This window comes from Pelagovum sp. HNIBRBA483 (assembly GCF_040931995.1).
GTDB lineage: Bacteria > Pseudomonadota > Alphaproteobacteria > Rhodobacterales > Rhodobacteraceae > JAEPMR01.
The window spans coordinates 2,795,244-2,907,188 of record NZ_CP162412.1; the positions used below are offsets into that span (position 1 = coordinate 2,795,244).

116 protein-coding genes, 3 tRNA genes, 1 other RNA gene and 1 pseudogene (2 of these 121 running past the window's edge) are annotated in these 111,945 nt (G+C 59.0%); 58 read left to right on the forward strand and 63 right to left on the reverse strand.

The window, feature by feature from the left end; all coding sequences use genetic code 11:
- Positions 1-235, reverse strand: the start of a protein-coding gene (locus AB1E42_RS13685) for a LacI family DNA-binding transcriptional regulator (protein ID WP_368344793.1). 815 nt of this gene lie to the left of the window's left edge; the window shows 235 of its 1,050 coding nt (coding positions 1-235); the start codon lies at positions 233-235; the stop codon falls past the left edge of the window.
- A 165-nt stretch (positions 236-400) separates the two neighbouring features.
- Here AB1E42_RS13685 and AB1E42_RS13690 point away from each other — a divergent pair, with 165 nt between their 5' ends.
- Together AB1E42_RS13690 and AB1E42_RS13695 are read left to right on the forward strand one after the other, a co-directional pair.
- Complete coding sequence (locus AB1E42_RS13690; protein ID WP_368344794.1) at positions 401-1,321, forward strand: carbohydrate kinase family protein; 921 nt, start codon at positions 401-403, stop codon at positions 1,319-1,321.
- Positions 1,318-2,577 carry a class II D-tagatose-bisphosphate aldolase, non-catalytic subunit gene (locus AB1E42_RS13695; protein ID WP_368344795.1) on the forward strand — a complete coding sequence of 420 codons (1,260 nt, stop codon included), beginning with the start codon at positions 1,318-1,320 and terminating at the stop codon, positions 2,575-2,577. Before AB1E42_RS13690 ends, AB1E42_RS13695 begins: the two co-directional genes overlap by 4 nt.
- A gap of 17 nt (positions 2,578-2,594) precedes the next feature.
- Here AB1E42_RS13695 and AB1E42_RS13700 read toward each other — a convergent pair.
- The 4 genes and pseudogenes from AB1E42_RS13700 to ectA all read right to left on the reverse strand — a co-directional run bounded on the left by AB1E42_RS13700 (position 2,595) and on the right by ectA (position 6,352).
- A pseudogene (locus AB1E42_RS13700) lies at positions 2,595-3,985 on the reverse strand (aspartate kinase).
- A 75-nt stretch (positions 3,986-4,060) separates the two neighbouring features.
- A complete protein-coding gene (locus AB1E42_RS13705; protein WP_368344796.1) occupies positions 4,061-4,465 on the reverse strand; it encodes an ectoine synthase in 405 nt (134 codons plus the stop codon).
- A gap of 4 nt (positions 4,466-4,469) precedes the next feature.
- The gene (ectB, locus tag AB1E42_RS13710; RefSeq protein ID WP_368344797.1) at positions 4,470-5,756 is read right to left on the reverse strand and encodes a diaminobutyrate--2-oxoglutarate transaminase; all 1,287 of its coding nucleotides are present in this window, start codon (positions 5,754-5,756) and stop codon (positions 4,470-4,472) included.
- Positions 5,757-5,821: 65 nt separating this feature from the next.
- Complete coding sequence (gene ectA, locus AB1E42_RS13715; RefSeq protein ID WP_368344798.1) at positions 5,822-6,352, reverse strand: diaminobutyrate acetyltransferase; 531 nt, start codon at positions 6,350-6,352, stop codon at positions 5,822-5,824.
- 217 nt (positions 6,353-6,569) lie between these two features.
- Here ectA and AB1E42_RS13720 point away from each other — a divergent pair, with 217 nt between their 5' ends.
- On the forward strand, positions 6,570-7,046 hold the full coding sequence (locus AB1E42_RS13720) for a MarR family winged helix-turn-helix transcriptional regulator (protein WP_368344799.1): 477 nt from the start codon (positions 6,570-6,572) through the stop codon (positions 7,044-7,046).
- Between the two features lie 73 nt (positions 7,047-7,119).
- Here the strand turns inward: AB1E42_RS13720 and AB1E42_RS13725 are convergent, their stop codons facing one another.
- On the reverse strand, positions 7,120-7,992 hold the full coding sequence (locus AB1E42_RS13725; RefSeq protein ID WP_368344800.1) for a LysR family transcriptional regulator: 873 nt from the start codon (positions 7,990-7,992) through the stop codon (positions 7,120-7,122).
- Positions 7,993-8,103: 111 nt separating this feature from the next.
- On the opposite strand from AB1E42_RS13725, the gene AB1E42_RS13730 reads away from it, so the two are divergent.
- The 11 genes from AB1E42_RS13730 (at position 8,104) to AB1E42_RS13780 (ending at position 18,507) form a co-directional block, all read left to right on the forward strand.
- Positions 8,104-8,475 (forward strand): DoxX family protein, encoded by a 372-nt coding sequence (locus AB1E42_RS13730; RefSeq protein ID WP_368344801.1) that lies wholly within the window; start codon positions 8,104-8,106, stop codon positions 8,473-8,475.
- A gap of 49 nt (positions 8,476-8,524) precedes the next feature.
- Positions 8,525-10,063, forward strand: a complete 1,539-nt coding sequence (locus AB1E42_RS13735; RefSeq protein WP_368344802.1) for a glutamate synthase-related protein — start codon at positions 8,525-8,527, stop codon at positions 10,061-10,063.
- Between the two features lie 71 nt (positions 10,064-10,134).
- Positions 10,135-10,701, forward strand: a complete 567-nt coding sequence (locus AB1E42_RS13740; RefSeq protein ID WP_368344803.1) for a hemerythrin domain-containing protein — start codon at positions 10,135-10,137, stop codon at positions 10,699-10,701.
- A 2-nt stretch (positions 10,702-10,703) separates the two neighbouring features.
- Entirely contained in the window at positions 10,704-11,732 is a 1,029-nt protein-coding gene (locus tag AB1E42_RS13745) for a glutathione S-transferase C-terminal domain-containing protein (RefSeq protein ID WP_368344804.1), read from the forward strand.
- Positions 11,733-12,037: 305 nt separating this feature from the next.
- Entirely contained in the window at positions 12,038-13,234 is a 1,197-nt protein-coding gene (locus AB1E42_RS13750; RefSeq protein WP_368344805.1) for a tyrosine-type recombinase/integrase, read from the forward strand.
- Positions 13,235-13,310: 76 nt separating this feature from the next.
- Entirely contained in the window at positions 13,311-14,117 is an 807-nt protein-coding gene (locus AB1E42_RS13755; RefSeq protein WP_368344806.1) for a hypothetical protein, read from the forward strand.
- Positions 14,118-14,307: 190 nt separating this feature from the next.
- Complete coding sequence (locus AB1E42_RS13760; RefSeq protein WP_368344807.1) at positions 14,308-14,541, forward strand: helix-turn-helix transcriptional regulator; 234 nt, start codon at positions 14,308-14,310, stop codon at positions 14,539-14,541.
- 138 nt (positions 14,542-14,679) lie between these two features.
- Positions 14,680-14,895, forward strand: coding sequence for a hypothetical protein (locus tag AB1E42_RS13765; protein ID WP_368344808.1), 216 nt, complete (start codon positions 14,680-14,682; stop codon positions 14,893-14,895).
- Positions 14,896-15,086: 191 nt separating this feature from the next.
- Positions 15,087-16,238, forward strand: a complete 1,152-nt coding sequence (locus AB1E42_RS13770) for a hypothetical protein (RefSeq protein ID WP_368344809.1) — start codon at positions 15,087-15,089, stop codon at positions 16,236-16,238.
- Positions 16,239-16,506: 268 nt separating this feature from the next.
- Positions 16,507-17,586 (forward strand): hypothetical protein, encoded by a 1,080-nt coding sequence (locus AB1E42_RS13775; protein WP_368344810.1) that lies wholly within the window; start codon positions 16,507-16,509, stop codon positions 17,584-17,586.
- Between the two features lie 9 nt (positions 17,587-17,595).
- Positions 17,596-18,507, forward strand: coding sequence for a hypothetical protein (locus AB1E42_RS13780; protein ID WP_368344811.1), 912 nt, complete (start codon positions 17,596-17,598; stop codon positions 18,505-18,507).
- Positions 18,508-18,513: 6 nt separating this feature from the next.
- On the opposite strand, the gene AB1E42_RS13785 is transcribed toward AB1E42_RS13780, so the two are convergent.
- The 5 genes from AB1E42_RS13785 to AB1E42_RS13805 form a co-directional block, all read right to left on the reverse strand.
- Entirely contained in the window at positions 18,514-19,461 is a 948-nt protein-coding gene (locus AB1E42_RS13785; RefSeq protein ID WP_368344812.1) for a NotI family restriction endonuclease, read from the reverse strand.
- Complete coding sequence (locus AB1E42_RS13790; protein ID WP_368344813.1) at positions 19,436-20,647, reverse strand: DNA cytosine methyltransferase; 1,212 nt, start codon at positions 20,645-20,647, stop codon at positions 19,436-19,438. Before AB1E42_RS13790 ends, AB1E42_RS13785 begins: the two co-directional genes overlap by 26 nt.
- 253 nt (positions 20,648-20,900) lie before the next feature.
- Positions 20,901-21,299 (reverse strand): hypothetical protein, encoded by a 399-nt coding sequence (locus AB1E42_RS13795; RefSeq protein WP_368344814.1) that lies wholly within the window; start codon positions 21,297-21,299, stop codon positions 20,901-20,903.
- Positions 21,300-21,588: 289 nt separating this feature from the next.
- A tRNA-Arg gene (locus AB1E42_RS13800) sits at positions 21,589-21,665 on the reverse strand.
- Positions 21,666-21,708: 43 nt separating this feature from the next.
- The gene (locus AB1E42_RS13805; protein ID WP_368344815.1) at positions 21,709-22,020 is read right to left on the reverse strand and encodes an ETC complex I subunit; all 312 of its coding nucleotides are present in this window, start codon (positions 22,018-22,020) and stop codon (positions 21,709-21,711) included.
- A 227-nt stretch (positions 22,021-22,247) separates the two neighbouring features.
- Between AB1E42_RS13805 and AB1E42_RS13810 the strand changes: the two genes are divergently transcribed.
- The 3 genes from AB1E42_RS13810 to AB1E42_RS13820 all read left to right on the forward strand — a co-directional run bounded on the left by AB1E42_RS13810 (position 22,248) and on the right by AB1E42_RS13820 (position 26,091).
- Positions 22,248-23,165, forward strand: coding sequence for a hypothetical protein (locus AB1E42_RS13810; protein WP_368344816.1), 918 nt, complete (start codon positions 22,248-22,250; stop codon positions 23,163-23,165).
- A gap of 118 nt (positions 23,166-23,283) precedes the next feature.
- Positions 23,284-25,470, forward strand: a complete 2,187-nt coding sequence (gene uvrB / locus AB1E42_RS13815; protein WP_368344817.1) for an excinuclease ABC subunit UvrB — start codon at positions 23,284-23,286, stop codon at positions 25,468-25,470.
- Positions 25,471-25,698: 228 nt separating this feature from the next.
- A complete protein-coding gene (locus AB1E42_RS13820; RefSeq protein WP_368344818.1) occupies positions 25,699-26,091 on the forward strand; it encodes a hypothetical protein in 393 nt (130 codons plus the stop codon).
- 12 nt (positions 26,092-26,103) lie between these two features.
- Here AB1E42_RS13820 and AB1E42_RS13825 read toward each other — a convergent pair whose 3' ends face one another.
- The 3 genes from AB1E42_RS13825 to AB1E42_RS13835 form a co-directional block, all read right to left on the reverse strand.
- The gene (locus AB1E42_RS13825; RefSeq protein ID WP_368344819.1) at positions 26,104-26,352 is read right to left on the reverse strand and encodes a zf-TFIIB domain-containing protein; all 249 of its coding nucleotides are present in this window, start codon (positions 26,350-26,352) and stop codon (positions 26,104-26,106) included.
- 184 nt (positions 26,353-26,536) lie between these two features.
- Positions 26,537-27,244: a nitroreductase family protein gene (locus tag AB1E42_RS13830; RefSeq protein WP_368344820.1), complete on the reverse strand. Its 708-nt coding sequence runs from the start codon at positions 27,242-27,244 to the stop codon at positions 26,537-26,539.
- Between the two features lie 55 nt (positions 27,245-27,299).
- Positions 27,300-27,707 carry a universal stress protein gene (locus tag AB1E42_RS13835; protein WP_368344821.1) on the reverse strand — a complete coding sequence of 136 codons (408 nt, stop codon included), beginning with the start codon at positions 27,705-27,707 and terminating at the stop codon, positions 27,300-27,302.
- Positions 27,708-27,827: 120 nt separating this feature from the next.
- On the opposite strand from AB1E42_RS13835, the gene AB1E42_RS13840 reads away from it, so the two are divergent.
- Positions 27,828-27,903: transfer RNA gene (locus AB1E42_RS13840), tRNA-Ala, on the forward strand.
- A gap of 12 nt (positions 27,904-27,915) precedes the next feature.
- Here the strand turns inward: AB1E42_RS13840 and AB1E42_RS13845 are convergent.
- A complete protein-coding gene (locus tag AB1E42_RS13845; RefSeq protein ID WP_368344822.1) occupies positions 27,916-29,085 on the reverse strand; it encodes an ATP-binding protein in 1,170 nt (389 codons plus the stop codon).
- Between the two features lie 172 nt (positions 29,086-29,257).
- Between AB1E42_RS13845 and AB1E42_RS13850 the strand changes: the two genes are divergently transcribed.
- The gene (locus AB1E42_RS13850) at positions 29,258-29,656 is read left to right on the forward strand and encodes a carboxymuconolactone decarboxylase family protein (protein ID WP_368344823.1); all 399 of its coding nucleotides are present in this window, start codon (positions 29,258-29,260) and stop codon (positions 29,654-29,656) included.
- Here AB1E42_RS13850 and AB1E42_RS13855 read toward each other — a convergent pair.
- Entirely contained in the window at positions 29,651-29,986 is a 336-nt protein-coding gene (locus AB1E42_RS13855; protein ID WP_368344824.1) for a hypothetical protein, read from the reverse strand. The genes AB1E42_RS13850 and AB1E42_RS13855 overlap by 6 nt on opposite strands.
- A gap of 207 nt (positions 29,987-30,193) precedes the next feature.
- Here AB1E42_RS13855 and AB1E42_RS13860 point away from each other — a divergent pair, with 207 nt between their 5' ends.
- Positions 30,194-31,567: a hypothetical protein gene (locus AB1E42_RS13860; protein ID WP_368344825.1), complete on the forward strand. Its 1,374-nt coding sequence runs from the start codon at positions 30,194-30,196 to the stop codon at positions 31,565-31,567.
- On the opposite strand, the gene AB1E42_RS13865 is transcribed toward AB1E42_RS13860, so the two are convergent.
- The 3 genes from AB1E42_RS13865 to AB1E42_RS13875 all read right to left on the reverse strand — a co-directional run bounded on the left by AB1E42_RS13865 (position 31,564) and on the right by AB1E42_RS13875 (position 35,103).
- Positions 31,564-32,571 carry an SUMF1/EgtB/PvdO family nonheme iron enzyme gene (locus tag AB1E42_RS13865; protein ID WP_368344826.1) on the reverse strand — a complete coding sequence of 336 codons (1,008 nt, stop codon included), beginning with the start codon at positions 32,569-32,571 and terminating at the stop codon, positions 31,564-31,566. The genes AB1E42_RS13860 and AB1E42_RS13865 overlap by 4 nt on opposite strands.
- Positions 32,572-32,573: 2 nt before the next feature.
- On the reverse strand, positions 32,574-34,256 hold the full coding sequence (locus tag AB1E42_RS13870; RefSeq protein ID WP_368344827.1) for a hypothetical protein: 1,683 nt from the start codon (positions 34,254-34,256) through the stop codon (positions 32,574-32,576).
- Positions 34,257-34,422: 166 nt separating this feature from the next.
- Positions 34,423-35,103, reverse strand: coding sequence for a rhomboid family intramembrane serine protease (locus tag AB1E42_RS13875; RefSeq protein ID WP_368344828.1), 681 nt, complete (start codon positions 35,101-35,103; stop codon positions 34,423-34,425).
- A gap of 110 nt (positions 35,104-35,213) precedes the next feature.
- Between AB1E42_RS13875 and trpS the strand changes: the two genes are divergently transcribed.
- On the forward strand, positions 35,214-36,242 hold the full coding sequence (trpS, locus tag AB1E42_RS13880; RefSeq protein WP_368344829.1) for a tryptophan--tRNA ligase: 1,029 nt from the start codon (positions 35,214-35,216) through the stop codon (positions 36,240-36,242).
- Positions 36,243-36,258: 16 nt separating this feature from the next.
- On the opposite strand, the gene AB1E42_RS13885 is transcribed toward trpS, so the two are convergent.
- Together AB1E42_RS13885 and yghU are read right to left on the reverse strand one after the other, a co-directional pair.
- Positions 36,259-37,092 carry a class I SAM-dependent methyltransferase gene (locus AB1E42_RS13885; protein ID WP_368344830.1) on the reverse strand — a complete coding sequence of 278 codons (834 nt, stop codon included), beginning with the start codon at positions 37,090-37,092 and terminating at the stop codon, positions 36,259-36,261.
- A 48-nt stretch (positions 37,093-37,140) separates the two neighbouring features.
- Positions 37,141-38,025: a glutathione-dependent disulfide-bond oxidoreductase gene (gene yghU / locus AB1E42_RS13890; RefSeq protein WP_368344831.1), complete on the reverse strand. Its 885-nt coding sequence runs from the start codon at positions 38,023-38,025 to the stop codon at positions 37,141-37,143.
- A 399-nt stretch (positions 38,026-38,424) separates the two neighbouring features.
- On the opposite strand from yghU, the gene AB1E42_RS13895 reads away from it, so the two are divergent.
- The 11 genes from AB1E42_RS13895 (at position 38,425) to AB1E42_RS13945 (ending at position 47,647) form a co-directional block, all read left to right on the forward strand.
- A complete protein-coding gene (locus AB1E42_RS13895; protein ID WP_368344832.1) occupies positions 38,425-38,880 on the forward strand; it encodes a universal stress protein in 456 nt (151 codons plus the stop codon).
- A gap of 95 nt (positions 38,881-38,975) precedes the next feature.
- Complete coding sequence (locus tag AB1E42_RS13900; protein ID WP_368344833.1) at positions 38,976-39,536, forward strand: NifU family protein; 561 nt, start codon at positions 38,976-38,978, stop codon at positions 39,534-39,536.
- A complete protein-coding gene (gene tsaB, locus AB1E42_RS13905; protein WP_368344834.1) occupies positions 39,526-40,119 on the forward strand; it encodes a tRNA (adenosine(37)-N6)-threonylcarbamoyltransferase complex dimerization subunit type 1 TsaB in 594 nt (197 codons plus the stop codon). The genes AB1E42_RS13900 and tsaB overlap by 11 nt, the downstream gene beginning before the upstream one ends.
- On the forward strand, positions 40,116-40,526 hold the full coding sequence (locus AB1E42_RS13910; RefSeq protein ID WP_368344835.1) for a GNAT family N-acetyltransferase: 411 nt from the start codon (positions 40,116-40,118) through the stop codon (positions 40,524-40,526). Before tsaB ends, AB1E42_RS13910 begins: the two co-directional genes overlap by 4 nt.
- 157 nt (positions 40,527-40,683) lie before the next feature.
- Entirely contained in the window at positions 40,684-41,679 is a 996-nt protein-coding gene (locus tag AB1E42_RS13915; protein WP_368344836.1) for a BMP family protein, read from the forward strand.
- Between the two features lie 82 nt (positions 41,680-41,761).
- Entirely contained in the window at positions 41,762-42,127 is a 366-nt protein-coding gene (locus AB1E42_RS13920; protein WP_368344837.1) for a molecular chaperone GroEL, read from the forward strand.
- On the forward strand, positions 42,124-43,731 hold the full coding sequence (locus AB1E42_RS13925) for an ABC transporter ATP-binding protein (protein WP_368344838.1): 1,608 nt from the start codon (positions 42,124-42,126) through the stop codon (positions 43,729-43,731). Before AB1E42_RS13920 ends, AB1E42_RS13925 begins: the two co-directional genes overlap by 4 nt.
- Before the next feature lie 3 nt (positions 43,732-43,734).
- Complete coding sequence (locus AB1E42_RS13930; protein ID WP_368344839.1) at positions 43,735-44,853, forward strand: ABC transporter permease; 1,119 nt, start codon at positions 43,735-43,737, stop codon at positions 44,851-44,853.
- Between the two features lie 5 nt (positions 44,854-44,858).
- Positions 44,859-45,827, forward strand: coding sequence for an ABC transporter permease (locus AB1E42_RS13935; RefSeq protein ID WP_368344840.1), 969 nt, complete (start codon positions 44,859-44,861; stop codon positions 45,825-45,827).
- Positions 45,828-45,974: 147 nt separating this feature from the next.
- On the forward strand, positions 45,975-46,889 hold the full coding sequence (locus AB1E42_RS13940; RefSeq protein ID WP_368344841.1) for a sulfite exporter TauE/SafE family protein: 915 nt from the start codon (positions 45,975-45,977) through the stop codon (positions 46,887-46,889).
- A complete protein-coding gene (locus AB1E42_RS13945) occupies positions 46,889-47,647 on the forward strand; it encodes a TIGR02186 family protein (RefSeq protein ID WP_368344842.1) in 759 nt (252 codons plus the stop codon). The genes AB1E42_RS13940 and AB1E42_RS13945 overlap by 1 nt, the downstream gene beginning before the upstream one ends.
- A gap of 11 nt (positions 47,648-47,658) precedes the next feature.
- On the opposite strand, the gene AB1E42_RS13950 is transcribed toward AB1E42_RS13945, so the two are convergent.
- The 4 genes from AB1E42_RS13950 to AB1E42_RS13965 all read right to left on the reverse strand — a co-directional run bounded on the left by AB1E42_RS13950 (position 47,659) and on the right by AB1E42_RS13965 (position 52,860).
- Positions 47,659-48,387 carry an SDR family oxidoreductase gene (locus AB1E42_RS13950; RefSeq protein ID WP_368344843.1) on the reverse strand — a complete coding sequence of 243 codons (729 nt, stop codon included), beginning with the start codon at positions 48,385-48,387 and terminating at the stop codon, positions 47,659-47,661.
- Positions 48,384-49,919 carry an ATP-dependent RecD-like DNA helicase gene (locus AB1E42_RS13955; protein ID WP_368344844.1) on the reverse strand — a complete coding sequence of 512 codons (1,536 nt, stop codon included), beginning with the start codon at positions 49,917-49,919 and terminating at the stop codon, positions 48,384-48,386. The genes AB1E42_RS13950 and AB1E42_RS13955 overlap by 4 nt, the downstream gene beginning before the upstream one ends.
- A 134-nt stretch (positions 49,920-50,053) precedes the next feature.
- Positions 50,054-51,337, reverse strand: coding sequence for a crotonyl-CoA carboxylase/reductase (gene ccrA / locus AB1E42_RS13960; RefSeq protein WP_368344845.1), 1,284 nt, complete (start codon positions 51,335-51,337; stop codon positions 50,054-50,056).
- A gap of 146 nt (positions 51,338-51,483) precedes the next feature.
- Entirely contained in the window at positions 51,484-52,860 is a 1,377-nt protein-coding gene (locus AB1E42_RS13965; protein WP_368344846.1) for a 1-acyl-sn-glycerol-3-phosphate acyltransferase, read from the reverse strand.
- 135 nt (positions 52,861-52,995) lie between these two features.
- On the opposite strand from AB1E42_RS13965, the gene AB1E42_RS13970 reads away from it, so the two are divergent.
- Both AB1E42_RS13970 and AB1E42_RS13975 read left to right on the forward strand, forming a co-directional pair.
- On the forward strand, positions 52,996-54,975 hold the full coding sequence (locus AB1E42_RS13970; protein ID WP_368344847.1) for a methylmalonyl-CoA mutase family protein: 1,980 nt from the start codon (positions 52,996-52,998) through the stop codon (positions 54,973-54,975).
- Between the two features lie 67 nt (positions 54,976-55,042).
- Positions 55,043-55,363, forward strand: a complete 321-nt coding sequence (locus AB1E42_RS13975; RefSeq protein WP_368344848.1) for an H-NS family nucleoid-associated regulatory protein — start codon at positions 55,043-55,045, stop codon at positions 55,361-55,363.
- A 31-nt stretch (positions 55,364-55,394) separates the two neighbouring features.
- On the opposite strand, the gene AB1E42_RS13980 is transcribed toward AB1E42_RS13975, so the two are convergent.
- Positions 55,395-55,925 (reverse strand): DUF4329 domain-containing protein, encoded by a 531-nt coding sequence (locus AB1E42_RS13980; RefSeq protein ID WP_368344849.1) that lies wholly within the window; start codon positions 55,923-55,925, stop codon positions 55,395-55,397.
- Positions 55,926-56,024: 99 nt separating this feature from the next.
- Here AB1E42_RS13980 and deoD point away from each other — a divergent pair, with 99 nt between their 5' ends.
- Positions 56,025-56,729, forward strand: coding sequence for a purine-nucleoside phosphorylase (deoD, locus tag AB1E42_RS13985; protein WP_368344850.1), 705 nt, complete (start codon positions 56,025-56,027; stop codon positions 56,727-56,729).
- A 6-nt stretch (positions 56,730-56,735) separates the two neighbouring features.
- On the opposite strand, the gene AB1E42_RS13990 is transcribed toward deoD, so the two are convergent.
- Positions 56,736-57,962 (reverse strand): urate hydroxylase PuuD, encoded by a 1,227-nt coding sequence (locus tag AB1E42_RS13990; protein ID WP_368344851.1) that lies wholly within the window; start codon positions 57,960-57,962, stop codon positions 56,736-56,738.
- Positions 57,963-58,061: 99 nt separating this feature from the next.
- Here AB1E42_RS13990 and AB1E42_RS13995 point away from each other — a divergent pair, with 99 nt between their 5' ends.
- A complete protein-coding gene (locus AB1E42_RS13995) occupies positions 58,062-58,988 on the forward strand; it encodes a LysR family transcriptional regulator (RefSeq protein WP_368344852.1) in 927 nt (308 codons plus the stop codon).
- Positions 58,989-59,044: 56 nt separating this feature from the next.
- Here the strand turns inward: AB1E42_RS13995 and uraH are convergent, their stop codons facing one another.
- Positions 59,045-59,401: a hydroxyisourate hydrolase gene (uraH, locus tag AB1E42_RS14000; RefSeq protein ID WP_368344853.1), complete on the reverse strand. Its 357-nt coding sequence runs from the start codon at positions 59,399-59,401 to the stop codon at positions 59,045-59,047.
- 152 nt (positions 59,402-59,553) lie between these two features.
- Between uraH and puuE the strand changes: the two genes are divergently transcribed.
- From puuE to AB1E42_RS14020, 4 genes are all read left to right on the forward strand, one after another.
- The gene (gene puuE, locus AB1E42_RS14005) at positions 59,554-60,969 is read left to right on the forward strand and encodes an allantoinase PuuE (RefSeq protein WP_368344854.1); all 1,416 of its coding nucleotides are present in this window, start codon (positions 59,554-59,556) and stop codon (positions 60,967-60,969) included.
- Positions 60,966-61,787 (forward strand): bifunctional allantoicase/(S)-ureidoglycine aminohydrolase, encoded by an 822-nt coding sequence (locus AB1E42_RS14010; RefSeq protein ID WP_368344855.1) that lies wholly within the window; start codon positions 60,966-60,968, stop codon positions 61,785-61,787. Before puuE ends, AB1E42_RS14010 begins: the two co-directional genes overlap by 4 nt.
- Complete coding sequence (locus AB1E42_RS14015) at positions 61,784-62,269, forward strand: ureidoglycolate lyase (RefSeq protein ID WP_368344856.1); 486 nt, start codon at positions 61,784-61,786, stop codon at positions 62,267-62,269. Before AB1E42_RS14010 ends, AB1E42_RS14015 begins: the two co-directional genes overlap by 4 nt.
- 63 nt (positions 62,270-62,332) lie before the next feature.
- On the forward strand, positions 62,333-63,646 hold the full coding sequence (locus AB1E42_RS14020; RefSeq protein ID WP_368344857.1) for a uracil-xanthine permease family protein: 1,314 nt from the start codon (positions 62,333-62,335) through the stop codon (positions 63,644-63,646).
- A gap of 727 nt (positions 63,647-64,373) precedes the next feature.
- Here AB1E42_RS14020 and AB1E42_RS14025 read toward each other — a convergent pair.
- From AB1E42_RS14025 to hemC, 3 genes are all read right to left on the reverse strand, one after another.
- Entirely contained in the window at positions 64,374-66,542 is a 2,169-nt protein-coding gene (locus AB1E42_RS14025; RefSeq protein ID WP_368344858.1) for a methyl-accepting chemotaxis protein, read from the reverse strand.
- A gap of 146 nt (positions 66,543-66,688) precedes the next feature.
- Positions 66,689-66,765, reverse strand: a tRNA-Met gene (locus AB1E42_RS14030).
- An 81-nt stretch (positions 66,766-66,846) separates the two neighbouring features.
- Positions 66,847-67,806, reverse strand: a complete 960-nt coding sequence (gene hemC, locus AB1E42_RS14035; protein WP_368344859.1) for a hydroxymethylbilane synthase — start codon at positions 67,804-67,806, stop codon at positions 66,847-66,849.
- Positions 67,807-67,897: 91 nt separating this feature from the next.
- Here hemC and hemE point away from each other — a divergent pair, with 91 nt between their 5' ends.
- Complete coding sequence (hemE, locus tag AB1E42_RS14040) at positions 67,898-68,932, forward strand: uroporphyrinogen decarboxylase (protein ID WP_368344860.1); 1,035 nt, start codon at positions 67,898-67,900, stop codon at positions 68,930-68,932.
- On the opposite strand, the gene AB1E42_RS14045 is transcribed toward hemE, so the two are convergent.
- The gene (locus AB1E42_RS14045; protein ID WP_368344861.1) at positions 68,929-69,561 is read right to left on the reverse strand and encodes a LysE family translocator; all 633 of its coding nucleotides are present in this window, start codon (positions 69,559-69,561) and stop codon (positions 68,929-68,931) included. The genes hemE and AB1E42_RS14045 overlap by 4 nt on opposite strands.
- A complete protein-coding gene (gene hemF, locus AB1E42_RS14050; protein WP_368344862.1) occupies positions 69,561-70,451 on the reverse strand; it encodes an oxygen-dependent coproporphyrinogen oxidase in 891 nt (296 codons plus the stop codon). Before hemF ends, AB1E42_RS14045 begins: the two co-directional genes overlap by 1 nt.
- A gap of 86 nt (positions 70,452-70,537) precedes the next feature.
- On the opposite strand from hemF, the gene AB1E42_RS14055 reads away from it, so the two are divergent.
- Positions 70,538-70,933, forward strand: coding sequence for a hypothetical protein (locus tag AB1E42_RS14055; RefSeq protein ID WP_368344863.1), 396 nt, complete (start codon positions 70,538-70,540; stop codon positions 70,931-70,933).
- Here the strand turns inward: AB1E42_RS14055 and AB1E42_RS14060 are convergent.
- Genes AB1E42_RS14060 through clpS form a run of 3 tightly spaced genes read right to left on the reverse strand, consistent with a single transcriptional unit; the run spans position 70,930 to position 73,104 of the window.
- Entirely contained in the window at positions 70,930-71,742 is an 813-nt protein-coding gene (locus tag AB1E42_RS14060) for an SDR family NAD(P)-dependent oxidoreductase (protein WP_368344864.1), read from the reverse strand. The genes AB1E42_RS14055 and AB1E42_RS14060 overlap by 4 nt on opposite strands.
- A gap of 18 nt (positions 71,743-71,760) precedes the next feature.
- Entirely contained in the window at positions 71,761-72,741 is a 981-nt protein-coding gene (locus tag AB1E42_RS14065) for a class I SAM-dependent methyltransferase (protein ID WP_368344865.1), read from the reverse strand.
- 27 nt (positions 72,742-72,768) lie between these two features.
- Positions 72,769-73,104 (reverse strand): ATP-dependent Clp protease adapter ClpS, encoded by a 336-nt coding sequence (clpS, locus tag AB1E42_RS14070; protein WP_368346438.1) that lies wholly within the window; start codon positions 73,102-73,104, stop codon positions 72,769-72,771.
- Between the two features lie 92 nt (positions 73,105-73,196).
- Here clpS and AB1E42_RS14075 point away from each other — a divergent pair, with 92 nt between their 5' ends.
- Positions 73,197-73,910 carry an HAD family hydrolase gene (locus AB1E42_RS14075; protein ID WP_368344866.1) on the forward strand — a complete coding sequence of 238 codons (714 nt, stop codon included), beginning with the start codon at positions 73,197-73,199 and terminating at the stop codon, positions 73,908-73,910.
- 271 nt (positions 73,911-74,181) lie between these two features.
- Complete coding sequence (locus AB1E42_RS14080; protein WP_368346439.1) at positions 74,182-75,483, forward strand: D-alanyl-D-alanine carboxypeptidase family protein; 1,302 nt, start codon at positions 74,182-74,184, stop codon at positions 75,481-75,483.
- A gap of 8 nt (positions 75,484-75,491) precedes the next feature.
- Here AB1E42_RS14080 and AB1E42_RS14085 read toward each other — a convergent pair whose 3' ends face one another.
- From AB1E42_RS14085 to AB1E42_RS14105, 5 genes are all read right to left on the reverse strand, one after another.
- Positions 75,492-77,096: an ABC transporter ATP-binding protein gene (locus AB1E42_RS14085; RefSeq protein ID WP_368344867.1), complete on the reverse strand. Its 1,605-nt coding sequence runs from the start codon at positions 77,094-77,096 to the stop codon at positions 75,492-75,494.
- On the reverse strand, positions 77,093-78,241 hold the full coding sequence (locus tag AB1E42_RS14090; RefSeq protein ID WP_368344868.1) for an ABC transporter permease: 1,149 nt from the start codon (positions 78,239-78,241) through the stop codon (positions 77,093-77,095). The genes AB1E42_RS14085 and AB1E42_RS14090 overlap by 4 nt, the downstream gene beginning before the upstream one ends.
- Complete coding sequence (locus tag AB1E42_RS14095) at positions 78,238-79,329, reverse strand: microcin C ABC transporter permease YejB (RefSeq protein WP_368344869.1); 1,092 nt, start codon at positions 79,327-79,329, stop codon at positions 78,238-78,240. Before AB1E42_RS14095 ends, AB1E42_RS14090 begins: the two co-directional genes overlap by 4 nt.
- A gap of 21 nt (positions 79,330-79,350) precedes the next feature.
- Positions 79,351-81,261 carry an extracellular solute-binding protein gene (locus AB1E42_RS14100; RefSeq protein WP_368344870.1) on the reverse strand — a complete coding sequence of 637 codons (1,911 nt, stop codon included), beginning with the start codon at positions 81,259-81,261 and terminating at the stop codon, positions 79,351-79,353.
- Positions 81,262-81,443: 182 nt separating this feature from the next.
- Positions 81,444-81,965 (reverse strand): cytochrome c family protein, encoded by a 522-nt coding sequence (locus tag AB1E42_RS14105; protein WP_368344871.1) that lies wholly within the window; start codon positions 81,963-81,965, stop codon positions 81,444-81,446.
- Positions 81,966-82,083: 118 nt separating this feature from the next.
- Between AB1E42_RS14105 and AB1E42_RS14110 the strand changes: the two genes are divergently transcribed.
- Complete coding sequence (locus AB1E42_RS14110; protein ID WP_368344872.1) at positions 82,084-82,926, forward strand: prephenate dehydratase; 843 nt, start codon at positions 82,084-82,086, stop codon at positions 82,924-82,926.
- Positions 82,927-82,943: 17 nt separating this feature from the next.
- Here AB1E42_RS14110 and AB1E42_RS14115 read toward each other — a convergent pair whose 3' ends face one another.
- Entirely contained in the window at positions 82,944-83,411 is a 468-nt protein-coding gene (locus AB1E42_RS14115; RefSeq protein WP_368344873.1) for an SRPBCC family protein, read from the reverse strand.
- A gap of 39 nt (positions 83,412-83,450) precedes the next feature.
- Positions 83,451-84,422 carry an NAD(+) diphosphatase gene (nudC, locus tag AB1E42_RS14120; protein ID WP_368344874.1) on the reverse strand — a complete coding sequence of 324 codons (972 nt, stop codon included), beginning with the start codon at positions 84,420-84,422 and terminating at the stop codon, positions 83,451-83,453.
- Between the two features lie 81 nt (positions 84,423-84,503).
- Between nudC and AB1E42_RS14125 the strand changes: the two genes are divergently transcribed.
- Together AB1E42_RS14125 and ffs are read left to right on the forward strand one after the other, a co-directional pair.
- Positions 84,504-86,330 (forward strand): metallophosphoesterase, encoded by a 1,827-nt coding sequence (locus AB1E42_RS14125; protein ID WP_368344875.1) that lies wholly within the window; start codon positions 84,504-84,506, stop codon positions 86,328-86,330.
- Between the two features lie 56 nt (positions 86,331-86,386).
- Positions 86,387-86,483, forward strand: an RNA gene (gene ffs, locus AB1E42_RS14130) — signal recognition particle sRNA small type.
- On the opposite strand, the gene AB1E42_RS14135 is transcribed toward ffs, so the two are convergent.
- Positions 86,479-86,988 carry a dual specificity protein phosphatase family protein gene (locus tag AB1E42_RS14135; protein WP_368344876.1) on the reverse strand — a complete coding sequence of 170 codons (510 nt, stop codon included), beginning with the start codon at positions 86,986-86,988 and terminating at the stop codon, positions 86,479-86,481. The two genes, ffs and AB1E42_RS14135, sit on opposite strands and share 5 nt — an antisense overlap.
- 71 nt (positions 86,989-87,059) lie before the next feature.
- Here AB1E42_RS14135 and AB1E42_RS14140 point away from each other — a divergent pair, with 71 nt between their 5' ends.
- Genes AB1E42_RS14140 through recR form a run of 3 tightly spaced genes read left to right on the forward strand, consistent with a single transcriptional unit; the run spans position 87,060 to position 89,827 of the window.
- The gene (locus AB1E42_RS14140) at positions 87,060-88,820 is read left to right on the forward strand and encodes a DNA polymerase III subunit gamma/tau (protein WP_368344877.1); all 1,761 of its coding nucleotides are present in this window, start codon (positions 87,060-87,062) and stop codon (positions 88,818-88,820) included.
- Between the two features lie 44 nt (positions 88,821-88,864).
- Positions 88,865-89,209 (forward strand): YbaB/EbfC family nucleoid-associated protein, encoded by a 345-nt coding sequence (locus tag AB1E42_RS14145; protein WP_368344878.1) that lies wholly within the window; start codon positions 88,865-88,867, stop codon positions 89,207-89,209.
- Between the two features lie 24 nt (positions 89,210-89,233).
- Positions 89,234-89,827, forward strand: coding sequence for a recombination mediator RecR (gene recR / locus AB1E42_RS14150; RefSeq protein WP_368344879.1), 594 nt, complete (start codon positions 89,234-89,236; stop codon positions 89,825-89,827).
- A gap of 3 nt (positions 89,828-89,830) precedes the next feature.
- On the opposite strand, the gene AB1E42_RS14155 is transcribed toward recR, so the two are convergent.
- Both AB1E42_RS14155 and AB1E42_RS14160 read right to left on the reverse strand, forming a co-directional pair.
- On the reverse strand, positions 89,831-90,463 hold the full coding sequence (locus AB1E42_RS14155; RefSeq protein ID WP_368344880.1) for a class I SAM-dependent methyltransferase: 633 nt from the start codon (positions 90,461-90,463) through the stop codon (positions 89,831-89,833).
- Positions 90,456-91,103 carry a DUF2306 domain-containing protein gene (locus AB1E42_RS14160; protein ID WP_368344881.1) on the reverse strand — a complete coding sequence of 216 codons (648 nt, stop codon included), beginning with the start codon at positions 91,101-91,103 and terminating at the stop codon, positions 90,456-90,458. The genes AB1E42_RS14155 and AB1E42_RS14160 overlap by 8 nt, the downstream gene beginning before the upstream one ends.
- Before the next feature lie 95 nt (positions 91,104-91,198).
- On the opposite strand from AB1E42_RS14160, the gene AB1E42_RS14165 reads away from it, so the two are divergent.
- Positions 91,199-92,107: a LysR family transcriptional regulator gene (locus AB1E42_RS14165; RefSeq protein ID WP_368344882.1), complete on the forward strand. Its 909-nt coding sequence runs from the start codon at positions 91,199-91,201 to the stop codon at positions 92,105-92,107.
- A 37-nt stretch (positions 92,108-92,144) separates the two neighbouring features.
- Here the strand turns inward: AB1E42_RS14165 and AB1E42_RS14170 are convergent, their stop codons facing one another.
- Positions 92,145-92,900 (reverse strand): DUF1013 domain-containing protein, encoded by a 756-nt coding sequence (locus AB1E42_RS14170; RefSeq protein ID WP_368344883.1) that lies wholly within the window; start codon positions 92,898-92,900, stop codon positions 92,145-92,147.
- Positions 92,901-93,027: 127 nt separating this feature from the next.
- Here AB1E42_RS14170 and AB1E42_RS14175 point away from each other — a divergent pair, with 127 nt between their 5' ends.
- Positions 93,028-93,666, forward strand: a complete 639-nt coding sequence (locus AB1E42_RS14175; protein ID WP_368344884.1) for a ribonuclease T — start codon at positions 93,028-93,030, stop codon at positions 93,664-93,666.
- Here the strand turns inward: AB1E42_RS14175 and AB1E42_RS14180 are convergent.
- Positions 93,663-94,649: an NAD(P)H-quinone oxidoreductase gene (locus AB1E42_RS14180; RefSeq protein WP_368344885.1), complete on the reverse strand. Its 987-nt coding sequence runs from the start codon at positions 94,647-94,649 to the stop codon at positions 93,663-93,665. The two genes, AB1E42_RS14175 and AB1E42_RS14180, sit on opposite strands and share 4 nt — an antisense overlap.
- Positions 94,646-95,362, reverse strand: coding sequence for a COQ9 family protein (locus tag AB1E42_RS14185; protein ID WP_368344886.1), 717 nt, complete (start codon positions 95,360-95,362; stop codon positions 94,646-94,648). The genes AB1E42_RS14180 and AB1E42_RS14185 overlap by 4 nt, the downstream gene beginning before the upstream one ends.
- A gap of 109 nt (positions 95,363-95,471) precedes the next feature.
- Between AB1E42_RS14185 and rpsU the strand changes: the two genes are divergently transcribed.
- Entirely contained in the window at positions 95,472-95,678 is a 207-nt protein-coding gene (rpsU, locus tag AB1E42_RS14190; RefSeq protein WP_368344887.1) for a 30S ribosomal protein S21, read from the forward strand.
- 57 nt (positions 95,679-95,735) lie between these two features.
- Here the strand turns inward: rpsU and AB1E42_RS14195 are convergent, their stop codons facing one another.
- Positions 95,736-96,194 (reverse strand): Lrp/AsnC family transcriptional regulator, encoded by a 459-nt coding sequence (locus tag AB1E42_RS14195; RefSeq protein WP_368346440.1) that lies wholly within the window; start codon positions 96,192-96,194, stop codon positions 95,736-95,738.
- A gap of 144 nt (positions 96,195-96,338) precedes the next feature.
- On the opposite strand from AB1E42_RS14195, the gene ald reads away from it, so the two are divergent.
- Positions 96,339-97,475 carry an alanine dehydrogenase gene (gene ald, locus AB1E42_RS14200; RefSeq protein WP_368344888.1) on the forward strand — a complete coding sequence of 379 codons (1,137 nt, stop codon included), beginning with the start codon at positions 96,339-96,341 and terminating at the stop codon, positions 97,473-97,475.
- Positions 97,476-97,547: 72 nt separating this feature from the next.
- Here ald and AB1E42_RS14205 read toward each other — a convergent pair whose 3' ends face one another.
- From AB1E42_RS14205 to pyk, 8 genes are all read right to left on the reverse strand, one after another.
- Complete coding sequence (locus tag AB1E42_RS14205; RefSeq protein ID WP_368344889.1) at positions 97,548-97,997, reverse strand: YtoQ family protein; 450 nt, start codon at positions 97,995-97,997, stop codon at positions 97,548-97,550.
- 65 nt (positions 97,998-98,062) lie between these two features.
- The gene (locus tag AB1E42_RS14210) at positions 98,063-98,671 is read right to left on the reverse strand and encodes a sulfotransferase family protein (protein WP_368344890.1); all 609 of its coding nucleotides are present in this window, start codon (positions 98,669-98,671) and stop codon (positions 98,063-98,065) included.
- A gap of 45 nt (positions 98,672-98,716) precedes the next feature.
- Positions 98,717-101,113 (reverse strand): phenylalanine--tRNA ligase subunit beta, encoded by a 2,397-nt coding sequence (pheT, locus tag AB1E42_RS14215; RefSeq protein WP_368344891.1) that lies wholly within the window; start codon positions 101,111-101,113, stop codon positions 98,717-98,719.
- A gap of 46 nt (positions 101,114-101,159) precedes the next feature.
- Positions 101,160-101,948 (reverse strand): gamma-glutamyl-gamma-aminobutyrate hydrolase family protein, encoded by a 789-nt coding sequence (locus AB1E42_RS14220; RefSeq protein WP_368344892.1) that lies wholly within the window; start codon positions 101,946-101,948, stop codon positions 101,160-101,162.
- A gap of 100 nt (positions 101,949-102,048) precedes the next feature.
- Positions 102,049-103,119 (reverse strand): phenylalanine--tRNA ligase subunit alpha, encoded by a 1,071-nt coding sequence (gene pheS / locus AB1E42_RS14225; protein WP_368344893.1) that lies wholly within the window; start codon positions 103,117-103,119, stop codon positions 102,049-102,051.
- A gap of 132 nt (positions 103,120-103,251) precedes the next feature.
- Positions 103,252-103,614 (reverse strand): 50S ribosomal protein L20, encoded by a 363-nt coding sequence (rplT, locus tag AB1E42_RS14230; RefSeq protein ID WP_368344894.1) that lies wholly within the window; start codon positions 103,612-103,614, stop codon positions 103,252-103,254.
- 13 nt (positions 103,615-103,627) lie between these two features.
- Positions 103,628-103,828 (reverse strand): 50S ribosomal protein L35, encoded by a 201-nt coding sequence (gene rpmI / locus AB1E42_RS14235; protein ID WP_368344895.1) that lies wholly within the window; start codon positions 103,826-103,828, stop codon positions 103,628-103,630.
- Positions 103,829-103,940: 112 nt separating this feature from the next.
- Complete coding sequence (gene pyk / locus AB1E42_RS14240; protein WP_368344896.1) at positions 103,941-105,386, reverse strand: pyruvate kinase; 1,446 nt, start codon at positions 105,384-105,386, stop codon at positions 103,941-103,943.
- Positions 105,387-105,521: 135 nt separating this feature from the next.
- Between pyk and AB1E42_RS14245 the strand changes: the two genes are divergently transcribed.
- From AB1E42_RS14245 to AB1E42_RS14255, 3 genes are all read left to right on the forward strand, one after another.
- On the forward strand, positions 105,522-106,265 hold the full coding sequence (locus tag AB1E42_RS14245; RefSeq protein WP_368344897.1) for an N-formylglutamate amidohydrolase: 744 nt from the start codon (positions 105,522-105,524) through the stop codon (positions 106,263-106,265).
- Positions 106,266-106,291: 26 nt separating this feature from the next.
- Positions 106,292-106,609 (forward strand): DUF1244 domain-containing protein, encoded by a 318-nt coding sequence (locus AB1E42_RS14250; RefSeq protein WP_368344898.1) that lies wholly within the window; start codon positions 106,292-106,294, stop codon positions 106,607-106,609.
- Positions 106,610-106,710: 101 nt separating this feature from the next.
- Positions 106,711-107,505, forward strand: a complete 795-nt coding sequence (locus tag AB1E42_RS14255) for a class III extradiol ring-cleavage dioxygenase (RefSeq protein WP_368344899.1) — start codon at positions 106,711-106,713, stop codon at positions 107,503-107,505.
- Positions 107,506-107,510: 5 nt separating this feature from the next.
- Here the strand turns inward: AB1E42_RS14255 and AB1E42_RS14260 are convergent, their stop codons facing one another.
- Positions 107,511-107,735 (reverse strand): hypothetical protein, encoded by a 225-nt coding sequence (locus tag AB1E42_RS14260; RefSeq protein ID WP_368344900.1) that lies wholly within the window; start codon positions 107,733-107,735, stop codon positions 107,511-107,513.
- An 86-nt stretch (positions 107,736-107,821) separates the two neighbouring features.
- Between AB1E42_RS14260 and AB1E42_RS14265 the strand changes: the two genes are divergently transcribed.
- A complete protein-coding gene (locus AB1E42_RS14265) occupies positions 107,822-108,709 on the forward strand; it encodes a LysR family transcriptional regulator (protein ID WP_368344901.1) in 888 nt (295 codons plus the stop codon).
- On the opposite strand, the gene AB1E42_RS14270 is transcribed toward AB1E42_RS14265, so the two are convergent.
- The 4 genes from AB1E42_RS14270 to dgcN form a co-directional block, all read right to left on the reverse strand.
- Positions 108,706-109,677, reverse strand: coding sequence for a homocysteine S-methyltransferase family protein (locus AB1E42_RS14270; protein WP_368344902.1), 972 nt, complete (start codon positions 109,675-109,677; stop codon positions 108,706-108,708). The genes AB1E42_RS14265 and AB1E42_RS14270 overlap by 4 nt on opposite strands.
- Before the next feature lie 55 nt (positions 109,678-109,732).
- Positions 109,733-110,596 (reverse strand): D-amino-acid transaminase, encoded by an 864-nt coding sequence (locus AB1E42_RS14275; protein ID WP_368344903.1) that lies wholly within the window; start codon positions 110,594-110,596, stop codon positions 109,733-109,735.
- 67 nt (positions 110,597-110,663) lie between these two features.
- The gene (gene dgcA / locus AB1E42_RS14280) at positions 110,664-111,623 is read right to left on the reverse strand and encodes an N-acetyl-D-Glu racemase DgcA (protein WP_368344904.1); all 960 of its coding nucleotides are present in this window, start codon (positions 111,621-111,623) and stop codon (positions 110,664-110,666) included.
- A 31-nt stretch (positions 111,624-111,654) separates the two neighbouring features.
- On the reverse strand, positions 111,655-111,945 hold the 3' end of the coding sequence (gene dgcN, locus AB1E42_RS14285; protein WP_368344905.1) for an N-acetyltransferase DgcN. 711 nt of this gene lie beyond the right edge of the window; 291 of the gene's 1,002 nt are visible here — the last part of the coding sequence; its start codon lies beyond the right edge, outside the window; its stop codon occupies positions 111,655-111,657.

Genomic DNA, 111,945 nt, shown 5'->3' on the forward strand with positions numbered 1-111,945 from the left:
ACAGGTCGTTCAAATGCGGCAACACAACACCGAACCAGCCTGTCCGCTTGCGGTTCATATTCCGTGCGAGGAAATTCGGCACATAATCGACCGTCGTGAGCAAATGCGCGATTTTCTCTGAGGTCGACTTTCGGACCAAGGAAGGGTCTTGGAAATACCGCGACAGGGTTGCCCGCGACACGCCGATCTCGGCAGACAACTGCTCCATCGTGTTGATACGTTTTTTGCCGCTCACCGCTTGGCCTTTTTCGTCGTGCTTTCCCAGGATCGTCAGAGTCGATCTAACATCGTGCAACAGGTGATGTCACCCGTTTCCGATACAGGTTCGGAAAAACATTGACGCGTGTATAAGTTTTTCACTAACACTGTGCGGACCTTATCCAACCAAACAGGCGGCGACATGATCTACACAGCCGGTGAGATGCTGGCAGAGTTCGTCTCTCACGAGATCGGCTGCACCCTCCAGAAGACGACAACCTTCTCAGGGCCTTACCCAAGTGGCGCACCTGCGATCTTCATCGATCAGGTCGCGCGCGTGGGCGGGGCAGCAGCGGTGATCGGCGCCGTCGGCGATGACCCGTTTGGCGAGATGTTGCGGCACCGGCTGGCGACGGACGGGGTGGACATCTCCCACTTGCACACCAGCAAGACCCTGACCACGGGAACCGCGTTCGTGTCCTATTTCGAAGACGGTTCCCGCACTTTCGTCTTTCACATGGACGGCACAGCGGCAGATGATTTCGCCGCAATCCCGACGCTGCCGCAGGGATCGACCTTGCATATCTCCGGCGCGTCACTCGGCAACCCGAATATCCGCGCGATGATCGAAGGCATGCTCGCGCAAATGGAAGGCCGTGGCACCGTCAGCTACGACCCCAACATCCGGCCCGAACTCATGCGCGATCCTTCCGTTCGCCAGGTGATTGATCAGATCATCACCCGTTGTGACATCTTCCTGCCCAGCGACTCCGATATTGCAGCCCTCTACCCGGGCCAAACAGCGGAAACCGTCATTCTCGACCTGCTCGAAGCAGGCAAGAAAATCGTCGTGGTAAAACAGGGCGCAAACGGCGTCCTCGGGTCGGATGGAACCGCCATGATCCGCCTCCCCGCACTCGCGGTCCACGAGGTCGACCCAACCGGCGCGGGCGATTGCTTCTGCGGCACGCTGATCGGTCTGCTGGACCAAGGCCGCCCCTTCAAGGAGGCGCTGGCGGCAGCAAATATCGCAGGCGCACTTCACGTCACGCGGCGCGGCCCGATGGAATGGAACCCGACCCTCTCCGACATTAACGAACATCTAGAGATCGCACCGGCATGAGCATTGATTTGAAAGACCTCGTGGCGCAAAACCGCAACGAAGCGCCAACCGCGCTTCCAAGCTTTTGCACAGCCAACGCCTATGTCCTGCGCGAAATCACGCGCTTCGCCGCAGAGCACAACCTTCCTGCGCTGATCGAGGCCACCTGCAATCAGGTTAACCAATTCGGCGGTTATACGGGGCAAAAACCGGCGGCCTACGCCGCGTCGCTTCGCACTCTTGCGCGAGACGCCGGAATGTCTTCGAGCAACCTCATCCTCGGTGGCGACCACCTCGGCCCGAACCCGTGGCGCCACCTGCCCGCTGAAGTGGCAATGGACCATGCCAAGACCCTCGTGAAAGATTATGTCGAAGCGGGCTTCACCAAGATCCATCTTGACGCAAGCATGGCCTGCGGCGGAGAGCCGACACCCTCTTTCGAGTTGGTCGCGCAGCGATCCGCAGCGCTTTGCGCCGTTGCCGAAAGCCATGCACCTGACCCATCCGCGCTAAGCTATGTGATCGGCACCGAGGTTCCCGTCCCCGGCGGTGAATCGGACGATATGTCCGGTATCAGCGTCACCACCCCCGAGCGGCTTGCGGAGACGATTGAGACGCACCGCACCGCCTTTGACGCCGCAGGCGTTCCGCAAGGTATCGAAAAAGCCATCGCCGTTGTGGTCCAACCGGGGGTCGATTTTTCCCATGAGGCCGTATTCCACTATGACCGCGCAAAAGCACTGGGCCTGAAGGCCGCAATCCAAAACCACGACAACATCGCCTTCGAGGCTCATTCGACGGACTACCAGAGCACCGAAAACCTGTCACATCTGGTATCCGACCACTCCGTCATCCTGAAGGTCGGCCCTGAGCTGACATTCCGCTTTCGCGAAGGGGTCATGGCGCTCGATCAGATCGAGGGCGCATTACATCTGCCCAATCCGGCAGCACTCAAAGCGTCCATCCTTCGCGCAATGGCAGACGCGCCGGAGGACTGGAAAAACTATTATCAAGGATCAGTCGACCACATCGCATATCTGAAGCTCTACAGCCTGAGCGATCGCATTCGATACTACTGGGACCGGCCTGCCGTTGCCGCCGCTTTCGAACAGCTTATGGCCAACTTCAAAAGCCACCCCATCACCGCAGCGATGGCCTCACAATTTGGCGCAACATTCCCCGTTTCAGCGGCGAATGTCGGTCCCGACGCGCTGATCTCGCCGCGCATCGAAACCACCCTCGCCCGCTACTACCGCGCCTGTCGGTGGGTCGACTAACACCGATACCGCCGCCTTTACGCGGCCTGCGGTAGCGCCTTTTCTTCCGGCGCTCCAACCAATGCCGCATGAAGCGCCTTCACTGCATCATCCACCGCATCGCGCGGCACCACGAATTGGATGTCCACATTGCGCAGCGTCTGATGCGCTGCGATCACGTCAATTGCGCTGTCCTCCAAGGACATCAAGCCACGGCTAAAGGCCTTCAATCCGGTGAGATCACGGCCAATTGCCGAAACGATTGACACATTGCGCGCACTCACATCCGCCGAGGGAAAGGCATCCTCTAGGTCGGAGACAACCCGCCGCACGGTCTTGAGTGGCGCCTCGACATAATGGGTGATGGTGTTCGCATTCGATGTCTTGGCGGCAATGCGCACCTTGTGCCGGCGCAGCGCCTCCAGAACGGCCGCGTCATACCCTTTCACACCGACCATATCCTGTTCGAACAGCTCAAGCGAAACCACGTTTAGCCCCGTCACGATTTCCACGGCGGGGCTATCCGCCGGTTGATCGTCAATCAGCGTACCCGGGTCCGTCGGCTCGAATGCATTCGTGACCCGCAGCGCAATGTTGGACTGCCGCAAGATCTTCGCCGCGTTGGGATGGATCGCCTCCATCCCCATGTTGGAAAGCTGATCGGCAACGTCGTAATTCGTATGCCCCAGCTTGCGCACGGCACCCGCGCCCACCAATGCCGGATCGGCCGACGATAAATGGAACTCTTTGTGAATGATCGCTTCAGTCGCACCTGTATGGGCCGCGATGTTGGAGAACGTGACTTCCGAATACCCCCTGTCATATTCGCGCATGAGGCCTTCTTTGCACTGCGCATAGCCCGTCACAATGGGGAGTTCGGCAGTCAGCTCCACATCGCTGAAACCTTTACTGATGCGCTCTTGCAGACTGTACTCTGTTTCATCGCGCCACCCGCTGAGATCCACAAAGCGGGCGTTGACCCCAGCCCGCTGGAGCATCAGCGTCGTCACATAGGCGGAATGCGCCTCACCCAATCCCGACAACAGCTCTCGCACGATCATCATCTGGCTGGACAGCCGGAAGTGGCCGTAAGAACACAAGCGGCGCAATCCGAAAAGACAGTTCCGCGCGCCTTCGATCCGATCCCTGACAAAATCCTCGGCCAAGGCGCGGTCGGCGGGAGCATCCAATACGTCGTTGTGGCGATCCGCCATCGCTTCCGCCACCCTGTCCTGCGCGGCCAGCCAGCTGTGATCGTTGTCATCATTCGCGAAAAGCGCAAAACACCCGGCTCACCGGATTTCTTGTGCTCCAGCAACAAATCGGTGATGCCACCAAATGCCGACACAACAAAAATCCGGCGATACAATGCCTCTGCGGTACGGTCGCCAATGATCAGCGCGTCGCGCAACTCACTGATGCGCGACATGGAAGTCCCGCCAATCTTCTCAACGGTATGCTCTGGGAATGTCACAATATGTCATCCGGCCAGCGCCGGATCCTCTCAGGTTGTTTCGAGATCGTCCGCAGCGGCATAGGAGCCATCTTCGCGATGCACTTCCTTCCCCGTCACCGGAGGATTGAAGCAACACGCCATGACAAGCTCTTCATCAGCCCGCAGGATATGGCGATCATGCTGATCCAGCGCATACATCACGCCAGGTTTGATGATGTGCGTTTCGCCGGTTGCGATGTCAGTGATCGCACCGCGACCCTGAATGCAATAAACGCTCTCGAAGTGATTTTTGTATTCAAACGTATGCTCCGACCCCGGCTCCAAAAAGGTGATGTGGAAGGAAAAGCCCATTCCATCATCCGCCAGCAGCATACGCACGCTGCTCCACTGGGCGTCAGAGACAACGCGATCACGCTCTTTTTCGATTATCTCGTTGAAATCGCGTACAATCATTGCCTCACTCCGCTGCGAATTTCTGCGCGTTCACAACGTCTTGCGTCGCACCAATCAGGATATCCAAACCGGCTAGCAAGGTTTCGTCCGGTGTTGTGAGCGGCGCGAGGATCTTGACGACTTCATCCTCCGGTCCGGAGGTTTCGATGATCAATCCCCGCTCGAAGGCAAGGGCGCAGATGTCACTGGCGAGCGCACCGCTGCCAACGTCGACGCCGCGCATCATGTTACGCCCTTTCAGGCGCGCACCATCGATCATGTCGGCAATGGATTGCAGACCGTCCTCCACGATTTGCGCACGGCGGGCAATATCGTGCTGAAACGCATCATTCGCCCAGAATTTTTCCAACGCTGCGCGCGCGGTAACGAACGCATGCGTGTTGCCGCGAAAGGTGCCGTTGTGCTCGGCGGGGCCCATCACGTCATACTCCGGCTTGACCAACACCAGCCCCATCGGCAGCCCGAAGCCCGAGATGGATTTCGCCATCGTGATGATATCGGGAGAAATACCCATCTCCTCGAATGAGAAGAACGTGCCAGTACGGCCACAGCCCGCCTGCACATCATCGACAATCAGCAGCGCGCCCGCCTTGCGAGCCAGCTCCGCGATCCGTTGCAGCCATGCCGGACTTGCGGCATTCAATCCACCCTCGCCCTGCACCGTCTCAAGAATGATCGCAGCAGGGGCGTCCAGTCCACTGGAGCGGTCGTTGAGCATCGCTTCCAGAAAATCAGCCGTATCACCACAGCCGGGGAAGTAGTCCTCATACGGAATCCGCGTCACGTCGCTCAGCGCCGTACCCGCGCCGCCCCGATGGTAGCTGTTACCCGTTGCGGCCAAAGCACCCTGCGTGACACCATGAAAGCCATTGGTGAAAGCAACGACATTGGTACGGCCAGTTGCTTTGCGGGCGATTTTCAGCGCCGCTTCCACGGCATTCGCTCCCGTCGGCCCTGTGAACATGAGCTTGTGAGCCATGTCACGCGGGGCGAGGATCAGCTTTTCGAACGCCGAGATGAATGCGGCCTTGGTATCGGTATGCATGTCCAGTCCATGCGCAATACCGTCCGCCTGAATATGCGCGATCAAGGCATCCTTGAGGTCGGGATCATTGTGACCATAGTTCAAAGAAGAACAGCCCGCGAGGAAGTCGATATAGCGCTCCCCATCGCGGGAGATCATTTCGGAGCCGCTGGCCGAGGTGAAGACCTTGTCAAACCCGCGGCAATAGCTGCGGGCCTCAGATTCACGGCGTTTAAAGACGGAAATATCTGTTGGGTTCGTAGACATACGACCTCTCATAAGCTTCAGTTTGTTGAATGAAGAACGCTGGTTGGCGGCAGTAGGCAGGCAGCTTACGCGGCCAGTTGCAGCCGCTTAGCCAGCGGTATGGTGACCATGAACTCGGTCTTGTGCCGATCCTGAAAATGCAGCGATTGCGTGTAGTAGGGATCCACGTCCAGCTCCCCGCCCTGAAGGCGCGCAAACTTGCGGAACAGCGCCCACGACGCATCATTGTCTGCGGTGATGGTCGTTTGCAGACGGGTCACACCGCGACATTGCGGACGGTTCACAATATTTTGCAGCATCAAGCCGCTCAGGCCTTGCCCGCGCGCCACTTCAGACACGGCGACCTGCCACACAAACAGCGTATCAGGCTCGTTCGGCATCACATAGGCAGAAACCCAGCCCACAACTTCGCCCGCCATCTCGGCCAGAACGCAAGTTTCGGCGAAGTGATCGCTTTGCAGCAAGTTGCAATACATCGAGTTTTCATCGAGCGGGCGGCACGCTCTCACGAGCTTCCAGATATCTGCGCCAACTTTGGCCGTTGGTTTACGCAACGAAGGCGAGTCGCTGCGCATCGGGTGAGCGGGGTGTTGCATTTTGGGCTCCTTTCGCTTCGGCGGCTGAAATAACGCCGTAATAACTAAATTTCAACATTCAAAGTAATATTTATGCGCATTAAGGCTGATTATGCTCAAAATATCCAATAATATAAGGTTTTTGACGGAAAATTCCCTTTGATAGTCAAACATCATTGGCATTTGCCCAAAAAAATCTGACAAGATATACTTCGACAAGCAAACCAACGGAGGCGTCGTGGACCGGATTGATAGCAGTTTGATTGCCCTGAGGCGGATCGTCCGCGCGACAGAGCTGTTCGGTCGGGAAATTCGTCAGTCAACGGGCATCACGCCGACCCAGTTTCGCGTTCTGCAAATCATCTCGGAGCAGGGCTACGCCACCGCCAAAGCGATCTCACTCCGCATGCGGATTTCCCAAGGCACGGTCACATCGCTGGTCGATAAGCTGGTGCGCGACGGCTTGGCGGTACGCGAAAAATCCAGCCAGGACCGGCGGCAGATCAACATCGTGCTTACCGATGCCGGACGCACCATTCTGGAGGACGCCCCCGACCCGCTCCAACAGCGGTTCGTCCGAAAATTCGCCGCGATGGATGACTGGGAACAAGCAATGCTCGTCGCCAGCCTCGAACGTGTCGCCGCCATGCTGGACGCCGAGGAAATGGACGCCTCTCCCGTCCTCGATACTGGCGAAATCCGGCCAGCCGAATAGCCTTATTCTCAACCAATGGCCTGTGAGGTGTGCCACCAACAGCCTGACGCACCAGCATCAAGGGTCAGGCCGCTTATTCGTTCTGAAGTTCGGATTTGATGCAGCCCAGCATAGCCTGCACTTTTTCAGTCCGGTGCAGATCAACATGCGTGACGAGCCATAGCGGCGCGGTCCAATCCTTGTTCGGCGGCAGAACAGCATGAAAGCCGCCGCGGGCAGCAGCTTCGTGGTCCGCGATAAAGCCCATGCCAATGCCCGCCGACATTGCCGCGATGTTGACCTCGATGTTCCGAGACTCCAGCGCGATCATCTCGGGGTGCGCGTGGTCATCTATCCAAGATCGGAACGGCAGGCGGCCACCTCCAACAGCTGAAACGACAAATTGATGGCCGCTCATATCGTCGGGGCCTTCCGGCAGTCCAAACCGGCGGATGTAGTTGTCATGGGCATAAAGGTTAAAGCCGTAGCGCCCGAAGAAACGCACAACATAGTCTGGGTGGTCAGGCTTTGTGCCAGCGCGCAGGGCGATTTGGGCCTCACCATATTCAAGCCGCGCGAGGTCTTCGCTTACATCGATCTGGACACGGCAATGGGGGTTCTCCTCCCTGAAGCGCGTGATCGCCTTCATCAACAGCCCGGCAAACGGCGCAAGCAGGGTCAGCTTGATCTCACCTGAAATCTCGGCCTTGGCACCGTTTGCACGGCCCGCCATATCGTCGATCAGTTCCTCGGTTTTTTGCGCGACCCGCAGAACGTCTTCGCCCAGTTCAGTCAACGCATAGCCGCGCGCGTGACGGATAAACAGAGGCCCGCCCAGTTCAGCCTCCAACACATCGATGTGACGGATGACCGTCGCGCGGTGAAAGCCAAGCGCCTCAGCAGCAGCGCTGACCGTCCCCAATCTTGCAACCTGATATGCGGTGCGCAGCTCGGCCCATTTATCCATTTTTCACCTGTACACTTTTTGTACATATAATGCAGAAATCACGCGCATTGATCCCCATTGTGTACACTGATGTTATGAATGCAAGCAAACATTACACATCGGAGACACACCATGACGTATCTTTCTCTCGGCCTTCGTATCGTTCTGACTCTCGCATTCATTGGCGCGGGCGGCGCCAAGCTCACAGGGGTCGAGATGATGGTCACTACCTTTGATCAGATCGGCTTTGGTCAGGGCTTTCGCTATGTTACCGGCCTGATCGAGCTTACTGGCGCGGCCTTGCTCTGGTTGCCGCGTCGTCAGGTCATCGGCGCCGCTGTCCTAGGCGGCACAATGGTTGGGGCGGTCCTGACGCACTGGTTCATCATAGGGCCATCAGCCGTTCCCGCAATCGTGCTCGGCCTCCTCTCGGCGGCGGTTCTGTACATCTACCGCGCTCAGATTCCCGAGATCCTCGGCACGGCGCGGCGGTCGCAAGCTTGATTGCATCACCACCAACCGTGACGATCCGATTTCATCAAGGAGATCCATCATGAGCCAAGACGTTCCCATCATCGCAGCCAAGGTTCCAACCAAGGTCGAGTTGGAAGAGGGCAAGACCTACTTCTGGTGCCGCTGCGGCCGCTCAAAAAACCAGCCGTTTTGCGATGGCTCACATGCAGGCACGGGGCTTAAGCCGCTCAAGTTCACCGCCGAGAAGACCGGCGCGGCAACCCTGTGCCAATGTAAATCCAGCGCGAATGCGCCCTTCTGCGACGGCTCACACACAAAGTTAGGCGATCTCGCCGTGGGCGACCCGTCGCCCGCACCCAAATCAGATGTTCCGCAAGCCACGCCAACGGCTGAGGAACCGACGGTCGCGCGGATTCATGCGCTGGCAAAGGACGGCCTGTCAAAGCTCGGCCACCACGGCGAGATGGGCGCGATGGGTGTGCCACGCAAAGACCTGCCGCATTGGGACGATATCCAGATTCTCCCCGCACAGATGGCGCGCAAACCCCTCTTGGATGACGCGCCAGTGGCGACCTCTGTTACCATCGGCCCGCGCGCGGCAAAGCCCTTGCAACTCGATATTCCGCTCTTCGTGTCCGACATGAGCTTCGGCGCTCTGTCGGAGGAGGCGAAAACAGCCCTTGCCCGCGGTGCGGAGATGGCCGGCACCGGCATCTGTTCCGGCGAGGGGGGTATGCTGCCCGAAGAACAGGCCGAAAACAGCCGTTATTTCTACGAACTGGCATCGGCGCGTTTCGGATGGTCGCTCGATCATGTTGCGCGGGTACAAGCCTTTCACTTCAAAGGCGGCCAAGGAGCCAAGACAGGCACCGGCGGACATCTTCCCGGCGAAAAGGTGCAAGGCAAAATCGCCGAGGTACGCGGGCTGGAGCCGGGGCAAGCCGCGATCTCGCCAGCCACTTTCCCCGACCTGCACACGCCCGCTGATTTCCGCCAGCTTGCGGATCAGGTGCGCGAGCGTTCGGGTGGCATTCCCATCGGCTTCAAACTATCTGCCAACCATATCGAGGATGACATCGACTTCGCGCTTGAGGCTAGTGCCGATTACATCATCCTCGACGGGCGCGGTGGCGGCACCGGCGCGGCCCCGCTGATCTTCCGCGACCATATCTCCGTCCCGACGATCCCGGCATTGGCACGCGCCCGCAGGTATCTGGACGCCAAAACCGGGCGCGAGGTCACGCTTGTCATCACCGGCGGCCTGCGGATGCCCGAGGATTTCGTCAAGGCAATGGCGCTCGGTGCGGATGCCATCGCGGTGAGCAATTCCGCCATGCAGGCCGTGGGCTGCATCGCCGCGCGGATCTGTAACTCCAACAATTGCCCTGTCGGTGTGGCGACCCAAAAGCCCGAACTACGCAAGCGGCTGGATGTTCAAGTCGGCGCGGAACGTCTGGCGCGGTATTTCGGCGCAAGCGTTGAGCTGATGCAGGTGCTCGCCCGCGCCTGCGGGCATGACAGCCTGTCGGGCTTCACCCCGCGCGATATCACCGCATGGAAACGCGATGTCGCGGAACTCAGCGGCATTCGTTTCGCTGGTGTTTCGCCCAGCGCATAGCGGCCATGGCGGCGGGCAATCTGGTGCGGCGACCAGATTGCCCCCACCTTTTACGCGAAAGGAGTTGAAACATGCTTGATACCTATCACATCCGCGACACAGAGATGCCTGCCGACATGCAAACCCTTCTGGAGCGCTACCCCCGCGATGGGTGGGAAGGGCATCCCGGCTTCCGCGATAAGACACGCCACTGGCTCGGCGCGCATCGGATGTTCCGCCGCGTGGCAGGGCGCATCCGGCTGGATACCGAGGCCGTACTGAACAAGGATACGACCCTCGATGATTATGCCGCGCGTCTGTCCTACCTTGGCGGTAATCTGGTTGGAAACCTGCACGGCCATCATGGGTGGGAGGACCGCAGCTATTTCCCCGAACTTGCCGCCGCGGAGCCACGCTTCGCAGCCGGCCTCGATCTGCTGGAACAGGACCATGCCGATCTGGACAGGGTGCTCGATGATTTTACCCGCCAAGCCAATCGTGTGATCAAACTATCGGCGCTTGATGAGGCTCAAGCGCATGACGAGGCAGGTGCGGTTCATGAAATCAGTCAAGTCATCGAGGCGTTTCTGAAGCGTCATTTGACGGATGAAGAAGACCTCGCCATTCCGATCATCCTGCATCATCGGCTCAGAGGATAGAAATGACCAAAGACATCGCGACCGAAGAAGACCAATCAGGCGCCGCCGAACGCCGCGCGCGGGGTGAATTCGTGCGCGGCCTCAGCGGCTTTCGCCACGCCATCGGTGATGGGGATTTCCCGCCCGAGCCAGGCCGGTATCACCTGTTTGTTGCGATGAACTGCCCGTGGTGCCATCGCGCGATCCTCGCGCGTAATGTACTGGGCCTCCAGCAGGGCATCACGATGGATGTGGCCTTCCCGAACCGGACCGATGAGGACGATCCGGAAGGGCCCAACCTGTGGCAGTTCGCGCCTGACAAGATTGCCACGCTGACCGGCAACACCTTGCCCGAATGCACTTACGAAACAGGCACCGGAAAAGGGCTGCGCCTCGCCAAGCAGATCTATCTGGCCGAAGGCTCCGATGAACAGTCCCTGCCAATCCTGTTCGACAAAGTCTCCGGCCGGATTGTCAGCAACGAAAGCGCCGAGATCATCCGCATGCTCGATACACATGCCGAGGCCTTGGGAAGCACCATTCCCACCGCCAACCGGGTGCGCCTCTGTCCCGAGAACCCGACCCAGTGGCAGGAAATCCACGCGCTGAATGAACGGATTTATACGACGATCAACAACGGCGCTTACAAAGCGGGGTTTTCGTCGGATCAAGCGGTGTATGCCGCCGCTTTTGATGCCTATTTCTACACCCTCGCCGCGCTTGATGCCTTGCTGTCGGATGGCCGCCCCTTCCTGACGGGGGCCGCCTTCACCGAAGCCGACCTGCGCCTGTTTCCAACGCTCTACCGTCATGATCCTGTCTACTATGTACGGATGAAACTGAACGGCGCGCGCATCCTTGATTACCCCCACCTATGGCGTTGGCTCTGCCGTGTTCACGCGCTGCCTGGAATCGCCACAGCGGGTTCGCTGATACACTGCCGCCAAGGCTATTTTGGGCGCAGCTGGAACCGGGTGGTGCCCAAAGGTCCGCTAAAGCCAATGGAATATCCCGAGGCCTACAATCACCCTGAGCTTGCTCTGCGGGGCTAACCACCCTCTCTTCAAGGCGCAGCCCCACGCACCTTGAAGCCCGCCTGAGTGCGATTTCGATAACGGTTAGTCAGGAAAGAAATTTGTGGCGATCCCGCGAGGACTCGAACCCCGAACCTGCTGATTAGAAGCGCGGGTCAGGCCATTTTCACCACTTGCGCCAGAATTCGCCAAACTTTCATAAATCATTGTCTTCATTGAGTTTTTCTTGACGGCCATTGCGCCCATAGTTCATGGATTCCCCTAGATTTCGCTCGCTAGTGCTTCCGTAGTGCTTCCGTGGAGCGTTTGGCTCGGAGGGGAAAATGCCGACACTGACGAAAACTTTTGTGGAAAAACTTGAGGTCAAATCCGCCGACTACATCGTATTCGACACCGTGCTTCCACGGTTCGAAATTCGGGTCATGCCCTCAGGCGTGAAATCCTATCTCGTTCAGTACCGGAACGGTGGTCGCAACCGTCGCCTCACCCTCGGTCGGCACGGTGTCCTCACCGCTGACGACGCCCGCAGGCTGGCGCAGAAACGGTTGGGTGAGGTCGCTCAAGGCGAAGACCCCTCCGCCATCCGCAACGAAAAGCATCGCGCCCCGACGATGACCATTCTATGCCGTCGGTTTCTCACCGATCACGTCGCATTGCATTGCAAGCCGACAACGGCTCGAAACTACACCAGCCAAATTGAAAAAATCATCATTCCCGCATTCGGCGCATTCAAAGTGGCCGACATGCGCCGCACCGATATTGCCGAGTTGCATCACAAGTTGAGGGATACCCCCTATCAGGCCAACCGTATGCTCGCGATGTTATCGAAGATGTTTAACATCGCAGAGCTCTGGGGAATGCGCCCAGACGGGTCCAACCCTTGCCGCCTTATTCCCCGCTATAAGGAACGCAAATGCGAACGCTATCTCAATGAAGTCGAGCTCACACGGCTGGGGCGAACGCTTGCGACGGTTGAAGCAGACGGTTCGGAAACCGTCTACGTTACGGCTGCATTCAAACTACTGCTCATGACGGGCTGTCGCCGTGGCGAAATCCAAACTTTGAAATGGGAGTATGTCACCGCGACCCACCTTGTCCTTCCAGACAGTAAAACCGGCGCCCGCCGCATTCCCCTGCCCTCAGACGCCCATCAGGTGCTTGCCGCCCTCCCCCGCGATCCTAGCAACCCTTACGTGATCCAAGGGCGCTTTCCAGGCTCACACATCACTGATCTCGAACGCCCATGGCGGCGGATCAGAGAGCTTGCCCAGTTGGAAGATGTTCGCATCCATGACCTTCGGCATACCTATGCCTCTATCGCAGCAATGAACGGGATTGATCTTCTGACCCTTGGCAAGATTTTGGGCCATACGAATTTCCAAACGACACAACGCTACGCACATTTGGCAGACGAAAGGGTGAGACAGGCCGCAGATAAGGTATCGGGACTGCTATCAAGCGCGATTCATCAGCCGCAGCCGCAACTACCGCAAAGCGGGCATCTACGCGTTGTTCGGTAATCATTTAGGTTGAATTTCGGGACGAGTGCTTTTCTAACTACCCTAATTCACCGAACGAGCAGCCGCCGGAGATTACATGCGTTTTGACCTCGAAAGCCACCTGAGCCTGTTACAGGCGTTTGACTTCACTGGACGAAGACTTTTTCAGAAAAAATGGCAAGGAACAGAAGTTTTCTCTCGGCATGTAGACGACCCCCAACACACAAAAGAACAACGCCAAAATATCCTTAAGCGACTGGACGACCTCGAAACTGAAGCATTGCCATTCCACCGCGTTTTCCGTCTCAATTCATCTTTCGAAGAACAAGAGAACGCGAACAAAGCGCTCTACCCTATTCGAATGGAAATCGAGGAGCTTGAACGGAAGCTCTCTCGTATTCCACACGTTTCGGACACGTGGCTGGCCGACCACGAGGCTTATGCACGGCGCTGTAAGGTAGAGGCGGACCTAAAAGCGGCTTTTCATGATGAAGAGCTTACCTTGATCCTCGGAGGCAATGAGGTCGCACAATGGAAATCATGGGAGAGATCACGAGATTTTCGCGTCTACTTCTCACTTTCGATGACCATTCCACCCCGCGAATACAGCGGAACACGTAGACGAGAACCAGCATTCCTCAAAAAAGATGAGTTCTTTGAATGGCTGGAACGTTACGAACCGTCATCAGAGGAAGAAACCGCCAATCTTACGCCTGAAAAGCGGTGTGAAATCTGGTTGAACGAGTGTGTGAAGACAATGAAAGCCAAGGAGCGGTCGAAAGATGAGTTCCGATTTGAGGCTATGGACAAGTTCAACGGCTTGAGCCGCAGAGCATTCGAGCGGATTTGGGCAAGCACCGTACCACCAAGCTGGAAAGCATCGGGACCGACGCTACCACGCTAGTTCGTCGCACCCCTGCAACGAACCCAGTTCTCCCCCGCAAAAATAGTTATAAACATATGATTTTATGTAATAAAGTTCACTACGGCAAAGTGTATCGAACTTAATAATTCGTGCCGTCTAACTCGATTCGTTTCGTTGGATTACCTCTTTCACATCGGCACTTCGCCGACCAACCAAGAAAGGGGGCCAGATGCCTATCGAATTCGTTAATCAGCTCGCAAATGAGCACTCTAATCGACTGCTGAACGAAGCAGACGCAGCCGACATCCTTTGTTATTCCGTTCGCGCCCTTCAGAATTGGCGTTATCGGGGAGGTGGGCCGCGCTTTGTAAAAGTGTCCGCGCGGTCGGTTCGATACCGATACAGCGACCTAATCGCATGGATTGAAGAGCGCACCGTCGCTCATACCAGCGAACTGATCTGACATTCAGTTTTGCCCGCGCAGGGTTGGCAGCGCTGCGTGGGATTTTGGGGCCGGATGGCTCGAAAAGGGGCGCGAGGACGCGTTGCCTCGCGCCCTCCATTTCTCTGCCAATGAACTCAATTGCTGAAAGGAAACAGCATGGCTAATACGCCTGTATTCAAATTCAAAATCGGCCTGATCACGGCCACCATCTGGGAAAATGATGGGTTCTACTCCGTCGATCTCACCCGTTCCTACAAGACCAACGAAGGCGAATGGCGCTCAACGAGCTCCTATTCCCACAACGATCTCCTGAACGTCGCGAAATGTGCAGAACGGGCAGAAAATTGGATCGCGAGAAAGGCATCTTCGTGAAGCCGGGTTGCGCAGCCGGGCGTCCAGCCCGGCCCCAAAATAAAAGCTGCCCCGCCGGAGGCATATCGGAGGGCGCAACCGCGCCTGACGATATCCCCACCCCTCCCAAAGAGCACGGCACCCGCCGCAAGAGGGGGGTGATAGTAGCACCCCCCTCTAGAAATACCGTTCCCACACAGGAGAGCCCGCAAATGCGCGTCGTTCACAAAGGCTTTGACACCATTACTCTATCCATTCAGGCAAACATTCCCCCAAAGCTCTTTGAGGCGCTGGAAGCAGAGCGCGAAAGTGCCGAGGATGAGCGCACCCCTCGCCCTTTCACCTATGGCGGCGCGGATTTTGATCTGATGCCCTATGGCGGCAATGGGTATCGCTTCATCCTCAAAGGCGGTTTTCTGGACGCTCAATGGTTCTTCAAGAAACCGCACGCAAAAGACCCTTGGGGAATTAGGATCAACATCGGATCACTCCTGCTCGCAACGCAGGGGCTTGGCTACGCCCGCGCCTACATCGACAAAACCCTGACCCGCCTCGGCGTCCGATATGCCGCGCATCAAGTCAGCATCGCGAGAGCGGATTTTTGCATTGATGTGCACGCACCTGACTTCGAGCTCATTCCAGAAAACATCGTCACCCATAGCCGCTCCAACCGCGCCGATCACCAAAGCGCGGTCGAAGATATCCGCAGCAACGGTCGATCAGGTCGGTTCACCTCCGTGACCGTGGGCAAGATGCCGGGGCGGCAGGTCATCATCTACGACAAGCGCCGCGAAGTGATCGACAAAAAGAAACCCATCTGGTGGGAGATTTGGAACGCAAACCTCAGGGCAGAAAACGAACCCGAGCTAACACCCGACGACCGCTCAAATAGCCAAATTTGGCGGATCGAATGCCGTGCCGGAAAAGACCTCCTGAAAGAGCGCTGGCAAATCCGCGAATGGGCAGAATTTGATGGCCTGATTGGTGACGTGATGGCAGAGGCGACCTCAAAAATCCGCTACTGCACACCCGACCCTTCAGACAGCAACCGAGCGCGTTGGCCCAACCACCCGCTCTGGGATTTGGTTGTGCGGGAGATGAAAGGCGACCTAGAAGAAATGCGGAGCTTTGTTGAGCCATCGCTGATCAAAGACGTGCATAGAAATGAGCACATCCAGTTGATCTTGGGTCAAGTCGTTGGCGGGGTAACAACCGTAGCGGCGCTTGAGGATCAGAAAAAATCCGACCTGAAGGATTACTTCAAGGCATTCGGTGAACGGTTGCAACAGGAATTCAGCAGAGCGCCCGACCGCATTCAACGGAAGTTCGGAGAGGCGAAGGCGCGGTATAGGTTTGTGGAGTAGGGCGGGAAGCAGACCTTCGCTGCGTTCTGGACGAATGGCAGCGATGCGGAACGAAGCGTCAACTCGCGGCAGTTAAGTTTGCGGCAACCATTCTCTTTTAGCCTTGCTTCTTAGTGATCCTGACCCCTAGCTAAGTTGCCCTAAAGCGAGCTTGGCCTTGCACTGACCCTAAGCGCAGGCAATACACACTCGACCCTGTGCGCGCATGCTATACAAATTGGCACGAGTGGCGCATAGTGGGCAGGAATACAACAACTTAGGGGCAGTAATGGCACCGAACCTTAAGACACTGCCAGTGTCCCAACTAAATTTTGACCCCGACAATCCTCGACTACCCGACCGTATCGATGGGACAGATACGGACGCGGTGACAGATTTTTTTCTGTTGGAATGCAATCTGATCGAGTTGATGATGTCTATCGCCGAACAAGGTTATTTTCACGGCGAACCGCTTCTAGTTGTCGAGGATGCTGGAAGTGCGACCCATACCGTAGTGGAAGGCAACCGACGCCTTGCATCATTGAAGATACTGACCCAAGAAATCGCGCCTCGGTCGATGGAAAAGGCCGTCGCGAAAATTCTAGCTGAAGCCAAAGAAAAACCTGATCGTGTTCCTTGCTTAGTGTTTGGAGCACGGCAAGATGTCCTCAAGTACTTAGGTTATCGGCACATTACCGGAATCAAGGAGTGGGATGCACTCGCTAAGGCCCGTTACCTGGCCCAGCTTCGAAATAACATCGCCGCAGCAACGCACGATGACGCACACAGGATTTTGGCGAAGGAGATTGGCAGCAAATCCAATGCGGTTGCAAAGATCCTCACTGGTTACAATCTGCTTCAATATGCCCACGATGAGGGAATTCTGCGTGAACTCAAACTCGACGCAGAAGACGTTCCTTTTTCGCTCCTGACAACGGCTATCGGCTGGTCGGGAATTGCCAACTTTATCGGGTTAGATGGAAGTGGCGATGTTGAGATTGCCAACGTAAAGAAGGAAGAAACTAGGGAGCTCTTTCTTTGGGCGTTCCATAAAATCGATGGATACAAAACAAGAATTGGAGACTCGAGAAATTTCAAAATATTTGCTCGTATTGTCGAGTTCCCTGCAGCCCTAGAAGCTCTTAGGCGAGGAGCTACGCTAGAGGAAGCTGATATCCTTGCCGATGGCCCACTTCAGGCGATCCGAACAAATATCCTTAAGGCGATCACCGCGATTGAACACTCCCAGTCCTCAATTTCCATGGCAGACGGTTTGACGGCTGATGATTTGGCCGAGGCGACAAAACTGAGAAAACTGGCGTCTGCGCTTGAAGGCTCGATAAAAGCCAACATTGATAATGAAGATTGAGAGAGCCTAATGACGATTAACTTGGATCGTCCGCGCGATCACGACACGCACACTCTGGCCGATTTTTTGGAATTGCTTTGTCTCGTCAGCTTAGACCGACAAGTTAGCACTGATACTTTGAGGGATTATATCGAAGATAACCGTGGAACGCACAGTTATCAGCTCAGTGATGAACATCTGGAAGACGTTCTTGGACAGGTCCGCTGGCGGGTTGAAGCACTTGCCGCTTGGTATCCATTCTCGTTGACCAACCACGGGCGAGTTGTGGAAGCCCCAGATGACATCACCCCCAATCAATCAAAGTATGTTAGTCTGCTGATATGTGCTAATCTTCCGTTTTTCGCACAGAACGAGCGTCAAGCATTGACCGATTTCTTCGAACGCCTTTCAGAGAATGTCCTACGCGAGCTTTGGCCGGTTGCGGGCACCGCTATGACCGTCGGCAAAAACACGACGGCCTTAACGGGCTCGAAGGCTGCGAAGCTGAATACCTTAGGAAAGCTCATTGGGGCGAATCCTAACTTGAAGGACACAGACTTTCGCGACCGCGACAAAGGTGACGGGGGCATTGACCTTGCTGCGTACATTGAACTCGATAGGTTTGAGCACCAAAACACCATTTCGGCGCTTGGGCAGTGCGCTTGTTCCAGATCAGAGTGGTCAGCAAAACATAGCGAGATCACACACACCCGCCTAAGAACACTGCTGCCCCACACTGCTTTGTGGATGGAGATGCTGTTCACGCCAATTCTATTCCGCGAGAACTCTGGCAAATGGGCAGTGCCTGGGGACGTTCCAGCAATAACGCTAGTGGACAGGCTGCGCTTGATTGGATCGCTGATAAGATCAGAGCCCGCTGGCCATCCTGAATTGCCTGATATTGTTCAAACGCTGCTGGATTTTCGCTTGGATGTGGTGTGATCAGCACTACTCGCCGGTAGTGCTTCCGAGCGCCCGCAGGATCGCATCCCGGTAGACGTTCTCTACAGGCAGTGTCACATTGTTAAAGGCTTCCTGCACCTTGTAGACTGTCGTCGAATGATTGAGCGTGTTTTTCAACGGAACCAAACTTTCGGGGGCAGGCTTGTCCGGCATGTCATAGTCGTACACGGCGAAGGTGATCGACGCGGGCTGAAGCGCATATCGGATCAGGCTTTCCTGACCACCTAGTCGTTCCATGATCCGTTCGAAAACCGGCGCAGGACACACAAAGAACAGACCACTGCGGCACAGTTCCTCACGTTGCAGAATCTGCCCTTTATAAATCAACTGCGGCAGGATGCGTTTGGCGACATTTTCCCAATTCAGCCCGGCCGTTGTTTTCTCAATCGAGCGATCTGTCTTGAGTGCATCATAGCCTGGGCGATATGTGCCGGTCGTATCAATCGTCTGCACCTCAACCGCTACAAACTCGATCAATTCGCCCTGACTGCTGAGTTTCGCCAGTACCCAATCGACAAAGTAGCCGCCCTTTTTCGACTTTTGCGGCAGGCGGAGTTCACCGCCCCAGCCCTTGCCGAAAACGGCGACACATTCTTCCTGATGATCAATCGAGTGCTTTACGGCATCGCGCCCCGCAACCAATTTTAAGTTGGAGCCAAATACCCGGTCGGCAATATCGGACAAAATACGGTAGTCGTCGGCATATAGGCGGATCGGACAGCAGATCACCGGCTCGCTGGTGATGGGTTTGATCGCGCAAACGCCCGACACCACCCCATCGTTAAAGCTTTTCTGACAAGTATCCCCGCTGATTGGGCAGGTTTCCGTATCCGCAGCACGCTTCGCAACGTCGGACGCATCATCTGAACGATACCCAAAGAACTCGAAAATTGTTGCGGCCATGTTGTTACGAAACCTTCCGCGTGCGTCCACTCAATTCCTCAAGGACACCGCGGATCGACCGCCCAATCGCAGCGGCCAATAGCGACGGAACAGCATTTCCAACCTGCTCGTACTGTTCGACGCGCGAACCAACGAAGCGGTAGCTATCTGGGAATGTCTGAATTCGCGCCGCTTCTCTGACAGTGAAGCAACGATCTTGCTCATAGTGGAAATAGGCGCCCCAATGGGGATCGCATTTCGTCAGAATGGTCGATGCAAGGCCATCTGGCGCAACTCGACCGTATCGCTTGGTGTGATCAGAACGGCGCGCCCGTCTCATACCTTTCGGCAGCAGATCCTCGGGGATGTCTGTCCAGTTTCCCCCAGGCGGGATGAACGACATGCGCTTGATGTTAATTTCTCCGAGGCGCGGGGCCTCGTGGTTCAGGACACCCTTACTCCCGTTTCTCATGGCAGCCTGAAAATCATTCTGCGGCTTGGTCTTGTAGTCTTTGCGCTTCGCTCCGGTTTCCCCGTTCAAGAGGACGGGAAGATCATCAATCGCGTCACGCACACTCACGAAAGAGGGCAGCTCCAGGTTCTTTGGAAGAGCAACAATGTTCTTGCCCTCGAAGTTCGAGGTGAAATTCACTCGTAGAGGCGCATTACGAACTGGTTCGGGGAAGGCGCTAAGAGGATCTGCCTCATCCCCACGGATACCGATGATCACAGTCCGCCACCGGGTTTGGGGCACGCCGAAATGCGGCGCGTAGAGGATTTTCACATCCGCTCTGTATCCGTGCTGACCTAATGCCTGCAAGATTGCCTGCAAGGTGCCACCACCTTCGAACGAGACAAGACCGGGGACATTTTCGATCAGGACCGCCTTTGGCTCGAACTCATCCACAAAGCGCAAGAATTCGAGAAAGAGGCTGTTCCGTTCATCGTCCAACGACCGTTTGGGCGCATTGATCGAGAAGCCCTGACAGGGCGGGCCACCGGCCACAAGATCCAGCTCCCCCTTTTGCAGTCCCAACCGACGACGTACATCACCAGAATCAACCAAGCGAATATCTCTCGACTCAACAATGGTCTCAGGGTGGTTCAGAGCATAAGTCTCGGCATGACGAGCAACGATTTCGTTTGCATATAAAGACTTGAAGCCAGAAACGCGCAGCCCTTCAGAAAGCCCACCGGCACCTGAAAACAAGTCAATAGATGTAAATTGGGCTGCCAAGACGACTCTCCTCTTTTTGCGACGGCTCTATCATGCCTGCAGATAGCATGAAAGATTCGACAATGTCTTCCCTGTTTGTTCTCCTGCCTAACGTCTTGCCAACCGATCTGCGAGGTCTGGGTACTGCTTCGCCTTCAGTCTACGCCTCGGTAATCTAGGAGAATCTTCATATTTTGCATGTGCAGCGAATGACCGCATTGCGGGTTCCAGCCTCGGAATCCGAAAGCGATGGTAAACGGCAGCTTTGAGCCGCTCACGCCTGCACTTCCACCCGCTTCCGCGCCCGTGCAGCTGCACTCCGCTTTCCTAGCTCTGACATAGCCTGCCGAATGAGCTCCTTGCTCTGATCAAGCGCGTCCTTCGAATACGAAACCTCAGAGGCATCTTCGCGCCCAACCTGCTCCGCTTCTTCGCGGGCGACATGGGTTTCCACAACTGACGCCGCCAAAATTTCGCGCCTCTCTTCAGAACACCCATCCGTCTCCTCACTCGAAGCCGTCGGTCGATCACCCGCCACCTCATCCTCATCATCCGCCAACAGCCGATACAAACCCACTCCGATCACTCCCAGCCCAACCGCAGCCGCGACGGTTGGGTTGAATAGTGCGGGCAGAAATAGACCTAGGCCGGAACGGTTGGATGCAATGCTCATAGCGATTTACCTCATGTGGTTTTGAACGGTTGCGAACCGTTCCCAACGCCGTTCATCCAACGGTTAGGGCAACGGTTCCCAACCGTTACTTAGGGACGATTGAACCGTTTGAATCCCCCCAAAATTCGAAAAGCGACGCGGGTTTCGCTCACTTGCGCCAAGCCCCCTATTGCCAATCCGCAACAGGCGACTTTCTTCCGCTAGTGCTTCCGTGGTGCTTACATGCAAAAAATGGATTGCATTCTTGGATTCACGCAGCCGCACAAGTATTTGAATTTAATGAAAAATTTGGCGATCCCGCGAGGACTCGAACCCCGAACCTGCTGATTAGAAGTCAGCTGCTCTATCCAGTTGAGCTACGGGACCGCTGGCTTGCACATAGCGGCATCACGCCGCTGGCGGCAAGAGGCTAGTGGGTCCAAGCCCCACGGCGGTTAGTCGCGAAATTTTCGCCATAGCCCATCGTGCGCAGGTTCGGTTTGCGGGTCTTGGGTTCTTGCACCACGGCATCAATTCCGTGCGCCTCGGCATATTCGAGCGCAGCTTCCTTGCTGTCGAAGCTCAGCTTCACCTGGCTCTGCGTATCTCCTGAGGAGGTCCACCCCATCAGCGGATCAACCTCGCGCGCACTGGCGGGCGCAAATTCAAGGATCCACTTACGAGTTTTGGCAGTACCGGAAGACATCGCGGTCTTCGCAGGACGATAGATTCGTGCACGCATCACTTCACTCCTTGCTTGCCGCCTTATCCCGAAAACAGGCGACAGGATCAAGCGCGATCCACCGCCGACGTTTTGAGGAAATCTGGCAACTTCCTGCCCAATCCGCACCATTTCCGCCTCAGTCGCGCCACATTCTGCCTTTAACACGTTATGCGAGTGCGGCATCTACATGCGTACGAGTTCCGATTGTTTTGCTGCAACCCAATCACTCAAAGAGGTCTAACGACATGAAACCGTTTTCCCGTCATCTCATCGCCACCCTTGGCGTCTCTGCAATGGCTCTGCTGCCTGCAACGGGTGGCGTTTTCCTTCTCTCTGCAGATCAGGCCTTTGCGCAGGGCAAGGGCAACAGCGGCAACAACGGTAATCGCGGCGGTGGCAACCGCAGCGATCGCGCCGACGAGCGCGGCAACAAAGGCAATAACGGCAACAACGGTAACGGTAATGGCCGTGGCAACGGCAACCAGCCTTCCGCCAGCCAGCAGAGCGTCGATGGCGACGAAGGCTCCGAGGATGAAGGCAAGCCCGGTCGTGGCGCCATCGCATCCGAGCTGAAGGGCCTGAACGCCGCCCATGCCAATATCAACGCCCTGATGAACGCCTCCCCCAACAGTCAGGTTGGCCGTATCGCCAGCTACTATTTCGCGGTGAATGCGACCGATGACCTGCTCGCCGACATCGCGGCGGCTGAGGGTTATTTCGATGCCGAGACGCTCGAGAGCATCGCTGCATACGAAGACGCGATCGCGGCGCTCGACCCCGAAAGCCCCACATACGATGCCGAACTGGAAGCGCTCACCAATTCACTCAATAAGGTCTACGAAGATCTGATCACCGACCTCGACGCCGAGATCGCCGCCCTCGATACCGACGGCGATGGCATCGCCGACGACCCGACGAACGATCAGGCCCTTGCCGATCTGCAAGCCGAGCTGAACGCTGTAACGACCTACCGCGACGCCGAAACCCTCCTCGCCGAAGCTGAAGCCGCCGAGGGTGACAGCTACAATAATCTCGTCAGCGATACCCTCTCGGAGGAAGCATGGGCCGAATTCCTCAGCCTCCTCGGCCTCGACCCCGAAACCGAGCAACCGGAAATCGCGATAGAGGAAACCACTGAAGGCGACGGCGAAGCCACCGAATAACCCCTATTCTCCCAACCAAACCACCTTGAAGCGGCTCTCGGGCCGCTTCTTTTTTGTCCACCCCTTGCGGTGCGCGCGATTAGGCACAATTCTTAGCGCTCAGTTGCAGGAGAGCCCGATGCACAACAACCGCCCTGACGATTTGCCGATGCTTCATCGCAGCCCCGCCCAGCGCGATAAGCTGGAAGGCGGCAAGGCATTCGTCATGCATTCGGAGTTCTCCCCCGCTGGCGACCAACCCACCGCGATCAAGGAGCTGGCTGGCGGCCTCCGGCAGGGCGAGCGCGATCAGGTGCTCTTGGGCGCCACCGGCACTGGCAAGACCTTCACGATGGCCAAGATCATCGAGGAAACCCAGCGCCCCGCGATCATCCTCGCGCCCAACAAAACCCTCGCCGCCCAGCTCTATGGCGAGTTCAAAGGCTTCTTCCCTGAAAACGCTGTCGAATATTTCGTCAGCTACTACGACTACTACCAGCCCGAAGCCTATGTGCCGCGCTCCGATACCTATATCGAGAAAGAGAGCCAGATTAACGAACAGATCGACCGCATGCGCCACTCCGCCACTCGGGCGCTGTTGGAGCGCGACGACGTGATCATCGTGGCCTCGGTGTCCTGCATCTACGGCATCGGCTCTGTTGAGACTTACTCCGCTATGACGCAAGACCTCCATGTCGGTAAAATCTATGACCAACGGCAGGTGATGGCCGATCTCGTCGCGCAAACCTACCGCCGCAACGATCAGGCCTTCCAGCGCGGCTGCTTCCGTGTGCGCGGCGACAGCCTCGAGATCTGGCCCGCCCACCTTGAGGACCGCGCGTGGAAGCTTTCGTTCTTTGGCGAGGAGTTGGAAGCGATCACCGAGTTCGACCCCCTCACAGGCCAGCGCACCGACACGTTCGAACAAATCCGCATCTACGCCAATTCTCACTACGTCACGCCGCGCCCCACCATGCAGCAAGCGATCAAGGGCATCCGCGCCGAGCTGGGCATCCGCCTCAAACAGCTGGAGGAAGAGGGCAAGTTGTTAGAGGCCCAGCGCCTCGAACAACGCACCAATTTCGATCTTGAGATGCTGGAGGCCACCGGCGTTTGCAATGGCATCGAAAACTATTCCCGCTACCTCACCGGCCGCGCACCCGGTGAGCCGCCGCCCACGCTGTTCGAGTTCATCCCTGACGATGCCATCGTCTTTGCCGATGAAAGCCACGTTTCCGTTCCACAGATCGGCGGCATGTATCGCGGCGACTACCGGCGCAAGTTCACGCTGGCCGAGCACGGCTTCCGCCTGCCCTCCTGCATGGATAACCGCCCGCTGAAGTTCGAAGAATGGGACGCCATGCGCCCGCAATCGGTGTTCGTTTCCGCCACCCCCGCCGCATGGGAGATGGAGCAAACCGGCGGCGTCTTTACCGAACAGGTGATCCGCCCCACCGGCCTCCTTGATCCTCAGGTCGAAATCCGCCCGGTCGAAATGCAGGTCGATGACCTCTTGGACGAGGTGCGCCGCGTCACCTCTGACGGCTACCGCACGCTTGTAACCACGCTGACCAAGCGCATGGCCGAAGACCTCACCGAATATATGCACGAGCAGGGCATCAAGGTCCGCTACATGCATTCCGACATCGACACCATCGAACGTATCGAAATCCTCCGCGATTTGCGTCTCGGGGCGTTTGACGTGCTGATCGGCATCAACCTCCTGCGCGAAGGCTTGGACATCCCTGAATGCGGCCTCGTCGCCATTTTGGATGCCGATAAAGAGGGCTTCCTGCGCTCCGAGACGTCCCTGATCCAGACCATCGGCCGCGCCGCGCGGAATGCCGATGGCCGCGTCATCATGTATGCCGACCGTATCACCGGCTCGATGGAACGGGCGCTGCGCGAAACCGATCGCCGCCGCACCAAACAGATCGCCTATAACGAGGAACACGGCATCACCCCCGCCACCGTGCGCAAGAATGTCGATGACATCCTCGCCGGCCTTTATAAGGGTGATGTGGACATGAACCGCGTCACCGCCAAGATCGACAAACCGATGCATGGCGCCAATCTCGAAGCCCATCTCGACGGGCTGCGCACCGACATGCGCAAGGCCGCCGAAAACCTCGAATTCGAAGAAGCCGCCCGCCTCCGCGATGAGATCAAGCGACTGGAAACGGTCGATCTGGTGATCAGCGACGACCCCCTCGCCCGCCAGCAAGCGGTCGAAAAGGCCGTGGATGACGCCGCCAAAGCCTCCGGCCGCTCCACAGCAGGCCGCCCCGGCATGCGCGGCGGCAACGTCAAGCGGCGGAAGCGGTAGCACCAAAGCCGTCGCGCGTGGCGGCAATCTCGCGGCCTAAGCCACGCAGTTTATTCCACCACATCCGCGAAACCTCGACCGTCGCACCAAACCCAACCCAAAAGCCGCCGCAGTGGGGCGCGACGGCTTTGGCGCGGCGGCTGCGCCTTGTCCCGCGCCTTTGGCACCAATCCCTCGCCACACAAACCCACGCCTGCTAAACTCACACAACCAAAGCGTGAGTCGCTCATGATCAGCCACACGACCGTCACCGCCGTCGCTCTTGCGATCCTGATCCCCTACATTGCCCGCGTGCCGGGCATGGCGGTTCACGGGCCGGACTGGCTCTGGTCCTATTTTCCGTCGCTGTTCGGCATCGCGTTCTTCGCGGCTTTTGCGGCCATCCCCGGTGCGGCGCTGGCATTTCTGGCGCATATGATGCCGCAGCACTCTTTCGCCTTCAGCCTCGGGGCGGCGGCGATGACGGTGGCGCTGTTTTTCCTGCATGCCTCGCTTGATCTCGCCTCGGATTCCACCGCCGCAATCGCATTGGTGATCTTCCCCTTCCTGGCGATGATCATGATGATCGGCGGCTTTGCCGTGGGCGTGGCCTCCACATGGCTCGCCACGCGCCGCCGCTAGCCGCAATTAAACTTAGTCGAAATCGAAAAGCTCTTCCAACCAGCCACCGCGCTTCTTGCGCTTTTTGTAGCCTTTGTCCCCATAGCCGCTGTCATAGCGCGGCTGCGCCTGTGGCATGGGCGCGGGCTGCACGGAGCGCTCGATGATCTTGTCCAATTCCCCACGATCCAGCCAGACACCGCGGCATGAGGGACAGTAATCCACCTCCACACCCGCGCGATCAGTCATTACAAGTTCGGTTCCGTCAATCGGACAAAGCATCGGCGTCTCCATTTGGTTTCATATGACACCGATGTGGGGCGCGACCTGCCCTCAGGCAAGCCCACCCGCCGACAATCTACATAAACGGTACGAACGGCATGCCACAGGCGCCCAAAGCGGTCAGCGCCGCCAATGCCAATAGAACCCGCATCTCGGATCTCCCCATCATTCCCATGCCGTCAGCCTAGCCCAGAGGGGCAGCTTCGAATAGCCCCATGATCTCGCTCAGCGGTTTCTTGATCTTCGCCGCTTTCGGCACAACCGCATCAGCCGCCGGATGCCCCGCGGCAATGATCATCACAGGCTTTTCCGATGCAGGCCGCCCCAGCATTCCGTTGAGGAATTTCATCGGATTAGGCGTATGCGTCAGCGCCACCAGCCCTGCCTCGTGCAGCGCGGTCAGCAGCACGCCCGTCGCAATGCCAACGCTCTCGGGTACATAGTAATTCTTGTAGCGCGTGCCGTCCTCAAAATTGCCCCAGCGCTGCGCAAACACCACGATCAGCCACGGCGCGATTTCCAGATGCGGCTTCTGATCGTCCGTGCCAATCGGCGCCAAAGCGCCGAGCCACTCATCCCCCGCCGCGCCACTGTAAAAGCGCCGCTCCTCTTCTTCCGCCTCTGCCCGTATCCGCGCCTTCAACGCCGGATCGGATATCGCGGCGAAGAACCACGGCTGGTGATTGGCCCCGCTCGGCGCTGTGCCAGCGGCAGCGATGCAATCGGCAATCACACCGCGCGGCACCGGCTTGGGGTCGAACTCCCGCACCGAATGCCGCTTACGCATATGGGTCAAAAACGCCACCGCGCGCGCCGCCATTTCCGCATCGTCATAATCGAACCGGTCCGGCAATGGCACCGGCTCGAATGTCAGTCCCTTCTTGGCAACCATCGCGCGCGCCTCCCTTTTGCAGGAAGCTGCGCCGCAACCCCGCGCTAGGCAAGCCCTATCGGATCACATGCACCGAACATTGCGCATGGCGCACCACCCGCGTTGTGGTGGACCCCAAAAGGTAATCTCCCAGCCCTGGTCGATGCGAGGAGATCACGATGCAATCCACATCATGCGCCTCGGCATATCCCAGGATCGAACGCCCTACTTGGCCTTCGATCACCGCCGTATCCGCATGGGGGAAGGCCTTTGCCTTTTCCTGCATTGCTGCTTCAACAGCATTGCGGCTGGCCGCGCGAAAACCCTCCGGCAGATAAGAAATCGCGTAGCCTGGCACCTCCTCCATCACATGCAGAAGCGTCACCTGCGCATCCGGCGGTGCCAGCCGCAGTGCCACCTCGATTGCCCGCGTTCCGTCATGCTCCTCGTCGAAAACGATTGGCACCAGAATATGCTTGTACATGGCATGTCCTCCATAAGATCTGACACAACTCTGCGCCGCATCCGAGAGCCGCGCCTTGATCCATGTCAGCTTTCGCAATGCTTGACTCGCGCAGCCTTCAGCGCGAAAAAAATGCCCGTCGGGGCCGTAGCTCAGTTGGGAGAGCGCGTCGTTCGCAATGACGAGGTCAGGGGTTCGATTCCCCTCGGCTCCACCACTTACCGCAGACTCAGTCGGGCTCCGTACAAGGCAGCATAATCGATGCCACCATGCCGCTCGTCTCGCCGCGTCTCAGCTCCAGCTTTCCGCCCATTGCATGTACATAAGCCTTCACAATGGTCAGGCCCAAACCTATCCCCGAAGTCGTGCCTAGCGCCTGCTCCAAGCGCTCGAAGGGTTTCAGCGCGGCATGACGCTCGGACGCGCTCAGGCCCATCCCGCTATTGGCGATGGCAAGCTCGCAGAGGTCGTCGCCGCTCTTGCGGATGGCAACAACGATCGTTTCCTCCGGCGCGCCATAAAGGGCCGCGTTTTCAAGGATCATCGCCAGCGCCCGCACAAACATCGTCGGATCGGCCAGCGGCACAACCGGATCATGCCATTCGGTCGCCACCTTGATCTTCTGCCGCGTCAGTACGCGCTCGATACGTTCGACCGCATCAGAAACCGCACGATCAACCGCGACAGGCAACGCCGCTGCCTCCAGTTCCCCCATATTAACGAGCGACAGATTGGCAACCTTGCGCACGATCTCCAGCAGGTCTTGCCCCGCCTCCTTCACCGATTGCGCATACTTGATCGCTGCTTCCTGCCCCGCGCCCATTTCCGTCAGGTGCATTTCAAGCAATTCGCCATAGCCGATGATAGAACTCAACGGCGTGCGGAACTCATGATTCACCATCTCCAGAAGGCGGCTCATGAACTGGCTATTGGCCTCCGATGTACGCAGCGCGATGCCGATATCTTCTGTCCGGTCCATCACCTGCTGTTGCAGGCTCTCGCGGTGTTTCTCTAGCTCGATCGCATGCAACCAGCGGTCCGTGACATCAACGATGCTGGCAAAATAGAAGGTCTGTCCCTCCAGCGACGTCGATGACAAGCCCACCTCGATCGGAAACAGCTGGCTGTTTTTCCTGCGCCCGCGCAGCACCTTCTTGCCACCCATTGGCCGTGTCTCCGGTGCGCGCGCATATCCCTGACGGTGCAGAATATGCATGGTACGCAGGTCATCCGGCAGCAAAACCTCCAGTTGTTGCCCGATCAACACCCCCTCATCATAGCCGAACATCGCATTGAGCGCCGGATTACAAAACTGGATGACCCCTTCCATGTCCACGATAACGACAGCGTAAGGCGCTACGCGCACAACTGAATCCATGAGCTTTGCGAGTTCAGCCATTCTTCTTCCGTTTTTAAAAAGCGTCTCACAATTTTGGCGGATAAATCCGTTTCCGGCAAGGCAGCGCAACCAAAACGGGAAATATAGTAGGTGAATAACAGGCTTGGAAACCGCCATAAACTGCATCACAACAAGGCGTCCGCAAAACTGACTATCCGCGAAGGAGCGCCCCATGACCACCACCTCGCAATTCGACGAAGACCTCTTTCTCAAGGGCCTCGAACAGCGCAAATCAACCCTCGGCGCCGAGTATGTCGAGAATAACCTCGCCGCCGCCGATGACTTCACCCGCCCCTTTCAGGAGGCGATGACAGCATGGTGCTGGGGCTTCGGCTGGGGCGACGATGTGATCGACGCCAAAACCCGCTCAATGATGAACCTCGCGATGATCGGCGCGTTGGGCAAAATGCATGAATGGGAACTGCACTGCAAAGGCGCGCTGAACAACGGCGTCACACCCGAGGAAATCCGCGCCATCATCCATGTGGTCGGCATCTATTGCGGCGTCCCGCAATCGCTCGAATGCTTCCGCGTTGCCCGCAAAGTGCTGGAAGAACGCGGCCTGCTATAGGGCACACACATCACAATGAGCGGGGCCGAACAGCGCCGCAGGTGCCGGCTCATCGCCAGACCGCCCCGTTGGGTTGGCGATTTGGTGAAGCTGGGTGGGTCGCTCAGCCGTTCCCCAACTGCGCCGCGCCAGCGCGTGATCCGGCACCGCTTGCAAATAGGCCTGCCCTTCGGCTTCGCTCACCGGCGCGCCTGCGTTCGGAGCACCAGTCCGGCTCAGGCACCGCTCCAGCGCCGCCTCGTCGGCCCATGTGGCCGATCCGGCTAGCGCCAGCCCCGCGCCCACTGCCATCACACCCAATGCGCTTTTCGCTTTTCCGGCCAAACCCATACTCAAAATACCCTTTATTTCATTTGTTGTTCACAGCTTAGCGCCAGAATGAGACTCGTCTACCCCGCCGAAAGAGGAGGAAACCTGCCGATTCTCGCCTTTTTGTGCCAAATGGCTGGCGGGAAACCGCCTGTTGCGCTCTAACTGCTCTTGGCAGGCCTTTTGCAGGCTTGCGCCATTGGGTTGGTCCGCATAGTGCACGCCGTTATGTCTACGACACTTCCATATCAGGGGCTTTTCCCCCTCTCGCGCCTGCAAACCGGCGTTCTCGCTGGCGCTGCGGTGGCGGCCCTTGTCGTTGGCGCATGGACGGCCTCCGCCCTGTCGGATCGCGCCGACGCACGCAATTCCACCGCTCCGGCAGAGGTATCCAGCGCCGCACCGCGCATCGGCCTGCCCACCGTGACAGATTCACCTCTTCTCGCTGTCACCGCTGGCAGCAGCGCGCCGCAATCCGGCATTGCCCCGCACCTTAACGCACCTGCGACGACCAATTCACTTCCCGCTTTCGCTCTGGCCTCCGCCGCTGGCCCCGCACCACTGGCCGAGCAGCGCTTCTCCGCCTTGGTGCCAGAGAGCACCCCGCGCCCCGCCCTGCGGCCTGCAAGCCTCGTGGCCCGCATCGCGTCCGTCACCGAGGCGACCGAAACACCCCTGCGCCCCGCATTGCGCCCCGCGAACCTCGTCACCGAGGTCGCCACCGCCACCCGCACCGAAACCGCGCCGGTCACGCTCGCCGCAGCGCCCGTGGCCACACCCACCATCGCGCCGCTGCCTTCTTCGCCTGACAGCTGCGCCCGCAGCCTCACCCGCCAGATCCCCCGCCGCGCCGGTAATGCGGCGTCGGGCAGCGCGGTTCTTGCTGCGCTCGATGGCGTCGGCGGCAGCACCCGCGACAGCGCTCTGGCCCGCGAGCTTGCTTCCGGCAACCTGCCCGATTTCCTGCGTCGTCTGGTGCCCGTCTCCGTCACCGGCACCGCTGGCGGCGCGCCGGTTCGGATCACCGTCTGCGTGATGCCTGATTACCTCGCCGTTGGCAGCGACCGTGATTATGTCCGCGTGCCGCTCGGCCTCCCCGCCGCCGCCGCCGTGGCTGACAGGTTCGGCTTCATGCTGCCCACAACCGAGCTTGTCGATGTGATCTACCGCGAGGCCGGCCTCCGCCTGCCGCCGCGCCCAATGACCCCCGGCGCGGCAATGACCTCAACAGCCTACATGGTACAGCACAACGCCACGATCGAGGGCCAGCGCCAGCAGGCCACCAATTCCCTCGGCCTGCTGATGGCCGGTCACAAGAAAGACCTCGTCGTCTCGAACCGCCTCTGGCGCAATCCGGGGCGTGTAGCGATCTATGGCTGGCACCAGCCCAACGGCCGCGCGATCCAGCCGCTCAGCACCGTTCACGGCGCCGAATATGCTGATTATAGCCACGGCGTCCGCCTCGTGGCCCGCACCGCTTACCTCAATGGCCGCGCGGTTGATCTCGAAGACCTGCTCGCCGATGCGACCTATGCAGGCCTCCTGAGCGACGAAGGCCCGATCTCGCGCCCTGCTGTCCTGCTCGCCTCGCTGTCGCGCTAACGCACGTCTTTCACGCAGCGAAAGCCCAAGTGGTAATTGCGGTGGCTGCCGGTATCCATCACCCGTGTGCCGTGCCAGAACGGCGCGCGCCAGCGGGTCCAGTCCTCATGCGCGCGGATCGTATCCCAGATGAACCAGCTGCCCTTCATCTCGGTCACGCCAAGCGTGGTACTCCCACGGCTCGCCATCTGGTCAGGGCTCAGCGGCAGGTTCATATGCTCGGCGGCGTTGCCGTCGATGTCATAAACCCCAAGCGGGCTGCGGCAGGACGGGAAGCTCCCCGCCGGATAGGTGTTTGACCCGCAGCCGCGGAAGCTTCCGCCATTACAGCCCGAGGACTTGAAGCTCCCCATCGCGCACACGCCGCGCTGGTATGTGGTGCCATAGCTCCAGCGCTTCTGCCCCGCATAAGCCGCATTATGCGCCGCCCGCATCCGCGACACCGCCGCCTGCGCCGATACACCCGCCGCCAGATCAAAGCGGTAATCGGGCGGCAACAGCTGGCCCGAGGCCGCGCCTTCCCACTCATGTGCATCCGCCATCCGCTTGCCTTCTGCCGCGCATAGCAAAGCAGCCTCCCGCGCCGAAACCCAAACCACGGGATAAACCGCAGGCACGTTGGGATATTCGAACATATCGATGCAGACGGTGGCATCTTCGGGCGCTTGCGTCGCCGGATCATAGAGCGGCGCCATGTAGCGCGCGCCACAAATCCGCTCAAACCGGCTGTTCCGGTATCCCTGCGGCCCACCGCCGGGCATCCGCGCAGCGGCCTCGGCAGGGCTCATCGGGTGCCGTGTCACCGCCGGATTACCTTGCCCGATATACGAAGAACCCGCGAATATCTCCCGCACCCGCGCCATCGTTCCAGCCGACAGCCCCCGCGCCTGCTGCATCTGCTGCAGCATCTCCGCGTTCCGCTCCGCCAGCGATTGCGCCTGCGCACCTCCTGCTACCAGCAGCGCCAGCAGCGTGACGACGATGGAGAGCGGGAAGCGAGTCATAGCTATTCCTCCTTGCGCAGCAGGTAGAAGAAGTCGCGGTTATCGGAGAAACCCACAAACCGTGGGATCACCGCGCCAGAGTTACTGGTGTCATCAATATAGCGCATATTGCTCACCAGATGCTGCGGCGCGAAGCCGTCATTTTCCTCATCAGTAGGGAACAGCGCCATATAAGTGTGCTCTTGCGAGTTCATGTCGAGCAGCATCCCGTAACGGCAGCCATAGGCCTGAAATGTCCGCGCCATAGCCGAAGGCGTCGCGGTCGAGAAATAGGCGTAGATCAGGAAGTCGCGCCCCGCCACGCTCTTCATGCATGCGCCACCGCGCAGCGTCCGCAGTTCCGCTTCCGCCGAGCCGGACCAGTTCCCACCAAGCCAGCTGCGCACCTGCTCACCCGGCACGCCCTCGCCTGTCTCGGGGTCCGTCTCGATCAACGGCACCCCGTTCTGGCGCGCGAACCGCAACCGTGGCAACAGGCCCGCATCCTCCTCTGTCCATGTTTTCATGCCGATCGTGCCATCATCCAGCACATAGATCGTCGACAGGCCCGGATGCAGCTTGCTCATCAGCACCCCGTGGCTGAGGAAGCCATAATGGTGGCCATAATTGGTTTCGGCCTTATCACTGGCCCGAAATGCGCCATGCGCCCGCTTGAACCCGCCGGTAAACACCGCCGCCACGCGATCCGCATGGGCGGGGTTCAGCATCCCCACCGTCACCAGCGGATCAGGCCGGTCAAATCCGTCAGGGCCGGGCAGCCAATCAGCACGGCCCGCCCCCCAAGGGCGCGGCGACCAGTCCAAGCGCGGGTGATCGGTGCCACGCTCGTAGCCGATCTCGAACTCGTTGAGATCGAACGCCACCAGATACACATCCGCCTGCCGCTCCACACCGTCCAGCCAGTGCGTCTCGTCTGGGCGGTTCAAGATGTCATTGGCGATCATGCCGGGCTGCATCGCACTGGCATAAATGCCGGGCGTGTCCTCAACCGCGTACCAAGCCCCGGCCTCGACCACCCTGTCCTCGACCCCGATCAGATCAAACCCGATGGAGGCATACATCCCCGGCGCGCGGTCCAGCGCCGCCTTACCCAGCGCCGCCACCGCATCACCTGCCGCTGCGGCGTCGAATGTCTCGCCCGACTCCATATAGGCATCTTCATAGAAGGTGCCCTTGATGAACCCGACAAGGCTTTCGCCAAACCACACATTATCCCGCAGGAAATCAACAACCGCTTCCTTATTGGTGCGGTTGCCCGCCACGCGGTTGCGGAGGTAAAGCCGCTGTCCGCAGACCGGCGCATAGGGAAGACCCGCAGCTCTCGCCGCGTCCATCTCTCCGTCTGCCCAAGGGCGGCAATTCTCGACCATCCCATATTCACCCAGCGCGAGGCTCCCATCCTCCGCCAGATCAACCGTGACCTCCTCCGGCGCAGGGTTCTCCAGATGGTAGCTCACCCCGTCTACCTCCAGCACGAACCAGCTGTTGATCAACGGGTTGAGCGAAGTCAGCATCACCGTGTGCCCGTCGGCATCAATGCCTGTCGCGATCGCACGCTGGATTTGCAGGTCCAGCACGGTCTTTCGGGCCTCCGCCTCATAGACCGCCCAGCGCTCAGCGAGCTCACTGTCGGCAGGGCCATCCAGTGCCACACCAGCGACTGGCAAAAGACATGCCCCACTCAAGAATAGACCGCCTAAAATCCGACGCACGCGAACCCTCCAAACAAATTACCCCGCAGAATCGCGGGATTAGAACTCAAAATGATACTCTAGGGCATCAGCGTCAAAGTCATGCTACGCCTAGTCTAAATGGGTTTCCAGTATCCGTTTGCGCCACAAATCAGGCGATTCAGCCGCGCTCTCGCATCCGCGCGATGAAGGCAGCCCAGCCGCCGGGGCCCAATAGTGGCGAGACAGCCAGTCCAAAGACGAATCCCGCCACATCGGCCACCCAATGCGGCGCGGCATCAAACAACAAGCCCCAAACAAGCTGCAATCCCAGCAGGAACGAAATCAGCGTAAACGCCCGCAAACTGTTCTCGCCCACTGTCCTCAGATGCAGCCACATCAGGTAGGTATAGGCCCCAATCAGCCCGTAAAGCGCGGGATAGGCCCCGAACAGCGGCATATTCCCCCGCGCCGTCGCCCCGTAGATCACCGCGCCAAAAATCGCCGCGCCAAAAAAGACGATCAGCAGCGCGATGGGTTGCCACAAATCACCGACGAACTTGCCCAACGCCAACAGGATCACCAGCGCAAAAACTACCTGCGTGAAACTGCCATGCACAAACAGGTAGGTCACAAACCGCTTCAACATGTCAAAGGACATATTCCCCCGCTCCGCCACCTGTTCCCAAACCGCAGGCGCGAAGGCGTAATCCTGCAACGCGCCCAGTCGCCAACCAACAGCTTCCGGCCCGCCGATCAGCCCCGCCTCGCCGAGGCTAAGAAGCCCCTCAACGACGACAAAGATCAGCGCCAGCGCCATCACAACGGCAGGAAGCGGATTGACAGGATTTTCATGCTGCATGGCGGCCTCTGAACAGGGTCTTATGGGTTCGCGCGGGCGCTGATGAGTTGACGCCCCTTGGCTGCATGGGTAAGCCACCGCGAACCCGAAATCCAGACCGGACCGATCCCATGACCGAAGCCGCCTCTCATAGCCAGTTCACCCCGCGTGTCTTTTCCGGCATCAAGCCCTCCGGCGGCCTGACGCTCGGCAATTACCTCGGCGCGATCAAGCGCTTCGTCGCGATGCAGGGCGAGGCCTACGAGACGCTCTACTGCGTCGTCGATCTGCATGCGATCACCGTCTGGCAGGATCCGGCGGAACTGCGCACCGCCACCCGCGAGGTGGCCGCCAGCTATCTGGCCTCTGGCATCGACCCCGAGAAATCCATTCTCTTCAACCAAAGTCAGGTCAGCCAGCACGCCGAGCTGGGCTGGATCTTCAACTGCGTCGCCCGCGTCGGCTGGATGAACCGGATGACCCAGTTCAAGGAAAAGGCAGGCAAGAACGCCGAGAAGCAGTCACTGGGCCTCTATGCCTACCCGTCGCTGATGGCCGCCGATATTCTGCTCTACCACGCCACCCATGTGCCGGTCGGCGAGGATCAGAAACAGCATGTCGAACTGACCCGCGACATCGCCGCCAAGTTCAACCACGACTACAAAACCGAGTTCTTCCCCCTCACCAATCCGGTGATCGAAGGCCCCGCCATGCGCGTGATGAACCTGCGCGACGGCACAAAGAAGATGTCCAAGTCAGGCGAAAGCGACATGGAGCGGATCAACATGCTTGATGACGCCGACACCATCGCCAAGAAGTTCCGCAAGGCCCGCACCGATCCCGCGCCACTGCCTGAAAGCCTCGACGGCCTGAAAGACCGCCCCGAGGCCCGCAACCTTGTCGATATCTACGCGGCTCTCTCGGATCAAAGCCCCGAAGCCGTGATCACTGAGTATGCCGGTGCCGGTTGGGGCCAGTTCAAGCCCGCGCTGGCGGATCTCGCTGTGGCAAAGCTCGCGCCGATCTCCTCCGAGATGCAGCGCCTTCTCGACGATCCCGCCGAGATCGACCGCATCCTCGCCCGCGGCTCCGAGCGCGCCCGCGCGATTGCTGCCCCGATCCTCGAGCGCACTTACGATATAGTCGGCTTGGTGCGGTAAATTGCGCCGCGCGGGATCAACACCCCGCGCGCACCCCACGATTGATCGCCACCGGCGCTTTGATCTCCCATAGCCCGTCCGCCGCCTGATGCCCTTTTTCCTGCACACCGCGTGCGATGGCGGCGCGAATCCGCGCTTTGGCATCGTCGGGCTGGTGCCGCAGCAAATACCCACCACGCGGCGCACCCGTCGCAAACAGGTCCATCAGCGCAGCGGGGTCTTCGAGCCGCAGCACCGCCTCGAAAACAAACCGCTCCTGATGCGCCAACCCCGCCTCGGCGAAGGCCGCCCGTGCGTGATCTTCCTCTGCAAATTGATAGAAGTCGGGGCTATCCGGCAGCATGACGGACGGATCGCCCTGCGCCATAATCGCACCGAAAACCGTGCCGAACACGTCTGACCGCTGCGGCGGCTCCCAGCAGGACATCACAAATAGCCCGCCCGGGCGCAGCACCCGCGCCACTTCCGCCAAAGCAGCAGGCTGGTCCGGCACATGCATCAGGCCAAAGCCACACACCACCGCATCAAAGCAATGCCCGTCAAACGGCAGCGCCTGTGCATCAGCACGCACGAAGTTCACTCCATGCACCCGCTCGCGGGCAAATTCGATCATCTGTTCGGAAAAATCAGCCCCCGTCACATCGCAGCCCTTGGCCTGCAACGCCGCCGCAATGTCCGCCTGCCCGCAACACAGATCGAGCACTGCAACACCCTCGGGCACCTGCGCCGCCATCACCGGCACGACCTGCCGCGTCATCTCGGCAAACCGCGTCACATAGCCTTCCGATATCACCGGATCGGACCAGCCTTGCCGCTCCATTTCGGCAAATGCGTCAAAACCTGTCATCATGAATCCCCCTGACCTGCATCCTAACACATCAGGGGGATTTTCGAAAAATCAGGCCGCGTCCACGTCCCTTGGCGCAACCCGCGTTTCGAAATCGGCCGCGCTGTGACGTTCCCGCAGCTGGGTTTCTTCCGGCCCCCAGACCCTGTTGACCATCAGCCCCCGCTGCACGGCGGGGCGGGCGTCGATCTCCTTGGCCCAGCGCATCACATGCGTGTAGCTCGCCACATCCAGAAACTCCGCCGCATCATAGAGCCGCCCCAAAACAAGCTGCCCGTACCACGACCAGATCGCGATATCGGCAATCGAGTAGCTATCGCCTGCCATATAGCGATGATCCGCCAGATGCCGGTCCAGAACGTCCAGCTGGCGCTTCGCCTCCATCGTGAAGCGGTTGATCGCATATTCGAACTTCTCCGGCGCATAGGCATAGAAATGCCCGAAACCACCGCCCAGATATGGCGCGCTTCCCATCTGCCAGAACAGCCAGTTCATCGCCTCGGTCCGCGCGCGCGGCTCCTCGGGCAGGAACGCCCCGAACCGCTCCGCCAAATACAGCAGGATCGACCCGCTCTCGAACACCCGCTGCGGCGCGTCGCCAGAGTTATCGAGCAGCGCGGGGATTTTCGAATTCGGATTGATCTCAACGAATTCACTGCCGAACTGATCGCCTTCACCGATATTGATCAGCCACGCATCATATTCGGCCGCCTCATGCCCAGCGGCGAGCAGTTCCTCCAGCATGACTGTGACCTTCACCCCGTTCGGGGTCGCCAGCGAATAGAGCTGGAACGGATGCGCCCCTTTCGGCAGCTCCGCGTCATGCGTCGCACCTGCGATCGGCCGGTTGATCTGCGCGAACTTGCCGCCATTCGCGCCGGTCCATGTCCAAACCTTCGGCGGTGTGTAGCTGTTTGCTGCGGTCGGTTGTGTCATCGCGGGCCTCTTTTGGTTACTTCAACCCACCACCTAATCGCGCAGGCCCACCCAACAAGCCGCCCCGAAGGACACCTCATTGTGATCAGAAGTATAGCCATTATAATGATTTTAAATCAGGTGCTTAACACCCCGCGCGCTTGCGCACAGCAGCCGTGCGCTGGCGCATCCCCTCCGCGTTGCCACGGCCCCGCCCGCAACCGCTGCCTCCGGCGATCCTACCCAGCCAACACCCCAATCCGCAGCATCGCTTTGCCCTTCGGTGAAACTCCAATCGACCCCTGAAGCCAACAGCACCCTCCTCCCACGCCGAGTTCGCAGACAGACACCAGATGTCGGGATCAGAAGTGGACAGAGCGCACGGCTTCCGCCAATATCGCCTCGAAACAGGAGGGTTCCATGCGCAAATTCCTTGTCGTTCTCGACGACAGCCGCGAATGCCTGAACGCCATGCGCTTCGCTGCCATGCGCGCCGCCAACACGGGCGGCGGTGTCTGCATCCTCTCGGTGATTCCCCCCGACGAATTCAACCACTGGATCGGCGTCGGTGAGATCATGCGCGAAGAAGCCCGCGAACGCATCCACGCCCATTTCGAGGTTTTCGCCAAATGGATGCGCGACCGGCAAAATGTGGATCCCGAGCTGGTCATCCGCGAAGGCGAGCCGGTACCCGAAATCCTCAATCATGTGCGCGAAGATGGCGAGATCGGCGTTTTGGTCCTCGGTGCCGGCGTTGATAAGAAAGGCCCAGGCCCACTTGTCACCCAACTCACCCGCGCGTCCGGCTCGCTGCCGATCCCGATCACCATCGTTCCGGGCGACATTTCCAAAGAACGCCTCGAAGAGATCACCTGATCAGCGGCGCAAATTTGCTTTTTAGAATGGTTCCAAACCTTGACAGATGTCAGGTGCGCGCGCATATCTGACTAAGCTGCAAAAGGGGTGCGCCCATGTTTATCCAGACCGAATCCACGCCGAATCCGGCAACACTGAAATTCCTGCCCGGCCAGACCGTTATGCAGGTCGGCACAGCCGATTTTCCCTCAGCCGAAACCGCAGGGCAATCGCCCCTCGCCAGCCGCCTCTTCACCATCGATGGCGTCACAGGCGTGTTCTTCGGTTCCGATTTCATCACCGTGACGAAAGCTGATGCGCAGGAATGGGATCACCTCAAGCCCGCGATCCTCGGCGCGATCATGGAACATTGCCAATCCGGCAAGCCCGCTATGGAAGGCGAACAAGCCGCCTCCGGCCACGCCGCGCATTCGGGCGAGGACTCCGCGATCGTCGATCAGATCAAGGAACTGCTCGATACCCGTGTCCGCCCCGCCGTTGCGCAAGATGGCGGCGACATCACCTTCCACGGTTTCGAGCGTGGCGTTGTGTATCTGCACATGCAGGGCGCTTGCGCTGGCTGCCCCTCCTCGACCCTTACGCTGAAAATGGGCATCGAGAACCTTCTGCGCCATTACATCCCCGAAGTGACCGAGGTGCGTCCGGTTGCCGCCTAAGCCAACCGTTCTGGCCTTTGATACATCGGCCGCGCATTGCGCGGCCGCTTTGCTATCCGGCGGGGAGATCACCGCCCGCGTTGATGAAATGGCCCGTGGTCAGGCCGAACACCTGATGCCTATGCTCGAAGAGATGCTGGCGGCCAAGGGGCTGCATTGGTCGGATCTCACGGCCCTCGGCGTCGGCATCGGGCCGGGGAACTTCACCGGCATCCGTATCTCCGTCTCCGCTGCGCGCGGTCTGGCGCTGGGCCTCGGCATTCCGGCAGTTGGCGTGTCCGGCTTCGATACCCGCGCCCACGGCCTGCCCCGCCCCGTCAGCGTCGCCATCCCCGCTCCGCGCGAACGGCTCTATATTCAGCACATTACTCATGCCGATGCATCGCCCCCCGCGCTGATCCCTGTGGCCGAAGCACCGAGCGATCTCGTGCCGGAGCCAGCCGCCGAAACCCTGATCACCCACATGGTCCAGATCGCCGCTCACCGCGCCAGCGCCAGCACGCCGCGCCCCGCGCCGCTCTATGTCCGCGCAGCCGATGCCGCGCCGGCCCGCGATGCACCGCCGGTGATCCTGCCGTCATGACGCCCGATTCCCTCGCCGTCCTGCACGCCGCCTGCTTCACCACGCCCCGTCCGTGGTCCACCTCCGAATTCGAAGCCATTCTCGCCAGCCGTGGCGCTTTTCTCGAAACGAGCACCAACGGCGCGCTCGTGGGCCGCGTCATCGCGGGCGAGGCCGAACTGCTGACCGTTGCCGTCTATCCCGAAGCCCGCGGCAAGGGCGAAGGCCGCGCCCTCGTCGCCGCCTTTCTCGACCGCGCCGCCGCAATGGGGGCCGAAACGGCGTTTCTTGAAGTGGCCGCCGACAACACCGCTGCGCTTTACCTCTATCTCTGCGCCGGTTTCAGCGAATCGGGCCGCCGCGCAGGCTATTACAAAGCCCCCAACGGGCAGAGCCTTGATGCGGTTGTGATGTCCCGCATCCTCTGACTGCCAGTTTTTTGATCATTCGGTCAAACAGACGTCGCGGCGCGCAAAATAGCGGTTGACCATCGCCCGCGCTTTACCCCTAAATTAGCGATGACACCAAAGATGTCTGTGGTGCGCGGCTGTCTGCTGCGTGGATAAAATTAACTGGGAGAACCAAATGACTTTGACCACCAAACTTCTCGGCGCATCTGCCGCCGTCGCCCTTTCCGCCGGTGCGGCGATGGCTGATCCGGCGCTGATCTTCGATCTCGGCGGCAAGTTCGACAAATCCTTCAACGAAGCCGCCTATAACGGTGCGCTCCGCTGGGCCGAAGAAACCGGCGGCAGCTTCAACGAGGTCGAGCTTCAGTCCGAAGCCCAGCGTGAGCAAGCGCTCCGCCGCTTCGCAGAATCCGGCGCAAACCCGATCGTCATGGCCGGTTTCGCTTTCGGCACCGCGCTTGGTGAGGTCGCAGCCGATTACCCCGACACCAAGTTCGCCATCATCGACATGGTCGTTGACGCGCCGAACGTCCGCTCCGTTGTGTTCAACGAGCACGAAGGCTCCTACCTCGTCGGCATGCTGGCTGCGATGGCGTCCGAATCCGATACCGTTGGCTTCATCGGCGGCATGGACATCCCGCTGATCCGTAAGTTCGGCTGCGGCTACGCGCAGGGCGTTCAGGCCGTGAATGCAGATGCAACCGTCATCGCCAACATGACCGGCACCACCCCCGCCGCATGGAACGATCCGGTCAAAGGCTCCGAGCTGACCCTGGCCCAGATCAGCCAAGGCGCTGATGTTGTCTACGCAGCAGCAGGCGGCACCGGCGTTGGTGTCCTGCAAACGGCAGCCGACAACGGCATCCTCTCCATCGGCGTGGACAGCAACCAGAACTACATGCACCCGGGTCAGGTTCTGACCTCCATGCTCAAGCGCGTTGATAACGCCGTTTACGATGCGTTCGTGGCTGGTACTGACCTCGAAACCGGCTTCAACGTGATGGGTGTTGGCAATGGCGGCGTCGGCTACGCGCTCGACGAGTTCAACGCCGAGCTGATCACCGCTGAAATGCAAGCCGCTGTCGATGAAGCCGCCGCAGCAATCGCTTCCGGTGAGCTGACCGTGCATGACTACACCAGCGACGAAAGCTGCCCCGCGATCAGCTTCTGATCGTGACGGCAACAACGTAGCATAAGACCAAGCCGCGCCGCTTTCTGGTGGCGCGGCTCTGCGTTTGAGGGGGGCGCATGTCATGACAAATCCGGTCGATACATTCTTCGCCTCATGGGGCATGTCCAGTGATGCCGATCGCTCCGCCGCGATCTCCGGCTGCATGACCGCCAGCGCCACCTACGCCGATCCGCGCTCCAACGGGGTGCTCACCGGCGTGGACGCGATCACCACCTACGTTTCCATGTTCAGCGCCAACGCGCCCGGCTGGTCCGCCAGCGTCGTCAAATCGGACGAGATCGCCGGCAGCCACCGTGTCACCGTCGCCTTCGGCGGCCCCGGCCCAGATGGCGCGCAGATCACCCAATACGGACAATATTTCATCGACCTCGACGGCGCACAGATCGCCCGCATGGTCGGCTTTGTCGGCACCGGAGCCCCCGAATGAGCACAAACCCCGCCATCGAACTTCGCGGCATTTCCAAAGCCTTCGGCCCTGTTCAGGCCAATAAGGATATCTCCATCCGCGTGATGCCCGGCACCATTCACGGCATCATCGGCGAAAACGGCGCGGGTAAATCCACGCTCATGTCGATCCTCTATGGCTTTTACAAAGCCGACGCCGGTGAAATTTTCATCAACGGCCAAAAGACCCAGATCCCTGATAGCCAAGCCGCCATCGCCGCTGGCATCGGCATGGTGTTCCAGCATTTCAAACTGGTGGAAAACTTCACCGTTCTGGAGAATGTCGTCCTCGGTGCCGAAGACGGCGCACTCCTGCGCCCCTCGCTGGCAAAAGCCCGCGCCCAGCTGAAATCCCTCGCCGCCGAATACGAGCTGAACGTCGATCCCGATGCGCTGATTTCCGATATCGGCGTCGGCATGCAGCAGCGCGTCGAAATCCTCAAGGCGCTCTACCGTCAGGCCGATATCCTGATCCTCGACGAGCCGACCGGCGTGCTCACCCCCGCCGAGGCCGATCACCTGTTCCGCATCCTCGACAACCTCAAGCGCGAGGGCAAAACCATTATTCTGATCACGCATAAACTGCGCGAAATCATGGAAATCACCGATACCGTCAGCGTCATGCGCCGTGGCGAGATGACCGCCACCGTCAAAACCGCTGAAACCTCGCCCACCGAACTGGCCGAACTGATGGTCGGCCGCAAGGTGCTCCTGCGGGTCGAGAAAACCCCCGCCAAACCGGGCAAAACGATCCTCGATGTGCAGGGGCTTTCCGTCACCTCGTCCAATGGTGTTGAGCGGCTGAAGGACATCTCCTTCTCGGTCCGCGCGGGCGAAATTCTCGGCATCGCGGGCGTCGCTGGCAATGGCCAGTCCGAACTTCTTGAAGTGCTCGGCGGCTACCGCACCGCGCGCGGCACCATCCTGATGAACGGCGCGCCCCTGCCGCTCTCCGGCGCTGCCGCCAACGGCCAGTCGCGGCGCGACGCAGGTATCTCCCATGTCCCCGAGGACCGACAGCGTGAAGGCCTGATCATGGACTACGCAGCATGGGAAAACACAGCATTCGGCTATCATAAAGCGCCCGAATATCAAAAAAACAAACTTTTGATGGATAACGCCGCCCTCCGTGACGACACCGCTGGCAAGATGGAACGCTTCGATGTGCGCCCACCTGACCCTGCGCTCGCGGCCAAAAGCTTCTCCGGTGGCAACCAGCAGAAGATCGTCCTCGCCCGCGAGATCGAGCGCAATCCTGATCTCCTGCTCATCGGCCAGCCCACGCGCGGCGTCGATATCGGCGCGATCGAGTTTATCCACCAGCAAATCGTCGCGCTGCGCGATCAGGGCAAGGCGATTCTCCTCGTCTCGGTGGAACTGGACGAGATCATGTCTCTCTCCGACCGCATCGCCGTGATGTTCGACGGTCAGATCATGGGCGAACGCCTTCCCGAAGAGACGGACGAGAAAGAGCTCGGCCTCCTCATGGCCGGTGTCACCGACACCACAGCCGATCCCCAAGACGTGCTTGATGTCGTCGAAGCCAACCTCGCCCATACCAGCGGCGACCCGCATAAGGAGGCCTGAGCCATGGAAAAGATGCCCCGCTGGGCCGATGTGGTCCTGATCCCGCTGATTTCCCTGATCCTCGCGGCGATATTCTCCGCCATTGTGATCCTCGCCATCGGCGAAGACCCTTGGGAAGCCGTCAAGCTGATGGTGTCCGGCGCGCTCGGCTCGACCTATGGCTGGGGTTATACGCTCTACTACGCGACCAACTTCATCTTTACCGGCCTCGCCGTATCCATCGCCTTCCATGCCCGCATGTTCAACATCGGCGGCGAGGGGCAGGCGATGCTTGGCGGCCTTGGCGTGGCGCTGGTCTGTCTCTATATCCCGTGGCCGCATTGGAGCCTTGCGCTGATCGGCGCAACAGGCGGCGCGGCGCTCTTCGGCGCTGCATGGGCGGCAATCCCCGCCTATCTTCAGGCCAAGCGCGGCAGCCACATCGTGATCACCACGATCATGTTCAATTTCATCGCCGCCGCCCTGCTGAACTACCTACTGGTCAACACCCTCAAGCCCAAGGGCGCGATGGATCCCGCTACCGGCAAGTTCCCCGAGGCGACCCACCTGCCCACCCTGCATGATGTCCTCAACACCATCGGTATTCCCTTCTCCAAGGCAGCGCCCGCCAACGTGTCATTCTTCGTCGCCATCGCCGCCTGTGTCGCGCTTTGGGCGCTGATCTGGCGCACGCGCTTGGGCTACGAAATCCGCGCCTTCGGCCATTCCGAACCCGCCGCGCGCTATGCGGGCATCAACCCCACGCGCATCATCATGATCTCCATGCTGATCTCCGGCGGGCTTGCAGGCATGATGGCGATCAACAACGTGATGGGCGAAGCCGAGCGCCTCGTCCTCAACGCGGTCGAAGGCGCAGGCTTCATCGGCATCGCGGTCGCGCTGATGGGCCGCTCGCATCCGTTTGGGGTGTTTCTCGCCGCGATCCTCTTCGGCTTCCTCTACCAAGGCGGCGCAGAGCTTGCGCTCTGGACCTCGATCCCCCGCGAGTTGATCGTCGTCATTCAGGCGCTCGTGATCCTCTTCACCGGCGCGCTTGACCACATGGTGCGCATGCCGCTCGAAAAAATCTTCCTCGCGCTTGGCCGTCGCAACAGCGACCAGCGCAAACAGGCAGCGGAGTAAGACCCATGGATTTTCTCGCCATTCTTCAGGTTCTTGACGCCTCCGTCCGCCTCGCCACCCCGCTGCTTCTGGCCTGTCTCGCTGGCCTGTTCTCCGAGCGCGCAGGCATCTTCGATATCGGGCTGGAGGGCAAGATGCTCGCCGCCGCCTTCCTCTCCGCCGCCATCGCTGCGGTCACAGGCTCCGTCTGGATCGGCCTCCTGGCGGGCATCGGCGCATCGCTGGTCCTGTCGCTGGTGCATGGCATCGCCTCCATTACCTTCCGCGGCAACCAACTGATTTCCGGCGTCGCGATCAACTTCCTCGCCGCTGGCCTGACGGTGGTCTGGGCGCAAAGCTGGTTCGGTCAGGGCGGCCGCACCCCGCAGCTCACCGAAGGCGGGCGCTTCAGCTCCATCGAACTGCCCTTTGCCGAGGCCCTGTCCGGCGTGCCGATCCTCGGACCGATCTATGCCGAACTGATCTCCGGCCACACGATCCTCGTTTATGTCTCGCTCCTCGTGGTGCCGCTCACTTGGTGGGTGCTGTTCCGCACCCGCTTCGGCCTGCGCCTGCGCGCCGTCGGCGAAAACCCCGCCGCCGTTGATACTGCTGGCGTCTCCGTCATTGGCTTGCGCTTTGCCGCGGTGCTGATCTGTGGCGTGCTGTGCGGCATCGCTGGCGCCTACCTCTCCACCGCGCTGCAAGCGGGCTTCATCAAGGACATGACAGCTGGTCGCGGCTATATCGCCCTCGCGGCGCTGATCTTCGCCAAATGGCGTCCGTGGCACGCGCTCTTTGCCTGCCTGCTGTTCGGCTTCCTTCAGGCCCTCGCACTGCGCCCCGACATGATCGAAAACGTCATCGGCGTTGCCGTTCAGGTCCAGCTCCTCGATGCGCTGCCCTATATCCTGACGGTGATCATCCTTGCAGGCTTTGTTGGCCGCGCCATCCCGCCCCGCGCGGGCGGCGAGCCCTATGTCAAGGAACGGTAGCCCCAGCATGAGTCCAGTGCAACACGACTCCTGTAGCCAGAAGGACATATAGCGCCGAAATAATATGTTTGCCGCGCTGCCGCATTTGACACGCGAGCGCAAAGGCGTTCTTTTGAGGTATCACGCGGCCCAACGCCGGGAAAGCCCATGCAGATTTACCTTCCCATCGCCGAGATTTCGGTGAACGCCTTCCTTCTACTCGGTCTAGGGGGCATGGTGGGTATTCTGTCCGGCATGTTCGGCGTCGGCGGCGGCTTCCTGATGACACCGCTTTTGTTCTTCATCGGCATCCCGCCCGCGGTTGCCGTGGCGACCGAGGCAAACCAAATCGTCGCGTCGTCCTTTTCCGGCGTGCTCGCGCATTTTAAGCGAAAGACCGTCGATCTCCGAATGGGCGTTGTCCTGCTGATCGGCGGCCTCATAGGTGCCGCCCTCGGCGTGGTGCTTTTCAACTACCTCAAATCGCTCGGTCAGGTCGATCTGCTCGTTCGCCTCTGCTATGTCGTGTTCCTCGGCATCATTGGCAGCCTGATGTTCGTCGAGAGCCTGCGTGCCTTGCGCAAAGCAAAATCCGGCGGCGCTCCCACACGGCGCAAGCATAACTGGGTCCATAACCTGCCCTTCAAGATGAAGTTCCGCGTCTCGGGCCTTTATATTTCGGTGATCCCGCCGCTCCTTGTCGGCGTCGCGGTTGGCATCCTCGCCGCGATCATGGGCGTCGGCGGCGGCTTCATCATGGTCCCCGCGATGATCTACCTATTGGGCATGCCAACGAAGGTCGTCGTCGGCACATCGCTCTTTCAGATCATCTTCGTCACCGCCTTCACCACCATGCTGCACGCCACCACCAACTACACCGTTGACGTGGTGCTTGCCGTCCTGCTGCTGGTGGGCGGCGTCGTAGGCGCGCAAGTCGGCACCCGCATCGGCGTCTACCTCAAGGCCGAACAACTCCGCATCTTACTCGCGGGCATGGTGCTTTTGGTCTGTGGCAAACTGGCGCTTGATCTGCTCTTGCAACCGTCCGAGCTGTACTCCTTAGGCGTGGCGGGAGGTCACTGATGTTGCGCCGCCTCCTCATCACCTTAGCGCTCCTGTGCGCCAGTGCCGCCCCCCTCTCGGCAGAGAAGATCGTTCTGGGCCTCAGCCAAGATGAAGTCGCCATCACCGCCACCTTCGAAGGCTCCGAAATCCTGATCTACGGCGCTGTCAGCCGCGTGGCACCCGCGCCCGACGGCAATACCGGCATCATCATCGCTGTCTCCGGCCCGCTGGAGCCGGTGACTGTCCGCCGCAAGGAGCGCAAGTTCGGCATCTGGGTGAATTCCGATGCGGTCGAGGTCGATGCTGCACCGTCTTTCTACGCCGTCGCGACCTCCGCGCCTTTCACCGAAGTGCTCACCGATGTCGAAGACCTGCGCCACAAGATCTCGATCCCCCGCGCCATCCGCGCGGTTGGTACCGGCGTCAGCGACAGTGAAAACTTCACCGAAGCGCTGATCCGCGTGCGCGAGAATGCCGGCCTTTATCAGGTGCTCGACAATACCGTTTCCTTTGAGCAAGGCACCCTCTTCGGCACGTCGATTGCCCTGCCCGCCAACCTGACCGAAGGCATGTATTCCACCCGCATCTTCCTCACCCGCGATGGTGCCGTGGTCGATGAATATGTGACCCAAATTCCCGTCAACAAGGTCGGGATCGAGCGCTGGCTCTACGAACTGGCGCATCAACAAGCCTTTATCTACGGCCTGATGTCGCTGGCGATTGCCATCGCTGCGGGCTGGGGAGCATCTGCTGCGTTCAGCTTGCTCCGGCGCTGATCCGCGCCTGATCAGCCCCGCCCGACATAGGGCATTTTCGTCGCCATGATCGTCTGGAACAGCACATTCGCTTCGGGCGGCAATTCCGCCATGCGCACCACCGCATCAGCCACCAGCGCCACATCCATAGTCGGCGGTTCCGGCTGCCCTGCCGCCCGCGCCTTCGCCGCGATGCCTTCCAAAAGGTCCGTGCGCGCATTGCCGATGTCGATCTGCCCCGCCGCGATGTCAAAGGGTCGCCCGTCCAGCGCCAGCGTCTTGGTCAGCCCCGTCACCCCGTGCTTGGTGGTGGTGTAGGTCACAGACCCCTCGCGCGGCGTATGCGCCGAGATCGAGCCGTTGTTGATGATCCGCCCGCCTTGCGGGGATTGCCGCCGCATCTGGCCAAATGCCGCCCGCGCGCAAAGGAACATCCCCGTGAGGTTCACATTCACCGCATCCAGCCAGTCCTGCACCGGAATTTCGTCAATCGGCGCCGCAGGGGTGAAAATGCCCGCATTGTTGAACAGCACATCAAACCGCCCTGCATCTTCCGCGAAACGTGCAAAAGCCGCCTCCACCGCGCCCGCATCTGTAACATCGCAAGGCAGCACCACCGCATTCGGGTAATCCTCAGCCACGGCCTCCAGCGCCTCGCGCCGCCGCGCCAGCAGGCCCACCCGCCAACCGGCCCGCAGGAAGGCTTCCGCCGTTGCCCGCCCGATCCCGTTACTCGCGCCCGTCACGATGACTGTTTTCATGTCACACCCTCCTCCGGCGTCAATTCCAGCGGCGCCACGGGCGCACGCAAATCCTCGATGCTCAATGCCGTCGCTGGCCGCGCCAAACGGTTCCGCACCACCCAGCGCAGCTGATGCTCCGCGCGGGTGATCGCCACATAGGCCAGCCGCTTCCACAAAGGCTGCCCCGCCTCAACCCGCCCCATGCGACTGGCTGCATAAATATCCGGGGCAAAGACCTGCACCCGCTCCCACTGGCTGCCCTGCGCCTTATGGATCGTCACCGCAGCGCCATGCAGAAAGGTCGCCCCCATCCGCGCCGCGAAGGGGATGAACGGCTCTTCTTCCTCGTCCTGGCTTTCGATCTTCACGATGCTCGCCGCGCTCACACGGGGGTCTTCCGCCCCCATCACATGCAACCGCGAAAATCCGGGCCGCTTACCGGGTCCGAGGTAGATGACCTGCGCCCCCTTGATCAGCCCCCGCGCCTCCAGATCGAGCCGCTTCTTGCGGTGTTTCAGCGGCAACTCGATCCCATCGCAGATCAGCGGCTCACCTTCCAGCAACTCGTCCTCCGGCGCGCCATAAGCCGCGCGGAACGCATGGATCAGCCGGATGCGCGTCGCATTGCGCCACACCAGCACCGGCGAGCGCGCCATCAGATCGCTCTCCACCCGCTCGGCCCAAACCACCCGCTCATCGCGGCCCGCCACATCCGCCACCATGTCCTCGAAGCTTTGGAAATCCACCTGCGGATCAGCCAGCGCATGCGCCAGATCAAGGATCGGGTTATCCGCCTCCTGCCGATGCACCCGCTGCAACTCCCGCCGCCGTGTCTCGGGGAGTGTCTCGAACACCATCCCCCCTTCGCTCTGCACGGGCGGCAATTGCGCCGGATCGCCAAACAGCACCAGCGTCGGGAAGATCTCCTGCAAATCCTCGAACTGCTTCCTGTCCAGCATCGAGCTTTCGTCGATGAAGCCGATATCAAGCGGCTCCTCCCGCCGTTTCCAGCCGGTGATGAAGTCGCTGCCCCGTAGCCCCGCCGCCGCCAGTGCCGCAGGGACCGACGTATTCACCTGATAAGACCCCCACGCCCGATCCAGCGCCACATCCGTCAGCCCTTCGATCTCCTGCCGGTCGCCTTGGCCCGCAAGCCACTCGGCGATCTTCTCGTATTCGGGGTCATAAACCGGCGTATAAAGGATACGGTGTATCGTCGTCGCCGGCACGCCCCGCGTCCGCAACACACTCGCCGCCTTGTTCGTCGGCGCAAGGATCGCCAGCGTCCGCCTGTCCTTGCGGCGGCGGCCCTCGTAATCGCCCGAGATGATATCCACCCCCGCCTCGCGCAGCGCCTTGGTCAGCTCGGCCAGCAGCATCGTCTTGCCCGATCCCGCCTTACCGATCACCGCCATCACGCCCGATGTGTCGGGCTTCGGCGGGGTCAAGAACTGATCGTCAATATCCACGCCAGACAGCCGCAGCAGCGCCGCCACGGCATCCCAGGCTTCGGCCTGATCGTCAGAGAATGTAAGTGCAGGCAGCGTCATGGCGCGACCCTATCCCCGCGCCACGAGGAGGGCCAGAGGAACCACGCAGCACCCGCCAAAAACGCCCCATCGCAGCGCGATAAAAAACCCCCGCACAAGGCGGGGGTTCAGTCCTCAGGAGGAACGGTAAACTCTTAGCGGGCGTCGAGCGCATCCTCGAGCGTGCGCAACCCCGTGCGCGGGCTTTGCACCAGCACCGCCATATTGCCGGGCTTGTGCTCATTGCGCCGCATCTTGGTGTGCGCCGCCGGAATTTCATCCCACGAAAACACTTCCGACATACACGGATCCAACCGCCGCTCGACCATCAGCTTATTGGCCGCCGCCGCCTGCTTGAGGTGCGCAAAGTGGCTGCCCTGCACGCGCTTCTGGTTCATCCACAGATAGCGTGCATCCAGCGTCAGATTGTAGCCGGAGGTGCCGGCACAGATCACGACCATGCCGCCCTTCTTCACCACAAACACACTGACCGGCATCGTCGCCTCGCCCGGATGCTCGAACACCATATCGACGTTCACGCCCTTGCCGGTGATCTCCCAGATCGCCTTGCCGAACTTCCGCGCCTCGGACATCCATTCCTTGTATTCCGGCGTGTTGACCGTGGGCATCTGGCCCCAGCACTTGAAGTCATTACGGTTGATCACGCCCTTCGCGCCCAAGCCCATCACGAACTCGCGCTTGCTTTCATCGCTGATCACGCCAATCGCATTGGCCCCAGCCGTGTTAATCAACTGGATCGCATAGGAGCCCAAGCCCCCCGACGCACCCCAAACCAGCACATTCTGCCCCGGCTTCAGGTCATGCGGCTCATGGCCGAAAAGCATCCGGTAGGCGGTCGCCAGAGTCAGCGTGTAGCAGGCGCTCTCTTCCCATGTCAGGTGCTTCGGGCGCGGCATCAACTGCTGCGCTTGCACGCAAGTGAACTGCGCGAAAGAGCCATCCGGCGTCTCGTAGCCCCAAATCCGCTGGCTGGCCGAATACATCGGATCGCCGCCATTGCATTCCTCGTCGTCGCCGTCGTCCTGATTGCAGTGGATCACCACTTCGTCGCCGACCTTCCAGCGCTTCACCTTGTCGCCCACGGCCCATACGATGCCCGAGGCATCCGAACCGGCAATATGATAATCGGCCTTGTGAACGTCGAAAGGGCTGATCGGAATGCCCAGACCGGCCCAAACGCCGTTATAATTCACTCCCGCTGCCATCACGAGAACGAGCACTTCATGGCTATCGGGCTTTGGCACATCCACCGCTTCCACCTGAAAGGCCTGCTCCGGTTCGCCATGGCGCTCGCGGCGGATCGTCCATGCGTACATCTTCGCGGGCACATGCCCCATCGGCGGCATCTCCCCGATCTCGTAGAGGTCTTTCTTCGGGGCCGCGTAGCTCGCGGCAGCAGGGTTTTGGTCGAGGGCCATTCCAGTCTCCATCGGCTCGGTTCCTTCGGCTTTCGCCGCGGCGCAGAATCGCCGCCGCACCCCATGAGTACGAGACGTGAAGGTAACTTTGCAACCCCTGTGACTGTAATTTTGTAATTAAATTACTTTGCCGATGCAGAAATTCCTTAGTTTTCTAATGCATCCGCAGAAAAATGATGCGCAATCGAGTTGGCATAGAACTGATGCGTGTCCTCCGTATCCTCCACAATTGTCACCTGATCGCCGGTTTCACGCACGATCTTACGCTCGGTCAGCAGCGCCAGCGCGTCGCGGACCACCTCCGTCGCGGCACGGCGCGGCAGGGTCAGTCCCTTGCCCTGCAAGCCCTCGATCATCGCACCCACCTCGCGCTCCAGCTCGCCCCGTGACACGTCGCGCTGCTCCAGCAGCACCCGCGACACCAGCGGCACCGGCATCACCGGCACCACCTTGCGCACATGCGCCATCACCCGTGTGCCAACCGCCTCGGCCCGCTCCTCGGGCGGCACCGCACTGGCAATCTCACTCAGCCGCACCGGCTCGCCAAAGCCTACAGAGGCCGTCCCAAACGGCTTGAAGCGGAACGACAACCGCTGCCAGAAATGCCGCAGGCTCACCCGCACAATCGTCATCATCGGCGGCTTGAACCGCCGGTTGCCGGACTTGTCCGCCTTGATCAGGAACTTGTCCTCCAGCACGCGGTCATAGTTCAGCGCCACTGGCACAAAGATCACATCACGGTCGCCCTCGGCCCAGCCATCCACCATATAGGAGAGCAGCCCCAGCTTCGGCGGCCCGACCCGCCCGTCGAGGCTCAACCCCCCCTCAGGAAAGATCGCCTGCGTCACGCCGCCCTCGGTCGACATCCGCACATAACGCGCCAAAACCTTGCGATATAACGCCCCGCGCGACCGCCGCCGGATAAAATAGGCTCCCATCATCCGCACGATCGGGCCGAGCGGCCACAGCCGCGCCCATTCACCCGCCGCATAGGACAGCGCCGATGCCCGCGACATCAGATACCCCACCAGAATGTAATCCATGTTGGAGCGGTGGTTCATCACGAACACCACCGTCGCGTCACGATCCAGCGCTTCGACCTTGCCGATATCGAACTCGCCGAGCCGCACCCGATAGAGCGTCGTCGACACCCATTTCGCAAACCGTGTCCCGATGGTGAAATAGGCCGTGGCCGAAAATCCCGGCACGATCTCCCGCGCATAGTGCCCTGCCTTCTCAAAGGCCACGTTCTCCGGCACATGCTCTTCCTTGGCATAGTCCACGATCGCCCGCGTCACCTCGGGATCATAGATCAGCCGCTGGATCATATCGTAGCGCCGCGCCAGCTTGAACGGCTCAATGGGCCGCGCCAACCGCTTGTTCAATTCCCCCACCGCCCGTTCCATCCTCCGGCGGAAGAACCACCGCACCGACGGGAACAGAAAATGCGAGGCGAAGGTCACCGCCGCAAAAAGCAAAATGAGGATCAACAGCCAGAGCGGCAGCGTAACCGTATTCGACATACCCCTTCATGACAGGGTTCTGCGCGCTGGTAAATCCGCTCATGCCGCAACGCAGCGAATTGACAAAGGCATAAAATGTCCGCTACCAGTCTTTTTGAGAAATAAAATTGCGTGATCCCGATTCAGGAGCCCGATATGTCGCAGATGCAGCAAACCCGTGAGAAAGATCGCCCGTGGTTGTTCCGCACCTATGCCGGTCACTCCACCGCTGCCGCGTCCAACGCCCTCTACCGCGCGAATCTCGCCAAAGGTCAAACGGGCCTCTCCGTCGCCTTCGATCTCCCCACGCAAACGGGCTATGATAGCGACCATGTGCTGGCAACCGGCGAGGTCGGCAAGGTCGGCGTTCCGGTCTGCCATCTGGGCGACATGCGCGCGCTCTTCGATCAGATCCCGCTCGAACAAATGAACACCTCGATGACGATCAACGCCACCGCGCCGTGGCTCCTCGCGCTATACATCGCCGTGGCCGAGGAACAGGGCGCCGACGTGACCCAGCTTCAAGGCACCGTACAGAACGACATTATCAAGGAATACCTCTCTCGCGGCACCTACATCTGCCCGCCCGAGCCGTCCTTGCGGATGATCACCGATGTCGCCGCCTACACCCGCGAGCATCTGCCCAAGTGGAACCCGATGAACGTCTGCTCCTACCACTTGCAAGAGGCCGGCGCGACGCCCGAGCAAGAGCTCGCCTTCGCCCTCGCCACCGCCACCGCCGTGCTGGATGATCTGCGCGGCAAGGTCAGCGAAGCCGATTTCCCCGCTATGGTTGGCCGCATTTCGTTTTTCGTAAATGCCGGCATCCGTTTCGTGACCGAAATCTGCAAAATGCGCGCTTTTGTCGAATTATGGGATGAGATTTGCGAAACCCGCTACGGCGTCACAGATCCAAAATACCGCCGCTTCCGTTACGGCGTTCAGGTCAATTCCCTCGGCCTGACCGAACAACAGCCCGAAAATAACGTGTATCGTATTCTCGTCGAAATGCTCGCCGTCACGCTCTCGAAAAAGGCCCGCGCCCGCGCCGTGCAATTGCCCGCATGGAACGAAGCCCTCGGCCTGCCCCGCCCGTGGGATCAACAATGGTCGCTCCGTATGCAGCAAATTCTGGCTTACGAAACCGACCTTTTGGAATTTGATGATATTTTTGATGAAAACCCCGCCATCGAACGCAAAACCGAGGAGCTAAAAACAAACGCCCGCCGCGAATTGGATCAGATCGACGCAATGGGCGGTGCGGTCAAAGCCATCGAATTCATGAAGTCCCGCCTCGTCGCCGCCAATAGCGACCGCATCGCCAATATCGAAAGCGGCACCACCACCATCGTCGGCGTCAACCGCTGGACAGAGGCAGAACCCTCCCCCCTCACCGCGGGCGACGACAGCATCATGACCGTCGATGCCGCCGCCGAAGCCGACCAACTGGCCCGCCTGTCCGCTTGGCGCGAGAGCCGCGACAGCACCGCCGTCGCCGCCGCGCTCGCCCAGCTCCGCCAAGCCGCCGCCGATGGCAGCAACGTCATGCCTGCCTCCATCGCCTGCGCCCGCGCTGGCGTCACCACCGGCGAATGGGCGGATGAAATCCGCGCCGCCTTCGGCCAATATCGCGCGCCCACAGGCGTCTCGCCCAACCCGTCAAACCGCACCGAAGGTCTGGAAGATCTCCGCGCAGAGGTCGATACCGTCTCCGCCCGCTTAGGCCGCCGCCTCGCCTTCCTGATGGCCAAACCCGGGCTAGACGGGCATTCCAACGGCGCCGAGCAAATCGCCACCCGCGCCCGCGACTGCGGCATGGAAATCACCTATGACGGCATCCGCCTCACCCCGCAGGAAATCGTCAATGCTGCGCTCGAAAAACGCCCGCATGTGATCGGCCTTTCGATTCTTTCCGGCTCGCATATGCCCTTGGCCGAAGAGGTTCTAAAACGTCTCGCTGAAAACGGCCTTGCCGATATTCCGGTGGTTGCTGGTGGCATTATTCCGGCAAATGACGCCGAAAAACTGCGCGCCCTCGGTGTTGCCCGCGTTTATACGCCTAAAGATTTTGAATTAAATACGATCATGCGCGATTTAATCCTACTGGCCGACCCAGCTAAAATAGCCGCCGAATAAAAATACTTTTCAAATAGCTTTTTAGTTGTATTAAATAGGCGATCAATATCGCCAAATGGAGCTATTTATGTCTCTCGATCTTTATTCAATGTCCCGTGCCGAGTTGGAAGCGCTTCAAAAAGATGTGGCGAAAGCGTTGAAAGACGTTGACGCCCGCGAAATGAAAGCCGCCCGCGCCGCTGCCGAAGCCGCCGCCGCGGAACATGGTTTCAGCCTTGCTGAACTGTTGGGCGATGGCCGCAAGGCCCGCAAGACCCGTGGTCCCGTCCCACCGAAGTACCGCAACCCCGACAACGCCGACGAAACATGGACAGGCCGTGGCCGCAAGCCGCGCTGGGTCGCCGCCGCCGAGGAAGCCGGTCACGATATCTCTGAATTCGAGATCTGATAAAAGCAGGCGCGGGCCATCGCGGCCCGCGCTACTCCCGCAGCTTTTCCAAAAGCGCCTCATAACTGTAGCGCTCGGCGATCGTCCCGTTCGTACCCTTGTAAAAGCCCGGCGCCATCGCCAGGCAGCCAATCCCGCAGACCTGCCGCACTTCCATCAGCACCGTATCAACAAACCACAGCCGCCCGCCCGGTGTGGCGACATAGCCGTTGATCCGCAACTCGGCATCACCCTCGATGTCGATATCGCTCGGGATTTCACCAAAGTAATCCTCATCGAACCCGCCATGCGTATGATACGAGGCAACCACCGCCATATTGTCAGGCAGGTCCATATTGCAGCCATCATGGGTGCCTTCCACTGCCCGCGTCGCGGTCAACGTGCCATCGGCAAGATAGCCAATAAAGCCACAATATTCCTTCCGCTTGCGAAAGGACGCGCTCTGTAGCCGCTCAAGCGTTTCCCGCGCCACTGCCAGCTCTGCCGCGTCCTGCGCTATAGACGGCGTCACAAGGGCCGCAGCGCCCGCCAGTGCCAACGCCAAAAGCCGCGCTCCGCTCAAGCGCTTTCTTCCGCCTGCAGGCCCATGCCCCATTTCCAACGCCCTCAAAAATCTCTACCGTTTGGTCAATCTAGTTCGATTATTCCCAAGAGGCCAAGAATGACCATCCATATCGGCGCCAATCCAGGTGACATTGCTGAAACCGTGCTGATGCCGGGCGACCCCTATCGCGCAAAATGGGCGGCAGAGACGTTTCTCAAAGACGCCGTCTGCGTCAATCAGGTGCGCGGTATGCTCGGCTTCACCGGCACTTGGAACAGCCACCGCGTCACCATCCAAGGCTCGGGCATGGGCATGCCATCGCTGTCGATCTACGCCAATGAGCTGATCCGCGATTTCGGCGCGCAAACCCTCATCCGCATCGGCTCCTGCGGCGGCATGCAGGATCACGTCGGCATCCGCGACGTGGTGCTGGCAATGACCGCCTCCACCGTCTCGACCCCCTCGCGCGGCATCTTCCGCGAGCTGAGCTTCGCACCTTGCGCCGATTGGGGCCTGCTCTCCGCTGCCGCTGCGGCAGCACAGACATTGGGCGCGAAAACCCATGTCGGCGGCATCTATTCCTCGGATGTGTTCTACGATGAGCGCCCCGACCTTAACGAGCAGATGGAGCGCCACGGCATCCTCGCCGTCGAGATGGAAGCGGCAGAGCTCTACACCCTCGCCGCCCGCTACGGCCGCCGCGCGCTGGCGGTGCTCACGGTGTCGGACCACCTCAAAACGCATGAAGCCCTCCCCGCCGAGGACCGCGAGAAAAGCTTTGGCGACATGGTCGAAATCGCACTGACGGCGGCGTTCGCGTAACCCGCGTCAGCCGTCCACGCTGCGGAACCATGCACGGATCAGCGCACGTTCTTCGTCGCTGATCCCCGATAGGTTCGCCGGCGGCATCGCATGGGTCACGCCCGATTGCACATAGATCGCCTCTGCCTGCAGGGCGATCTGCTGCGGCGTTTCCAGCATCACACCTTTCGGCGGCCAAAGCAGCCCGTTCCACACCGGCTCCGCCGCATGGCACATCGAACAACGCCCGATCACCACGTCATGCACCTCGTCGAAGGTTTCCGCCGCCGCATAGCGCTCGGCCATCGGCGTCCATGCCTTGGCCTCTTCTTCTTCCCAGTCATAGAGCGGCGCGCTCGACAGCCACGCGACGATGATGAACAAGATCACCGTCACCGCCCATGTCCATGTTGGGTTGCCTTTGCGCGCATGCACTGTGTTGAAATAATGCCTGATCGTCACCCCCATGAGGAAGATCAGGCTCGCGATCAGCCAATTATACTCACTCGCAAATGCCAGCGGGTAGTGATTGCTCAGCATCAGGAAGATCACCGGCAGCGTCAGGTAGTTGTTATGGGTCGAGCGCTGCTTGGCGATCTTGCCAAACATCGGATCAGGCGCTTTCCCCGCGATCAGGTCCGCCACCACGATCTTTTGGTTCGGGATGATGATGAAGAACACGTTCGCCGACATGATCGTCGCCGTGAACGCTCCCAGATGCAGCAGCGCCGCGCGGCCTGAAAAGACGTTGGTATAAAACAGCGCCATGCCCACCAACACCGCAAACAGCGCCACCATCAGCACCGTCTGGTTGGCATTCACGAAGGTCTTGCACAGCTGGTTATAGACCACCCAGCCAAAGGCCAGTGACGCCACCGAAATCGCCACCCCCTGCCACACGGCAATATCCAGCACCGCCGGATCAATGAGGAACATCTCCCCACCGAGGTAGTAAACCAGTGCCAGCAGCGCAAAGCCCGAAAGCCAGGTCGAATAGCTCTCCCATTTGAACCAAACAAGCCCATCAGGCATGTTCTTCGGGGCCACCAGATATTTCTGGATATGGTAGAAGCCACCCCCGTGGACCTGCCATTCCTCGCCATCCGCGCCGGTGTCGAGGTCACGGTCGCGATGCAGGCCCAGATCAAGCGCGATGAAATAGAAGGATGACCCGATCCACGCGATTGCAGTGATCACATGCAGCCAGCGCACTGCAAATTCCAGCCACTCCATGAGCAGGGCAAAGTCATACATAACGGCGTCCCTCCGTTGCCTTTGACGCAGAGGCTATACCGCGAAGTATTTATTTGTTAATCCATCAAATCGGTGAACACTTTCAAACGGTGCTTGATAATGGCCTATGTCAGCAACATTCGCATGTTCGTTCGGGTATTCGAGCTGGGCTCGATGTCCGCCGCCGCCCGCGATCAACGCACCTCGCCTGCCGTGGCATCGGCCCGCATTGCCGAGCTGGAAAAGCACCTTGGCCTACGCCTCTTCAATCGCACCACCCGCTCGCTAAAACCGACCGAGAATGGCCGCATCTTCTACGATGGCGCACGCCACATACTTGAGGCGATCGACGAAGCCGAAGGCGCCGTCGCCCAAACGGCGCAAAACCCGCGCGGCACCATCTTCATCGCCGCGCCTTTGGGCGTCGGCCGCCGTTTCATCGCGCCGCATGTCCCTGCATTTAAGGACGAATACCCCCAGATCGACGTGCGCCTCCGCCTCTCCGACCGCAAGATCGACGTGGTCAGCGAAGGGCTGGATATGGCCTTTCACTTGGGCGAACTCCCTGATTCGACCCTCAAGGTCCGCCTCGTCGCCGAATGCCCGCGCGTCCTCTGCGCAGCCCCTTCCTACCTTGAACGGCGCGGCATGCCCGCCAACGGCGACGCGCTGATCGGGGACCGTCACGATTGCCTGAACCTCCGCTTCCCCGGCGCGACGGAATTCCGCTGGACCCTGCAAACCACCGATGGCCCCCAGCGCTACGCGATCACCGGCCCCTTCGAATCAGATGACGGCGATGTGCTCACCGGCTGGGCGCTCGACGGGCGCGGCATCGTCATGAAACCGATCTTCGAAGTGGCCGATGAGCTGGCCGATGGCCGCCTGATTCCGGTGGCGACAGAAACACCGCCCACCGCGACGCAGCTTGTCTGCCTCACCCAGCACCGCCGCCTCCGCGACCCGAAGATCAGGCTCTTCACCGATTTCATCATCAGCCGCGTCCGCAGCGATATGGCCGCCGCGACCCAGCAACTCTCGGCCTAGCCCGCCGTCTCGAACGGCACGCCGAACACCGCCGCCCGCCGGTTTTGGCAAGCCCGCTAGCTGCCGCGATAGGTCGAAAAACTGAACGGCGACACCAAAAGCGGCACATGGTAATGCGCCGTGCGGTCCGAAATGCCAAAGCGGATCGGCACTTCATCGAGGAAGCGCGGATTCTCCGGCATCACCCCCATCGAGTCGAAATACGCACCCGCATAGAACAACAGCTCGTAGCGCCCGACCTTGAAATCGCCCGCAGGCAGGATCGGCCCATCGGTCCGCCCGTCCGAATTGGTGACTTTGGTCGCAATATGCTCCCAGCCATCACCGATGCGAAACAGGTCAATTTTCATGCCCCGCGCCGGAATGCCCCGCGCCGTATCGAGCACATGTGTCGTCAGATATCCGTCAGCCATTCGTCTCTCCAATTCCGAGATTTGCAGCACTTTGCCCTGAATTCGTGCAAAAGGCGACTATCTCAAGCGGCGACAGGTCTTTCAAAAAAATACATAAAATACTTTATGTAAAAGCGGGCTAACAATCTCGCTTAACGGGAGGAATTTTCTGAATGCAGCGCTACCCACGCAATATGATCGGCTACGGCCCCCGCCAACCGGATGTGCAATGGCCCGGCGGCGCGAAGGTCGCCATCAGTCTGGTGCTGAACTACGAAGAAGGCGGCGAAAACTGTGTTTTGCACGGCGATGCCGCCTCCGAGGCCTTCCTCTCCGATATCCCTGGTGCCGCGCAATGGCCCGGTCAGCGCCATTGGAACATGGAATCGATCTACGAATACGGCGCCCGCGCCGGTTTCTGGCGTCTGCATTCCCTGTTCACCGAGAAAGACATCCCCGTCACCATCTACGGCGTCGCCACCGCGCTCGCCCGCTCGCCCGAGCAGGTCGCCGCGATGAAATCCGCCGGATGGGAGATCGCCAGCCACGGCCTGAAATGGGTCGAGCATAAAGACATGCCCGAGGACGAAGAGCGCGCCCAGATCGCCGAGGCCGTCCACTTGCACACCGAGGTCGTGGGCGAGCGCCCGCGCGGCTGGTATACGGGCCGCTGTTCGGTCAACACCGTGCGCCTCACCGCCGAAGAGGGCGGCTTCGACTGGATTTCCGATACCTACGACGATGATCTCCCCTACTGGCTGGAGCTGGAAGACCGCGACCAACTTGTCATCCCCTACACGCTCGAAGCCAATGACATGCGCTTCGCCACTGCCCCCGGCTACACCACGGGCGAACAGTTCTATCAGTACCTCAAAGACGCTTTCGATGAATTGTACCGCGAAGGTCAGGCAGGCCGCGCCAAGATGATGAGCGTCGGCCTCCATTGCCGCCTGATCGGTCGCCCGGGTAAGATCGCGGGCCTCCGCCGCTTCCTCGATTACGCGCAGTCGCATGAGGGCGTCTGGTTCCCCCGCCGCATCGACATCGCCCGCCACTGGGCCGAACACCACCCCAACCAGCGCTACGACCGCCCCAGCCAGATGGACCGCGCAACCTTCGTTTCCCGCTTTGGCGGCATCTTCGAACATTCCGCTTGGATCGCCGAAGGCGCATTCGATCTCGAACTTGGCCCCGCTCATGACACCGCCGCAGGCCTGCACAACGCGCTCTGCCGCATCTTCCGCACCGCGTCCGATGACGCGCGTTTGGGCGTTCTCACCGCCCACCCCGATCTCGCCGGCAAGCTCGCGCAAGCCAAGCGCCTGACCTCTGAAAGCACCTCCGAACAAGCCAGCGCCGGCCTCGACGCGCTGACGGATGAAGAACGCGAAACCTTCACCCGCCTCAACACCGCCTATGTCGAAAAGCACGGCTTCCCCTTCATCATCGCCGTGCGCGACCACGACAAAGCGTCGATCCTTTCAGCATTTGAGGCCCGCATCAACAACGACCGCGCCACCGAATTCGCCGCAGCCTGCCGCCAAGTCGAACGCATCGCCGAATTCCGCCTGAAAGACCTGCTGCCATGAGCACCTACGCCTTCCCCCCCGGTGGCCTGCCGCCGCAAAGCCAGTCGCCCGATGCCGCAGGCGCGGTCTTCACCGAAAGCTATGCCTTCATCCCCGCCGACACGATGCGCGATATCGTGACCAGCCTCCTCCCCGGCTGGAGCGGCACCCGCGCATGGATCATCGCCCGCCCGATGACCGGCTTTGCCGAAACCTTCGCCCAATACGCGGTCGAGGTCGCCCCCGGTGGCGGCAGCGATGCGCCAGAGCCAGACGCCGGTGCCGAAGCGGGCATCCTGATCGCCGAGGGTGAGATGACCCTGACGCTGGATGGCGAAAGCCACATCCGCCGCGCCGGTGATTATACCTACATCCCCCCCGGCCATGCATGGCAGGTGAAGAACGCAGGCGATGCCCTGCTGAAGTTCCACTGGGTGCGCAAGCGCTGGCAGCCCGCCGCGGGCCTCACCGCGCCCGATCCAGTGCTGATCTCCGATCACACAACCGCCCCCAGCCCGATGCCCAACTGCCCCGATTGGGCAACCACCCGCTTCGTCGATCCCGATGACATCCGCCACGATATGCACGTCAATATCGTGACCTTCACCAACGGCGCGCGCATCCCATTTGCCGAAACCCATATCATGGAGCACGGCCTCTACGTTCTCCAAGGCACCGCGCGCTACCTGCTGAACCGCGATTGGGTCGAGGTCGGCCCCGGCGATTTCATGTGGCTCCGCGCCTATTGCCCGCAAGCCTGCATCGCCACCGGCGACGCGCCGTTCCGCTACCTGCTCTACAAGGACGTGAACCGCCATCCAGAGCTTGTCCTCCCATGATCGAACTGCACACCGAGCCTCTTACCGCCGCCGCCTTCGCCCCCTACGGCGATGTGCTGGAGGCGTCCGGCGCGGCGGACAAGATCATCAATCAAGGGCTTTGCGGCCGCTACCATGACCGTGCCCGCTTGGATTTCGGCCCCGATGGCCGCGCGGGCCTCTCGATCTTCAAGGCCGAGCCACGCGCCCTCCCCTACACGCTCGATCTCGTCGAGCGGCATCCCGACGGCTCGCAAGCCTTCATCCCGATGAGCGCCGATCCGTTTCTGGTGATCGTGGCAGAGGATCACAACGGCACCCCCACCAACATCCGCGCCTTCCTCACCGAAACAGGTCAAGGCATCAACTTTTTGCGCAATACTTGGCACGGCGTGCTGACCCCTCTCGCCGCGCCGGGGCTGTTCGCCGTGATCGACCGGATCGGAGCAACCCCTAATCTCGAAGAATATTGGCTACAGCCACAATATGTGGTAGTCAAATAACCAAACGCATCAAAAAGAATGCGCTCAAAAAAATCAATAATACATATCAACAGGAACAATCAGATGACAGACACAACTTCCTACAGTGACCCGAACGTCACGCCACCGATGGCACAAGCCGTGCCACTCGGCTTGCAACATGTGCTCGCGATGTTCGCTTCCAACGTGACCCCATCGGTCATCGTTGCGGGCGCGGCAGGCCTCGCCTTTGGCGGTGCCGAACAGATCTACCTGATCCAGATGGCAATGCTCTTCGCCGGTATCGCGACCCTCTTCCAAACGGTTGGCTTCGGCCCCGTCGGCGCACGGCTCCCGATCATGCAAGGCACCAGCTTCGCCTTCGTCGGCGTTCTGGCAGGTGTCGCCGCCACCCAAGGCCTCTCCGTCGCGCTGACCGCCTGCGTCATCGGCGGCCTCTTCCACTTCAGCCTCGGCACGGTCATCCAGCGCATCCGCTGGCTGTTCCCACCGCTGGTCACTGGCCTCGTCATTCTCTCCATCGGCCTCTACCTGATGCCGACCGCGATCAAATACGCGGCAGGCGGCGCTGCCGATTTCCAAATGGCGGCCGAAAGCTTCGGCTCTCTCAAGCATTGGTCCGTCGCGCTGGTGGTGGTGATCGTTTCCCTGTTGTGCAAATTCTGGGGCAAGGGAACCGTGTCAAACGCCGCCATTTTGATCGGTCTGGTCGCGGGCTATATCCTCGCGCTGGTCATGGGCATGGTGAACTTTTCCAGTATCGGCAATGCTTCTTGGATCACCGGCCTTCAGGTATTTCCCTATGGCTTCGAGTTCAGCCTCGGCGCTGTCATCGCGGTGTCTTTGGTGTCCATCGTCTCCGCGATTGAAACCGTCGGCGATGCCTCGGCAACAACCAAAGCCGGTGCTGGCCGTGAGGCAACAGATGACGAGATTTCCGGCGCCACCTTCGCAGATGGTCTTGGCACGGCTGTCGCCGGTGTCTTCGGCGGCCTACCCAACACCTCCTTCAGCCAGAACGTCGGTATCGTCGGCATGACCGGCGTAATGAGCCGCCATGTCGTCACCATCGCTGGCCTCATCATGATCGCTTGCGGACTTATCCCGAAAATCGGCGCGGTGATCGGTTCGATGCCATTGCCGGTGCTCGGTGGCGGCGTGATCGTCATGTTCGGCATGGTTGCCTCCGCAGGCCTCAATGTCCTGACCGAGATCAAGATGAACCGTCGCAACATGATCATCATCGCCCTTTCCTTGACCGTTGGCCTCGGCCTCAACCTCGTGCCGAGCGCGGTCCAGTACCTGCCCGGCGTGGTGAAGGTGCTCGCCACCTCCGCCGTTGCGCCCACCGCGCTGATGGCCGTGGTGCTCAATCTGGTTTTGCCGGAAGAGGACTAATCACCCCAAAGACCGCGCGGCTCACTCTGGGCCGCGCCCTTCACCCGCCCTCTTTGGGGGCGGGTTTTTTTGTGTGCAGCACCCGTTAATCAGCCATTAACTTTCTGCGCCGCAGCTTAACGATTTCTGCGGAGCGATATGCATTGGTTGTGCATCAGTTGTGTATGGATTGTGCGCCCCTTTTCGCGACAGAATTGCCGCAGCGCGGCATCAGACAAAAAGAAACCCCGGACGAGCTCCTCCCTCTCGTCCGGGGCTTACGGCTGGAGCCGTGATCGGCGATCAACAGCCGGAACCCTGTCCACGGGGCGCACCCCGTTTTGTTGGTTCAGAACTTGTTGTCCAATTATGCGATTCGTTCAAGATTTTTAATCATTTGAGGAAAGAAAGCGCCACTTCCTTGGGCGTTTCCTGAACATCACCTGCCAAGGTGCGCCCAGTTTACCCTACGTTGAGCAAATCTCACTACACTCGCCCCTTCTCTCCACAGTGCGGAAGGCGCAAAATGACGGCAAAATCCCCAGCAAGAACTCCCTCAATCCGGCCCTCCCGCCCCTCATCCCCGCAAAAGGCCCGATTTCATGCATACGCATTAACCTTTTTAGTCACTTAAGGCGCTTCGAGAATGGCAAATTGCAGGACGTTGATGGCAACAAAAGGGCTTGAACCCCCTCCGCAAACTGACAGTCAAAAATTGGTCTGCCGCCTATTTAACACCTGCAAGTCATCAGTGGATCGCGCGATAGCCCTCGCTCATCTCACTACTTGAACTCACCAATGAAACAGGCACCACAGCAGGCACTTCGGTCACCGTATCATCAATATCATCTACAACCTGACTGGGAGCACTGACCGTAAACTGATCGACACGTTCCCTAAGCGCCGCGCCCGTATTGGTCAGCGCCGTCGCCGTTGACGAAAGCCCGTCCGCATCCTCGGCCACAATCCGTGCAGCCCTGCTCAAATCGTTGATCGACGTATTGATCAAATCAACCCCACGGGACTGCTCCTCACTCGACAACGAAATGTCCGTCACCAAATGCTTGAGCCGTTCAACCCCGCTGGTGATGGCATCAAATGTTTCGCGTGTTCGCCCCGCGACACCGACACCTGATGTCACTTTAAGCGAGCTATCAGAAATAAGGTCAGCAGTTTCGCTCGCGGCCTTTGCAGAACGCGCGGCAAGATTTCGGACTTCGGATGCAACCACAGCAAAGCCGCGCCCGTGTTGCCCCGCCCGCGCGGCCTCAACAGCCGCATTGAGCGCCAGAAGATTGGTCTGAAATGCAATTTCATCTATCGCTCTGATAATACTACCGATTTTTTCAGATGCGGCTTGAATATCTCTCATTGAGGTGAACATTTCCTCCACCTGCGCCTTGCCCTGGTCAATCAATACGACGTTCTCGGCAACAGCATCAGCTGCTTGCTTCGCAGAGGTTGCATTGGCCCGCACTTGGGTCGCCGTCTGTTCGACAGAGCTGGAAAGCTCAACAACTGCCGAGGACTGCTCCTCCGCCGAGTTGGCTGCACGGATAGAAGACGCCGATAACCGCGACGCAGCATCCGACAATGTCTTTGTCTCCTCGGTTATGGAGGCAAAAGAGTCCTCAAGCACGGCCAGCAAACGATCCAGCGCTGCCGCCGACGCACCGACCTCGTCCTTGCCATCAAACCCAATCCTCTCCCGCAAATCCCCAGTGTCGGCCAGCCTCACCAGCCGCGCTGTCATGATCCCAAGCGGCTTCGTGATCCCCCGCGCGAACCAATATCCAAGAGCACTCACCACAAGGATCGTCAGCGCCACAGCAATGATGATGATGATCCCAAGCCGTGATGCATCTCGCATCAACTCCCTGTAGTCAGCTTGCAGCACCAGCCCGTACCGAACACTGGCATTTTCGAAAGAGTCGGTCGCCACCAAGGCAGATCGACCAGTTTCAGCATTCTCGCGCACGCCCACAGTGGCGTCGCTTTCAAGCGCAAAGGCCGTCAGGTCCAACCCGAGCGCGGCACTTTCGTCGGCGCCCATCTGATCATTCACAAAGACCACATCGCCATCATCCCCAATAACGGCTGCGCCGACAGGTACGCCAAGGCCTAGTTCCTGCGACATAATTTGTGCATAGGGCTCGATCGGAATTTGTAACGCAATGACGCCGTTGGAACGGCCATCGGCGTTGAGCAAAGGCACCGCAACAAAACTGGCCTGCTGATTGTTCAACGCCGCATAGGGACGAAATGGCGTATGAGCAACAACAGTTTCAAGCAGCGCTTCACCAGAAAGGTCGGACGCTTCGACCACGTCAGCGGCTTCAAGCGCCATTCGCACCGCTTGGGCCAAATCCGTGTCGCGCCATTGACCCTCAAAAGCGTTGGTGCCGTAATCGTCACGCTTGCCCCACGAATACACCACATCGCCTTTGTTATTGATCAGATAGAGATCCGCATAACCTCGGACGCTCACCATCGAGTCGAAGAACGGATGCCACTTGGCATGCGCATCGGCGTAAGGGGTGGTATCCGCCACCTCAAAAGGAAGGTGCCTTTCCCCGTCGGGATGCGGATTGTCGTCAACGTATTTTGTACGGATATAAGCGTTAGGATCACCTTTGGTGAATTTGAGCCCCGTCATCGCCATATTGAACTCGGACACCGCGCTATTGATGCCGAAATCAAGCGCGAGCAATTTCCCATCCTGCTTGAACCGCTCCTCCAAAAGGTACAATTCATGCGATAGCAGCGCGGTGGTTGATTGCAGCCGATCCTGCGCGCTCCGCTCAATCGTCGTTACCATCGTCGAATAGGCAAGCATACCGATCGCGATCGAAGCCACACTTGCGAGGATTACAAAACTTGCAGGCAACTTTTTCGAGATGGCGATGTTCTTAAGCATATTCGGCACCCAATGGCTCTAATCCTATGAACAGGATGACGCCTCATGAACGCTCGGCTTTAGCTACTTCTTTGTGAAATTTTTGTAACAACAAAAGTCTGCACCCGCGCGCGGAGTGCTCGAAAAAGCATAGTTTTTTGGGAAAGTGGTAGCGGAGGAGGGACTTGAACCCCCGACACGCGGATTATGATTCCGCTGCTCTAACCAACTGAGCTACTCCGCCACAGGCGAGGCTTCGATTAAGTAACTTGCCGCCCGAGGTCAAGCGCTCAATTGATAAAAATGTGCAGCAGAAGGCCCACCCTCAATGCCCCGGCAGGAAACCAGCGCCCGCGCGCTCCAGAAGCCGCGCAGCAAGCGTTCTGCCCATGTCCGCACCCTCGGCAATTGGCCCACGAATTTCGTCTGCCAGCGCCTCCGATCCGTCCACCCGCAGGATTTCACCACGCAGCCAAAGCGTATCGCCCTCAAGGATCGCAAGCCCTGCAATCGGCGTCTCGCAGGAGCCATCCAGCGCCGCGAGAAAAGCCCGCTCCGCCGCCAGCCGCTGCGCGGTCGGCAAATCGTGAATCGCCGCCAGTATCGCCTCGGCGCGGGCATCGTCCTGCCGCCGCTCGATCCCGATCGCCCCTTGCGCGATGGCCGGTAACATCGCCTCCGGCGCAACGGCCACATGCGGTACGCTGTCCGCCATGCCCAGCCGGCGCAAGCCCGCCATGGCAAGAAAGGTCGCGTCCGCCACACCGTCTTGCAATTTCTTCAACCGCGTCTGCACATTGCCGCGAAACTCCACCACGGACAAATCGCCGCGCCGGTTCAGCAACTGCGCTTTGCGCCGCAGGCTCGACGTACCGATCACCGCCGCCGCAGCCATCTCCTCCAGCGGCTTGCGCGCCAGCGACACAAACGCATCCCGCACATCCTCGCGCGGCAAGTAGGTGTCCAGCACCAAGCCCTCAGGCTGCTCGACCGGCATGTCTTTCATCGAATGGACCGCAATATCAATGCGCCCATCCAGCATGGCCTCTTCGATCTCTTTAGTGAAAAGGCCTTTGTTTCCAATCTCTTTCAGCGGTCTGTCCGCATCAATCATCGAACGGTCATCGCCGGTGGTCTTGATCACAACGATCTCAAAACACGCCTCCACCAGATCGAATGCCGCCATCAACCGGCGGCGAGTCTCATGGGCCTGCGCCAATGCCAGCGGCGAACCGCGTGTGCCAATGCGAAGGGGGGAGTCGGGGGAGGGAAGTTCAATGTACATGCGCCGGTTCTAGTCCCGCATCCGCGAACTGACAACTGCCTTGACAACCCTCACCACAGTTGGAACGAACGACCCGACAACAGGAGCAAGCATGGCACAGCAAAAGAAAATCCTTCGCGCCCTCGCAGGTGAGACACTGCCCACCCCGCCGATCTGGATGATGCGGCAGGCGGGCCGTTACCTGCCCGAGTACCGCGCCACCCGTGCCGAGGCCGGAGACTTCCTATCGCTGTGCTACAACTCCGATCTCGCAGCCGAAGTGACCCTTCAACCGATCCGCCGTTACGGCTTTGACGCGGCAATCCTCTTTGCCGATATTCTCCTGCTTCCCGAGGCACTTGGCGTGGACCTATGGTTCGTCACCGGCGAAGGCCCGCGCATGTCCACCACGACAACGACCACCGAGCTGGCAGCACTGAAACCCGCAGATGCGATCCATGACCATCTCGCGCCAGTTTACGAAACCGTACGCATCCTGTCCCGCGAGCTGCCCAGCGAGACAACGCTCATCGGCTTCGCAGGCGCCCCGTGGACGGTAGCCACCTACATGATCGCCGGTCGCGGCACGCCCGATCAAGCGCCCGCACATTTGCTAAAGTCCGAATCCCGCGATGTGTTTACCGGCATCATCGACCGCCTGACCGACGCGACGATCGAATACCTTTCCGCCCAAGTCTCCGCCGGCGCCGAGGTCATCAAGATCTTCGACAGCTGGGCCGGTTCCTTGCAAGGGCAGGACTTTGACGACTTCTCCCTTGCCCCGATGCAGCGGATCACCAGCGCGCTAAAGTCTCGCCATCCCGGCATTCCGGTCATCGCCTTCCCGCGCGGCGCAGGCACCCGCTACATTGGCGCACATGCCGCCACCGGCGCGGATTGCATCGCCCTTGACGATGGCGTCAGCCCCGAATGGGCCGCCGAGAACGTGCAGCCCAGCGGTTGCGTTCAGGGCAACCTTAAGAGCAGCCACATGGTGACAGGCGGCGATGATCTCGTCTGCGAAACCCGCCGCATCGTCGACGCATTTTCCAAGGGGCCGCATATCTTCAACCTCGGCCATGGCATCACGCCGGATGCCGACCCCGAAAATGTTCAGTTGATGATCGACACGATCCGCAATTCCTAAACCTGCGTCTTCCACGCAAACCATAGGGCAACGCCCGCCAGCGCCAGCGCCAAGGCACGCCTGATGAAACGGCTCCGCTTTTCATCCTCCAGCAATCGCCGCGCTTGCGCAGAGAGCGTGACAATCGCAGCATGGATGCCCGTCGCGGCGGCCACATAGGTGAGCGATAGGATGAGCGTCTGCCCCGCGACAGAGCCGCTCGGCACGGTAAAGCCGGGCAACACCGCGATATAGAAAACCGCCGCTTTCGGATTTAGCAGGTTGGTGATCAACCCGCGCCGGAAGAAGAGCCGCAGGCTCGATCCCAGCGGCGCGTGTTCGACCTCCTCGGAGGCATCCCGCCACGCACCATAGGCCAGCCACAACAAGTAAAAGACCCCCGCCCAGCGCAAAATCTGATAGAGCGCCGGAGAGTTATTTATAACCGTGGTCAGCCCTGCCGCAGCCAATAGCCCTACAATCGCCAATCCCAGCGCAACACCAGCGGTCGCCGCATATCCCACGCGACGTCCTTGGCTTGCACCAACGATGGCGAGATAGACCATGTTCGGCCCCGGCGTCAGCTCGATCAGGATCGAACTGAGCAGGAAGAGCCACCAGTTCTGGGCAAAGCCCTCTGCCAGAGCCATCACACCCATTTCGCCATTGGCGGCAGGCTCATCAGCACGGCATTGGCATCGTGACCAGTGGCAAGGCCAAACTTGGTTCCACGGTCATAGACCAGATTATATTCGGCATAGAGCCCGCGATGCACCAACTGGGCGTCCTTGTCCGCTTCGGTCCACGGTGTATCGCGCCGCTTTTCTGTAACGGGCAGGAAGGCCGGAAGGAACGCACGGCCAATATCCTGCGTCAGCGCAAAATCCGCCGCCCAGTCACCCGTGCAATAATCATCCATGAAGATGCCGCCTACGCCGCGCGCACGCCCCCGATGCGGGACAAAGAAATACTCGTCAGCCCAAGCCTTCAGCTTAGGGTAATGGTCCTCGCCATGCGGATCGAGGAATTGCTTCTGAACCCCGTGAAAATGCGCGGTGTCCTCGTCATATTCGATACACGGATTGAGGTCTGAGCCACCACCAAACCACCATGCATGCGGGGTCCAGAACATGCGTGTATTCATATGAACCGCTGGCGTATGGGGGTTCTGCATATGCGCCACGAGCGATATGCCAGACGCCCAGAACCGCGGATCATCTTCCATACCTGGAACGCCGCGCGCTGCCATTGCTTTCTGGGCGGCATCTCCCAACTGGCCATAGACGGTGGAGACGTTCACCCCCACCTTCTCGAACACGCGCCCACCCCGCATGACAGACATCAAGCCGCCACCGGCGTCACCGCCATCTGCTGCCGCGCGTTTGGTTTCCGTCACCTCGAAACGCCCGGCAGGCTGCTCCGCAAAGGGTCCGCTGGTCTGACTGTCCTCAAGCGTTACGAACGCATTTACGATCTCGTCCCGCAGGCTGCGGAACCACGCCGATGCCATTGATTTTTCTTTTTCGAACAGCTCGCCCATCACACGCGCAATCCTCTGTTATTGCCTAGCAATCTCTCCTATCATCCTTTGGTGCCATCGACCACATGACCTGATCGGAGTTTCTTATGCGTCCAGTTGTCGCCCTTCTCATTCCACTGGCTTTGTCGGCCTGTATGACCCAGCAAGAAATCTGCATCTATGACGCACAGCAAGAGACAAAGGTGCTCGACTCCCTGATCCAAGAGACACGCGCCAACCTGGCCCGTGGCTATGCGCTCAGCACCGAGCAGGTCGTCCGCACGGTCGAGAAAGAATGCGTCGTCCCCGATGGCGCAGGCGGAATGATCACCGATACATGCAGCGAGGTTGAGGTGTTCGAAGAAACAAAGCCCGTCGCTATTGATCTCGACGCCGAAGCAGCAAAGCTTGCAAGTCTAGAGCGCCGCCAGATGCAGCAGCGTTCTGAGCTTTCAGGCGCCATCGACCGCTGCCGCGCGCTCTACCCCGAAGAGGCTTCCTAATGCGCTGCGACGGCGACTGGATCAATCAGGGTACGGCCGCCGTCAACCGTAATGACCTGCCCTGTCACAAAGCCCGAGGCATCCGACGCCAGATATTGCACCGCATCTGACACTTCGTTGGGATTAGCAATTCTATGCAGCGGCGTGTGATCGAGGATTTTTTCGCGGAAATCATCGTTTTCCTTCAGTACATCCTTCAGGCTCGCGCTCATAACACTCCCGAATGAAACCGCATTGACGCGAATACCTTTCGGCGCAAGTGCGACTGCCATCGAGCGGGTCATCTGCTCCAAGGCTGCCGTACTGATCGAATATGCAAGCAGATCAGGATGCGCCCGCCGCGCTGCGATGGAGGAAAGGTTAATGATCGAGCCAGCCGCCCTGAAATGTCCCTCGTCATCCGGCTCAGCCTGCTTGATCATACGCCGCGCCGCCGCTTGCGTCAGACGCAGCGCGGTCATCAGGTTCTGCTCCAGCATTACGGAAACCGACTCGTCATCGGGGCTAAGCGGGTCAGACTGCATCACCTGACGGGCAGCATTCACCAAGATGTCAACGCGCTCAAAGGCATCTACAGTGGTTGAGAAAAGATTGGCGATCGTCAGCTTCTTTCTGAGATCCCCTGCGAACATGCGCACTTGCCCCTCTTCGCGCGCTTTCTCGCCAATTTCGCGGTCCAGCTGGCCCTCGTCCATATCTGCAAAGACGACGTTTGCACCCTGCTCCACGAAATGACGGCCAATCGCCAAGCCGACACCGTTTGCCGCCCCCGTCACAATAGCTGTCTTACCGGCAATCGAAAATGACATACCCTGCCTCTCCCTCGTTTAGGCGCGGCCACCCTTAGGGCGATGTGCATACAGCACTTTGAACCCCGAGTCGCCTGCCAGCTCCTCCACTTTCGCGAAGGTTTCCGCGAGTACAGCTTCATAAGGCAAATGACGGTTCGCGACCATCCAAAGATGCCCCCCCGCCACAAGTGACTGAGAAGCCGCTGCGATAAACCCCTGCCCAAGTGCAACATCAGCGCGCTTCCCGGCATGAAACGGGGGGTTCATCACGACCGCATCATAGCTCCGCTTTGGCAAGTCACGCGGGGCATCAGCCCAATGAAACACCGCGCGCGGATCGGTGATGTTCAATTTCGCGCATTCCAGCGAAAGCTGCTCCGCCTCCCAGAGATCAAGGTTTTGAACGCCCTCATGCTGAAGGATCTGGTGCGACAAATATCCCCATCCAGCGCCCAGATCGGCAATCCGCGCCGGCAACTTCTCCGGCAGCGCCTTCGCCAGCAGAACCGACCCCCGATCAACTGCCGTTTCCGAGAATACGCCCGCCTGCGTGTAAAATCCTTCTGGCCCCTGTACCGGCCCACGCGACGCCCAGTCGTCAAAACGGCGGCTACCCTCCATGACGAAAAGCCGCCCATGAGCTTTTGTCACAGAGGCAATATCACCCACGCGCTTGCGGCATTCCTTGAAGAGCGAGTCGATCCCGTGGTCCTTGGACCCATCGACAAAAACAAGCTCCGCTTTCTTCATCGCGTCGGCAATCAGCGCACGCGCAAGGCTCTTGCTCTTTGGCACCGCGACAATTGCCAGCGCCACTTCATGGCATGTGTCCGCCACCGCCATGCCCTGTTCCGTCCACGCATTCATATACGGGCGAAAGCCGTGAACAATCGTCACATCTCGCCCCTCCAAAACCGAAATATCGTAGTCCAGTTCAGGACGAAAAACCGCAACGGGGCCATCGCCACCTTGGTCAAGACCTTCAAGAAGAGCGGTGGCTAGTCTGCTTTTGGACATTTCAATCAGGAAAGCGGCAGGCCGCGATCATTCCTTTTCCAGCGTGCATTGCAGCGGATGTTGATGACGCTGCGAAAAGTCCATCACTTGCGCCACTTTCGTCTCCGCCACCTCATGCGAGAACACGCCAACAACCGCAACACCCTTTTTATGCACGGTCAACATCACCTCAAACGCCTGCGCATGGCTCAAGCCAAAGAAACGCTCCAAAACATGGACCACGAACTCCATCGGTGTGAAGTCATCGTTCAGGATCAGAACCTTGTACATTGGCGGGCGCTTGGTCTTCGAGCGCGTCTCAAGCTTGACGCCGAAATCCGCGTCATCATCCCGATCTGCCATCATTTTGAAATCTACCAGCATCATGCCTTTGACTTTTGTGGTTACGCACCCCGTTGGGCCGTATATATAAGTGTTCGAAACCTCAAGAAAAGAGCAGAGTCACGGATCAAGCTATGATCGAAAAGTGGACAATTGGTTTCGATGCGGACGACACCCTCTGGCATAACGAACGTTTCTTTCAAATATCCCAAGCGCGCTTTGCCGAAATGCTCAGCGATTGGGTGCCGGCTGAACACTTGGCCGAGCGCCTTCTCGCCGCCGAACGCCGGAATTTGGGGCGCTATGGCTTTGGCATCAAGGGCTTCACCCTGTCGATGATCGAAACGGCAATCGAAGTTACGGACGCCCGCCTTCCTGCCAGCGTCATCTCCGATCTCCTCGAAGTCGGTCGGGAGCTCCTTGCCCACCCAATCGAGCTTTTGCCGGGCGTTGAAGAGACGATCAAAGCCCTTGCATCAAAGGCGCAGCTAGTGCTCATCACCAAGGGCGATCTTTTGGATCAAGAGCGCAAACTGGCCCAATCGGGCCTCGGAGATTATTTCGATGCAGTCGAAATCGTAAGCCACAAGACCGTTGAAACCTATCAAAAGATTTTCGCGAACCATGGTCGCGCGCGGGTCGCGATGGTCGGAAATTCACTGAAATCGGACATTATTCCTGCACTCGAAACGGGCGCTTGGGCCATTCATGTGCCGCATGATCTGACATGGGAACTGGAATATGCCGCAAAACCGGCCAACCACCCGAAATTTCACGAACTTTCCAAAATAGCCGAGTTGCCCGCCCTGCTGCGCCGGATTGATGACGATCACAGCCAAGAGTCGTGACGCAGAAGTAACAAATCATCCACCGGTTGATATTCGAGCAACGAACTGAATCACAAAGGAAATTGTCTATTTTCGTATGGCATTTTCCGTGCTAGCCTCCTCACAAATTAAAAGGCGCCAAAAAAATTGGTGCCGTGAGGCAGATAGAGGGCACGACGTGAGCAGTCGTCCATCCACGCAAGCCCGTTTAGGGCTTTTGATTGCTGTTGCATGGCTTTTTTGGGCTGTGGGTTTCGGCATTGCTGTCGCGGCACCTTATGCTGCGCTGGTTATGGATGCACGCACAGGCGAAGTCTTGCACTCACGCAATGCAGATACCCGCCTGCACCCGGCCTCGTTGACCAAAATGATGACGCTTTACGTCGCCTTCCAAGCCGTTGAGCGCGGTGAGATCGGGCTGGATACCGAAGTCACGATCACCCGCGCCGCTGCCAATGAACCACCTTCCAAGCTCGGCCTCCGTGCGGGTCAGAAAATCCGCTTCCGCTACCTGTTGCGCGCCGCTGCCGTAAAATCAGCGAATGATGCCGCCACTGCGATCGGTATTGCGCTCGAAGGCTCCGAGGAAGCTTTTGCCCGCCGGATGAACCGGATGGCCCAAGCCATGGGCATGACCAACACCACCTTCAGAAACGCTCACGGCCTGACTGAAACAGGACACCTCTCCACCGCGCGGGACATGACCCTTCTCGGGCGTCATGTGATCTACGACTTCCCCGAATACTACAATCTCTTCTCGCGCCAGTCGGCCGATGCAGGCATCGCCACCGTCCGCCATACCAACCGACGCTTCCTGCAAAGCTACCGTGGCGCGGACGGGATCAAGACAGGCTACACTGTCGCCGCAGGTTTCAATCTCACGGCTTCGGCCGTGCGCGGCAACGTTCGGATCATCGCCACGATGTTCGGCGGCTCGTCAACATCAGCTCGCAACGCCCGCGTGGCAGAGCTTCTGGACATGGGCTTCGCCCGCGCACCCAGCAATGCACCCCTGCGCTTACCAGCCAAGCCCGATATCGGCAGCGCAGGCGGGGCTCTTCTTGTTAGCGAAGGTGAACCCATTCCCGAGCGCGCCGGTAAAGTCGTTGCTCAAACAGGCCTTGTCAGCAGCACCATCCTGCCCCGCGCAAGGCCAACGCCAAATGACAGCGTACCGGAGATCGATGGAACGCTGATTGCCTCGGCAATCGAAGAAGCGATTACCGTAGATGTTGGCGAACTCGAAGTCCCAGCCGAACCACAACCCGACCCGATTGAATTGATTGCCAACGCGATCACCGAGGAGCCAGACCTCGGCCCGCCGGAGCTTGTGACACGCATTTCCACATCTGGTGGCCGCCTTTGGGGCATTAATGTCGGAAGATTCAACACCCGCTACGAAGCTGAGCGTGTCCTTTTGCAAGTTGCATTGAACGAAACAGCCACGCTCGACGGGGCGCTCCGGCGCGTCACACAAGGTGCGCGGGGCTTCGATGCAAACTTCGTCGGCATGAGCCGAGATACCGCCGAGCTTGCATGCCGCAGGCTACAAGCTGTGGGAACGCAATGCTTCATGATCGGTACGGGCGACTAGGCAACGGATTACCCTTGCTCCGAACGCCGTTCAAAAGCCGCTGCCATCAACGCGCGTGTATACTCCGACGCAGGTGTCTCAAAAACATCCTCTGCCGTGCCATCCTCCACAACATCCCCATTGCGCATCACGATGACCCGATGCGCCAATGCGCGCACGACCTTAAGGTCATGGCTGATGGAGATATAAGCAAGCTTATGTTTGCGCTGCAGATCACGCAGCAAATTCACGATCTGCACCTGAACCGTCATATCAAGCGCAGAAGTCGGTTCGTCCAAAACCAACAGCTTCGGGCGCAGGATCATCGCACGCGCAATCGCGATCCTCTGGCGTTGACCGCCTGAAAATTCATGCGGATACCGATCCATAAGTGCCGGATCGAGGCCAACCTCCTTCATCATTTCAGCGACCAATGCTCGCGGCGATTGTCCTGCATCCACCCGATGGACGGTCAAGCCCTCGGCAATGATTTCAGCAACCGTCATCCGCGGGCTCAAGCTCCCGAAGGGATCTTGGAATACGATCTGCAACTCTTTCCGGAGCGGACGCATTTGCCGTTGGTTCATCGCGCCTATTTCCCGCCCGAGCACGACGATACGGCCCTCTGCTCCGATCAATCGCGTCATCGCCAGCGCCAGCGTCGTCTTGCCGGAGCCGCTTTCACCGACGATTCCGATCGTTTCGCCCTCACGGACTTTCAGGCTCGCGTCATTCACAGCTTTGACGTAGCCCACCGTTCTCTTCAGCAGCCCTCCGCGTATCGGGAACCAGATACGGACATGTTCCGCCTCTGCAACCACGCCCGCATTGGCCTCAACCGGCACCGGCACGCCAACAGCCTCCGCCGATAACAGCATTTTTGTATAGGCATGCTGCGGGTTGGCGAATACCTCTACCGTGGGTCCGCTTTCGACAATTTCACCATCCTTCATGACGCACACACGATCCGCGAATTTCCGGACGATGGTCAGATCATGCGTGATGAACAGCATCGACATCTTTTCGGTGCGCTTGATCTCGGCAAGAAGATCGAGAATTTGCGCCTGAATGGTCACATCGAGCGCTGTGGTCGGCTCATCCGCCACCAACAAGTTCGGTCCGTTTGCAAGCGCCATTGCGATCATCACCCGCTGGCGCTGCCCGCCTGAAAGCTGGTGCGGATAAGCTGTCAAACGGCTCTCAGCATCTTGAATGCCAACCCGCTCCAAAAGATCAATGATACGCGCACGCACTTTTGGGCCGCTAATACCTTGATGCAGTTCTATGGATTCCCGCAGCTGCTTCTCCAAGGTATGCAACGGGTTGAGCGAGGTCATCGGTTCCTGAAAAATAAAGCTGATGTCGTTTCCACGAACGCCAAGCAGTTCCCTTTCGGAGGCACCGATCATCTCTTTCCCGCCATAGCGGACAGAGCCGCTCACTGCCGCACTATCGCCCAACAGCTGCACGATCGACAGCGCCGTCACGGACTTCCCCGAACCGCTTTCCCCAACAAGCGCCAGCGTTTCTCCCTCTGCCATCTCGAAGGACACGCCCCGCACAGCATGGGTGCTTTCGCCGTCCTGATTGAACCTGACATGCAGGTTCTCGATGCTGAGCATTGGAGACGTCATTCCGCGTCATCCTCCCGAGCGACCTGCGCGCCGGTGAAGGTCTTGCGCGGATCAAAGGCATCCCGCACCCCCTCAAAGATGAACACCAACAACGACAGCATGATCGCAAAGGTGAAGAAGGCCGTAAATCCAAGCCAGGGCGCTTGCAGGTTTTGCTTGGCTTGCAAGGTAAGCTCTCCAAGTGACGGCGCGGAGGACGGCAAACCAAAGCCCAGAAAGTCGAGGCTTGCGAGCGAGCCAATCGCCCCTGTTACTAGGAACGGCATAATGGTCACGGTCGCTACCATGGCGTTAGGCAACACATGCCGGAACATGATGACCCGATCTGACACCCCAAGAGCACGCGCCGCGCGCACATATTCAAAGTTTCGCGCCCTGAGGAACTCGGCCCGCACCACGCCAACAAGCGCGGGCCAGCCGAAGATCACCGTCAACGCAACAAGGAGCCAGAAACTTCGCCCTAAGATCGCAAAAACGATGATGATCACATAAAGCGACGGTATCCCTGTCCATATCTCGATAAATCGTTGGAACGTGAGGTCGGTCCAGCCACCAAAATAGCCCTGAACAGCGCCAGCAATAATGCCAACAAGTGACGACAGGCTGACAACAAGCAAAGCGAAGAAGACCGAAAGCCGGAACCCATAAATCACCCGCGCGAGAACATCGCGCTTTGTATCATCGGTGCCGAGGAGATTGTACTGATCCGGCGCAGATGGCGCGACGCCGGGGCGGTCGACAATCGTGTTATAGGAATAGGGTATCGGCGGCCAAATGATCCACCCTTTCTGGTACCCGTCAGCAACCAGTTCATCCGCTTCTGATGCAGCCATCAGATCTTCCGGTTCGTAGAAACAGTCCTCCAAACCACCCGTCACGATCAGGCACTGGACCTCTGCGTCCTTATAAATGGCCTCCGTCCGGAAATCGCCACCAAAGTCGGCCTCCGAATAAAAGGAAACAATAGGGCTGCGCAATTCACCTCGATAGTTGACGAGCAGCGGCCGGTCATTTGCAATGAACTCGGCAAATAGACTGACGAAAAACAGCGCCGAGAAAATGCACAGCGACCAGAACGCCCGCTGGTTGCGGTGGAAATTCCGCCAACGCCTTTGATTCAGTGGGGAAAGCATCGGCCGTTTCATCCACGGGCCTCAAAATCTATGCGCGGGTCAATGAACATATAGGTCAGGTCGGTCACTATCGAGATCAGCAACCCGATAAGCGAGAATGCAAAGAGCGTCCCGAAAACCACCGGATAATCCCGCGCCAGCGCCGCCTCGTACCCCAGCCGCCCAAGACCATCGAGGCTGAAGAGCGTCTCAATGATCACGCTTCCACCGAAGAACACCCCGATGAAGAGCGCCGGAAAGCCGGAAATCACGATAAGCATCGCGTTGCGGAATACATGCCCGTAGAGCACACGCCGCTCGGTCAAGCCCTTGGCCCTTGCGGTCATGACATATTGCTTCTTGATCTCGTCGAGGAAGGAGTTCTTCGTCAAAAGGGTCAGCGTAGCGAAGCCGGAAATCGACGAGGCGAAAACAGGCAGCGCAATATGCCAGAAATAATCCAGCACCTTGCCAACGAGAGACAGCGTTTCCCAGTCATCACTGGTCAACCCTCGCAGCGGGAATATCCGCCAGTATGAACCTCCCGCGAACAGTACGATCAGCAAAATCGCGAAGAGAAAGCCCGGGATAGCATACCCCACGATAATCGCGCCGCTGGTCCATGTATCGAACCGGCTACCATCACGCACCGCTTTGCGTATCCCCAAGGGAATCGAAACAAGATACGCAATCAATGTAGACCAAAGCCCCAACGTGATCGAAACGGGCATTTTTTCGAACACCAGCTCCACCACGGATTTCGACTGGAACCAACTCTCCCCAAAATCGAAGCGGATGTAGTCCCACATCATCAACAGGAACCGTTCGACCGGCGGCTTGTCAAAGCCGAACTCCCGCTCCAGTTCCTCGATGAACTCCTCCGGCAACCCCCGCGCTCCAACATAGCGCGATGAAGAACTCTCGCTGCGCGGCTCTTCCAGCTCTATGTCTTCCCGCCCGCCGGCGATCGTCTCGAAGACGTCACCACGGCCTTCCATTCGGGCGATCATCTGCTCGATTGGTCCGCCCGGGACGAATTGGGTCAGAGAAAAATTGAGGATCATGATCCCCAGCAATGTGGGGATCACGAGCAGCAATCTACGGAGGATGTAGGCGCCCATCGCGGCGTCGCTCTCCCTTGTTTACCGTAGTGCACCTTCCGCACGCAGCGCCTCGGCCTTGTCGGCATTGAACCACCAGAAGTCCAAGTGGCCCAGCGCATAGGGCGGAAGTTCGGCAGGATGTTCGAACATGTCGTAGTAGGCGACCCAATGCTTGCCAAGATACCAGACAGGCACCACGAACACCTCGCGCCGCATGATCCGGTCAATCGCGCGGACCGCCGCTGCCATTTCGTCATAAGTTTCAGCATTGGTCACATAGTCGATCAACGCATCGACCGCTTCGGATGAATACCCCGCCGGATTGAATGCGTCGCCAAGCCCGCTTGATCCAAAGCGCTGATGCAAGCCGCTGCCCTCTTCAAGCCCAACGCTGTAGCCGCCAAAGATCATATCGAAATCGAACTGGTAGTAGCGCTCAGTATATTGTGCAGGGTCAATCCGGTTATAGGTCGCGTCAACGCCGAGCCGCTTCAGGTTATCAACATAAGGGTTGAGGATGCGGTCAAAGGTAGGGGAATACATGATGAATTCCACCTCGAGCGCTTGCCCGTCCTTACGGCGAATACCGTCATCGCCCGCGATCCAACCAGCCTCATCCAGCAGTTCCGACGCCAAGCGCAGATTGCCCCGATCCAACTGCCGCTCACCAGAGCTATGCGGCATCACGGCGGGTTCTGTGAAAACCTCCGGCTCCACCAAATCCCGAACGGTTTCCAGCAGCTCAAGTTCGCGCCCTTCGGGCAGCCCCTCCGCTGCAAGCTTGCTGCCTTGCCAGAAGCTTTCCCGCTGCTGGAAGAGCCCATACTGAAGCGTCTCGTTCGTCCATGTGAAGTTGTACATCAGCGCCAACGCCTGACGTACACGCCGGTCTTGCAAGTATTCGCGGCGCAGGTTGAAGATGAACCCCGTCGCAGACGGCAAGCTGCCGTCTTCCAGAGTTTCCTGTACAACCCAGCCGTTTTCCAAGGCGGGGAACTCGTAGCCTGTTGCCCAATTGAGCGAGGAATTTTCCTGACGGAAAGTAAACTCACCAGCTTTGAACGCCTCGAATGCTGCCGTGGTATCGGCGAAATATTCGACCCTGATCGTATCGAAGTTTTCACGCCCGCGATTGATCGGCAAATCCTTGCCCCAGTAGTCGGGATTGCGGGTATATACGATCCGACGGTTCACCTCATAGCTGTCCAACATGTAAGCGCCCGAACCGGGGGCGATATCAAACCGCGCCTCATCCAGCCGCGCGCCGGTTTCTTCATACCATGCTTGCGGGAAAACGATGCTGGCACCCGCCTGATCAATACGGCCCGACTCGGCGGCATCTTCTTGGAAGGTGAACTTCACGCGGTGATCATCCAGCGCTTCCACACCGGCAATAATCTGGCTCACGCCATCCTTGAACGACGGAAGCCCCTGCTCCATGAACAGGTTATGGGTGAAAACCACATCATGCGCTGTGAGCGGTGAGCCATCCGAGAACGCCGCTTCAGGCCGCAAGTTGAAAATGACCCAGCTTTCATCCTCAGGGTATTCGATGGTCGAACAAAGCAGGCAGTAGGAGGAGCCTACCTCGTCAGCAACACCAGTCATCAGGCGTTCATAGCCAATTGACGCAAGCGATCCTGCCGTCCCTTTGGTCACATATGGATTCATCGTGTCAAAGGTGCCCTGCGCCCAAATGGAAATTTCGCCTCCCTTCGGGGCATCGGGGTTCACATAATCCAGGTGGGTGAAATCAGGCCCGTACTTCAACTCGCCGTAGCTGGAGTAGCCGTGGCTTTCGACGATCGGCACATGGCTCTCTGCCAAAAGAGACGATGCCCAGAGCGCACCTGCAGCAAGGACGCCCGCACCGAGCACCCAGTATCCTAACTTGTTTGTTTCGGCGGCTTTGGCTTTTGCCTGACTGCGAGGTCCTCGATTCTGTGCCATCGTTGAATACTCCCGTCGGTTTTGTGCGTTTAGCGTTGGATGTAAGCTAAAGACGGGACAGATAAAGAGGCAAGCCGAGATTAGCATCTCGGACTGTAAACAAACTGTTATTCAGCATTTTGGGTGCAAAAAACAAAAGAGCCGCCCAGTTGGACGGCTCTTGGTGCATAATTTTCGATACCTTAGCCGTCTAGGCTAGCCAGATATGCGATCAGCGCTGCGCGATCTTCGGCACTGCGCATGCCGCTGTAGCCCATCGCTGTTCCGGGGGCATAACCCTTCGGGTTTTCTAAGAAGGCGTCAAGGTTTTCAGGCGTCCATGTCTCAGCCACAGCAACCAGTGCGCCCGAGTAGTTATAGCCGTCCACCGCGCCAACTGCGCGATCAACAACGCCATGCAGATAGGGGCCAGTTCCGTTCTTGCCAGCTTCATTGGAATGGCACGAACGACAGTTGCGCCACAACTTTTCACCATCCGCAGCAGAGGCCATCGCATATAGCTCTGCAAATTCTGGGCCTTCTTCAACCACCTCGGCCGCAGCGCCGTCATCCTCGACAGGGATCACATAGGCCTGCTCTGCCTCTCCGTGGCCACCGCCACCCGAATGATAAATCGTCTCCGCGGCCCAGCCGCCCATCAGAAAGATCAGCAGCGCACCGCAGAAGCCGCCAATGATCTTGGTCATGGTCATTGTGTCGAACATGTCGCGTTCCATTCCGTTCGAAGTTTCGCGGTTATGTATCCGGTTCCGGTCAGGTCTTGCAAGCAGTACTACCGCGACTTATTGCCCATTTTGTACTTATTGTTCGGGGGAGAGTGTCATGAAAGCCAAAATTGCATTCCAAGGAGAGCTTGGCGCCTACGGTCATCAGGCCTGTGTCGAGGCGCGTCCCGATTTCGAGCCCCTGCCCTGCCCCACTTTCGAAGACGCCATCGAATCTGTCCGCAAAGGGGATGCCGAGCTGGGAATGATCGCGGTGGAGAACTCCACCTACGGTCGCGTCGCTGATGTTCATCATTTGCTGCCGGAAAGTGGCTTGCAAATCGTCGATGAGGCTTTCGTCCGCGTGCATATCAACCTGCTTGGAGTGCCTGGTTCCTCCATCGCCGAAATGAAGCGCGTCCGCAGCATGTCCATTCTGCTTGGGCAATGCCGGAGCTTCTTGCGAGAGCACGGGCTGGATACCATGAACTGGGCGGATAACGCCCGCGCCGCACGCGACATCGCACAATTGGGCGATCCGACCGAAGGTGCATTGGCCAGTGAGCTGGCTGCCGAAACCTACGGCCTCGATGTTCTCGCCCGCCATATCGAAGACGAGAGCAATAACACCACTCGGTTTTTCGTTATGTCGCGCCAGCCAAACCTGACGCGTCGCGGCAACCACGGAATGATCACCAGCTTCATCTTCCGCGTCCGCAATATTCCAGCGGCACTCTATAAAGCGATGGGCGGATTTGCGACCAACGGTGTCAATATGACGAAGCTGGAGAGCTACATGGTCGGTGGTAGCTTCAGCGCGACTCAATTTTACGCCGAAATCGAAGGGCATCCCGACGACCGCAATGTGCAATTGGCGATGGAAGAGCTTGATTATTTCACCGACTCGATCCGGCTGATGGGTGTCTTCCCAGCCTCACCTCGGCGCCATCTCAAGACCTGAAGATACCGACGCGGCTACTAGTTTCCTGCGCGATAGCGCTCTTCGATCTGCTCGGCAAAATCCGCAATCCGCGCTTTGAATTTCTTCGTAAGACTGTTTTTCGACAAACGTAAAGACTGCACCAACACCCGCGCAGCAATACTCTTTGGCTGCATTTCAAGCCCGACCATTACCCGCGTGCGCCCCGGCGAAAGCGAAATCAGTTCAATTGTGGTCGCACCGTCCATTCCATTCGACATCACCTCTGCCTTGAGCCGTTCCGGTGGTTGAAAGTCAGTGAGCTGCGCGCGCCCCTTCCTGAGCTTGCCGCGAAATGTGAACTCGAACTCCCAAGCAGTCCCGACAGCAATATCGCTCATCCGGTCAACGCGGCGGAGCTGCACGCCGCGGCGCATTGCCAAACGTTCGAACGCAGGCACATCGCTCAGTCTTGAGAACACATATGAAATCGGCGCTTCAATATCTTCACGGCTGCTGAATTTCATAACTTTCCCCTGCTCATAGCCCCAGCTTCTAGAATCACCTTAATCGAGTCGATCCGCAAGCCAGTTCCACAGGATGAAATGCGCAATGGCGCCTTTCCTAGCCGGTAACAGCTTGGGGTTTTCAACCGCAAATGCGCGCGCCAGCTCCTCTTTTGATACCCAAATTGCATCCTCGAGTTCTTCGGGATCCACGTTGATCTCTGTAGACAAAGCCTCACCAGCGCATCCGATCATCAAAGAAGCCGGAAACGGCCAAGGCTGGCTTGCAAGGTAGGAAACGCGCCCAACCTGAATGCTGGATTCCTCAAGAACCTCCCGCCTAACCGCTGCCTCAATGGTTTCTCCAGGTTCTACAAATCCAGCCAGCAGGGAATACATGCCCTCCGGCCAACCTGGTGAGCGGCCCAGCAAAACCTTGTTACCATGAGTGATCAGCATAATGACCACTGGATCGGTGCGAGGGAAATGACGCCCGCCACAGCTCGCGCAGTTCCGTTGCCATCCCGCCATCGCCATCTCTGATTGAGCACCGCATTGCGCACAGAAGCGGTGGCTCTTGTGCCAAGATAAAACTGCTTTCGCGGTTGCGGCCAGCTCGGCATCTAGTGGTGACATGTCCACCATCACAGCCCTTAACTCGGCGAAAGTTTCGTTAGGGGGTAAGTCGGGATGACGCTGTTCGGTTGGATCAAGGAATGCACCAAGCGTGCTGTAATCAACGTCCTCCGGTTCCCAATCTGAGATGTCATAGGCAAAGATCGGTACACTTTCTGCCATGCCTAGAAATACCGCGGGAGTGCGAGCTTCGCTCAGAACAGGATGGTTACACTGCAAGCGGCCAACGGTGACAGTCCCGCCATAGCGCTTCACCAGCGGTTTGCCGCGCCAAAGAACAACCGCGCGTGCGGTACCATCATCGGCAAAGCCTTTGAGAACGGAAGGCTCACCGCGCAGATGCGCCGCTCGTTCCAGCCCGCCACCACCAAAAACCACCGTCTCGGAAATCCGCATATCCTGAAAACCCTTCAAGCAAGACAACCCAAGGTTGCATATAGAAAAGACTGTCGCTAGCGTCCCTGTTGGAGGCAGTCCATGACACCCGTTAACAAACAAGCACCACCGACAATAGCGCCTCATGCGACACTGACCATACTCGGAACAACAGACGTGCACGGCCATGTAATGCCGTTCGATTACATCACGAGAACCACAAACGGCTCTTTGGGAATCGTGCATACCGCCGAAATCATCGAAGACATCCGCACAAAACGAGACAACGTGCTGCTCTTTGACAATGGAGACTTCCTGCAAGGCACGCCCCTTTCAGAATTGGCGCTGGAGGATCCGCGACAGCCCCTCGCAGAAAACCCCGTAATCCAGGCACTCAACCTGCTCGACTATGATGCCGTGGCGCTTGGCAACCACGACTTTCTGCTCAAGGAAGTCGCTCCCTCCAGCGTCCCTAACGTGCTCAAGGCACCCCTTCTCTGCGCCAACCTCTGCGGTCCTGATGGCGTGACGCCCCTAATTCAGCCTTGGGTCATTCTTGAGAGAGATATTGTCACCGCGTCTGGTCTTAGCCACCCGATCCAAATCGGCGTCATCGGATTTGCACCTGAAAATTTGGAAAGTTGGGAAACAACGCGCCTACCCGAACAGACCTCGCTAAGAACCGTGATATCCGCGGCAACTGCCGAAATCCCGCGCATGAAATCAGCTGGCGCAGATATAATTATTGCGCTCTGCCATGAGGGTCTTGAAGAAGCCTTCGCCTCCCCCGAAACCCCTTCCACCCCGATGAAACTGGCCGCCATAGACGGCATAGATGCAATTTTTGCAGGCCATGTTCACCAACTCTTCCCAATTGGGAACCGCAGCGCAAACGGCGTAGATTCAACCAACGGAACAATCCTCGGCAAGCCGGCAGCCATGCCCGGGCATCTCGGTAAGCATCTGGGTGTCATCACACTTGAGCTGGACCGTGGCGCCGATGGAACGTGGCGCATCGTGAGCGGCAATGCCTGCCTGATTAACCAAACCAGCTCTCCGACACGTTCGCGCACAGCCCAGAAAATTCTCGACACCACGCAAAAAGCGCATGAAAAAACGCTTTCCGCACTGGATGAAATTGTCACTCAAACCCGTTTTCGGATGCACAGCTACCTATCGCTGGTCGCCCCTGATATCCCACTTCAAATCGTGGCCGACGCTCAGCGGGATCACGCCAGAAGCCTCCTTCAAAGCCGCCCTGACCTTCGGGAACTTCCACTTTTATCAATGGTCACACCCTATCGCGCAGGGGGCTTGGGTGGGGCCGAAAATTATATCGACTTCCCATCAGGACAGCTAACCCGAAGCAATATTTGGGAACTGTACCAATATCCAAACAGCTTGAGTATTCTGGAAGCAACAGCCGATCAAATCAAAGGATGCCTCGCGCGATCCGCCTGTATTTTTTGCGCTGCACCCGCCTCGGGTGACGACTTCCCTCTGCACGATGACAGTGTCCCAAGCTATCATTTCGACGTAATCGATGGGTTGGAGTATGAAATTGATCTCGTCGGAGCAAAACTCGCCCAGATTAATTTTAACGGTCGGCCAGTAGACGAAGTGCAGCGCTTCTTGGTCGTCACCAACAGTTTCCGCGCAGGCGCATTGATCCGCGTAGGCATGAAAGCGCATCTTCACGACAAAACCTTGATCCGCACGATTATTGAACAGGCCCTGAGGTCAGGCCGCGTTACCCCTGGGCAATTGCCGCGAGCGACTTGGCGTCTCATCGCTCCGCCTGGCCATAAACGGGTATTTCGCTCGGCCACACCGGCCAAAATCGGCCCTGCCAAGCTGGACGGTGTCCGTATCGATCCTCTGTCGCTTGAGAGCGACGGCTTCTGGAGATATCGGCTGATCTTTGACTGATCTGACCACGCAGCACACCCTTGCGCCACCGGAACGAACCCCCTATATGCGCTGGCGAGAGGTTGGCGCGGGCGAGCGCCTCGCCAACCCGGTCAGGTCCGGAAGGAAGCAGCCGTAACGAGTCCCGCTTGGGTCGTTGTCCAGCCTCTCACTCTCCTCCCCAATCCACATTTCTGACAGCAGTAAGAGCCCATTCCATCTGGCTGTCTGTTTCGACCGCGCACGGCCGAACATTGCGCAACCGCGCAAGCGCTTTGGGGGCGTCTTCGCCAGACTCAACCAGCAACCGCAGAATGGCCATCCCCGAGCGCCCACACCCGCCCATACAGTGGATCAAAACACTTCCGCCTCGGGCACAAATGGTGCGTATTTCCGATGCGACCTCCGGCCAACGCTGTTCGACGACCTCCCCCGGTGTGCCAAAATCATCGACAGGCAAATGACGCCACGCAATAGCCGCCTTCCTTAACTGTTCCGCAAGCTCCGCCGTCCCGGCAACCTCCATCTCGGGCAAGGTTGTCATCGAAAGCACCAACTCCGCGCCCCATTCCGCAACAACCTCAACATCGTGGGCCAAGTCGCCATTCCGCCCGGGCAGGGGCGAAAGGGCAAGCCAACCCGCGCCAAACTTCACCTTGTGGATTGCAAACGGTGACATATGCTTCCTCTGTGGTGGACCTCACGTCCACACCCGCCTAGTTTGGTGAAGCATTCGAATCTGGGAGCCCCATGACAGATCCTGCGAAACCCGCTTATCAGGTTTTGGCGCGGAAATACCGGCCTGAAACCTTTGCCGATCTCATCGGTCAGGATGCCATGGTGCGCACCTTGCGCAATGCTTTCGAGGCGGATCGTATCGCCCAAGCATTTATCATGACCGGCATTCGCGGAACGGGCAAGACAACCACCGCACGGATCATCGCAAAAGGCATGAATTGCGTCGGTCCCGATGGCAATGGGGGCCCGACGACGGACCCATGCGGCACCTGCGATCAATGCGTCGCCATTATGGAAGGCCGCCATGTCGATGTAATGGAAATGGACGCCGCCTCACGCACCGGCGTGGGTGATATTCGGGAGATCATCGATAGCGTCCATTACCGCGCTGCCTCGGGCCGCTACAAAATCTACATCATCGACGAAGTGCACATGCTCTCCAACAATGCATTCAATGCATTGCTCAAAACGCTCGAAGAGCCACCTGCGCATGTAAAGTTCATCTTTGCGACAACCGAGATCCGCAAAGTGCCCGTCACAGTCCTGTCGCGCTGCCAGCGCTTTGACCTTCGGCGGATCGAGCCTGAAGACATGATCGCGTTAATGCGAAAAATCGCAACTGCTGAACAGGCCGATATTTCAGATGATGCGCTTGCACTGATTACTCGCGCGGCAGAGGGCTCTGTCCGCGATGCCACGTCGCTACTGGATCAGGCGATTTCCCACGGGGCGGGCGAAACGACAGCGGATCAGGTCCGCGCCATGCTCGGCCTTGCCGATCGCGGGCGGGTGCTCGACCTCTTCGATATGGTTTTACGGGGTGATGCCGCAGGCGCGCTCTCCGAGCTTTCTGCGCAATATGCAGATGGTGCAGATCCCATGGCCATTCTCAAGGATTTGGCCGAAATTGCGCATTGGGTGTCGGTCATAAAGATCACGCCCGAAGCCGCGGATGACCCCACCGTAAACCCCGACGAGCGCGCGCGGGGGCAAGCGATGGCGGCCGCGCTGCCGATGCGGGTTCTATCCCGCCTATGGCAAATGCTGCTCAAAGCGCTCGAAGAGGTTGGCCATACGCCCAATGCAATGATGGCCGCCGAAATGGCCATCATCCGGCTCACCCATGTAGCAGATCTCCCCACGCCTGATGAATTGATCCGCAGCTTGAAATCACAAAGCCCACCTCCTCCGAATGGAGGCGGGAGCGGACGGCCCCCTTCAGCGCCGCAAACAGGTGGAAGCACCACGTCGGCCTACGCCTCATCGCCAACCCCAACCCATTCAGGCCCTTCGGGACCATCAGCACAGCTGGCCGTGCAAGAAGCCCCTGACGCGCTTTCCCGCTTTGCCACCTTTGAGCAAGTCGTGGAGCTGATCCGCGCCCACCGCGATGTCAAACTTCTGGTCGAGGTCGAAACGGGCGTCCGACTGGCCCGCTATCAGCCGGGTCGCATTGAATTCCAACCCTCGGACTCCGCGCCTTCCGATCTGGCGCAAAGGCTTGGCGCGCGGTTGCAGGCGTGGACAGGGGCTCGTTGGGCGGTCATTCTTGTCAACGAGGGCGGTGCGCCGACCATTGCCGACGTACGAGACGCCGCCGCACGCGCCTTGCGGGAAGAGGCCGAAACCCACCCGCTGGTTCAATCCATTTTTCGCGCCTTTCCAAAGGCACGGATCACCGATATCCGCACCGAAGAAGACCTCGCCAGCGCAGCGGAGGCCGAAGCGCTCCCCGAGGTTGAAGACGAATGGGATCCATTCGACGAAGACTAGCAAAAGCCACAATCCGGCCTTTCAGCCGATCAGAGGAGATCGATATGTTCAAGGGAATGGGCGGTCTTGGCGACATGGCCAAGATGATGAAAAGCGCGCAAGAAATGCAGCAGAAAATCGCTGACATGCAGGAAGAGATGAGCAATGTCACCGTCACAGGCGAAAGCGGCGCTGGTCTGGTCAAGGCCACCGCAACAGCGAAAGGCACCCTGACAGCGCTCGATATCGACCCTTCCATTTTCCACCCAGACGAAAAGGAAATGGTCGAAGATCTGATCTTGGCGGCGATCAAGGATGCTCAAAGCCGGGCGCAAACCCGCATGCAGGACGAAATGCGCAAACTCACTGAAAGCCTTGGCCTTCCGCCGGGCATGAACCTGCCGTTCTAGGCCGGAATCTGGGTCCGCTGCGGCATGAGCGATGCAACCAAGGATATCGAGCACCTCATCGAACTTCTGGCGAAGCTTCCGGGGCTTGGCCCCCGCTCGGCACGGCGCGCGGTACTGCACCTGATCAAGAAGCGCTCCCTGCACCTGATCCCGCTTGCCGATGCTTTGCACAGGGTCGGCACCTCCGCGCGAGAATGCCTCAACTGCGGAAATATCGGCACGACTGATATTTGTGATATCTGCAACAGCGAAAAGCGCGCAACGGGAGAGTTGTGCATCGTGGAAGATGTCGCCGATCTCTGGGCAATGGAGCGCGCGGGTGTCTTCAAAGGCCGTTATCATGTCCTCGGCGGTACTCTTTCCGCGCTCGACGCTATCGGACCGGAGGAACTGCGCATTCCCAAGCTACTGGACCGCGTCCGCAGCGAAGCCATTTCCGAGGTGATCCTTGCCCTCGGTGCAACGATCGACGGCCAGACAACCGCTCATTACATTGCGGACCAACTGCCTGATGTGACGGTAACGTCGCTGGCGCAAGGTGTGCCTGTTGGCGGTGAGCTGGATTATCTCGATGACGGCACAATCACCGCAGCACTGAAAGCCCGTCGCAGCCTGTGACCCTCAGCCCGGACGACGCGCGCCGACAAATTGCGTGGTGCCTCCAACCGGATACCGACAGCTTTCGACCACTTCAAACCCGCTGGCTCGGAGCAAGTCGACCCACTCTTCGCCCCTCAGATAGTGAACGTGGCGAGGCGCCTTCCCGAACAGCTGCATCACGGGGATCGCAAATCTGATAAACGGATTCATTTCCCTCAGGCAGGCAGTTTTCGAGATAAAGACCCCGCCGGGTCTTAACAGGTGAAATACCGCGCAGAAGGTTTCCGGCGGTTCAGGCACGAGATGGAGAAGATTAAGCGCGACGACCGCATCATAACCGCCCTCCCGTTCCAAATGGGCATCACCAGCGACCCCTCGCGTGAAACGGATGTTGTTGATTCCCGCAGCCAAGCGCTTTTCCTCGGCAATCACCATCATTTCCTCGGAGACATCGCTGCAAAGGATTTCTTTTGCATCCGGCGCAAGTTTCAAAGCGCTTGACCCTGTGCCGCCACCGATCTCAAGCACGGCGCTCTCAGGCGTCAAATAACGCCTGATATGATCGAGCGTCTGCTCCCAGCTCGGAACGTCCGCGACCGGTTGCGCCGCATATTTGCGGGCAATCCGGTCCCAGAACTTGTCGTCTCTATCCATAGATTTCTCCCGCCTGCAGGGCTCGGTTGCGAAGTGGCCGCCTTATGATCCACTCTACGATTATCAGATTGATACCCCAACCGCTGGAAAATAGCAGCGCCTCCGCCAACCCACTCTCAGGCTCACCAAAAATCAACATAATCGGAATGTAATAGAATGGCTGCGTTGCCGCCGAAAAAACCACGGCCATCGCCCGAAGCATCGCGCGACGATGCGCACCCATGCTACCCCGCATAGCGGTACATACACCTTGCGCTATAAAGCCAAGTATCAGGCTCGCGGCGATGATCCGTGCCACGTCCATTGGCCATTGCATCGCAAATTGCCCCGGCACCGCATAGACCATCCATAGCCCTGCCAGCGCGCCACTAATCCCTGCGCCTGCCGCGACCCGCCCAAAAACACGGTGAAGGCGCGGCGTAGGGCGCCGCATCGACGTCGCCAGTTGAAACACCGCCAACAGCGCAAACAGAGACAACCCGCCAGCATGAATTACGAGCACCCAAGGCAAATCGAAATAGCGGGCATTGTCGGGAGTCACCGGACCGCCGCTGATCATTTGGATGATGCGATACATGCTCCCACCTACGGGGATGATCAGGAGCACCACCAATCCGGAAATTAATAATTTGGCTTTCATCGCAAAACTCCAACAGGACGACCGTTGGCACACCCTAACCATACGAAAATCAAATATTAATTGCGAAAATTTCTGCTTAGTTTATGCATTTTTGCATGAATTGGCAGAATATCTCGTTCGACTGGAACCATATCCGCGCCTTTCTCGTGACCGCAGAGGAAGGCTCCTTGTCGGCCGCTGCCCGTGCGCTCAACCTCACCCAACCAACGCTCGGGCGTCAGATAGCCACGTTGGAAGAAACGCTGTCAGTCACGCTGTTTGATCGTGTCGGCCGCAGGCTGGTTCTCACCCCGATCGGGCACGACCTCCTCGCGCATGTCCGCCCGATGGGCGACGCGGCAGGGCGCATCTCCCTCGTGGCGTCGGGTTACGCGCAAAGCGTAGAGGGGACAGTCACAATCACGGCCACCGACCTCATGTCAGCTTATGAACTGCCCACTTTTTTACGCGATCTGCGAGATGTCGCCCCCGGTATCTCGGTCAAGATCATCGCGGAGAACACGATCAGCGACCTCCAGCGACGGGAGGCCGATATCGCCTTGCGCCATGTCCGCCCCGAGCAGCCCGGACTGATAACCAAACGCCTGCCCGATGTCGCGGCACAATTACTGGCCGCACGGAGCTATTTGTCCCGCTTCGCAGTGCACCCGCCAACATTAAAAGACCTTGCCAGCGCTGATTTCATCGGCGTCGGCACAGATGACGAGGGCTTGCTGGCCGCTTATCATGAAATGGGCCTGCCTTTAGACGCCAGCAATTTTCCGTATGGTTCGCAAAGCGCCATCGTTTGCTGGGAAATGTTGCGCGCAGGGCTGGGCATGAGCCTCTTTCCGCTAAGCTTAACTGAAGTTGATCCTGAAGTCGTCCCCGCGGTCCCAACACTGCCGCCGGTGTTCTTTCCAACATGGCTGACCACACATCGAGAACTGCACACGAACCGCCGGATTCGTATCGTTTTCGACCTACTTGCCGAGCACTTCACCACGAAAAAGCCCGGCCGCTGAGCGACCGGGCTTTCCTCATAAGAGTTCAGTGCAGTGCTTACTTACCGTCGTCTTCGTCGTCGCTGTCAGGCAGGTTGAAGAAGCTATCCGCATCGCTGAAATCGCCATCGCTGCCATCGTCGTCCTGATCTTCATCGTCCGAAAGTGTAAACGTTTCCAATCCGGAGATCGCCGTCGGCATCCTCGGCTCCGCCTCCATCTCGAGGCTCTGCTCGGTAGATACCAGCTTGCGGCGTTCGTCGTCGCTCATCACAGTGCCTTCTTTGGCCCGCTTGGCATTGGCCTTCTGTACCGCGGCATCCAGTTCGGATTGCTTGCAAAGCCCCAGTGCCACCGGATCAATCGGCTGGATGTTGGAGATATTCCAGTGGGTCCGCTCGCGGATCGACTGAATGGTCGGCTTGGTCGTTCCAACGAGCTTCGATATCTGCCCGTCCGATAGCTCAGGGTGGAATTTGACAAGCCACAAGATCGAAGCAGGGCGGTCCTGACGCTTCGAAAGCGGCGTATAGCGCGGGCCACGGCGCTTTTCTTCGCCCGCAGCAGCGGGGTTACTCTTCAACTTGAGATTATAGAGCGGGTCAGCTTCGCCCTTTTTGATTTCTTCGGCATCAAGTTGGTTGTTTGCCACGGGGTCAAAGCCCCGCATGCCAGCGGCAACATCGCCATCCGCGATGCCCTGAACTTCCAACTCGTGCATCCCCACAAAATCCGCAACCTGCTTGAAGGTCAGCGTTGTGTTATCCACAAGCCACACAGCGGTCGCTCTCGCCATAATCGGTTTGTCAGCCATCGGTCGTCTCCTTAAACCATGCCTTCCCCATGCCCCGGATCAGGGGGCGGCCACTTGCTGGCCCGTTCTCGTTGTCAGGGAACTCGGGCGCTGTATAGTCTTTCCGATGCGCAGTGGAAAGATCAAAATGCGGACGTTGATTTCAGTGCTGATGCTGCTGGCAGCGTCCATCCCTGCGCGCGGCGACGACATTGCTGGCCGTTTCGATTACTATGTACTTTCGCTGAGCTGGTCCCCAAATTGGTGCGCCCTTGAAGGAGACGCGCGCCGCTCGCCACAATGCGACGAAGACACGGGCTACGGTTGGATTCTGCACGGTCTATGGCCACAATACAACCGCGGCTGGCCTCAAGACTGCGACAGCGACTTTCCCGCGCCTTCAGGCTCGCTCCTGTCCTCCATCACAGATATCATGCCTTCGCGGGCACTCGCGCGGCATCAATGGCAAAAACACGGCACCTGTTATGGCCGTTCGCCCACTGATTATTTTGCAGCGGCACGAGAGGCGTTTGAAGGCATCGCAAAGCCACCCTCGCTGAGACAACATGGCGCAACGATTATGATCTCCGCACTCGAAATTGAGGCCGCCTTCTTAGAGGAAAATCAAACACTTTTCCCAGAGGCACTCACCGTAACCTGCCGAAGGGGCGCAATTCAGGAGGTGCGCATTTGCCTAAATCGAGAGACACTCTCCCCAAGGCGCTGCACAGGCAGCGTCGCACAGGATTGTGTTCTACCTGAAGCCTTATTGGCCCCCGTGCGCTAGCCGCCTGCGACCTCAAGGACGATCTTGCCGATGTGGGCGCTGCTCTCCATCCGTGCGTGGGCGGCATGTGCCTCAGCCAAGGGGAACGCACTGTCCATCACCGGCCTGATCCGCCCGCTGGAAATCTGCGGCCAGACATTTTGTAACAGATCACTTGCGATTGCTGCTTTCGCCGCGTCAGATTGCGGGCGCAATGTGCTCCCGGTCAGGGTCAGCCGCCGCATCATGACTTGTGCAAAATTCATCTCAACCTTTGCGCCTTGCAAAAAAGCGATCTGCACAAGGCGGCCATCATCCGCCAGCGCCTTTACGTTGCGTGGCAGATACGCGCCACCAACCATATCGAGAATCAGGTTCGCACCACCTGCATCGCGCATGATGGCAACAAAATCCTCATCCCGATAATTAATGGCCCGCTCCGCGCCGAGAGTTTCGCACGTCGCACATTTCGCTTCGCTGCCGGCGGTCACAAACACCCGAGCGCCAAAGAAACTGGCCAACTGGATCGCCGTCGTGCCAATGCCCGAGGTGCCGCCATGCACCAGAAAACGCTCACCGGCCTTCAGCCCGCCACGCATGAACACATTTGACCAAACCGTGAAAAACGTCTCTGGCAGGCATGCTGCCTCTTTGAGCGAAACCCCTTCGGGAACCGGCAAACAATGCGCCGCTGAGGTTGCCACGAATTCCGCATAGCCACCGCCGGGCAAGAGCCCGCATACACGGTCACCGACTGCCCACTGCGTCACGCCCGCGCCAATAGCCACGATCTCACCCGCAGCCTCAAGCCCCGGCAGGTCGCTTGCCCCTTTCGGCGGCGCGTATAGACCGGCACGCTGGAGGGCATCGGGCCGGTTCACGCCCGCCCAGCCCACGCGGATGACCACCTCGTCATAACGTGGAACGGGGCGCGGCCGTGTTGTGAGGTGCAAGACCTCTGGCCCTCCCGCCTCTACAATCTCAACCGCTCGCATTGTTGTCATTGATCAGTTGTCCCTGTTTTCGGATCCCAGTATCCAGGGAGGTCAGGATCCCGCGCCGCCGCCTCTGGCGCGCGCACCCGCGAAAGCAGGCTCTCCAGTGGTGCTACAAGCGGCTTCAACGTAGCTGACCCGCGCACCTTGGCCTTAAACTTTTCAAAGTTCATCACATTTTCGATTCGGCGGTCGATAAACGCATTCGTCTCCTCGGCGTTGGCGCTTTCATCCCCGAGCCAGAACAGGACACAAGCACTATAAACCGCCGACAATGTCGCGCGCTTGGAATACCAATTGGCGTCGCGGGACGTGTCACCGAGCGCGTTCCAGATCGCGTCAGCGGTATTCCACATCAGCTTGGCGCCTTCCGCTGCCATATGCGGTGTTGCAAATAGAGTCGCCGCACGGCGTACCACTTCCTTGTCGCCTGCCACCTCAAGCCGGAGGCGGATAGACGTCGCAACACGATCACGAAAGCGCATGTCTGCCATATCGAGCTGCTGCAACCGTGCCACCATCTGCGCATCACCTTCCTGATGCGCCGCGACCGCCAGATCCACAGCCCCGCGCGGGCAAATGGCACGAAAATCAGCCTCGCTCACACCGATCTCGTCGTTGCCAGCGCGCACTGCCGCGTCCGACCAACCATCAAATGGGACATGCGGCAGGACCGCCTCTAACAAGCGTTTCTTTTCCGGCGAGATTTGACTGATCTGCATCATCGACTCCTCAGCTTTCTGCCACTCTAGACAAGCGAGAGGCCCTTTGCTATACGGCGGCCTCCTGCAAATTCTTGCAAATCCAACTTAGAAAGGTGGTGAAAACCACATGCAGGTTAACGTTCGCGATAACAACGTCGATCAGGCGCTCCGTGCCCTGAAGAAAAAGCTCCAGCGTGAGGGTGTCTTCCGTGAGATGAAGCTTCGGCAACATTTCGAGAAGCCGTCCGTCAAAAAGGCGCGTGAGAAGGCCGAGGCCATCCGCCGTCAGCGCAAGCTCGCTCGTAAAAAGGCACAGCGCGAGGGTCTCCTCTAAGGAACCCTTCGAACGCTTCTAAAACGACCCCCGTGGCCCCGCCTCGGGGGTTTGTTTTTAGACGGGGAGCGCAGTCGTCTGCCGCACCGTCCGCAGCCCGAATGACGATTGCATGGTCTGCACGCCGGGCAGCGTCGCCAGATGCCGCCGATGCAACCGCGCAAAATCCTCGGTATCGCGCACCACGACTTTCAGAAGGTAGTCTGCCGTACCCGCCATCAAATGGCATTCCAGAACTTCAGGGATTCGCGCCACCCGTTTCTCGAACGCATCAAGGATCTCGTCCGCCTGCCCGCTCAGAGTGATTTCGACAAAAACAGTGGTGGTCTGTCCCAAGCGCCGCGGGTTGACCAACGCTACATAGCCACTGATGACGCCATCTTTCTCCAGCCGCTGGACACGCCTGTGACAAGCCGATGCAGAAAGGTTCACCCGCTCAGAAAGGTCTGCATTGGACATCCGGCCGTCCTTTTGCAAAACCTCAAGGATTCGTCGATCAATGTGATCAAGCTCCACTTCTTGCAATTTCATCGCGTCCAGTCCTGCATTTTCACAATATTATTCTAATAATATCCTTTTTGATCGCAAAGAAAACTATGCAATTGCGTCCCATTGCTCCGATCCTCGTGCCAATACCGCACCGCTTTGGAGGAGTAAGCAATGCACATCGGTTGCCCCACTGAGATCAAACCCCAAGAATTCCGCGTTGGCATGACGCCGAACGCCGCTCAGGAAGCGGTTGCCCACGGCCATAAAGTCACAATCCAGTCCGGTGCCGGCCTCGGCGCTGGCTTTAGTGACGACGACTACGTCGCTGCTGGTGCCGCCATTGCTGACACCGCCGAAGAAATCTTCGCAACCGCCGACATGATCGTGAAGGTCAAAGAGCCACAGGCCATCGAGCGCAAGATGCTGCGTGAAGGCCAACTGCTGTTCACATACCTACACCTCGCGCCCGATCCGGACCAGACGCATGACCTGATCGATTCCGGCTGCACCGCGATTGCCTACGAAACCGTTACTGATGACCGTGGCGGCCTGCCCCTGCTGGCCCCGATGTCCGAAGTCGCTGGGCGCCTTGCGCCGCAGGTCGGCTCGTGGACACTGCAAAAGGCCAACGGCGGACGCGGCGTTCTTCTCGGCGGCGTGCCGGGTGTTGGCCCCGCAAAGGTGATCGTGATCGGCGGCGGCGTCGTTGGCACCCACGCAGCAAAGATCGCTGCCGGCATGGGCGCAGACGTAACCGTCCTCGACCGCTCGCTGCCGCGTCTGCGCTACCTTGATGATGTTTTCGCTGGCACCTTTAAAACCGGCTATTCCTCCGCTGGTCTGCTCGAAGAACTGCTTCCGCAGGCTGACATGGTCATCGGCGCTGTCCTGATTCCGGGCGCCGCCGCACCAAAGCTGGTCAGCCGCGCACAGCTGGCGCTGATGAAGCCAGGCGCCGCGCTTGTAGATGTCGCTATCGACCAAGGCGGCTGCTTTGAAACCTCCAAAGCAACCACCCATCAGGATCCGGTCTACGAGGTAGATGGCATCATGCACTATTGCGTCGCCAACATGCCCGGCGCCGTGGCCCGCACCTCTACCATCGCGCTCGGTAACGCCACGATGCCATTCATGCTGGCTCTAGCAGACAAAGGCTGGAAGCGCGCATGCGCCGAGGACAAGCACCTGCTGAACGGCCTGAACGTCCATGCTGGTCAGCTGACCTATGCCGCCGTGGGCGAGGCACTGGGCATCGCCACGGTCGATCCGGCTTCCTTGGTCGCCGAAGCAGCACCCCGCGCAGCCTAAAACCTTCCTCCTTGCCCAAGCGCATTGCGTGGGCATCAAAAGACCCGGTCACAGGCCGGGTCTTTTTCTTTGTCAGGCTGGCAACGCGCCAGTCAAAACATAGCGCAACATTTCGACAACTTGCTGCGGTTCCTCCGCCACCGCAAGCGCAGCAGCATCAACCTCTTTCAATGCATGCTGATGATCGGCCCCGTGCAACACGATCAGCGACTTGCCCAATGCTGCCGCGTACCCAGCATCAAAAGCGGCATTCCATTGCTTGTATTTCTCACCAAACCGGACAACCACAACATCCGCATCCTCAATCCCCTTGCGGGTCCGTATAGCGTTCAACTTTGCGCCTTTATGATCGTGCCAAAACTTGTTTGGCTCCGCACCAAGAATACGCACGCCACAGTCATCGCTCGCATCGTGATCGGTCACTGGGCTGCTGAACTGCACGTCCAGTTCCTTTGATCCCTCGATGATTTGCTCGCGCCAATCGGTATGAATCTCGCCGGACAAATAGACCTTCAGCGTCATGGGTGCCTCCATTGTTTGTGAAGCCGCGCACCCTAAGCATTCTCGCTCCGAGGTCCACCCATCCGCTAACTATGAAACGTGTTTTCATTGTCTTTGAATTCCCGCGTCGAATTGCGTAGCGGATAGGGTGTCTCTGGCACAGGCACACCAAGATGCGCACAGAGCGGCCCCCAGCCGCTGCCAATTTCATAAACCAGCAATCGCCCTGGAGGGACTGCCGCCTTCACCTTGGCGACATTCGCTTCATAAACGGCGATGGCGTGTTCTTTGTCATGCGGCCGGCCCGAAAAGACCTGTTGATGGATCAGCGCCCACCCAAGTGAGGCTTTATCCTGGGAGTATTGAATGTTCGGCAAAATGGTCTTGGAAAAACTGTTCCACCAACTTTCCGCGTCCCGCCATGTCAGGATCACCTTTGCCTCTGGGAAAGCATCAACCAACTCCGGCCAATAGGCTGCGCTCGGCCAGTCCACACAAGACTGGAAGCCGTCGAAGAGTGCATCCCAATCCGGGGCCGCACCTCCAGCCAACGCCCGCCATAGTGCGCGTTGATGGTCGCTGGCAAAAATCTCGAACATGTGATGGCATGGCCCAAATCTGAGTATCCCCAATGCTTCGCGCATTGAGTCCGTCCCCGTTCGGCCAAAACCCGTTCCGATGACTTGAAGTGCCATGCTGACCTCCCTTTTCAGGGAGGTTAGCACAGTTTCAGATACACGCTATGCGCGTAATGAGCCGCCCGTTGCCTTTGCAACTTTCGCGATGATCTTCGCACTGACTGCTTCGATATCGGCCTCTTTCAGCGTCGCGTCACGCGGCTGTAAGCGCACGGTGATGGCGAGCGATTTCTTTCCTTCGCCAAGGCTCCCACCGATAAATTCATCAAAGACGCGCACATCTTCGATCAGCGCTTTATCCGCACCTGCAGCAGCATTCACCAGCGTCAGCGCCTCAACACCGGCATCGACGACAAACGCAAAGTCGCGCTCAATAGCTTGCAGATCGGAGGCGCCCAATGCAGGCCGCGCAGCCGATTTATTCTTCGGCATCGGGACGTCTTCCGGCCAAATGGTGAAGGCTACTGCCGCGCCTTTAATGTCCAACGCCTTCAACACTTTCGGATGCAGTTCGCCGAACACGCCCAGAACCTTCTTCGGGCCAAGGCAGATTTGCCCGTGCCGCCCGGGGTGCCACCACTCAGCGCCGTTACGCATGATTTGAACCTTGGTAGGCGCACCGATGGCCGCGAGCACGGCCTCGGCATCGGCCTTCGCATCGAACACGTCGACGGTGCGCGATGCGCCGTGTACATCCTTCGATGCAGTCCGCCCCACCAGTAGGCCCGAGATTTGCAACTGCTCCTCTCCCGGCTCGCCACCGTGGAATGCGTGGCCGCATTCGAACAGTGCCAAATCCATGAAGCCCCGCGCCTGATTTCGCGCCGCCGCGCGTAATAGACCAGGCAGCAGATCAGGGCGCATATGGCTCTTGTCGCTGGCAATCGGATTTTCCAGCTTGGTCGCGTCATCGCCACCGCCAAACAGCGCGGCCGCTTCACGGTCGATAAAGCTGTAGGTCACGCATTCATTATAACCCAGCGCCGCAGCCGTCCGCCGCGCCGCCGTCGCCCGAACCTGCGCAGGCGTCAGGATTGGCTTGGGAACGCCCGCCGTTACGCGCGGCAGCGGCTTGCCTTCCAGCTTTGTCAGCGAGGCAATGCGCGCAACTTCCTCAACCAAATCAGCCTCGCCTTGCACGTCAGGCCGCCAGCTCGGGACGTGCGCCATATTGCCTTCCATGCGGAAGCCAAGTGCGGAGAGCGTCTGCCGCTGCTCGGCTTCTGAGATTTCCATCCCGACAAGGCTGACAACCCGCTTCGGGTCCAGCTTATAGGCGCGGGAATGATCCGGAACGGCGCCAGCCATCACCACTTCGGATGCCTCGCCACCCGCATGATCAACAATCATCCGGACAGCACGCTCCAATCCCTCAAGAGTGAACTCGGGGTCAACGCCCCGCTCGAAGCGATAACGTGCATCCGAATGAATCTTCAGCGCCCGTCCTGTAAGAGCAATATTCACCGGCTCCCAGTAGGCGCTCTCGACAAACACATTCACCGTCTCATCTGTGCAGCCGGAATGCTCACCACCCATAATACCGGCGAGGCTCTCGACGCCATTATTGTCCGAAATGGCAATCATGCCTTCCTGCAAAGTGTAGGTCTTTTCATCCAGCGCGAGGAAACTCTCGCCACCCTGCGCCGCATGCACCCGCAGATCACCCTTCACCTTATCCGCATCAAAGACGTGAAGCGGGCGGTTGCAGTCATAGGTGAAGAAGTTGGTCACATCGACTAGGAACGAGATCGGCCGCAACCCAATCGCCTTAAGCCGGTCCTGAAGCCATTGTGGCGACGGTCCATTCTTGACGCCCTTGATCAAACGGCCACTGAAAAAGGGTGCTTTTTCTAGGCAATCATCATCAATAGATACTTTTAGATCACTTTCAAAACTTGCTGGAACAGCCTCGATTGAAACAGGCTTCCGCTTGCCCAAACCACGCGCAGCGAGATCACGCGCAATCCCCTCGACGCCTAGTGCATCCTGCCGGTTGGGTGTAATCGCGATTTCGATCACCGGATCAACCTTGGTAGGATCGTTCGCCGCAAGCCAATCAATGAATTTCTGACCAACCTCACCTGACGGCAGCTCAATGATCCCCGTATGCTCGTCCGACAGTTCAAGCTCGCGCTCAGAGGCCATCATCCCGTGGCTCTCGACGCCGCGAATTTTCCCGACCGAAAGGGTAACATCAATCCCGGGCACATAGTCCCCTGGTTTGGCAAGGACGACGGTAATCCCCGCCCGCGCATTAGGTGCGCCACAAACGATCTGCTTGTCGCCTTCGTCCGTCTCTACCGTGCAAACGCGCAGGCGGTCTGCATCGGGGTGCTGCTCGGCAGATTTGACCTTCGCGATAGTGAAACTGGCCAGCTTCTGTGCCGGATTTTCAACTCCCTCTACCTCAAGACCAAGATCGGTCAAAGTATCGAGGATCTCCTCCAAAGAGGCCTCGGTTTCAAGATGCTCCTTGAGCCAAGAAAGTGTGAACTTCATCGCTTCCGCCCCGCGGTAATAGACTGTCTCGTGGGGCTTTATCGGATTACGAGGCGGTGGGAAAGGGTGTGCGCCCTTCCACCAGCGCCAACCATGCGATCAATTCGGCTGCGCGGCGTTCATGCTGCAAATGAGACGTTTCCACCCCCAACCGCGCGAGCACTTCCGCATCCTCCAAGCCGGTTTCCAAATCGCTGATCAAAGCTTCGCACCCGACGAAAATTCCATCAACCTTAAGCAAACGCGCAAGATCGTGCGGCGTCAGTTCTGGATGATACTGCGTTCCCCAAAAACACACTCCCTGACGCTCATAGACAAAGCCCTGAACGGGGCTATGTGCGTTGCTGACGATCAGCTGCGCACCTTCCGGCAGGTCCTCCACTTCATCCCGATGAGTGCAAAGCGCCGCGTCACCTGCACACCGCCCTCGCGCCATCGGGTGCTCCGGTGCAGCGGGCATCAATCCCAGAGCAAATCCGGTTTCAAGTCCATTCGGAGAGGCCCGCACCGAACCGCCCAACATCACCGCCGCGAGCTGCATGCCGTTGCACGAACCCCAGATCGGCTTCCCTGCTTCAAGCGCTTGCGTAAAGGCCGCGCGGGCAGATGCGCCCTCTGGTGCATCTGCCGCCCAAGCCACGCCAGCGCCTGTGAAAACGACGCCATCTGCCGCAGCAAACAATTCTGCTGCAAGCGGTCCATCGTACGGGTTCACCCGTTCGCACCACACTTCCGGCGCGATAGCGGCAAAGGTCTGCACAAAAGGCTCCGCCCACGCATAGCCCTGCGCCACGAGATCGGGCGTATTACCTTCAATAATCAAAAGCGATGTCATACGGGCCACTCCAGCAGAATGGCCCGTTATTAGGTCGAACAATGCGTCAGCGCCGCATCATTTGCGGCATATGATCATCCGTTCTGCGACCGAACAGCCGTTAGCGGTTCAATCCACCATGGAGATTTGGCTGATCAAGGCTCGCAAAGCCGTAGTGTCGCAGCCAGCGCAAGTCAGCGTCGAAGAAGGCACGCAGATCGGGGATGCCGTATTTCAGCATCGCGATCCGGTCGATCCCGATACCGAATGCAAATCCCTGCCATTCCTGCGGGTCAATGCCTGCATTCTGCAACACCTTCGGGTGCACCATGCCAGAGCCCAGAACCTCAAGCCAGTCATCGCCTTCGCCAACAGTAACCGAGCCATTCTCCCAGCGGCACTGCACATCCACCTCCGCCGAAGGCTCGGTGAACGGGAAATGCGAGGCACGGAAACGTGTCTTCACCCGCTTGCCAAAGAAGGCCGACAGGAATTCCTCAAGCACCCATTTCAAGTTCGCCATCGAGATGTCTTTGTCGATCGCCAAGCCCTCGACCTGGTGGAACATCGGCGTATGGGTCTGGTCATAATCCGCGCGGTACACGCGACCCGGCGCGATCACCCGAATGGGCGCGCCGATCTTTTCCATCGCGCGGATTTGCACGGGGCTTGTATGCGGGCGCAGCACATGCGGCGGGCGGTCGTCGCCTTCGGCGCGGTGCATATAGAACGTGTCCATCTCGGCGCGGGCAGGGTGATGGCCCGGGATATTAAGCGCGTCGAAACTGTACCAATCGCTGTCGATCTGCGGCCCCTCGGCCACGGCAAAGCCCATATCGGCAAAAATCGCCGACAGTTCTTCGCTCACCTGGCTGATCGGGTGGATCGTTCCCTGCCGCCGGTGCCGCGCAGGGAGCGTCACATCCAGCCACTCGCCCCGCAGGCGCTCGTCAAGTGCGGCATCTTCCAGCGCGACCTTCTTGGCGGTCAACGCGCTGTTGATCTCGTCTTTCAGCGCATTCAGGGCCGGTCCCATGACCTGCCGTTCTTCCGGCGTCATCTTCCCCAGCTCGCGCATCTTCAGCGCGACCTCGCCCTTCTTCCCAACGGCTTGCAGGCGGATATCTTCCAGCGCAGCTTCGTCAGCTGCATTTCCGATCAGGCCAAGGTATTTGCTTTTCAGGTCGTCCATGCCACGCCTCGTTTCCTTCGTCTCAGCGCAAGTAACGCGGGGAAGCTACGCTTGCAAGGCTCTGCCCCGCCCACAAAGAAAAACCGCGGCCCAGTGATGGACCGCGGCACTTATTCTCCGGTGCGTGGCGTCTTAGGCCAGCGCTGCCTTCGCCTTGGCAACGATTGTGCCAAATGCTTCCGGCTCGTTCACGGCCAGATCGGCCAGAACTTTACGGTCCACTTCGATCCCAGCCTTCGCAAGGCCGTTGATGAAGCGGGAATATGTCAACTCAGCATCGATCGCGCGAACACCGGCGTTGATACGCTGGATCCAAAGCGAACGGAAATTACGCTTACGCACCTTGCGGTCACGGGTTGCGTACTGATTGGCCTTATCCACGGCCTGACGAGCGACCTTAAAGGTCCGGCTGCGACGGCTGTAGTAACCTTTTGCCGCGTCAAGAACCTTCTTGTGACGGCGATGGGCGACGGTTCCACCTTTGGTACGGGACATTGATCAGGCCTCCTTAACGCGAATAGGGCATCATCGGCTTGATGATACCTTCATCAGCCTTGCTCAGTGTCGTGGTGCCACGGGCATCACGAATGAACTTTGTGGTACGCTTGATCATGCCGTGGCGCTTACCCGCCTGGCCTGCTTTGATGCGGCCAGAGGCCGTCACCTTGAACCGCTTTTTGCAGCTCGACTTGGTCTTCATCTTGGGCATTTCCGTCTCCTATTGTCGAACGGTCGTTATGCGCGACTCGGCATGCCACATTGGCCGGACGCGCGGTTAGAGCGGGCCGTATAAGCGGCGGCCCGCGAAATGGCAAGGGGCTTTAGTCTGCCTGCGATGCGTAGAGCAGCTTTTCCGAACAAGGCGCCACCCGCACGATATTCGTCGAACCCGGCGTGTTGAATGGCACACCCGCTGTCACCACGATCATATCGCTTTCGGTCGCCAGCCCCTCATCTTTCGCAGCATGAACAGCGGCAATAACTGCGGATTTAAAGCGGTCCACATTGCCCGTAATCACGCAGTTTGTCCCCCATGACAGGCACAAGCGGCGCGCAGTCGCCTCAACGGATGTCAAAGCAATGATCGGCACACGCGGACGCTCGCGCGACACAAGAAGCGCAGTCGTTCCCGATTGCGAGAAACAACAAATTGCTTTGACCTGAGTCGTCTCCGCGATTTCACGCGCAGCAGCAACAATACCATCAGCCACGCTGTTGCGCTCCGCGCGACGGCTCGATTCGATAATGTCACGATAGGTCGGATCTGCCTCCACTTCGCAAGCAACGTTGTTCATCGTCGTCACAGCCTCGACAGGGTACTGCCCCGCAGCAGACTCGGCAGACAACATGATCGCATCTGCACCTTCATAGATCGCCGTCGCCACGTCAGAGACTTCGGCGCGGGTCGGCATCGGGCTTTCGATCATTGACTCTAGCATCTGCGTCGCGACGATCACTGGCTTGGCCGCCGCGCGGCACTTGCGCACAAGCTGCTTCTGGATCGGCGGCACGTTCTGCACCGGCAGTTCGACACCCAGATCACCACGCGCAACCATAATTCCGTCGGATACTGCCAGAATATCGTCAAATGCCTTCACCGCCGCCGGTTTCTCGATTTTCGAAAGCACCGCTGCGCGGCCTTTGGCCAGTTTGCGGGCCTCGTCCACGTCAGCAGGGCGCTGCACGAATGAAAGCGCCAACCAATCAACGCCAAGATCACAAACAAACTCGAGGTCTTTGCGATCCTTCTCCGACAGAGCAGCAAGGGGAAGCACCACATCCGGCACGTTTACGCCCTTCCGGTTCGAGATGGTGCCACCGACCACGACTTCACAATCAGCAAAATCGCGCCCGCAATCCTTAACCTTCAGGCGGATCTTGCCGTCGTTCACCAGAAGTGTCGCGCCCGGCTCCAACGCATCAAAAATCTCTTTATGCGGAAGCTGAACACGCCGCGCATCACCCGGTTCATCGCTCAGATCGAGGCGGAAGGATGCGCCGATTTCCAGCTCTTCTTCACCATTAGCAAACGCGCCAACGCGCAGCTTCGGCCCTTGAAGGTCTGCCAGAATAGCAATCGGAGATCCGACGTCCTTCTCAACTTTGCGAATAATCGCATGCCGTTCGGCAATTTCAGAATGCTCGCCGTGGCTCATATTAAGCCGGAAAACATCCGCGCCCGCCTCAACCAGCGCCCTGATCATCTCGTAATCTGACGATGCCGGACCAAGCGTGGCCACGATTTTCACATTGCGATGCCGTCTCATGCGACGTTCCTCTTTCTCAATATTTTCAGGCGGCGTTAGCGGTAACGCCCGTTTGCTGCCCTTATACGCATTTCCATTCCAGTCACAACTGCCCTAAATACATCAAGGATTGGTGACAGGCATCGGACCGCATTTATGGCACACCCGCCCTTCCATGTTTTTGGCGCAGAGCGCAACGGCCGTTGGCTCGTCACATGCGACCACGCGAGCAACTTTGTGCCCGATTGGATCAATGGTGGCGATCTAGGCCTCCCGCCCGAGGATATGCGGCGCCATATCGCCTATGATGTCGGTGCGGCAGGCCTAGCCAAAGCTTTGGCAGATGCCCTAGACAGCCCCGCGATCCTCTCCGATTTCTCCCGTCTGGTGATCGACCCCAATCGCGGCGCTGACGACCCGACCCTCCTGATGAAGCTCTATGACGGCTCGATCATCCCCGCCAACCGTCACGCCGGAGCGGAAGAGTTACAACGACGCATGGATCGGCTCTACACGCCCTACCATAACGCCCTCGGTGAAATTGCCGCGCGGCGCAGCGATACAGTGATCCTTTCAATCCACAGCTTCACGCCGCAGCTGCGCGGCCGCCCGCCCCGCCCTTGGCAGGTGGGCGTACTCTATTCCCACCGCGACGAGCGGTTGGCCCGTACGACGCTCGCGCGGCTGAATGCCGAGGCGGACCTTTGCGTTGGTGACAACGAGCCATATAGCGGCCATCTGCCCGGCGACGCGGTTGACCGTCACTCCTTGCAGCACGGGCGCCCGAACGTCTTGATCGAACTGCGCAACGATCTCATATCAGATGAAACCGGCCAAAAGGCATGGGCCACCCGCCTAGCGCCTTTGTTGGAAGCCGCGCTCGCCGACAGCGGCCTCTGACCCCTCAACGAAAAGGATCCCAACCGATGGACGACCAGACCCGCATCGAACTCGAAGCCGCCGCTTTCCGCCGCCTGCGTCAGCATTTGATGGAAGATCGCACCGACGTGCAGAATATCGACCTGATGAACCTCGCCGGTTTCTGCCGCAACTGCCTGTCCCGCTGGTATCAGGAAGCCGCCAATGAACGCGGCATCGAAATGAGTAAGGAAGAAGGGCGCGAGATTTTCTACGGCATGCCGATGTCGGAATGGAAAGCCAAATATCAGACGGATGCGTCGTCAGAGAAGCAGGCCGCGTTTAAAGTAGCTTTCAAAGATAGCGTGCTGAAGGAAAACGGCTGAGTATATCTGCGCCGTGACGCACCAACTCTGTTCGAAATCAAAAGTATATGTGCATTTCAATATGCAGTATCTTGGGATCAATTCAGCAAGAGGATTGATCCATGACACGAATGCCAACCTACTTCATCTCGCATGGCGGTGGGCCGTGGCCATGGATCCCCTCCATGCGGTCCGAGCTTGCGCCACTCGAGCAAAGCCTCTCAGCGATCCCATCTGAACTGCCGGAAAGGCCCAAAGCGATCCTGATGGTGTCCGGCCATTGGGAGGGCGCCGACTACGCCGTCATGCACGCACCAAAGCCGCCTATGGTCTATGATTACTCAGGATTCCCACCCGAAACCTATGATATCGTTTACCCGGCCGACGGCGCGCCCGATCTGGCCGAAAAGACCGCGCAACTGATCGCTGATGCTGGTCTGCCAACATCACTCGATGACCGCCAAGGCTTTGATCACGGCACCTTCGTGCCAGCCTATCTGATGTATCCAGATGCCGACGTGCCACTTTTTCAGGTGTCGATGCGCGCTCATTACGATCCGGCCGAGCACTTTGCGCTTGGCCGCGCATTGTCCCCACTGCGTGACGAGGGCGTCGTGATCATCGGCTCGGGCTTGAGCTACCACAACCTGCGCCTCTTTGGTCCCAGCGCGAAGGAACCGTCGCATGCGTTCGACACTTGGCTGACCCAAACACTCGACACCCCGCCGCAGGCCCGCACCAAAAGCCTGATTGATTGGGAATCTGCCCCCCACGCGCGCACCTGTCATAAACAAGAGGACCATCTCGTGCCGCTGTTCGTGGCGCTCGGCGCCGGCGAGGATGGGGCCGCCACAAAGACCTACTATCAAGAAGGCATCTTTGGCGGCGTGACGGCATCTAGCTGGCGGTTCAATTAACTGGTTCAAAATCGGTCGGGAAAGCAGCTCATCATGGCCTGCACATCCTCGGCTGATGAAAACGCTTCGGGATTGCGGTCAAGCATCTCGTTTACAAAAGCGCGGCGCGCCCGGGTTTCTTCCTCCAAAGAAACGCGCGGCCGCCGCCCTTTCGGGAGCAATCCAAAGATCAGTTTGTTCCAAGATGGCAAAGCAAAAATCGGATGAAGTGTGTTGGTCGGGCTGGTCATCGTTCGGTCCTCTCTGCTGATGTCATCAGGTTAGGCACCGACTCAAAACAGTGGTATCCGCCGCAAATTTGTGCTGTTATTCAAAAATGAATAGCGATGTATTCGACTGGGCCGATATTCGGGTTTTTCTCGCGGTCCTGCGACACGGCTCAACGTTGGCCGCAGCGCGGGCGCTAGACATTGCACAACCCACTGTCGCACGGCGGATCGACCGGTTCGAACACAGCATTGGCCTGACTCTCTTCGAGCGCGACACGCGCGGCTTTCATCCCACAGACGCCGCACGCACCCTGCTTCCGCTGGCCGAGAGTTTAGAGGCCGCAGCCACAGCCCTGTCATTGCAAATAACAGACCTGCGGCAAACACGACCTATCCGCCTGACCGCTTTCTCGCAAAACCTCTCTGGCCGCGTGCTGGAAATCCTCGATGGGTTCCACACCCTCCACCCCGAAATCACCCTCGAATTTCTTCCCTCCACCCGCCCCTACGACCTGTTGGCAGGGGAGGCCGATGTGGCAATCCGGCTAACGCGCAGCACGCCGGAACCCAATTTGATCCAGCGCCATGTCAGCACGGCAAAATTCGCCATGTTCGCCGCGCCCTCATACATTGCGAAATACGGACGACCAAAAGCTTTGGACAATCTCAAGGGTCACAAGTTCTTGTCTTTCAAACGCGATGACTCGCCGCCAGCCTTCCACAATTGGCTGATCGAACGCGTTGGTCCAGAACAGATCACGGCCACCTTCAGCGAACTTGAACTGGCTCATGCAGCCCTGCGGGCCGGTCGCGGCATAGCGATCACAAATATCCGACTGATGGAAAATGACCCCAGCGTTGTTCAGTGTTCGGAGCCAATAGAAGAGCTTAACGCCGAACACCTGATCCTCACCTCGCCCGCAGCCTACCGCCGGCCGGAGGTCAAAGCCTTCATCAAATTTTTTGCGCCACGCTACACCGCGCTCTTTCGCTAGTGGCCGGTATCGGCGGCGCTCCTCTTCACCGCCAAAACCTGCCGCGCCACCTCCTGCAAATGCGGAGCGTCCGTTCCGCAGCACCCTCCAGTCACATTGATATGTGGAAACCGCCGCACGACGTCACCCATCTGCTGGCCAAGCTCAACCGGATCGCCCTCCTCCAGATGCCCGAGCTTGCACAAAATGCCATGATCCAATGAGGACGCATTGGGCCTGATCCCTCTGAGTCGCTTCATCCACGGGCCAGTCACCTCAAGGGCTGGCTCGAAATCGACAGGATGATTGCAATTGATCATGTAGAACGCAGGTGCTGCACCCGTCGCTTCTTCGACAGCGCTGATCGCATCGCCCAGCGTCGGTCCGGTTTTGAGCACCGCATCCGAATTCAGCGAAAAGGACATGATTATCGGCACGCCTGCCGCTTTCGCCGCACGCACCACGCCGATGGCTTCGTCCACATGGTTGAACGTCAGTGCCGAAACAAAATCCGCCCCGCCGTTCTTCGCAGTCGCAATCTGTATGGAGTGGTATTCTTCCGCCTCATCCGCTGACATGGAAAGACCCGCATCATAGGCATCGCCACGCGGGCCAATGCAACAGCCAACGGGGATCGGGGCAGCCTCGCTCGCATATTCGCGCGACAGTTCAGCGTAAATATCCAGCCCCTTCAACGTCAGATCCTCCAACTCGGCCGGAAACATGCCGAGCAGTGTTCCCCAATCGGGGCTAGAGCGATAATGAACCCCATCCAGAAGATGGCCCACCCCAAATTCCTGCGCGACTTCGATCAGGCCGCGGTGATAGGCGATCAGGTCATCGACAAACCTGTCATCCTTTAGCAGCTCGAACAGGCAGAAATGCCGAAGCTCCCACCCTTTCTTGTACATCAAAGTGGTCTCGATCCCCGCTTCCGTCAGGAAAAGCGGGTCAGAATCGTTGGGCAAACGACGCGTTGGGTCTGGCATGGCAGTCTCCTTTGGACACCCGCCAGCCTATCACTGCACCGTCAAATAACCAAAATCAGATGGCAGCCTTACGGCTTTCCTCTAGATAGATCTCCCGCAGGCGCGGAGCCACCGAGCCGGGCGTCCCATCGCCCAGCGTCACGCCGTCGATTTCAACCACCGGCATCACAAAGGTCGATGCAGAGGTAATGAAAGCCTCATCAGCCGCCTTTGCCTCGTCGATGGTGAACGAGCGCTCCTCCACCTCCATCTGCGCCTCACGCGCAAAGCGCAGCACCGCCGCACGGGTGATTCCGTGTAGAATGTCGTTCGAAAGGGCGCGGGTGATGATCTTGTTACCCTGCACGATATAAGCGTTGTTCGAGGTGCCTTCAGTGACGAAGCCATCTTCGATCATCCACGCATCGTCGGCACCGGCTTTCTTCGCCATCATCTTACCCATCGACGGGTACAACAGCTGCACTGTCTTAATGTCCCGCCGACCCCAGCGGACATCCTCGATAGAGATGACCTTGATGCCTTTCTGCGCAACGGGGCTTTCTGCCAATCCGGGTTTGGACTGGGTGAACAGCACCAATGTCGGCTTCACCACCTCGGGATCAGGGAATACGAAATCACGATCACCGGCCGATCCACGGCTGACTTGCAGATAGATCATCCCGTCTGTGATGTCATTGCGCACCACCAGCTCCCGATGGATTTCCAACAGCGAATCGAATGCCTCGGGCTTGGGGATGTCCAGTTCGTTCAGCGACCGCTCAAGACGCGCCAAATGCCCGTCAAAATCGATCAGCTTTCCACCCAGAACCGAAGTCACCTCATACACACCGTCAGCCATCAGGAACGAACGGTCAAAGATTGAAACCGTAGCCTCTTCTTCAGGGAGGTAAGCGCCATTGACGTAAACTGTGCGGGACATTGCATCGATCCTTTCAGGTTTTCTCTGCATTGCCGCGCGGCGGCGCGAAGGTCAAGCCACTGGCGTATCAGCCCCAGAGAGCGGCAACAGGCGGATGCACACCCTTCGCGTCGAAAACCAGCGCCGGATCACGGTCCTCCGCCAGCAACAGCGGCCCATCCAGATCGGTGAACATGACGCCTTGCGCCACCAGTGTCGCAGGGGCCATTGCCAGCGAACTGCCGACCATACAGCCCACCATGATGCCAAAGCCAGCGGCCTGTGCGTCAGTTTTCAATGCAAGTGCTTCGGTAAGGCCACCTGTCTTGTCGAGCTTGATGTTGACCACGTCATATTTGCCTTTCAGCGCTGGTAGGCTGGCGCGATCATGGCAGCTTTCGTCGGCGCACACCGGCAGCGGCCGCGCAATCTCGGCCAGCATATCATCCGCGCCCGCAGGTAAAGGCTGCTCCACCAATGCCACCCCGAGCCGAACAAGATGCGGCGCCAGATCGGCATAAATGTCAGCGGTCCAGCCCTCATTTGCATCCACGATGATCCGCGCCTGCGGGGCGCCGCGCCGCACAGCTTCGAGCCGCGCCATATCATCTGCGGTGCCCAGTTTGATCTTCAACAGCGGACGATGCGCATGCTGCCGCGCCTTGGCTTCCATCGCCTCTGGCGTGTCAAGCGACAGCGTAAAGGCCGTCTGCTCCGGCGCTGGGGCGGGTAAACCAGCCAGCTCCCAAACCCGCTTGCCTTCACGCTTTGCCGCATGGTCCCAGAAGGCACAATCCAGCGCATTGCGGGCAGCCCCAGCGGGAAGCGCATCCTGCAAATCTGCCCACGCTCCGTCAAAGCCTTCGATCTGCACGATCACGCTTTCAAGCGTTTCATCGTAGCGGGCGTAAGGCACACATTCGCCACGCCCCGTTACCTTGCCATCATTCACAGTCACGGTCAGCACTTCAGCCGCCGTCCGTGACCCACGCGAGATCGTAAATACTTCCGCCAAACGAAAAGTCTCGGCACGCACACTGATCCGCACAGGTCTATCCTCCGATCTTCAGGTTCCCAGCTTACAGTGCGGCAAGCGCATCCACCAAACGCCCCGCACCATGGCGGAACGGATCAACGGCAGGCAGGCCCATACGCGCCTCAACCTCGGCCAGATAGGCCGTAGCTTCGTCGTCGCTCATCGCCTTGGTATTGACCGAAATGCCCACGACCTTGCAATCGGGGTTCGCGATTCGCGCCAACGGCAGAGCCATATCCCGCAGCGCCTCAAGCGATGGCAGCTGATAATCCGGCAAACCCCGCATGTGCTTGCGCGATGGTTCGTGGCTGAGGATGAGCGCATCCGGTTGCCC

Coding starts and splice junctions, on each gene's coding strand:
- AB1E42_RS13690 (WP_368344794.1), top strand. CDS start 401: ATGATCTACACAGCCGGTGAGATGCTGGCAGAGTTCGTCTCTCACGAG.
- AB1E42_RS13695 (WP_368344795.1), top strand. CDS start 1,318: ATGAGCATTGATTTGAAAGACCTCGTGGCGCAAAACCGCAACGAAGCG.
- AB1E42_RS13705 (WP_368344796.1), bottom strand. CDS start 4,465: ATGATTGTACGCGATTTCAACGAGATAATCGAAAAAGAGCGTGATCGC.
- ectB (WP_368344797.1), bottom strand. CDS start 5,756: ATGTCTACGAACCCAACAGATATTTCCGTCTTTAAACGCCGTGAATCT.
- ectA (WP_368344798.1), bottom strand. CDS start 6,352: ATGCAACACCCCGCTCACCCGATGCGCAGCGACTCGCCTTCGTTGCGT.
- AB1E42_RS13725 (WP_368344800.1), bottom strand. CDS start 7,992: ATGGATAAATGGGCCGAGCTGCGCACCGCATATCAGGTTGCAAGATTG.
- AB1E42_RS13730 (WP_368344801.1), top strand. CDS start 8,104: ATGACGTATCTTTCTCTCGGCCTTCGTATCGTTCTGACTCTCGCATTC.
- AB1E42_RS13735 (WP_368344802.1), top strand. CDS start 8,525: ATGAGCCAAGACGTTCCCATCATCGCAGCCAAGGTTCCAACCAAGGTC.
- AB1E42_RS13740 (WP_368344803.1), top strand. CDS start 10,135: ATGCTTGATACCTATCACATCCGCGACACAGAGATGCCTGCCGACATG.
- AB1E42_RS13745 (WP_368344804.1), top strand. CDS start 10,704: ATGACCAAAGACATCGCGACCGAAGAAGACCAATCAGGCGCCGCCGAA.
- AB1E42_RS13750 (WP_368344805.1), top strand. CDS start 12,038: ATGCCGACACTGACGAAAACTTTTGTGGAAAAACTTGAGGTCAAATCC.
- AB1E42_RS13755 (WP_368344806.1), top strand. CDS start 13,311: ATGCGTTTTGACCTCGAAAGCCACCTGAGCCTGTTACAGGCGTTTGAC.
- AB1E42_RS13760 (WP_368344807.1), top strand. CDS start 14,308: ATGCCTATCGAATTCGTTAATCAGCTCGCAAATGAGCACTCTAATCGA.
- AB1E42_RS13765 (WP_368344808.1), top strand. CDS start 14,680: ATGGCTAATACGCCTGTATTCAAATTCAAAATCGGCCTGATCACGGCC.
- AB1E42_RS13770 (WP_368344809.1), top strand. CDS start 15,087: ATGCGCGTCGTTCACAAAGGCTTTGACACCATTACTCTATCCATTCAG.
- AB1E42_RS13775 (WP_368344810.1), top strand. CDS start 16,507: ATGGCACCGAACCTTAAGACACTGCCAGTGTCCCAACTAAATTTTGAC.
- AB1E42_RS13780 (WP_368344811.1), top strand. CDS start 17,596: ATGACGATTAACTTGGATCGTCCGCGCGATCACGACACGCACACTCTG.
- AB1E42_RS13795 (WP_368344814.1), bottom strand. CDS start 21,299: ATGAGCATTGCATCCAACCGTTCCGGCCTAGGTCTATTTCTGCCCGCA.
- AB1E42_RS13805 (WP_368344815.1), bottom strand. CDS start 22,020: ATGCGTGCACGAATCTATCGTCCTGCGAAGACCGCGATGTCTTCCGGT.
- AB1E42_RS13810 (WP_368344816.1), top strand. CDS start 22,248: ATGAAACCGTTTTCCCGTCATCTCATCGCCACCCTTGGCGTCTCTGCA.
- uvrB (WP_368344817.1), top strand. CDS start 23,284: ATGCACAACAACCGCCCTGACGATTTGCCGATGCTTCATCGCAGCCCC.
- AB1E42_RS13820 (WP_368344818.1), top strand. CDS start 25,699: ATGATCAGCCACACGACCGTCACCGCCGTCGCTCTTGCGATCCTGATC.
- AB1E42_RS13825 (WP_368344819.1), bottom strand. CDS start 26,352: ATGCTTTGTCCGATTGACGGAACCGAACTTGTAATGACTGATCGCGCG.
- AB1E42_RS13830 (WP_368344820.1), bottom strand. CDS start 27,244: ATGGTTGCCAAGAAGGGACTGACATTCGAGCCGGTGCCATTGCCGGAC.
- AB1E42_RS13835 (WP_368344821.1), bottom strand. CDS start 27,707: ATGTACAAGCATATTCTGGTGCCAATCGTTTTCGACGAGGAGCATGAC.
- AB1E42_RS13845 (WP_368344822.1), bottom strand. CDS start 29,085: ATGGCTGAACTCGCAAAGCTCATGGATTCAGTTGTGCGCGTAGCGCCT.
- AB1E42_RS13850 (WP_368344823.1), top strand. CDS start 29,258: ATGACCACCACCTCGCAATTCGACGAAGACCTCTTTCTCAAGGGCCTC.
- AB1E42_RS13855 (WP_368344824.1), bottom strand. CDS start 29,986: ATGGGTTTGGCCGGAAAAGCGAAAAGCGCATTGGGTGTGATGGCAGTG.
- AB1E42_RS13860 (WP_368344825.1), top strand. CDS start 30,194: ATGTCTACGACACTTCCATATCAGGGGCTTTTCCCCCTCTCGCGCCTG.
- AB1E42_RS13865 (WP_368344826.1), bottom strand. CDS start 32,571: ATGACTCGCTTCCCGCTCTCCATCGTCGTCACGCTGCTGGCGCTGCTG.
- AB1E42_RS13875 (WP_368344828.1), bottom strand. CDS start 35,103: ATGCAGCATGAAAATCCTGTCAATCCGCTTCCTGCCGTTGTGATGGCG.
- trpS (WP_368344829.1), top strand. CDS start 35,214: ATGACCGAAGCCGCCTCTCATAGCCAGTTCACCCCGCGTGTCTTTTCC.
- AB1E42_RS13885 (WP_368344830.1), bottom strand. CDS start 37,092: ATGATGACAGGTTTTGACGCATTTGCCGAAATGGAGCGGCAAGGCTGG.
- yghU (WP_368344831.1), bottom strand. CDS start 38,025: ATGACACAACCGACCGCAGCAAACAGCTACACACCGCCGAAGGTTTGG.
- AB1E42_RS13895 (WP_368344832.1), top strand. CDS start 38,425: ATGCGCAAATTCCTTGTCGTTCTCGACGACAGCCGCGAATGCCTGAAC.
- AB1E42_RS13900 (WP_368344833.1), top strand. CDS start 38,976: ATGTTTATCCAGACCGAATCCACGCCGAATCCGGCAACACTGAAATTC.
- AB1E42_RS13910 (WP_368344835.1), top strand. CDS start 40,116: ATGACGCCCGATTCCCTCGCCGTCCTGCACGCCGCCTGCTTCACCACG.
- AB1E42_RS13915 (WP_368344836.1), top strand. CDS start 40,684: ATGACTTTGACCACCAAACTTCTCGGCGCATCTGCCGCCGTCGCCCTT.
- AB1E42_RS13920 (WP_368344837.1), top strand. CDS start 41,762: ATGACAAATCCGGTCGATACATTCTTCGCCTCATGGGGCATGTCCAGT.
- AB1E42_RS13925 (WP_368344838.1), top strand. CDS start 42,124: ATGAGCACAAACCCCGCCATCGAACTTCGCGGCATTTCCAAAGCCTTC.
- AB1E42_RS13930 (WP_368344839.1), top strand. CDS start 43,735: ATGGAAAAGATGCCCCGCTGGGCCGATGTGGTCCTGATCCCGCTGATT.
- AB1E42_RS13935 (WP_368344840.1), top strand. CDS start 44,859: ATGGATTTTCTCGCCATTCTTCAGGTTCTTGACGCCTCCGTCCGCCTC.
- AB1E42_RS13940 (WP_368344841.1), top strand. CDS start 45,975: ATGCAGATTTACCTTCCCATCGCCGAGATTTCGGTGAACGCCTTCCTT.
- AB1E42_RS13945 (WP_368344842.1), top strand. CDS start 46,889: ATGTTGCGCCGCCTCCTCATCACCTTAGCGCTCCTGTGCGCCAGTGCC.
- AB1E42_RS13950 (WP_368344843.1), bottom strand. CDS start 48,387: ATGAAAACAGTCATCGTGACGGGCGCGAGTAACGGGATCGGGCGGGCA.
- AB1E42_RS13955 (WP_368344844.1), bottom strand. CDS start 49,919: ATGACGCTGCCTGCACTTACATTCTCTGACGATCAGGCCGAAGCCTGG.
- ccrA (WP_368344845.1), bottom strand. CDS start 51,337: ATGGCCCTCGACCAAAACCCTGCTGCCGCGAGCTACGCGGCCCCGAAG.
- AB1E42_RS13965 (WP_368344846.1), bottom strand. CDS start 52,860: ATGTCGAATACGGTTACGCTGCCGCTCTGGCTGTTGATCCTCATTTTG.
- AB1E42_RS13970 (WP_368344847.1), top strand. CDS start 52,996: ATGTCGCAGATGCAGCAAACCCGTGAGAAAGATCGCCCGTGGTTGTTC.
- AB1E42_RS13975 (WP_368344848.1), top strand. CDS start 55,043: ATGTCTCTCGATCTTTATTCAATGTCCCGTGCCGAGTTGGAAGCGCTT.
- deoD (WP_368344850.1), top strand. CDS start 56,025: ATGACCATCCATATCGGCGCCAATCCAGGTGACATTGCTGAAACCGTG.
- AB1E42_RS13990 (WP_368344851.1), bottom strand. CDS start 57,962: ATGTATGACTTTGCCCTGCTCATGGAGTGGCTGGAATTTGCAGTGCGC.
- AB1E42_RS13995 (WP_368344852.1), top strand. CDS start 58,062: ATGGCCTATGTCAGCAACATTCGCATGTTCGTTCGGGTATTCGAGCTG.
- uraH (WP_368344853.1), bottom strand. CDS start 59,401: ATGGCTGACGGATATCTGACGACACATGTGCTCGATACGGCGCGGGGC.
- puuE (WP_368344854.1), top strand. CDS start 59,554: ATGCAGCGCTACCCACGCAATATGATCGGCTACGGCCCCCGCCAACCG.
- AB1E42_RS14010 (WP_368344855.1), top strand. CDS start 60,966: ATGAGCACCTACGCCTTCCCCCCCGGTGGCCTGCCGCCGCAAAGCCAG.
- AB1E42_RS14015 (WP_368344856.1), top strand. CDS start 61,784: ATGATCGAACTGCACACCGAGCCTCTTACCGCCGCCGCCTTCGCCCCC.
- AB1E42_RS14020 (WP_368344857.1), top strand. CDS start 62,333: ATGACAGACACAACTTCCTACAGTGACCCGAACGTCACGCCACCGATG.
- AB1E42_RS14025 (WP_368344858.1), bottom strand. CDS start 66,542: ATGCTTAAGAACATCGCCATCTCGAAAAAGTTGCCTGCAAGTTTTGTA.
- hemC (WP_368344859.1), bottom strand. CDS start 67,806: ATGTACATTGAACTTCCCTCCCCCGACTCCCCCCTTCGCATTGGCACA.
- hemE (WP_368344860.1), top strand. CDS start 67,898: ATGGCACAGCAAAAGAAAATCCTTCGCGCCCTCGCAGGTGAGACACTG.
- AB1E42_RS14045 (WP_368344861.1), bottom strand. CDS start 69,561: ATGGCTCTGGCAGAGGGCTTTGCCCAGAACTGGTGGCTCTTCCTGCTC.
- hemF (WP_368344862.1), bottom strand. CDS start 70,451: ATGGGCGAGCTGTTCGAAAAAGAAAAATCAATGGCATCGGCGTGGTTC.
- AB1E42_RS14055 (WP_368344863.1), top strand. CDS start 70,538: ATGCGTCCAGTTGTCGCCCTTCTCATTCCACTGGCTTTGTCGGCCTGT.
- AB1E42_RS14060 (WP_368344864.1), bottom strand. CDS start 71,742: ATGTCATTTTCGATTGCCGGTAAGACAGCTATTGTGACGGGGGCGGCA.
- AB1E42_RS14065 (WP_368344865.1), bottom strand. CDS start 72,741: ATGTCCAAAAGCAGACTAGCCACCGCTCTTCTTGAAGGTCTTGACCAA.
- clpS (WP_368346438.1), bottom strand. CDS start 73,104: ATGCTGGTAGATTTCAAAATGATGGCAGATCGGGATGATGACGCGGAT.
- AB1E42_RS14075 (WP_368344866.1), top strand. CDS start 73,197: ATGATCGAAAAGTGGACAATTGGTTTCGATGCGGACGACACCCTCTGG.
- AB1E42_RS14080 (WP_368346439.1), top strand. CDS start 74,182: ATGGATGCACGCACAGGCGAAGTCTTGCACTCACGCAATGCAGATACC.
- AB1E42_RS14085 (WP_368344867.1), bottom strand. CDS start 77,096: ATGACGTCTCCAATGCTCAGCATCGAGAACCTGCATGTCAGGTTCAAT.
- AB1E42_RS14090 (WP_368344868.1), bottom strand. CDS start 78,241: ATGAAACGGCCGATGCTTTCCCCACTGAATCAAAGGCGTTGGCGGAAT.
- AB1E42_RS14095 (WP_368344869.1), bottom strand. CDS start 79,329: ATGGGCGCCTACATCCTCCGTAGATTGCTGCTCGTGATCCCCACATTG.
- AB1E42_RS14100 (WP_368344870.1), bottom strand. CDS start 81,261: ATGGCACAGAATCGAGGACCTCGCAGTCAGGCAAAAGCCAAAGCCGCC.
- AB1E42_RS14105 (WP_368344871.1), bottom strand. CDS start 81,965: ATGTTCGACACAATGACCATGACCAAGATCATTGGCGGCTTCTGCGGT.
- AB1E42_RS14110 (WP_368344872.1), top strand. CDS start 82,084: ATGAAAGCCAAAATTGCATTCCAAGGAGAGCTTGGCGCCTACGGTCAT.
- AB1E42_RS14115 (WP_368344873.1), bottom strand. CDS start 83,411: ATGAAATTCAGCAGCCGTGAAGATATTGAAGCGCCGATTTCATATGTG.
- nudC (WP_368344874.1), bottom strand. CDS start 84,422: ATGCGGATTTCCGAGACGGTGGTTTTTGGTGGTGGCGGGCTGGAACGA.
- AB1E42_RS14125 (WP_368344875.1), top strand. CDS start 84,504: ATGACACCCGTTAACAAACAAGCACCACCGACAATAGCGCCTCATGCG.
- AB1E42_RS14135 (WP_368344876.1), bottom strand. CDS start 86,988: ATGTCACCGTTTGCAATCCACAAGGTGAAGTTTGGCGCGGGTTGGCTT.
- AB1E42_RS14140 (WP_368344877.1), top strand. CDS start 87,060: ATGACAGATCCTGCGAAACCCGCTTATCAGGTTTTGGCGCGGAAATAC.
- AB1E42_RS14145 (WP_368344878.1), top strand. CDS start 88,865: ATGTTCAAGGGAATGGGCGGTCTTGGCGACATGGCCAAGATGATGAAA.
- recR (WP_368344879.1), top strand. CDS start 89,234: ATGAGCGATGCAACCAAGGATATCGAGCACCTCATCGAACTTCTGGCG.
- AB1E42_RS14155 (WP_368344880.1), bottom strand. CDS start 90,463: ATGGATAGAGACGACAAGTTCTGGGACCGGATTGCCCGCAAATATGCG.
- AB1E42_RS14160 (WP_368344881.1), bottom strand. CDS start 91,103: ATGAAAGCCAAATTATTAATTTCCGGATTGGTGGTGCTCCTGATCATC.
- AB1E42_RS14165 (WP_368344882.1), top strand. CDS start 91,199: ATGAATTGGCAGAATATCTCGTTCGACTGGAACCATATCCGCGCCTTT.
- AB1E42_RS14170 (WP_368344883.1), bottom strand. CDS start 92,900: ATGGCTGACAAACCGATTATGGCGAGAGCGACCGCTGTGTGGCTTGTG.
- AB1E42_RS14175 (WP_368344884.1), top strand. CDS start 93,028: ATGCGGACGTTGATTTCAGTGCTGATGCTGCTGGCAGCGTCCATCCCT.
- AB1E42_RS14180 (WP_368344885.1), bottom strand. CDS start 94,649: ATGACAACAATGCGAGCGGTTGAGATTGTAGAGGCGGGAGGGCCAGAG.
- AB1E42_RS14185 (WP_368344886.1), bottom strand. CDS start 95,362: ATGCAGATCAGTCAAATCTCGCCGGAAAAGAAACGCTTGTTAGAGGCG.
- rpsU (WP_368344887.1), top strand. CDS start 95,472: ATGCAGGTTAACGTTCGCGATAACAACGTCGATCAGGCGCTCCGTGCC.
- ald (WP_368344888.1), top strand. CDS start 96,339: ATGCACATCGGTTGCCCCACTGAGATCAAACCCCAAGAATTCCGCGTT.
- AB1E42_RS14205 (WP_368344889.1), bottom strand. CDS start 97,997: ATGACGCTGAAGGTCTATTTGTCCGGCGAGATTCATACCGATTGGCGC.
- AB1E42_RS14210 (WP_368344890.1), bottom strand. CDS start 98,671: ATGGCACTTCAAGTCATCGGAACGGGTTTTGGCCGAACGGGGACGGAC.
- pheT (WP_368344891.1), bottom strand. CDS start 101,113: ATGAAGTTCACACTTTCTTGGCTCAAGGAGCATCTTGAAACCGAGGCC.
- AB1E42_RS14220 (WP_368344892.1), bottom strand. CDS start 101,948: ATGACATCGCTTTTGATTATTGAAGGTAATACGCCCGATCTCGTGGCG.
- pheS (WP_368344893.1), bottom strand. CDS start 103,119: ATGGACGACCTGAAAAGCAAATACCTTGGCCTGATCGGAAATGCAGCT.
- rplT (WP_368344894.1), bottom strand. CDS start 103,614: ATGTCCCGTACCAAAGGTGGAACCGTCGCCCATCGCCGTCACAAGAAG.
- rpmI (WP_368344895.1), bottom strand. CDS start 103,828: ATGCCCAAGATGAAGACCAAGTCGAGCTGCAAAAAGCGGTTCAAGGTG.
- pyk (WP_368344896.1), bottom strand. CDS start 105,386: ATGAGACGGCATCGCAATGTGAAAATCGTGGCCACGCTTGGTCCGGCA.
- AB1E42_RS14245 (WP_368344897.1), top strand. CDS start 105,522: ATGGCACACCCGCCCTTCCATGTTTTTGGCGCAGAGCGCAACGGCCGT.
- AB1E42_RS14250 (WP_368344898.1), top strand. CDS start 106,292: ATGGACGACCAGACCCGCATCGAACTCGAAGCCGCCGCTTTCCGCCGC.
- AB1E42_RS14255 (WP_368344899.1), top strand. CDS start 106,711: ATGACACGAATGCCAACCTACTTCATCTCGCATGGCGGTGGGCCGTGG.
- AB1E42_RS14260 (WP_368344900.1), bottom strand. CDS start 107,735: ATGACCAGCCCGACCAACACACTTCATCCGATTTTTGCTTTGCCATCT.
- AB1E42_RS14265 (WP_368344901.1), top strand. CDS start 107,822: ATGAATAGCGATGTATTCGACTGGGCCGATATTCGGGTTTTTCTCGCG.
- AB1E42_RS14270 (WP_368344902.1), bottom strand. CDS start 109,677: ATGCCAGACCCAACGCGTCGTTTGCCCAACGATTCTGACCCGCTTTTC.
- AB1E42_RS14275 (WP_368344903.1), bottom strand. CDS start 110,596: ATGTCCCGCACAGTTTACGTCAATGGCGCTTACCTCCCTGAAGAAGAG.